Origin of the sequence: Paenibacillus tianjinensis (genome assembly GCF_017086365.1) — a bacterium.
GTDB classification, from domain to species: Bacteria; Bacillota; Bacilli; order Paenibacillales; family Paenibacillaceae; genus Paenibacillus_AQ; species Paenibacillus_AQ tianjinensis.
The window spans coordinates 4,031,933-4,147,275 of sequence record NZ_CP070969.1 but is presented as its reverse complement, the minus strand read 5'-3'; the positions used below and the strand labels follow the sequence as shown (position 1 = coordinate 4,147,275).

Here is a 115,343-nt window from a genome sequence, read left to right as displayed (position 1 = left end):
TTAATAATAAAGATAAGAATCTTGTTATTAAAAAAGGCGACATGATCGAGATTACAAGTCACCAAAAGAAACAAAGGCAAGTGCCTGACGGCGCGGGAGGCTTCAAACCTACTGATCAAACCGATGTATGGATCACTGGTTACACAAAGTATATTCAAAAGGAGACCAAGAAAAATGAATCCGCAAGCACAGCAAAATGATAATCCCGCCAAACTATCCAAATCATCAATTGAAAATCTACTTAGTCGTTCAATCTCAGACGAATACTATGAACTACTACTCAAGGAATCATTGATTCATCTCTTAGAAACGAAAGAAAATGAAGAATATGAATAAATATAATAACAATAATGAACTTGATTATCATAACTCATCCTATGCTAATAAATTCTTCCCTGATCTACAGGATAAGGAGGTGAGTAGCTATTCTACATGTGCGGGATGTGGTGAGGAAGTAAATCTGAGTGATGTTGCTGAAGGTGAAATCCTAGATATTTATGGAATGTGTGTGCATGATGACTGTCAATGTATCAAAAATGCTGTGCAAGCACGAGTTGTAACTTTGGACGAGATTGTAAATGGAGAATGAATAGGAATAAACATATATAGGAGAGTGATTGCTTGAATTTAGTTGGATATAATTTAGCATTGGTAGAAGAATTAAAAATACATATGATCAACAAATTGAATGATTATCATAGAGATGGATTTATTGTTGAAGGTAGATTTGAGGAATTGTTGGAGAAGGAAGTTAAGGCGTTAGATGAACGGATTAATACTATGCGTGGTTTGTTATGAGTGAATATCTATAATATGAACAATAAGAAGAAGACTACGCAAGAAATATCTGAAGAAATTAACAACCTATCTTTTGGAGAATATGAACTGGTTGGAGAATATGTAAATAAAAAAATCAAGGTAAATATTTTACACAAAAAATGCGGTAATGAATTTTCGATGCAAATTAATAATTTTCGTATTGGTCAAAGATGTCCACCTTGTTCTCGTAAGACTGTAACAGCCAAACAAACAAAATCTCATGATCAATTTGTTAAGGAAGTGGAAATTTTAAGACCAAAATCATTTATTATTATGAGTCTGTATCAAGGGTCAAAGCAAAAAATTAAAGTTCGCCATATACGGTGCGGAAGAGAATTTTTAATATGGCCTAGTCGCTTGTTGCAATCAAGAGGTCTGTGCTGCGAGTATTGCTCTCGCAACGATAGGAAGATAGGACTGGAAAAGTTTTGTGAAATTGTTAAAGAAATGAGAAATAATGAATACGAAGTGATTGGAGAATATATAAATTCATCTACAAAAGTACTCATAAAACATAAACCGTGCGGCTATGTTTATAAAATAACACCGTCTCACTTTGTTCATAGTGGGTCAGAATGCATAAAATGTAATAAGCTTATCCCTTTAACAGAAGAAGATGTCGTTAATAGATTTGTAGAATTAAAACTAAAGGACTACAAATTGGGCGATATTAATTTACAAAAAAAGAAAATTGTAGTTACGCATTTATGTTGTGGATACACGTGGAATCCTAACTACTATAATTTTTTTAGTTTAAGATCAAACTGCCCAAAATGTTTTGGTAATTATAAAAGGACTCATGCTGAATTTATTGAAGAAGTGTATCAATTAGTGGGAGATGAATATGAAGTCTTAGGGAAATTTATAAATTTAAAAACAAAAATATGTATAAAGCATCATAAATGCGGTATGACAAATGATTACACGCCAAGAGATTTTCTGCAACGATCTGTCCGATGTAAAGAGTGTTTTTACAATGGGCAATCAAAAAAAGAAGAGGAAATAGCCAGATATTTAAGGAATGAAAATATTAAATTCATAAGACAATACAGGTTTTCAGACTGTGTTAATTTAAGAGAATTGCCGTTTGATTTTGCAATATTTAATAGAGATGAAAATCTGCTTTTTCTTATTGAATACAATGGAGAACAACATTACAAACCCGTCGATCTGTTTGGAGGAATTAACAAGTTGCTCAAACAACAAGAAAATGATGAAATAAAAATAAAATATTGTAACGATAAACATATCAATTTGCTAATAATTCACTACAAAGATTTTAAAAAATATAGGGAGTTAATAGAAGCGGAGTTGAATAAATATTACTAAATATCTGTATGGATTAGATTTATCAATGGAGCGCACAGGGATCACTGTATGGAATATGGATAAAAATAAACCAGAATTTATAACACACATATCAACATCTCATTTTAAAAAATCTGCAACACATGGACAAAAACTAAAACACATTGAAGACTGTTTTATAGAAATAACCGAAAACTTTCCTCCATCAATAGTGGCAATCGAAAGAGCTTTTAACCGATTTCCTACTTCTACCGCAGTTATTTACAAGGTGCATGGCGTTGTGAATAAGTTGTTTCATCAATTTGAACAAATATACTATCCTCCGAAGACGGTGAAATTAGAGATTTGTCGTGGAGATGCAACTAAAAAATATGTTCAAGATACCATCAAAAAAGTTTATCCCGATGTCACTTTTAACAATGAAGACGAGTCAGATTCGTTTGCTGTAGCACTTACATATTTGATTAAAAATAAGTTGATTGAGTGGAATAAGGTTGAATTGAAGAAGACTCCTACTAAGAAGAAAACAATTAAGAAAAATGAAGTAAATAAAGGATAAAAATAATAAACGAAAGAGCCTTTTGGGAACTTATTTGGTTTCTGAAAGGCTCTACTTGAAAGGATGGATATTTATCCCGAAGAAAACGATAATCACGAATTATGATGCTTTCTATATAAATGACTCAGCAGATGAAAAAGAAATGGTAGACAACGCAAAAGACATATTAGTAAAAATATTCGCAAATTACATACAACAATCTACTTCGAAAAATGGACAATAATACATAGATGCTATAAAATTAAAGAACATAATAAATAGACTCTAAGAACATAAAAGTAGGAGGTATGTAAATGTCACCTCAAGTAAAAAAGGTGAAACAGGAATTATTTATGGACAAGCCTGTTTATGCTATATATATTCGCGTTTCAACAGATAAACAGGCAGATAATGGCGATTCAATACCTATGCAAGAGAACTTAGGTAAAAAAATTATCGAAGATAATAATGGCATACTATTTAAAATTTATGCGGAGCCAGCAGTTTCGGCATCTAAAACTAGGTTAAAAGATCGAACAATATTGTTAGAATGTCTTAATGATGCTAAGGCAGGTCTTTTCAATAAATTAATAGTTTATAGAAGAGATAGATTAGCAAGAAAGATAGAGGATTCATTAGCGATTCGAGGAATGCTAGAACAGGCAAACTGTGAGTTGATCTATTCTGCTACGGGAGAAATGCAATCTTCCTTAAACGATCCATATGGAAAAATGATGGAGAATATAAGAGCATCTCTAGACGAAATAGAGTCAGCGCAAATATCGATGCGTGTTACCGATGTAATGCAAGACAAAGCAAAAAGAGGTGAGGCTGTTGGAGGGAATCTTCCGTTTGGATATATCAGAAATAATAAAAAAGTATTAGTGGTTCCAGACGAAGTAAAAATAATTAATGAGATAGAGGATTTATATCTTTCTGGTTACGGAGTGTATTCTATTGTTAAATGGTTGAATGGAAACAAAGTACAAAATCTTGGATTGCGTCCTGGCGGTGCAGTCAAGAAAAGAAAACAGACAAAAAAATCTATTGATAAGTGGACAGAAGATGTTGTTCAAACAATTCTCTTCAATGCGTTTTACACAGGGGTAATTCAATATAGTAAAGATGGAGATAGAAAGCTATTAAAAGGTGACGATTTAAAGGATAAGGTTATAGTTGAGAAAGGTGAACATGAAGCAATACGGACTGACGTAAAACAAAAGATGATATATAAGCTAAGAGATGAAAGAAAAGAAAAGATAAAAGCTCCTCGACACTACACAACAAGTTTTCTTCTTTCCGGTATATTATATTGCTCAAAATGCGGAAGTAAATTTGCTACTAGAAATTCAACCAGAAGCAATGGAAAACAGTATTTATATTATTTATGCTCAAGTAATCACAATCATACATTTGATGGTTGCGGAGGAACTACATTTAAAAAAGAGATTTTAGAAGAGTATATTATTAATAAACTAAAAATTTATCTTTCAAAAATAGACTTCTCTGAGTTATCGGGCGATGTCTTAAGACAGTTAAACGATAAAGATGAGCAGTATGAAAATGATCTAAAAGAAATTGAAAAAAAATTAGATAGATATACAAAGGATTACACTGCGATTAGAAGATTACTCTTAGAACTTGATGAAGATGATTTGAATTACGATTTGCTCAAACAGGGGTATCAGGATGATCAGGTAGAGATATTGAAAAAACTAAACAACGCAAAACTATTGAAATCCTCATTGCTTGAAAATATAGAAGTACAGAGTGAGAAGGAAACTACAACAGATTATATACTTGAACAACTTAAAGACTTTTCTAAATCAATCGATATAGCACCCTTTTATTTAAAGAAGAGTCTAATAGATGGAATTATTGATAAGATCGTTATAGATGCAGATGGGAACGTGCAAACCTACTTTAAGTTTGACCTCGATCTCCTCCAAAACACAAAAAAAGAGACGGAAGATATTGAGGTTTCCTTTATGTCTTTACCCGTTGTCTTGGATAAAACTACGGTGGTGCTTGCACCGCTGGTGGCTTCCGCCGGAGTTCCGGTCGCCAAAATGTCCGGCCGCGGGCTGGGACATACTGGCGGCACACTCGACAAGCTGGAGTCGATCAGCGGCTTCTCGGTGGAGATGGGCCGGGAGCAGTTCTTCGCCCAGGTCGGCGAAATTGGCGCCGCCGTTATCGGGCAATCCGGCAACATTACCCCTGCCGACAAGAAGCTGTATGCGCTGCGTGACGTGACTGCTACCGTGGAATCCATTCCGCTGATTGCCAGCTCCGTCATGAGCAAGAAAATCGCCGCTGGTGCAGATGCCATCGTACTCGATGTCAAAACCGGCAGCGGTGCGTTCATGAAGACGCTCGACGATTCCATCGCCCTGGCACAGGCCATGGTTGATATCGGTACGCATCTGGGCCGCAACACGGTTGCCGTCATCAGTGATATGGACCAGCCGCTGGGCTTCGGCATCGGCAATGCGCTCGAGGTCAAGGAAGGCATCGAGACCTTGAAAGGCCACGGGCCAAAGGATCTGCAGGAGGTCTGCCTCATTCTGGGCAGCCAGATGCTGGTTCTCGGCGGCAAAGCGAAGGATGAAGCCGAAGCGCGGACGATCCTGATGTCCCATATCGAGGACGGCAGCGCTTATGATAAGTTCAAACAGATGGTGGCTGCACAGGGCGGCGATGTTACACAGGTCGAGGCACCAGACACGCTGCCGTCAGCCAGCCGCTTCACCCAAGTCAAGGCAGCGTCCGCAGGTTATGTGGAGAGCATCCAGGCCGAGGAAATCGGCGTGGCTGCCATGCTGCTTGGAGCAGGTCGTGAGACCAAGGAATCGCTGATTGATCTGGGTGTTGGCATCCAGCTGTCGCTGAAGGTCGGCGATGCCGTTGCCGCAGGCGATACGGTTGCCGTACTGCATGTGAACGATGCCAGCGAGAGCAAGGTGCAGGAAGCAGAAGCCAAGGTGCTGGAAGCTTACCGCATTTCCGCTCAGCCGGTTCCGCCGCAGCCGCTGGTATTCGCGCTTGTAACGAAGGATGGCGTAACCCGGTACTAAGTAGCACAATGTGGAAAATTCTCCATCTAATAAACCACCTTTGGATAAAGAGGTGCTTTTCCTGGCAGTTAAGTGGAGGTATTCCCGCTAGTCACTCAGTGGTACGGAAATTGCGGGAAGTACAGCCAACATTTCCACTTAAATTATAAGCCGTATAGAACAATCTGTTCTGTACGGCTTTTTTCACGTTCACTGATGCTTGCTATCCGTTAATCCCCAGGAGTGTCCACATCGTCTAAACCGTCCTCCACCGTCCGCATTATCTGGTAAGCTCCCTTGCTCCGGTTGCAGAGGGCGGCGAAGGTTACACCGCTTGCAGGATAGAACGCCGAGCGGAAGGAGACACCGGGATCGAAACCCATCACATGGTATTTGTACACTTCGCCATTCAGCTTGGTAATCCACACGCCATAGCCATAGTAGTTATCTTGATCTTCATGAATATGCGGCGTTAGCAGCAGAGCAGTCGTTTCCTCATTAAGCAGCCGATGGTTGAAGAGGCCGTCCCAAAATAGCTGCATGTCTGTTGCAGTAATGAATGCTCCTCCGTCTGCGCCCCCTTTTACCGGTATGGAGTAGATATTGGTGATTAAGCTTCCATCTTCCTGTTCTATATATCCCATGGCCGTATTGGCCGGCAGATTATCCAGCGCAAAATAACCGGAATGCTGCATGCCGCAAGGCAGGAAAATATGCTGCTCCACATAATCCGAGAAAGCCATCCCGCTTGCTGCCTCAACGAGCAGACCGAGCATGATATAACCCGCGTTGTTATAGTGAAATCTGTCACCGGGGTTGAATTTCATCGGCAGGTTCTGGAACATCGGCAGGAAATCCTCAAGACGCCTGAGCGTATACATCGGTACGGCCTTCCACAATTCTGCGAAATCATCCATTGTCTCTTCGTCAAAATAATCCCCGATGCCCGAGCTGTGTGTCAGCAGCTGATGCACGGTTATCTCCGGACTGAACAGCGGGAACGCGAGTCCGCCTCCTTGTAACAATTCCAGAGCTTTACTCTCAAAAGAAAGCTTACCCTGTTCCACAAGCTGGCAGATGGCAATAGCTGTGAACAGCTTGCAGCCAGAGGCGATGCCGAAACGTGTGTCGGGCTTATTCAGCCGGTTATCAGCCATGTTCGCATGCCCGTAGGCTTCCAGAATCAACTCCTCTTCACGGCCGGATAACAGTACTGTTCCTGAAAAACCTAAGCTTTGGGCTGTGCTGGCAATCGCTTGGCGAAGTTGTTCAATCCTCATAGGTTATCCCTCATTCCTGATCTGTAGTGATGATTGTCCATTCAGATATTCTGCAGCGGACAGGGGTTATCCTTTTCATGGAATATGAGCCGCGGCGAAGAGGATGTGAAATACTTGACTGTAACAGTGAAGTGGAGCAGCATAGAGAATGGGCGGCCTCTGCTGGAGTGCCTGCCGTGCTGTCACACCGTCTAAACCGGTGAATAGATAGCGGAAATGGTGTAATTGGGAGGAAGTTAACATGAGTGAATCAAGGATACTAACCAGCATGAATGTATTGAAGGATTGTCTGGGGCTAAGCGGCGGTGAACTGCTGGCTGTTGTGGCTGACGATGACAAACGCGAGCTCGCGGAATCCGTCTATGAAGCAGGCAAGCGGCTCGGGGCTGAGTCGATGCTGCTGATCATGCAGCCGCGAAGAAAATCGGGTGAGGAGCCGCCGGCTCCGGTCGCCGAAGCTATGGCTAAAGCGGATGTGGCGGTCTGTATTACGACACATTCTATGACACATACGGCTGCCCGCAAGCAGGCAGCAGCAGCGGGAACCCGTGTGGCCACCATGCCTGGCATGACGGATGATATGTTCAGCAATGGGGCAATAACTGCTGACTATGCACAGGTCAAAGCGCTGACTGAACAGGTTGCCGCCCTGCTGTCCGGAGGCCGTGAGGTGCGTGTGGAGAAGGACGGGCTGAGTCTGAGCTTCTCGATTGACAGCAGAGACGGCGTGCTGAGCACGGGTTTATATCTTAATCCGGGAGAATCGGGCAATCTGCCTTCCGGCGAAGCGTATATTGCTCCGATGGAAGGCACCGCGTCAGGGCGGATTCTGGTGGATGGTTCCATCGCCGGAATCGGTGCGCTGCACAGTCCGCTGCTGCTTACAGTAGAGCAAGGCCGCTTAACCGCAGCCGAAGGCGAAGGCGGGGACAAGCTGCTGGAAATGCTGGGTACTGGTGATGGACGTTTCCTTGGGGAATTTGGCATTGGAACGAATAATAAGGCCAGAATTACAGGTGTGGTGCTCGAAGACGAGAAGGTCTACGGAACCATTCATGTAGCGTTCGGCAGCAATAATACCTTTGGCGGAATCCTTGCGGCAGGAGTACATATCGATGCTGTGGTAATGAAGCCTGACGTGTATATAGACGATAAGTTAATTATGCTTGCGGGAGAATTGCTCTAGTTAGGAGCCTAGGAGTTTAGAAGTTTAGGAGTGCCGGATAAATGACTCCGGATGGTTAAAGTGAGGGGCTTTCTCTGTGTGTCCGTAAGGATGCCGGGGAAGGTCTTTTTTTCTGCGTGAATTGGAATAATTTCCTGCCTTTCTGACCAAACTGGAATACAGTACCTGTGAAATGAAGGTTAATGTTCAGGAGGGGAACCACTTTGAGAAAAATTCGTTATATGATGCTTGTGCTATGTATGGCTGTTTCGGTTCTGGGAGCGGCACCAGGCGCATTTGCGGAGGAAAAGGCTAAAAGTACCGGTAATACCGCTGCTGCTGTTGATCTCGCGCCGGGAGCGCGTTCCGCCATTCTAATGGATGCGGGCACCGGAACCATTATTTATGAGAAGAACAGCCATGACAAGCTGCCACCGGCCAGTATTACCAAAATTATGACGATGCTGCTGACCGTTGAAGCCCTGGATGAGGGCAGACTGCAATTAACCGACAAAGTGCGGACGAGCGAATATGCTGCATCGATGGGCGGTTCGCAGATTTTTCTGGAGCCCGGTGAAGAAATGACGGTGGACGAGATGCTGAAAGGCATCGCTATGGCTTCCGGCAATGATGCCTCTGTTGCAATGGCGGAGAAAATCGCCGGCTCAGAGAGCGCCTTTGTCGATATGATGAACAGTAAAGCGGAGGCGCTTGGCCTGAAGGATACGCATTTTGCCAACTGTAACGGCCTGCCGGCTGCGAATCATTATTCCTCGGCCCATGACATTGCCGTCATCAGCAGGGAGTTGCTTAAGCATGAACGGATTATTAAATATACCGGTTCCTATCAGGACTATCTGCGCAAGGATTCGGCCAAACCGTTCTGGCTGGTTAATACGAACAAGCTGGTTCGCTTTTATACGGGAGCAGACGGCCTAAAAACCGGCTATACGTCGGAAGCCAAGTTCTGCCTCTCGGCAACTGCAGCCAGAGACGGACTTCGCGCCGTTGCCGTAGTGCTGGGCGAACCGAACACGAAGACACGCAACAGTGAAGTGTCGGGCATGTTCGATTATCTCTTTTCACAATATAAAATGCACACGATCTATAAAGCTGGAGACACCATCGGTACGCTGAATATAGAAAAGAGTGTGAAAAAGACCCTGCCGATTACCGCCAAGGAAACCTACAGCGTGCTGCTCAAAAAGGGAATTACCCAGGAAGGTATCCGCAATGAGCTGGTACTGCCGGATAGTGTAAAAGCGCCAATCGCCGCAGATCAGACCATCGGTAAGCTGGTAGTCTACCAGGGTACGAGTGTAATTAAAGAATATGAGCTCAAGGCGGGTGAAGCTGTACCGAAGGCAGGCTGGTGGAAGCTGTTCAAACGCACGACGGGATCCCTGTTCACGGTTGATTAATTTCTTGCATTTTGTAGATTCCCCTTGTGTCCTCTGTTGATTCTTAGGGGTTTTCTTCTAGTTTTGTCGGGGAGCAGGAATCCTCAATTGCCATGTAGAAAACCTTGTCCTTGTAGGGGAAAGCACTAAGTTACAGGGCGGTTTTGAAAGCAACGAAGAGGAGAGTGGCAAGTATGAATTCTCATGTGGAGATGGAGCATCACCGGGGTGTGCTGGTTGTCCGTTTATCGGGAGAGCTGGATCATCACGCAGCCGATTATGTTCGTATGGAGATGGATGAAGCGATTATGCGGGGCCAGGTGGAGCATCTGATTCTCAGCCTGAAAGAGCTGCAGTTCATGGATAGCTCGGGCCTTGGCGTCATTCTTGGGAGGTACAAGCTGATTCGCAGCAAGGGCGGGAAAATGGCAGTCTGTGATGCCACCGCCCCTGTGAAGCGGCTGCTGGAAATGTCGGGCCTGTTCAAAATCATGTCCCTATATGACGACGAGAGTTCTGCGCTCTCGGATTTGGAGGTTGCGTTATGACAAAGAGTGAAGCTGGTAACTTCATGAGTGTCCAGTTTGCCGCCCTCTCGGAGAACGAATCGTTCGCGCGTGTGGTGGTAGCGGCCTTCGTCTCCCGGCTCGATCCTACCATGGAAGAACTGAATGATCTGAAGACTGTTGTCTCGGAGGCGGTCACCAACTGTATCATCCACGGCTATGACAGTAATCCGGAAGGGATTGTCAGCATCTCGGCGTCGATCGACAATGAGACCGTGCACCTGACCATTGAGGATCAGGGGAACGGCATTGAGGACCTGGAGCTGGCACAGCAGCCGCTGTACACGTCCAAGCCGGAGCTGGAGCGGTCGGGCATGGGTTTTACGATTATGGAGAATTTCATGGATGAATTCGAAGTGACCAGTGAACCCGGGCGCGGTACCTCCATTTCAATGAAGAAAACGATCGTCTCGAAAAAAGCTTTATACAATTAGGGGTTGGAGCCATGGAAGCAGAATCAAAAAAAGCTCCGCCGACCTATTTGGACGATGCGGAGGTCAAACGTCTTATTGCGCTCAGTCAGGCCGGAGATAATCTGGCCCGCGACACGCTCGTAAGCTGCAACATCCGCCTCGTCTGGTCGGTGGTGCAGCGGTTTATGAACCGCGGGTATGAGCCTGATGATTTGTTCCAAATCGGTTGTATCGGACTGCTCAAGTCCGTTGATAAATTCGACCTCAGCTATGAGGTCAAATTCTCCACCTATGCGGTGCCGATGATCATCGGGGAGATCCAGCGTTTCCTGCGCGATGACGGCACCCTCAAAGTCAGCCGCTCGCTGAAGGAGATGGCCAACAAGGTGCGCAAGATGAAGGACGAAATGTCCAAGACGCTGGACCGCCTGCCGACCATCGGCGAGGTTGCGGAGGCGCTTGGTGTAACACCGGAAGAAATCGTGTTTGCCCAGGAAGCCAACAAGCCGCCGACCTCGATCCACGAGACCGTGTTCGAGAACGACGGCGATCCGATCACCCTGATCGACCAGATCGCCGACGAGTCGCAGGAGCGCTGGTTTGACAAGCTGGCGCTGAGCGAGGCTATCGGCGCACTCACCGAACGCGAGCGTCTGATCGTCTACCTGCGTTACTACCGCGACCAGACCCAGTCGGAAGTCGCCACCCGCCTCGGCATCTCGCAGGTTCAGGTGTCGAGGCTGGAGAAGAAGATCCTTGCGAATATTCGTGAGCAGATTGCGCAGTAGAGAGCGGTTCGGGCTGGTTTTCTTAGGGGACGATGTGAAGTGAGTGAGTTTGAGGTGAAGAGTTAGGGTTAGGTTATCCATTAAGTATGAATGAAGATGCAAAGTGACGGGTGCAGTGACGGGAATCGTAATGCAGCAGAAACCGCCTTTAGAAGGCGGTTTTTTGCTTTGGGTATTTTTGGTATGATAAATCCAGCAGAACGTTAGCGATATTATTGACCGATCGATACGTGAGGTAAATAGGAACTGCTAACGGACAGGACAGCTCTTATTTTCGCTATAGAGGGTATTTCGCCAGGCTAACGGACCGAAGTGCACTTATTTCCACTCCAGTAAGCATTTTTCGAAAGCATTCCCAAAAATAAGCGCACTGGAGTCCGTTAGAACGACAAAGGGTGGATTATGACGCAAATAAGTGCAACTGAGTCCGCAGCAAGTAGTGGAGAGTTACAGGTTTGGATTTAAGTACTAACCGGGCAAAAAGGGATACGCTCAGATAGAATGTCAATATGGTTATTCAAAGGTTTTAAAGGAATTATTGTGAAGAGTAAATAGAGAGGGTTTTTATGAAGAAATTTAATTTTGTAACAACAGAAGAATCCGAAAAGTTTTGCGAAGGAATTATGTTAGAAATGAAAAGACTTTTTAGTATCAGTGATGATGAAGCTTGGGAAAGATTAAATGAATTCTGGGAAAGACCTTTTGATGAAGAAGATGATATGCGATATCATGGATCAGAAGATTTTTGGGCAAAAACAATATGTTATGGCCCAGAGGTCAGGTGGTGGAAAAGAGAAGGAGACCCTACATTAAAGCCTAGGCCGTATCCCAACAAGTGACATAAAAAAAGCTAGCGTACGGTAAACACGAAGGGGCAAAATTGTTTGGTGCAAAAACTATGAAACAGGTCAAAATAAGTCCCTTTTTGAAGATATCGAAAAGGCAGCCCTTCTGACATACATTCGTAAAAAGTTCCCGGGGTTGCAGACGGCTTATATTCTCCACTGGATTCCTGAGCAAATGAATCTGGCTGAAAGTGCGTTGAGACTAGGATGAAACTGAGTAGAACGGAGAATGATAGTTTTGGCTAAAAAAAGCCGAGTCTGTAAAATATATTGTGTAAACTCTCAAACCCATTAAAATGGAAGTAAGAGAAAGGTTGGGGAGAACACATGGGACTTTGGACAAAACAACAGTTACGGGAATTTATTAAGGAAAACAACTTGGTAAGCGCACAGGATGCGCAGAATGCTCTAAAAGAGCTATTTGCGGAGACGATTCAGGAGATGCTGGAAGCCGAAATGGACACTCATTTAGGCTACGGAAAGCATGAAGTGAAGGCGAAGCTCACGCCAAACAGCCGTAACGGAAAGAGCCGTAAAACGGTTGTCAGTGAGTACGGGGAACAGGAAATCGCTATCCCTCGTGACCGTCTGGGTGAGTTTGAGCCACTTGTCGTCAAGAAGCATCAGTCGAACGTAACCGGCATCGAAGAGCAAATCATCGCTCTGTACGCCAAAGGGATTAGTACCCGAGAAATTCAGGATCACCTGGGGCAGATGTATGGCATTGAGGTGTCGCCTACGCTCATTTCCAATGTCACAAATAAGATTGTTCCTCTCATTAAAGAATGGCAGAATCGGCCTCTGCAAGGCGTTTACGCTGTTGTCTATCTGGATGCGATCCACTTCAAAGTCAAGCAAGACGGGGCCATTATCAACAAGGCTGCCTACATGGTCATTGGCATTGATCTGGACGGAAACAAAGACGTGCTGGGCATGTGGATTGGTGAGAACGAGTCCTCCAAGTTCTGGCTCAGCGTGCTGAATGAACTCAAGAATCGTGGAGTGGGGGACATTCTCATTATCTGCGTGGATAACCTGTCCGGGTTCTCTCAAGCGATTGCGGCCTGCTATCCCCAAACTGAAATCCAGAAGTGTATTATTCACCAAATCCGCAGCTCTACACGGTACGTGTCTTACAAGGATATTAAGAAGGTGACCGCCGACTTAAAGCCTATATACAAGGCAGCTACCGAGGAAGGTGCCTTGCTTGAACTCGACCGTTTTGAGGAAGTCTGGGGGGCGAAATATCCCCTCATTATCCGTTCGTGGCGGACGAATTGGGACGAACTTGCTACTTTTTTCAAGTACCCGCCTGAGATACGTAAACTGATTTACACCACCAATATGATTGAGAGTTACCACCGTCAGCTTCGTAAAGTAACCAAAGGAAAGAGCATCTTTCCTACCGATGAAGCTCTGCTAAAAATGCTCTATCTGGCCACCGTCGATGTCACTCGAAAATGGACTGGACGTGTCCAAAACTGGGGCCAAATGCTGCTCCAGCTTTCGGTATTTTTCCCAGACCGGGTCGGTCAACACTTGCGTTAGATTCGCGACTTCCCCCTCGGGGGAATCTGTGCTTAAAAGAGTTTACACAAAATTATTGACAGACCCAAAAAGCCCGGTGCAAAATGACTCTGCACCGGGCTCTTAAGACTCTCTAATACTCCTTACGATAACGGTGGCATTCCAGCAACTTGATCGATCATGGCTGCTTCCTGCGCATCGGCGGCGATTAGCTTGTTATACACATCCTGATCCAGCGGACTATTTACCTTTTTCAAACCGGCTAAATACCAGCGCGCGATTTCCCGGTTGACGGGATCCGAATAATCTTCGCTTAGCCCGCCTTTTAATAGGGTAACTGCAGACACAACATCTCCGGTGAGAATTTTCATTTTTCCAACGGCTAAATTTGTTGCGGGAGTAAGAGGAGTGGCGGGATTGCTTGTACCACTCATAACTTGGCTATAAGCTTCAATACCTATGCTGAAGTTTGCCTTGGCGTTTGCTGCAACATGTGCATTATCCAATCCTTGAGTGCTTAAGATATTTAACCATTCCGAATACGAGGGTTGACCCAGCCCGTAAGCGAGAACTATCACATCACTATACCATTCTGTACTCCACAGATCATTGCGCCTTGCCAGAGCGGCGTAGCTATCTATGAATCCTGTTTGGATGATGGACGCGGCGGTCTCTGCCTGTCCTGTAACCTGATTTACTTTACCTGCACTAAGGGCAATCAACGGTGTGACCGAGAAAGGCCGGCCCTGTAGCTGTCCCGAAGGCAGTGTTTGTAAATATTCGACCCCATCCACCACGTGCTGGTAAGCGGATAGGCTGGTATGGAAGTACTCCTGCTTCTTAGTCTCGTTCTGCTGGAGATAGGCTTGGATGCCGAGACGGGTTGCCCGTGTAATGAGCTGCTCATACCATTCAATATCCCATATATACTTATCCTGATTATCGAGGTATACGGCATAGGCCTCCTCACGTTTATCTAACGAATCATAGATAGCAGTCTGGAGCTTCAATAGCTGTTTATTGTATGGCTCATCTTTGAGGCCGCGCTGTAGTAAGGATAAAGATTCGTTGGCATATTGCTCATCTTTGGTCTGTCTATACACCTGATTATCAAGTGCTGCTAACATCATAATTGTCTCAGGGTGAGCCGGACGGTTTTTTAATGCCCTCATAAGCGGAGCTTTAATCTCTTCGTAGGATTTACTGTACTGTGCAATAGCCTTTGCATCAGCTAGATCGTTAGTGGAAGTGATATTGCGTATCGATACGATGAGTATGGCCAGCGCTGCCATAGTGGTCACACCCAGATAACCGTAGCGCAGTCCGGCTGATTTCCAGTTGCCTTCAAGAGGTTTAGCTTCCATGGCAGCCGTCATCCCGGCAAGACTGATAAATACAAGCATTCCCATGAACACATAACTAAGGTTAAAGTCCAGGATACTATGTAATAGAATGGACAATGCGATGATTAAATAGAAGAATCCGTTCTCAAATTCATCTGTCCTCTTCAGCTTTATATATCCCCTGATATATTTGTAGAACACATACAGGATAAAGCCCATGAACAAGATAAACCCCAGAATGCCGACTTCAATTAAGTATTGCAAAAAGAAATTGTGCGCCTGACGGCTTACATACGGATTGTTCTGGTATTTCTCATACAAGGCAGCCCACCCGCCGCCACCTGCACCAAGAACAGGATAGTCCTTCGCTACTTTAAAAGCATCCCGGTAAAAAGTCATACGTTCCAGCACACTATGCTGTTTGAAGTTAATATTTTCTAAACGGGTTTCAATATTGGCCGGCAAAATACTTCGTGCGCTTGTTCCAATGAGCAGCCATGCAGCAGCAGCCACCAATACCGTTGCTCCGACCGGAAGCCACAGATTAGCGAACTTTCGGGTAGTCCTGTTTTCCAAGCGCTTTTCTAAACCCGCAGCAATGAAGCGTTGTACGGACCAGCAGGCTGTTGAGGTTACAATACAAGCAATAAGAAGCCAGCTCCAGCCCTCTACAGCAGCAGAAGGATCAGATACTGCCGCCAAATGTTTGCCGATAGATGTTATTTTGCTGATCACAGCCAGTGACGCAGCGGCAGCGATGATTAGGTGGATGATCCAGAAGATTTGCCGCGAAGGCTTCTGAAAGAGAAGCAGCAGGACAAAAACTACCGGCATCATGACCAGACCGCCCCGTGATAGTGTCAGAAGCAGTGAAATCATAATCGGTACCAGCATAAAACTGTGTATTAGCATGCCATACCACTTTTTGGACCGGACCAAAGCATACACAGCTGTAAACAGAAAGGCCATCAGGAAAGCGGCATACGTATTTGCGTATTGAAATATGGAGGTCAGACGTAGACCGTTCGAATCGGTCATGACTGCGTCAAGATACTTACCGGCACGGACAGTATTAGAGAACCAGCCAACAGCCCCTCCGGCTACATTCCAAGCTCCCAGCCAGTTTAGCAGACCGAACCAGACGATTAGGTAAGCTAATGTTAGTACGGTGAATTGAATGATCTGATTCGCGAGTTTTTGCCGGAGAAGATAGAGGGTTACAATAAAAAGTGCAGCATACATACTTTGAATAAGCAGCATATTGACTGCCATATAGTGAGAGGCAGCGGTAAAAAGGGATAAAAAGTACGTCAGCGGAAGCAGTAGCACACATAGAGCAACAAGATCCCGCTGATCCTCAAATCTGAATTTTTTGTAGTAGACCACAGCCCAGACGATAAGCATAAGACTGCCGGTTACCGTAGAAATATAAATTGGTTTTTCAAAATCAGCCTGTTGACCATTAAATAGCCCTACCTGAAACGGAGCCCATACTAAGAAAAGTAAGAACCCGATAATCAGCACCCAGAGCGAGAAGGGAAGAGCTTCATCATACCTTAATGGAGTGGACTTTTTACCATAAACCGGTTGCGCCAATTTTTATTCTCCTTTACAATTTATTCTAGTCATTAGTATAAGTTGATTGGATCATTTTGGCAAAGATGGATTATGGACGTGTCCTTCTAGTGTTTCGATTTTTATCCAGGTAAACCGAATTAAGAAAGGTGGAATTCAACCCATGAGATTGAAATTAGAGGGACTTACGGTTTTGGCGCAGGATGTAGCTAAATTGGCTAGCTTTTATCGTGATGTTTTGGGATTTGAGACAGTCATTGAAGAGAACCATTATGCTGAATTTGTGAACAGCGGTATTCGTCTTGCGATATGTTCAACAGCATTAATGGCGGAAAACACGCATGACCACCATACCTACTTAGAAGAGCGCAAGGGGCAAGCCTTCGAATTTAATTTCGAATGTGATTCTCCCGACGCTGTCCACACGATGTATGCAGAGGTTGTTTCAAAAGGGGCAACTGAAATTACAGCTCCAAAGTCAATGTCCTGGGGGCACACCACAGGTTTCTTCGCAGATCCGGAAGGCAACATTCATTCCATCTTTGCGGTTAATCCGGTAACGGCTCAGAACGGGTAATTTCGAGTTATTGGATTGTGCAACAGGTGTTTGAGTGGGAACAACGGCTGCCGGAACAGATTTTCAAATGCAGCATTAAGCGGAAAAAAGTATTCGATTTGAAGAGGATTTTCGGCGTAGAGAATCAATAGTATTGGAATGTCTAATGATTAACAGTACACTATAGATATCATGACTCTGGGGATGTTCCCCGGGGTTTTATTTTTAATCACGGAATGGTTCGAACAGTTTGTAACCTTTCACTCCCGAGAGGGCACTTATGATTAAGAACATGTGAAAAGAGGTCCGGGATGGTAACGCGGCTGGTTGAGGAAGTACAAAAAGGGGATACGGAGGCGTTTGAACAGCTGATGGCGCATTTCCGCGGGATGGCGTTTGCGGTGTCCTATGACATGCTGAGGGATGTCCATCTGGCGGAAGATGCTGTGCAGGAGGCGTTCATCGAAGCTTATATCAATATTGGTAAGCTGCAGCAGCCCTCTGCATTTCCTGGCTGGTTTAAGACGATAGTCGTGAGACAATGCCAGCGGCTGCTGCGGCGGAAGCGGCAGGCTATGCTTCCCTTGGCGGATGCCATGCACATTTCTCAGGAGTCTACGGGTGTTGCAGATATCGCTGAGCGGAGGGAAGGTGCACAGGTGCTGCAGCAGTCGGTGTCAAGCTTAAGCGATAAGCTGCGGGTGCCGCTGCAATTGTTCTATTTCTACGGCTATTCGCTGCAGGAAATCTCCGATTATCTGAACATTCCGGTGTCAGTGCTGAAAAAACGGCTGTTTGACGGACGGCGTAAGCTGAGAGGCGCACTCCCTGTCATCGACCTTGCTTCCATGTTCAACAACCTATATGAAGGAGGCAGGAATATGCTGCATATCGTAAATGGGGATTCCGTCGGCAATATGCTGAAACAGGGCATCGTTTCGGGGGAAGTGTTGGTGTGGAGAGAAGTATATTCGGCGGGGCCGAATTTTGTGAACCCTGCCGGTGAGGTGGAGCGTATGATGCGCGCACGATCGCTCGAACAGTCGATGGGCATTCCGGCAGCGGAATATCTGGCAGGCTGTGCGGAGCAGGAAGAGAAGCTGCGGGAGGTTAACCGCTATGATGAAGTGGTGCTGTGGTTCGAGCATGATTTGTTTGATCAGAGCATGCTGGCTTACCTGCTGCACTATATCAAGGGGCAAAAGCTGGGCAGCACCAGGCTTAGTCTGCTCTGCATCGGGGAGTTTCCCGGCATTGAGCTGTTTCATGGTCTGGGCCAGCTGACTTCGGATCAGCTGAAGACCTTGTCCGGGACCTGGCGGAGCATCGGGCAGAAGGAAGTGGAACTGGGCAGTGAACTGTGGCAGGCCTATGCAAGTCCCGATCCGATGCAGATGGCTAATCTGCTTGCGCTTCGGAGACAAGAACTGGAGTCGTCTGCGCTGCCTCTTGCCTATGCTGCGTTTCAGGCTCACTTGTCACGTCTGCCTTCTGTAGACAATGGCCTTGGAATCGTAGAACAAACGACGCTTGAAGCTGTGCGCGGGGGAGCAGATACTCCATTGAAGCTATTCCGGCAAGTAACCGACTCGCTGCATGTGCTTGGCATGGGCGATCTCGAATACTGGCTGTATCTCCGGGGATTGGTGCAAGGGACACAGCCGCTGTTGATGATCGATGGTGCGGAAGCTGTAGACCATTTCGATTTTCGCCGGGTCCCGGATTTTCTGAACCGAAAGGTGACAATGACTGCACTTGGCGAGCAGATACTGGATGGAGCAGCGGACCGGGTGGCGGTTCAAGGCCTTGATGTGTGGTACGGCGGGCTGCATCTGGAGGGACACTCTGTACCCTGGCGCTGGGACAGCTCAGCACGAATGCCGGTCAGATTGTAATTTCAAGTGATATAATATAGGTTCTGATACACAGTGATGAACGGTCAGGGAGGGGACAACCATCAGAACTTTAGTGATCAGTGACATCCACGGATGTTACCGGGAATTCAACGCGCTTTTGCGCAAAGTGAACTATATTCCGGATCAGGACAAACTCATACTCATCGGCGATTATGTGGATCGGGGACCAAACAGCAAAGCAATTGTAGAGCAGGTCATGTCCCTCCAAGCGGAATGTGGCGCTGTTGTGCTGAAGGGCAATCATGACAAAATGGCCTGTGACGCGCTGCTCAGCGATGATGAAGATAAACTGGATATTCACTGGCTGAATAACGGCGGATTTCATACTCTCATGAGCTACGCTTCAGCCAACGCAGATTTTGTGCAGAAGGATCTGGGCTGGGAAGAATACATCAGGATTAAACATTGGATCAGGCAGGATTACAGGCACCACTTAGATTTCCTGAGCGCATTGCCGCTCTATTATGAGACGGAGGACCACCTGTTTGTACACGCGGGAATTGACCCGGCACTGGCGGACTGGAAGACGCAGAAGGATTATGATTTTATCTGGATCAGAGAACCGTTCTACAATCATCCGGTACGGAATACTTCCAAAACAGTAGTGTTCGGCCACACCTCAACCTTTGAATTCCAGGATAATCCCGGCATCTGGTTCAGCCCGCTTGGTGATAAGATCGGCATTGACGGCGGCTGCGCCTACGGCGAGCAGATGAACTGCCTGGAGATAGGCGATGGAGGGTATAAGACCTATTATGTGCGGCTGGGTGAGAGTGAGTGAACCCCTTCACCAGCCCAGCTCCAGCCCCCGGATCTCCTGCTCCCACAGCCCTTGCAGTTTCTTCACCTGCTCCTTAGGCATCGCCCCATCACTTGCTGCGATATTCTCGGCCAGTTGAGCGCTGTTTCTGACCCCTGGGATTACGGTCGTCACTTCCGGGTAGGCAAGAATGAATCTCAGCGCCGCCATCGTCATTGTTGTCTCTTCATTGGTGATGAACTGGATCTGCTCCAGCAGGGCTGCCCGCTTGCGGATAATTTCCGGTGACCAGCGGCTGCGGACTCCCGAAAAAGTGCTCTGACTGTTGTATTTGCCGGAGAGCCAGCCGGAATCCAGCGGGACTTTGATGATAAGGGCGATATTGTTCTCCTGGGCAAGCTTGAAGGCTTCGGCCGTTTCCTGATAAAAAATATTAAACATGACTTCCATTACGCCGATGTTGGTATGTTTGATGACCTCCAGCATCTCCGGGGCAGAATCGACCGAAACGCCGTAAGTAAGGATTTTACCGGCAGCCTTGAGTTTTTCCAGTTCTTCATAGTGCCCGTATTTTCCGTCCAGTATCTCGAACGGCGGATTATGAATCAGCACGGAATCCACATAGTCGGTCTGCAGACGCTTCAGGCTGCCTTCAACGGACCGGATAATCTGATCTGCATTATAATTCGTACGGCCGTCCACCGCATGGCCGAATTTCGTGTTTAAGACAGCGCTGCTGCGTTTACCGGCCAGGGCTTTACCGAGCAGCTCTTCGCTTGTACCCAGGCCATAATTGGGAGCGGTGTCAAAAAAGTTCATCCCCCGCTCAAGCGCCTCATGGACCAGCTCAATGGCTGCAGTCTCAGACATCGCCTCCCAATCCTGACTGTTGCCGAGCTGCCATGCACCGAAGCCGATCTCGGATACGGATTTCCCTGTACTGCCGTACTGCCTTTTATTCATTAATCATCCGCTCCCCGTTAGACTGTTTGCTTGCTCAACTGCTCATAATCTCCTTTGGTCATTCCGTAAAAGACGACATCCTCGTATTGGCCCCATTTAAGGATGTGTTGTTTAAATTCCCCTTCGAGCACCATGCCGGTTTTTTTCATTACGTTCCAGGAAGCCTGGTTTTTGGACAATGCCGCTGACCAGATTTTATTTAAATGCAGTTCCTCGAATCCGTACCGGACCAGGCGCTGTGCCGCTTCAGAAGCATACCCATGTCCCCAGTAAGGTTGTCCGATCCAGTAGCCAAGCTCTCCGTGATTATGCGGCCGGGTAATATGGAGGCTCATGCAGCCGATCAGCTGGTTGCTGTCCTTAGCTACCATCGCCCAAGGATAACCGTCACCCTCATCTTTTCTGCCAATGCACGCGTTCAGCCACTGCTCTGCCGCTTCGAGCGTGTAAGGATGGGGGATAGATAAGGTTGTTCTCGCCACCGCAATATCACCGGCTAATTCCTGCACAGTGCGGGCATCTGTTAATTGAAACGGTCGTAATCGTAATCTTTCAGTTTCGAATACAGGTTGCATGTTTAGTCCTCCGCTTTTATCGTCTTTTCAGTAGATTATATTACATTACTTGGATATTGCAAGAACCTAAAGGATCTAGGCAGTCGATCATCATTAGAAGCAGTTTACAGCGCCAGAAGTGCATTAATTCGTTTAGCTATCCCTTACAATATTCGACATTCTTCTTCATCGGATAATGGTAGTTGTATTATTATTCGTATTTGGCGGCATGGGGCAAATCTATAAATTGAAGAATGACGAGTATTCATACAATAAACTGAACGGCCGGGAAGAATATGATGAATACACAAGATAAATCATTACATATATTCGGCGGACCCTGCAGAATATTTAAATCAGATGACCGTAAACATCAACGGTACTTCTCTATTTAATTAGAGAGTACCGCTTTTTTGTGTGAATACAGTTTCGGTAACGAGGAGGCAACAGGGTTTCTTGTGCTTCCCGCGCAGATTTGTCCATTGCCAAACCGTACCATTCTCATTTACAATATTACAATGATAATGAGAATCAATTTCAAGTAAAATCCGGAGGGAACAATATGAGTGATCAACTGGAATTATACGATGTGACGATTATTGGCGGGGGTCCCGCAGGTATGTATATAGCATTTTATAGCGGCATGAGAGACTTGAAAACGAAGCTGATTGAAGCAAAGGATGAGCTGGGCGGAAGAATGCTGATTTATCCCGAGAAGATGATCTGGGACGTAGGTGGAATTACACCGACCCTCTGTGGTCAATTAATCAAGCAGCTGGAGCAGCAGGCCCGCACCTTTGATCCGACGATAGTACTGGGGCAGCAGATTACCCGGCAGGAGCGCCAGGAGGACGGGACGTATATTTTGACATCGTCCACCGGGGAACGACACTGGACCCGGACCGTCATTCTGGCGATTGGCTATGGCATCCTGCAGATGGCCAAGCTGGAGATCGAGGGAGCGGACCGTTACGAGGTGACAAACCTGCACTATACCGTGCAGGAGCTGGAGCCGTTCCGCGGCAAGCATGTATTGATCTCCGGCGGAGGCGATTCGGCAGTGGACTGGGCGAATGAGCTGGAGGGAGTTGCCGCCAGTGTCACTATTGTGCACCGTAGAGAGCAGTTCGGCGGACATGAGAAGAATATTGCCCGCATGAAGGCTTCCTCGGTTGAGGTGCGTGTGCCGTATTCGGTGAGCCAGCTGCACAGTAATAACGGAGAGACCATTGACCAGGTAACCATCAGCCATGTTGAATCGGGGGAAACAGAGCAGTTTGCAGTCGATGCAGTGATTGTAAACCATGGCCTGAAAAGTGACTTCGGTCCGCTGCGCGAATGGGGACTTGATATGGGTGACTGGTGTGCTAATGTCAGCGAAAGACTGGAAACGAATCTGCCGGGCATTTTTGCCGCCGGAGACTTCGTCGATTACAGCAGCAAGGTCCGGCTGATCGCCGGCACATTTACCGATGCGGTTCTGGCACTCAACAGCGCCAAGCTGTACATGGATCCTGATGCGCCGAAGGCGGCGTATGTGTCCTCGCATAATGACCGGTTCAAAGAGAAGAATAAGGCCCTCGGCGTAACCGACGAGCACTAATCGTTATTCTGCCGCACTATAGCACTCAATTACCCTCAGGATATTTAAGGGCTGCCGCTTGTAGATTCTCTACAAACCGGCAGTCTTTTTTCATATCTCCTCACGTATCCCAAATTCCATAAGCTGCATAAAAAAAGTTTCACGGGCGAATAGTAATAGGGGAGGTGCTGAGGATGCCTAAACAGACTAAAGAATCCAAAACAGCAGAGATGGCTAATGGCAAAGAGCAAAGTCCGCCGATCTTTGAGAATATCGAGGAGAACCTCAACCAAATCCAGAGCAAACTTGGAAACAGTCCTGATCTGATCATACGGTATTATGAATCACTGGATCACGCAAACTATGCGGCTGCTGTTTATATTAACGGTCTAATCGATATGGAGCGGGTAGAGGACTATATTACACATGCCCTATCCTTTGACTCCTTGCAGGAAAAGGCAGAATCTGCGGCAACTGCGCTGGAACGGTTTTCTTTTGCGAAGGGGAAGGCATTAAGTATCGGTAAAGAAAAGATAGTTGAAGACCAGAATAGTCTCCTGGAGGGGCTCTTGTCCGGTGATACGATGATTCTTTTCCAAGGCCTCACCAAAGCAATCAGTGTCAGTACCAGCGGTGGTGAAGGAAGAGCGGTTACCGAAGCGACAACTCAAGTGAACATCCGCGGTCCCAAGGACAGCTTTACAGAATCACTAAGCACGAATCTGTCCCTGGTGCGGAAGCGGATTAAAAACCCTAATTTGTGGATCGAAACGTTAACAATCGGTGCCGTAACTAAAACGGATGTGTCGATTGTGCATATTCACGGTTTAGCCAATGAAGCAATGCTTCAGGAATTCAGAAAGAAGCTGTCTGAGATTCATGTGGACTCTATTCTGGAATCGGGGTATATTGAGCAGCTGATTGAAGAGAACAAGTACTCACCATTTCCGACGATATTTAATACTGAGCGGCCGGACAGTGTAGCAGGAAACCTGCTGGAGGGGAGAATCGCGCTTTTTGTCGATGGAACTCCATTTGTCCTAATCACACCAGCCACCTTTTTTATGTTTTTTCATACCGTTGAGGACTACTATCAGCGCTATGATGTGTCCTCACTGATCAGGTTGCTCAGATTTATGTGCCTGATCGTTTCGCTGTTTGGTCCGGCTATATTTGTCGCAGCGCTGAATTTCCACCAGGAGATGATACCCACCCCTCTGCTGATCAACTTAGCCTCACAGCGGGAAGGAGTCCCGTTTCCGGTGGTGATCGAGGTGCTTCTGCTGGAGGTCACTTTTGAAATTATCCGCGAAGCCGGGATCCGCATGCCATCCCCGATCGGGCAGACGGTTTCGATTATCGGCGGGCTTGTGTTGGGGCAGGCTGCCGTTCAGGCCGGTATTGTATCACCTGCGATGGTAATTGTCGTTTCGCTGACAGGGATCTCAAGCTTTGCGACTCCAGCTTTTAATATGGCGCTGTCTATACGTTTGCTTCGGTTCGTCATCACCTTTGTGTCGGCATATATGGGACTGTACGGTATTGCGATTGTCGGGCTGATTCTGATTGCCCATCTGTGCAGCCTGCGTTCTTTAGGGGTACCCTATATGTCTCCGGTAGCCCCTTTTGCAGCAGGGGACCAGAAGGATATCTTTTTACGAGCCCCTCTGCATTTCATGAAAATCCGCCGGCGCTTGTTGAATCCCAAGAGCTCTGTTCCAGGAACAACTACTCAGATCCGTAAGGATAACCCTCATGAGAACTAAGCTGCTTGGTCTGCTTGCCCTATATTTAGGCGTTTCAGTCCTGCTGACCGGCTGCTGGAATAGCAGAGAACTGAATGACCTGGCGATCGTGAGCGGGATCGGAATGGATAAACTGGATGATGAGGAAGGGTACCGTGTAACTTTTCAAATTATCAACCCGTCATCATCGGCTCCGACTACTGGTGCTGCCAGCAATCGGCCACCGGTCATGGTTGTTACCGAAAAGGATACGACGGTTTTTGGCGCTCTGCGCAAAGCCTCCAGACGGACGACCCGGCAGCTGTTTTTTGCCCATACCCAGCTGTTGATTATCGGTGAGCCGCTTGCGCGAAGCGGGGTTGACCATATATTTGATATTTTTGAACGTTCCCATGAGCTGCGGTTGAATACAACTGTACTGATCGCCAAAAATTCAGATGCTTCTTCAGTGCTTAAATTGTTAACTGCCTTAGAGAGCCTGCCTTCTACGGGTTTAGTCAAGAAAACGCAGAATACGGCCAGAGTGTGGGGGGAGAACCGCAAGATTGGCGTTTTTGAGATCATTAACGGAATTACAAGTGAAGGTGATTTTACCATCAATGGAATTCAGATTATAGGCAATGCAGAAGAAGGCATGAAGAAAAGCAGCCTGGAACAAACGGAGCCGTTGGCCGGTTCCTATATGAGCGGACTCGGTGTTTTTAAGAAGGGCAAGCTGATCAGCTGGCTGAACGGGCCGGAGTCCAGAGGCACTCAGTGGCTGCTTAATAAACTTGAAGAAACCAATGTGAACATTGATGCCTCGGATCGAAAAGAGGATATTTCTGTAAATATATTTTATTCCAAGACTGCTGTAAAGGTAGATCTACGGGAGGGGAAGCCGGTTTTTCATATCCATATCCGTGAAGAAGGAAGCATCAATGAAGCCGATAGTTTCGTGGATTTTAGCAAGGAGGAGGAGCTGGGGAAGCTGAAAAAAGAGCTTGCGGAGCAAACCGCTTCCGAGGTGAAGATGGCTTTGAAGGCTGCGCAAGAGAAGAAGGCAGATATCTTTAACTTTGGGAATGAACTGAAGCGCACACATCCGGAATTATGGAAGACTGTGAATAAAGAATGGGATTCCGTTTTTGCCGAAGGAGAGCTGGATCTCCAAGTGGATGCTTATATCCGCGGTACAGGGATGAGACTCAAGCCTTACATACCTGCGGAAAAAAGAGAATGAACGTCTAGTGAGGAATAGGGGGTGCCGTTTCATGCGAAAAGAAGTCATCGGTCCATTTCAACTGTTTGCCATGATTGTACTGTTCGAGCTGGGAACGGCGGTTGTTGTTCCAATTGGTCTGGAGAGCGGACATGCGGTATGGATCTCGATTCTGCTGGCTCTGCCGGGCGGCATCCTGTTATATTTGGTTTTTGCTGATTTGTACCGGCAATTCCCTGATCTGGTGATCAGCGGCTATACCCGAAAGATTTTGGGGAGATGGATCGGCTGGCCGCTTAGTCTGCTATACTTGCCGGTCCTCATGTATAACGGTTCCCGAAATCTGCGGGAGGCAGGTGATTTGCTGATTTCTTCAACTTACGATAGAACACCTATCTTTATAATCAACTCCATAATGGTCATTGCCGTAATGTATATCCTGTATAAGGGGATAGAAGTCTTCTCCAGAACAGCAGAGATCTATTTCTGGCTGATTGTCATTATGGGGCTGGTCTCAAATTTTGTTGTGATTATTTCCGGGCTGGTCCAGTTAAAGAATCTCTTTCCTGTACACCCGGGGGAGTGGCTGGAGGCACTGGGCTCCGCCTATCCCAGCATCTGGATTTTTCCGTATGGTGAACTGGTCTGCTTCACTGCCATCCTGCCTCACTTCAATACCAGAAACAAGGTTAAGAAAACAGGCATAGGCGCTATGGCCTTAAGCGCTTTTCTGCTCAGCTTTACCCATGCGGTTGAAATGTCTGTGCTTGGTACGGATATTTACAGCCGGACTACCTTCCCGATGTTTACCACCATCACACTGGTCAATGTGGCTAACTTCATTCAGCGGCTCGATGCCATTGTGATCCTGACGCTGATTATTGGCGTCTTTTTTAAAATGTCAATCTACTGTTATGCGGCGGTATCGATTGCAGCGGATTTGTTCAACGTTAAGGAACCACGCAAGCTGATGTTCCCTGTTGGAGTTGTAGTGCTGTTCAGCTCATTTGTCAGTGCGGAGAATTACCCGATGCATATGAAGGACGGGGTAACTTTTCTGAAGTATATCCTGCCTTTTATGTGTGCCGTTATTCCCATTCTATTATTTCTGGTGCACCGCTTCCGGCGCAGGTTCGGGTTGTACAAATAAGGTTACTTCCGGGGGGATTTGCTCTGTTTGAATTTGTCGGCAACGGTCACGATAACGGGCAGGGCTGCGAAAAGAACCATGAAGCAGGACTCCTGGAATGTGGTTGTGTCAAACACGACACGGAGCGAATGTAACGAACTGGGCAGACTGGTTCCGGATAGAAGGTCTACAAAGACAATCATCCCCAGGTTTAAGCAAGCGAGTATAAGATAGATCCCGGTCATTTTCATAAAAAAGTCCTCCTCATCAATCAGAAATGAGTCTTCAGCAAATAAACTAAAGATATTATCTCCAGTAAATAGGGAGGGTAATCATAAATCCCAAGCTGCAGATAAAAAAACGGTGCCCACTATCCCTGCGAATCCGCTGTAGGCTTATTGACGGTATTCCGGCAGATGGGTAGAGTTTATAATGATTCATGAACAGGGTATTATTGTTGTAGAGGGGAGGGGCAGTCCGTGACGACCTGGAATTTGCAAGGAACGGTGAATCATCTGCTTATCTGCGGCGGCAGCAGCTGCAGGAAGCATAAAGGCGAAGAGGTAGCTGAAGCGATAGAGGGTGAAATTGAGAAGCAGGGGGCCGGGAGACTGATTCATACGACAGTAACCCGCTGCAACGGAAGATGCTCGGATTCCTGCGTGGTGATCTCCTATCCGGAGGGCGTGTGGTATAAAGAGATCACTCCGAAATTGGGCAAGGCACTGGTACGCAGGCTGCTCGAAGGGGAGCGGCTTGAGGACAACGTCGTTTATACTTATGAGGGCCAATTCCTTGCTGCTGCCGAGAGAGGCACAAAAGGCAAGAAGAAAAAATAAGCCTTTTACTGCAGAGACTTCAGCAGATACCGTCAACTATTCCGGCGGTATCTTATTTGCATTTAGCTGAGAATTCACAGAATGCACGCAATGTCATAAAACGTCCAATTAAAACTATTGCAGCATCGGAAAAACGGCTGATATAATATACACAACTTTTAATAAATTTTAAATGGATAAAAATGTTAAGATGTATTTTGTTCCGGTGCTCACCGAAGATGTAAATCACGGCATGTCAGGAAAGGCGGCGTAAGATGCATAAGTCTGAACTGCTCAAGATCATTGCTTCGATGAAAAAAGCGGATGAACGGCTATACTATCCGGATGGAGACCAGGCCGCATTCTGGAGGAAAGTCCGCGAATCCCCCATGTATAGGGACGAGATTGCAGAGCTGCGCGCAGCAGGGCAGGCTCACCGGAATACTCCCATTCCGGAACTGACGTATTCGCTGTTCACCAGTTTTGCCAAGACCGGATCAAGGCAGGATTATGAGCGGGTCTATTTTCAGCGGCGGCAAATATTGAACACGGCTGTATTATTGTCTTTACTGGAGCCTGAACAGGAGGAGCATCTCAAGCTTGTATGTGAAATTCTCTGGTCGGTCTGCGGAGAATATACCTGGTGTCTGCCGGCACATTTGAGCGAAACGGGTGTAATGGAAACGATCGACTTATTCTGTGCGGAGACCGGGTTTGCACTCAGTGAGATCCGTTTTCTGCTGGGAGACCGCCTGCCTGCGCTGTTGCAGGCAAGAGTTAAAGATGAAGTATATATGAGGCTGATCGCTCTATACCTTACCTCCGGCCCCTATCAATGGGAGACTGTATCACAACACGGATCCGCAGTCTGTGCAGGCTCAATCGGTGCTGCAGCTTTGCTGCTAGTGAAAGATAAGGAAACGCTAACGGATATTCTTATTAAAGTGGAGTCCGTCCTGGAATGTTACTTGCAGGGCTTTAGCGATGACGGAGCTTGTCTTGAGGGACCGGGTTCCAGGAATTATGACTTTGGTTATTTTGTCTATTATGCGGATCTTCTCCGGCGGCGGAGCAGGGGGATGCTGGATTGGTTTCAGCTGAATAAGCTAAGCAGTATGGCTAAGTTGCAGCAAGAATGGATTCTTGGCGGGAGGAGTGCACCTCATGATCACTACAGCTGCTGGGCTCCGGCGCTGCGTAATCTGATCTGGCGGCGGGAGGAAGAAGAAATGCAGGTATGGGCAACATTGAGCCAGTACCTCCCGGATGTGCATCATCTTCTATAATAAGTTATTAAACAGCTTCTTCTGTGTATGATCGCAGGAGGGGCTGTTTATTTTTACCAGAATGAAGATTATGATAGTAAGAAAAGGTTATGGGGAGGGGTTCTAATGCTTCAGAGTTTTGCTGCCGGGGATGCAGTGCTGCATAGCGCGGAATTTATGAAAAACGAGGTACAGCATAGTCTGATTCACAACATTGTTGACTACCCGGACGCGCTTAAATTGGCAACTCCCGACAGGCGTTTGCTGTTCGTTCAGTCCAAAGGGTATAGTCCCTGGTTATGGGTTTCAGCTGAGCTTGAGCCGGCGCAGCGTATCAGGCGGATAGAACAACTGATAGAGAGCCTGCAGGAGCTGCCGGACAGTGATTTTTCGGGAATCACTGCAGAGCCGAATACGGCCAGAATCTTTGCGGGGGCGTATTGCGCACTCCGCGGGAAGCTTTATTATACCTATATGCTGCTGGAATCTTATCAATGTACTGAGGTAAGGAAGCCAAGCGGTGTAGAAGGAACTTTGGTGCAGGCCGCGACCAGCCATATCCCGGTTATCGCAGAGTTTACAGCAGGATTTGCCCGGGATGCTTTTGGAACGTCACAGCCGGTAGAACACTATCTGCCACATGCTGATGCAGCGGTCCGTACCGGAAATCTGTATCTCTGGATGGTGGGCGGTTCCCCTGTAGCCATGGCAAAGACCGCTCACCGCAGCGCCAGGCTCTGCAGAATTAATGATGTATACACCTCCCGTGAGTTCCGTAAACAGGGATATGCCAGCAGCCTTGTAGCTGAGCTATGCGAACAGGTTCTGGCGGAAGGCTTAACCCCGGTATTGTTTGCCGACGGCAAGAACCCGGATTCGAACAGGGTCTACCAGTCAATCGGTTTTGTGGAGGCCGGCAAAATTGCTGAAATCAAATTTGAATGAGTGATTTTTCAGGAATTCATCGGGAAAAATGGCCCTCTGGAAATTTGACTTGCAGCCCTTGCGTTGACTATGCTATTACCAAGTGCAATTTATCACACTTTTAGAAAAGGGTTCGTTGTCAGGGGGGAGCGTTGTCATGGAGAGGCTGCAGGTCTGGCCGGAACGGTTTAAGAAGTTTTTTTTGAATAATAAATTTGTCGTATCTCTGTTGATTATTCTGCTGATAGGCGTCAATATTCTGGTGTTCTCCAAGGTGCCTTTTATTTTCAAGCCGATATCGGTTCTGCTCCATACGGTGGCTGCACCGCTGCTGCTGTCCGGGATCGCCTATTATCTGCTGAATCCGCTGGTAGACCGCCTGGAGAAACGGAGCAAGGTAAAAAGGGCGTATGGCATTGTAATCCTCTACCTGATTATTGCGGGAATTGTCACGCTCATTCTGCTGACAGTGATCCCGATCATCCGCACCCAGCTGATTGGCCTGATTGATAATTTCCCGAAATACAGCGATCAGATCCAGCAGGAATTCATTGATCTGACCGGAAGCGAGCTGTTCGGGCGGATTCAGGAGAATGTAGGCGTGGGCACCGATGTGGGCGATTTAACGAGCAAGGTGACGACCTGGGCCACAGCTTTTCTCAATAATGCAGTGAACGGGGTCGGGAATTTCGTAGGTGCATTGACGGAGATTATTCTGGCTGTGGTAACCACACCTTTTATTCTGTTCTACCTGCTCCGCGATGGCAAACGCCTGCCTGACTATCTGATGCGTTTCATCCCGAACGGCCTGCAGCCGCAGTCCCGTATGGTGATGAAGGAAATGAACAGCCAGGTGGCTTCGTATATCCGTGGTCAGATTATTGTCAGCTGTTGTATCGGTGCACTGCTCTATATCGGTTATCTGATTATCGGCCTGGAGTATTCGCTGGTACTGGCGATTGTGGCTGCATGTACGGCGGTAGTGCCCTATCTGGGCCCCGCGATTGCCATCACGCCTGCGTTGATTGTTGCGCTGGTAACATCGCCATTTATGCTGCTGAAGATGGTCTTTGTCTGGACCGCTGTCCAGCTGATTGAAGGCAAGTTTATCTCCCCGCAGATTATGGGTAAATCGCTTAAGGTGCATCCGATTACAATCATTTTTGTAATTATTTTCGCCGGTAAAATGTTCGGCGTGCTCGGCATCATCCTGGCTGTTCCGGGTTATGCGGTGTTCAAAGTAATTGTGACCCACCTCTTTCAGTGGTTCCGGTTCCGCTCCGGACTATATCAAGAGATAGAAGAAGACAAGGAAAACAGCACGAAAGGATGATCCAAAATGACAAAACCCGTTGCGGACACTTTATATGGAAAACTGCAGGGAACACAAAGCGGCGGAGTGAACGTCTGGCGCGGAATTCCTTTTGCTGCTCCACCTGTGGGGAACCTGCGCTTCCGCGCTCCGCAGCCGCCGGAGCCATGGGAATCCATCCGGGAGGCGCTGGAATTCGGACCAGTCGCCCATCAGCCTGCCAGCTCCAGCAGCATCCGCTTTGGCGGGACGCAGCCGGTCTATTCGGAGGATTGCCTGTATCTGAATGTCTGGGCACCGGCGGAAGTGACAGAAGCTTTGCCGGTTATGGTCTGGATTCACGGCGGCACCTTTATCACAGGGGCTGGCAGCCAGCCGATGTTCGAAGGGGCAAACATGGCCAGCGCCGGCAAAGTCATCGTAGTTACGATAAATTACCGGCTGGGGCCCTTCGGGTTTTTGCATCTGTCGCCGTTCGGCCGGTATGATTCCAATCTCGGCCTGCTGGATCAGATTGCTGCACTGAAATGGGTGCAGGACAACATTGCCGCATTCGGAGGCGATCCCCGGCGTGTTACCGTCTTCGGTGAATCGGCAGGCAGTATGAGCATTGCCGCCCTGCTCGCGATGCCTGCCGCCAAAGGGCTGTTTGCCGGGGCTATTATGCAGAGCGGTGCGGCGCAGACCCTGAAGCCGCAGCAGAGTGCTGAGATTGCCGGGGCTTTGGTGGCGGAGCTCGGGCTAACTCCCGGTGGTGACCTGTCGCTGCTAAATACGGCTCCGGCTGAGGATATTCTGGCCGCCGCTGCCCGGATGGCCTATAAGCTGGCCGGCGATTCGCTAAGCATGTTCTTCCAGCCAGCCATCGATCCGGAGACACTGCCGGTAGAGCCGTCCCAGGCAGTAGCGGAGGGAGCGGCCAGCGGCATTCGCCTGCTGATCGGAACAAATCTGCATGAAGGCAACCTATTCTTCCGGGGAGACCGTGAGGGAGCAAGCTTTGATCAGTCACTCCAGGCACTGGAAATGCTGATGGGCGCCAGCAATCTGGCGGAGCTTGCCAGCCATTATCCTAAGAACTGGGAGGGCCAGGCAGCCCTTTTGACCGACCTGTATTTCTGGGACAACTCTATTGCCTTCGCCGAGCAGCAATTGCCGCATGCTCCTGTCTGGATGTACCGGTTCGACTGGACGATCCCCGGCCATCCGGTACTGGATAAGGCTATCCATGGCGCGGAAATCTATTATGTCTTTAATACGATAGAGCTGCTGCATCAGTACGGCTTGTCCGTCAGCCCGGAGATGGCAGCGATCTCGGAGCAGATGCTCGGGGCATGGACCGCTTTTGCCCACAAGGGCAGCCCTGAAGTCCCCGGCTTAACCTGGCCGAGTTACGTGCCGGGCGAACGTGCGACCCTGATCTTTGATCAGGAGACCCGTGTGCAGGTTGACCCGGACCGGGAGAAGCGCAAACGGCTGCTATCTGCGCAAGCTAAGACTCCGCAAGCCGCTCCGGTGAATGGAACCCAGCCTCAATAGTATAGAGCGTTCAGCATAAGTTTCACTTCAGAAGAGGCTGTCCCATAAGTAGATTTTTTCGAGTAGAGACAGACCTTTTTCATTATTCAAAACCGAAAAACGTCAACAATGTAGCGATTCTCCTGTTATTGGAGGATCGCTGCTCTGCGTTTTTGGTCGTTTGCAGCTTGCTTCAGTAGATTGTGGGCAAGGGAAAGCCATCCGACTTCAAGCGTCACTTTTTCCATGCCGCGAAGCAGAAACCGCCGGAAACCCCGGTTGTTCTTTAGTTGTCCAAATACACTTTCTGGTTCTGTCATTCGACGTACAGCCAAAGTGAAGCCTTCCTCGCTTTGCAAAATTGCCCGAGCTTGTTTCTGGTACCGCAGTCGTTCCAGACTGACAACCACTTCCCGATTTCCTTCGGCTTTCGTACATCTTTCCTTCAGTGGACAGCCCACGCAGCTCTGGCTACGGTAATGACGTTTTCGGATTTCATATCCACTCTCTAACGTTTCCTTGCTTTCTTTGCGAAAATGCAGCGTTTGTCCGGCGGGGCATGTCCATGTATCCACGGCTTCGTCGTACGTCCAGTTCTCAATCTTTCCGATATCCTCTTTCCACGCTTTGCTCTTTTCTTTGTGGTAGCTGCCGTATTTGACCACGGCCTTCACGTGTTCGTTTTCCAAATAGGCATAATTTTCTTCACTGCCGTAGCCGGCATCCGCGATCACCGCCCTCGGAAGTCTCCCTAGGATCTGCCGCACCTTTTCTAAGTGCGGCTGTAAACAACGCGTATCCGTCGGTCTTTGGTGTAGACTGTACGCCAAAATAAACTGGTTTTCGGTGCCGATCTGTACATTGTAGCCGGGTTTGAGTTGACCGTTTCGCATGTGATCTTCCTTCATCCGCATGAAGGTGGCATCCGGGTCCGTCTTACTAAAGCTGTTTCGGTCCCCGAGCAGGTTTTGGTATTGCTCATATTTCAGCAGTCTCGGAAACAGATCCTTACGGAGCCTCCGAACCGCTTTTTTCAATGGCTTGTTCTTGGGCTTCTTCAGCAGTTGCGACTCTAACGACTGGGTCATTTGTTCAAGTTTCTCACTGTCGATCTCGGCGGACTCGCCAAGTTCGCTCAGATCCTGGCCGCGGTGTTCCTGTTCTTCTTGTTTCTCTGCAGCCTCAATGTCGGCAAACAATGCATGTACCTTTTCTTGCAGCTTGGCTTTATGCTTACTAACGGCTTTACCCCACACGAAGGTATAGCGATTCGCATTTGCCTCTATTTTTGTGCCATCTACAAAATAATGCTCGAAGGAGATGTATTTCTCGTCCGCCAGAAACTGAAGCACGGCGGTAAATACCATTTCTAGGACGTCCTTCATCCGCTGAGAACGAAAGCGGTTGAGCGTGCGGAAATCCGGGCGTTGTCGTCCCGCTAGCCACATGAAGGGAATGTTTTCTCGGACCGCTTTGGCGATTTGCCGGGAGGAATAAATGCGCTGCGTATACGCATAGATAATGACTTTGGTGAGCATTTTAGGGTGGTAGCTGTCACGGCCGCCACCGGGATAGGCAGCGTCAAAGATGGTGTCGTCTAGCCGATTGACGGCTGCGTTAACGACACGAACGAGGTGATTTTCGGGAATATCTTCTTCCAGATCCATTGGCAAGCAAAGTTGGTCCATGGTATATTGAATGTACAAAAGAAACCTCTCCTTTGAAATGGTTGTGTGGTAACTCCATTTTACCAAAGGATGGTTTCTTTTTTGTGCGATTTTTAAAGATTGTAGATCCATTTCCCGCTTAAACAGCGGAGAGGACGGAACGATTGTGGAAAAGCGGCAGCGGTCGCCTTGGTCTCCGGATTTTCACCGCTAAGGGGAATGAAAAAAATCTGGAGAGCACAGCGATTGGAACAACGGTCCGTTCGCGGAGCGTCCACCCAAGTGCTCACGTTGATCCTACTTAAAAAAACAGGGGCTATCCCAAGCAGCCATTTCATGGCTTTTGGGACAGCCCCTTTTGCATTCACAGCAGCCATTCAGTCAATGGGCACGTAACCGGTTTTGGACACCAGCTCCTGACCTTCCGGTGATACAATCCAGTCCAGAAACGGCTGGACGTTAGGATTCGGGGTACCGGCTGTTACGGCATAGAAGGACACGGAATATGGATATGCGCCGCTCTTGATGCTGTCTTTGTTCGGCTCGGTGCCGTCAATGGCCAGAAGCTTGATATCATCGCTCCGGTTCATTTCCGAGGCGTAGTAGAGGAAGCTGAAGCCGATGGCATTCTTGTAGTTACGGTAATCAGATGTCTGGCTGATAATGCCGCTCATCAGATCCATAACATCCTCATGTGGTGCGGTCATCAGTGTGCGGTCTTTCATGATTTTCTGCAGCATCGACTGGCTGCCGCTGTTCTCCTCACGCTGAAAGGCTCTGATCCGGTCATTTCTGCCGCCGGCATCCTTCCAGTTGGTGAGCTCCCCGGAGTAGATCTCCTTGATCTGCTCAGTGGTCAGCCCGTTCACCGGATTACGCTTATTGACAAAAAAGACAAAGGCTTCGCGGCCGATGGGGGTCAGCACGAGCTCCCTGCCGGCCAGCTTAGCCTCTTTTTGCTGGGAAAGCGAAGGGGCAGCGGCGAAAATAATGTCAGTCTCCCCGGAAATCAGTCGCTGATATGCGTAAGAGGTGGAGGAGCATACCACAATCTGATTGTTAAAATTGTGCAGATCATAGCTGCCTTTGGGGTAAACGGCCTGAACAAATGCAGAATACAGTGGGTAAAGCGCAGTTGCTCCGTCAAGACGGGGCAGCTTATCTTTTATCTGATAGGAAGCCGGCTGCCCGAGCACAGAAACTTTGGATCCCGGTTGGAAGGGCTGGTATTGTTCCAGAGATATCTCTTTCTCGCTCACTTCGGCGAGGCTGTTCACATAGGCCTTGTTCAGCTCATAACCGCCGGTTGCGAGCAGACACAAGCCGGCGAAGCAGGCAAAAGCAATCCTTCGGATGCGAGGGGTGAACCAGTCGAAGATAGAGCATACGCTATAAACGGCGAGTACAATAGCAACAATAACGGCGAGTGGGGCATAGAACCTAAACCCGCCCAGCAGTGCAATGAAGAAATAAGCAATAAATGCGGCAATAGCAATAGGGGCAACGGCTACAATTGAAAGTACTAAGCTTAACCAAAATGGTCTTTTCACAGCGGCCCTCTTTCTGTATTCAATAATATGGATAAATAAGCTATTTTTATTATATCTTAATGAATTCATATTTTCTTCCATTTTTAGAGCTGAAAATGATAGGAGAATGCTTTATTCAATGAAAAAAATGCATTTTTTTCATGAAAGGGCTGGACGAAACCGCAGAACGGAGTTATCCTGAGATTGTGAAAAAAATAACGGAATACAAGATTCTCGGGGTAAGGTGAAATTCCTGACCGGCGGTGATGTTCAAAGCGAACTAAGCCCGCGACTCACTTCTGCTGCCTGCAGCGGAAATGACTGATCTGGTGACAATCCAGAGCCGACGGTAAAGTCCGGATGGGAGAGGATCATAAGATAAGGGCGACAGGTGTATTCCTGATGTCTTTATTGAAAATGGCCCCCGATAATTGCCCCTTTAACAGGGCAGATCGAGGGCTTTTGGTCTCTTATCGAGGGTTTGTATCGACAAGGAGAATGGAATTATGAGTAATGTTACAGCTTCAACAACAGGTATGCGCACTGCGCCGATCCGCAGCGGTTTCTGGCTGGTAGTCCTGGGAGCGGCGTTATGGGGCGTCGATCCGCTGTTCCGCATTATCCTGCTTAAATCATTGACCTCTTCGCAGATCGTACTGCTGGAGCATGTGGTGCTCTTTTTGGCAGCTGCACCGGTACTTTGGCGCCATCGCGCTGAACTCAAAAAGATCCGGCTGCGTCAGGCTGGAGCCCTGATGGTTGTATCCTGGGGAGGCTCTGCTGTCGCTACCATCCTGTTCACCAAAGCCCTTTCCAGCGGAGATTTGAATGCAGTACTGCTGCTGCAGAAGCTACAGCCGATATTCGCTATCGGGCTGGCTGCAATGATTCTGAAAGAACGTCTGCCGAGAAACTTCGGACCGCTTATCGTGCTGGCATTGGCGGGCACCTATCTGCTGACCTTTGGCTGGACCGTACCTTTCGGACATGTCAACAGCTTTATCAGCGTCGGCAGTCTGATGGCGATGGGGGCAGCTGCATTATGGGGCGGCTCTACCGTGATGGGACGTTATCTGCTTGGCTCGATGAGTTATGAGACAGTAACTTCCCTGCGCTTCATTCTTGCATTGCCGCTTCTGTTCACCATCACTTCACTGGAGGGTGCTCCTTGGCAGGTGAACGGCGGATGGGGGACTACTTCGGCCATTGCCATCAACCTGCTATTGCAGGCGCTGTTGCCCGGACTGCTCAGTATGCTGCTGTACTACAAAGGACTAAATACTACCAAAGCTTCTTTTGCAACGCTGGCTGAGCTCAGCTTTCCGATGACCGGGATTCTGATCAACTGGATTGTCTACCATCAGCTTGTGACCCTGCCGCAGCTCGTCGGCTTTGCCCTGATCTGGACAGCATTGTTCTTTATTTCGAATCAGCAGAGCAAGCAGGCTCAGGCAGTGCTGAAGTAAGAGCTTATTAAGACGCCTGAGGGGAGTGACCCCAGGGCTTTGTGCTGGAAGAGGATGTCTCTAAGCGGCCGTTACGGCTGTGGAGGCATCCTCTTTTTTTATATGTGTCATGAAGTTCATCTGAAAAAGCTGCAAAAACTGCTGAAATGTTGCGGAAGTATTGTATGCTGGCTTTTATGAAGCGTTTACAATTGTAATGGAGAAGTATGCTTACGGGCAGGGCCGTCCTGCGGGAGTTCCAGTATTTGCCCTTGTCTCCCCGGATAAACTTTGTACAATAAGAGCTACGACAATTGCGCAGGATGTGAAGAACGATGTACAGATATAATTTGTTCAGCAAAATCGTGAGTATTATGGTCATTATGCTCATTCCTATTACGATTCTCTATTTCTATTCTAATAAGACCACCACCGATGTACTGCGCAGCGAACTCAATACTTCGAACAACAACCAGCTCAGCTTTTTCCAGAACCAGGTGGAGACGAATATGGAGCTGCTGTCCTCGTGGCCGATTTTACTGATACATGATCCCGATATTCTCAGCCTTAAGGATACGGTTCTTTCAACGGAAAACTTGAATCTGGACGCTATCAATCTGGTAAAGCGGATTCAGACGAAACTCAGCATCCAGGAGAGCTCCTCGAATTGGAAAAGCAAGCTCTATCTCTATTCGCCGGCCATTCACCGGGTAGTTACAGAGAGTGATGCGAAGCCCTACAAGGATGCAGAGCTGAAGCGGGAAGTGAAGTCCGGCTGGCATGTTGAGCGGATTGCTGACCAGTATGAGGACCGCTTCCTGTTCTCCTGGTATTCGTTCACCCCGTATTCATCAGAGTTCTCGCCGCAGCGGGCGGCCACGATTATGAAGGTGGAGTTTGACAGCCAGAATATAGAAGATATGCTCGATAAATTCAAAAGCGACGGCCGGAGGGATCCCTTTTACTATAAGCAAGGAACGGGACTGATCTTCAACCGCAGTGCGGACAAGCCGCTGGCAGATAAGCTGGTGGAACGGCTGGAGCAGGAGCAGCTGAACGGCAGCGAGAACCGGACACTGATGATGGACGGACAATCCTATAGCGTCAACATCGTCTACTCCGACAAAATGGGCTGGTATCTGATTGACTACATGCCGCTGTCGGATATCCTGCAGCCGATCCATAAGTCGAACAGGCTGTTCTATTTCTCAATGGGGGCTTTGCTCCTGATGAGCTGTCTGGTCGCCTATATCTTGTATGTTCAGGTGCAGGTACCGGTCCGCCAGCTGGTTGGCGGGTTCCAGCGGCTGAAGCAGGGCGATTATTCTGTCAGGGTCGGGATTAAAGGAAAAAATGAATTCAGCTTCCTCTCGGGCCGCTTTAACAATATGGTGGAACAGACTCAGGAGCTGATTGAGAATGTGCTAATGGAAAAAATCCATGTGAGGGAAGCCCGGCTGAAGCAGCTTCAGTCGCAGATTAATCCACACTTCTTCTATAATTGCTTCTCTTTTATAACGAGTATGGCGAAGCTCGGCAACCGTGAGGCGGTAGTCGGCATGTCGCATAACCTGTCCCGTTATTACAGGTATACAACCCGGCAGGAAAGAGATCTTGTCTCATTAACGGAAGAAATCGAATTCGTAACTCATTATCTGGAGATTCAGAATATGCGGATGAGCCGGCTGCAGTATTCCATCAGCGTACCGCCGCAGATGCGCCGGCTGGAGATTCCGCCGCTTGTGCTGCAGCCGCTGGTGGAGAATGCGGTGCTGCACGGCATTGAGCCGCTGGCCAGTGCAGGTATCCTGCGCATCACCGGCTCCTGCAGCGGCAGAACAATGACCTTAACCGTGGAGGATGACGGACAGGGAATGCTTCCGGAAGCGATGAAAGAGCTTGAAGCGAAGCTAAGCAGCGCCATGGACGAAGAAATGGGCTGTGGAGTATGGAATGTTCATCAGCGGATGCGCCTGCGCTACGGCGAAGCAGCAGGATTGCATTTTGCGCTTTCACCGCTCGGGGGACTGCAGGCAACGCTGCAATGGCAGCTGCCGGAGAGCAATACAGACACAGAAGATTTCCGGGAGGGAACAGCATGATTGAAATATTGCTCGTTGATGATGAGTCTTATGTAACAGAGAGTATAGCCCAAACGATCCCATGGGAAGAGATCGGCGTATACAAGGTGCACCAGGCGGTATCCGGTGCGGCAGCGCTGGAGATCATGGACCAGCAGGACATCGATATCCTTGTCACGGATATCTCCATGCCGGGAATGAGCGGACTGCAGCTGATTGAGACGGCAAGCGAACGCTGGCCGGATCTCCGCAGCATCCTGCTAACTGGATATTCCGATTTCGGGTATGCCAAGAAAGCCATTCAGCTTCAGGCCTTCGATTATATTCTGAAGCCGGTTAATGACGATGAGTTCATCAAAAGTGTATCAAGCGCGATTGAATCCCTCAGGGATGAATGGGAAGCTCATGATAAATACCATATGCTGATGTATAACCGCAAAGCCAGCTACAGTGTGCTGCGCGCCAATCTGATGCATGATCTGCTGCTGGGCAGGGTCATGTCCGAACGGGCGCTGGCTGCCAAGCTTGCGGAGTACGAAATTGCTTTTGATACGGAGACACAGGCGGCAATGCTGATGATCCAGCTCGGCAAGCATTATACGGCCATGGACCATCATTCCATCTCGCTGATGGAATATGCTATCGGCAATATCGCCGAAGAGCTGTTCAAGGAGAGCTTCCGTGTCTGGTTCTGCAAAGCGCCTCATGACTGCCTAATTCTGCTGGTAGAGCCGAATACGCAGATGCAGCAGCTTATCGGGCTATCCGAGCAATATGAATCGCTCCGCCAGCAGACGCTTAAGGGCGTGATTGACAGCTTCCGGGGTAGTGTGAGCAATTATCTGAAAGGGGACATATCGCTGATCGTAACGGAATGGTTTGCGTTCCCGGAAGGATTGCCGGCTGCTTACCGCAGCGGACTGAGCTCTATGTTTCTGGCAGCACATAACGAAGCGGGCTCCGTGTTGTTTCTGGAAGACAAACATATCCAGGAAAAGGTGGCCATTAAGTCGCTGGAGAGCCTATACCGTCCTCCGACACTGATTCATCTGCTGGAATCGAAGCAGTGGGAAACTGCCCGTGAGAAGATCACGGATGTGTTCCGGGATATGGAAAGCGCCCGGTTCTCCAGAGAGCACCTGTATGAAGTATTTCTATCGATCACGAATGCCTTCATGTACATTGCCCATAAGGGGGGCCAATTCATCTCACAGATCGACCAGTATGCGCTGGATCCGCTGCTTACACAGAGCATTATCGTCTCTTATGACAGACTGCAGGACTGGGCACTCGATATGCTCGGCAAGCTGGAGAAGGAGCTCTCGGAAAGTGACCAGTATACGAAGAGTTATATCATCAAGCAGGTGCATGAACTGGTAGGCAATCATACCGGCCATGATCTGTCGGTCAAGACGATTGCTGATCATGTCTATCTCCATCCGGTCTATCTGTCGAAAGTTTACAAGGCCGAGACGGGTGAAGGCTTAGGCGATTATATCATCCGCATGCGGATGGAGCGGGCACTTTACCTGCTGAAGAACACGAATAAGAAGATTTATGAGATTACGACAGAGCTGGGTTACCAGAATCCGCAATACTTCAGCAAAATGTTCAAAAAGCACTACGGGATGACACCAAATGAATTCCGGGACGGATAGAGGTTGGCAAAGGTGCAGAAACCTTGTTTTAATGACGTATTCGTGCAAACCGTTGTTCCCTATAATGAAGACATCACCAATACTTAAGGAATTCAAGGGGGAAGACAGAAGCATGAAGACAAAAAAAATGCTGCCGCTCCTGGGCATGAGCGTACTGCTGGCAAGCAGTATCGCCGGCTGCTCAGGAAATAATAATGCAGCCGGAGGAAATAACGCTTCCGGTAATGCCGCCAATACACCGGTAGAAACTGAAAACGCCTACAAGGATAAATATGATCCTGAAGTAACCATCACCACCGTCTGGGGGGTTGACCCCGAGCTGAAATTCAAGAACGGCGAAACCATTGAGAATAACATCTCCACCAAATGGGCCAAAGAGAAATTCGGTATCAACATTAAATCGCTCTGGTCCATTACGGATACGAATGGTGCATTCGGTACGAAGCTGCGACTGGCGATGTCTTCCGGACAGGAAATGCCGGATGTCGTTACCATCGGTACAGGCGATGCCACCATCGCCCAGGACCTGATTGATTCCGGAATGTACCGGGAGGTAGGCACTCTGTTCGACCAATATGCCTCCGATACCTGGAAAGAAGCAATGTCCCAGGATCCTAACGTCTGGAACCAATACAGCCGCGACGGCAAAAAAATGGGGCTTCCGGTTCTCGATTATGCCTATAATCATGATTATATTCTTTGGATCCGCCAGGACTGGCTGGATAAGCTTAACATGAAAGCACCGACAACCATCGATGAGCTGGAGAAGGTAATGGATGCCTTCAAGAACCAGAATCCGGACGGTCTGGCTCCGGACAAAGTGATTCCGCTCAGCATCGGTTTCAAGACAAGCATGAACACCTGGATGGGTGACCCTTCCTGGATCTTCGGCGCTTACGGAACCCTTCCGCAGCAGTGGAATGTAGCGGCTGACGGCAAGCTGGAATACGGCTCCGTGAACGCCGGCATGAAGCAAGGTCTCGAGAAGCTGAAGGATTGGCTCGCCAAAGGCTACATTCCTCAGGAAGCCGCGCTTTGGGATGAGAATAAAACCTCTGAGCCTGCTGTTGCGGGAACAGCCGGTATTATTCCTGGACCTTACTGGATGAGCGGCTGGCCGCTGCAGGATACGGTGAAGAACGTGCCGGATGCTGTCTGGGCACCAATCAACATTCCGGCCGGACCGGACGGAACCGTAATGCGCCATGGTACACAGTTCACCAACGGCGTTACACTGATCAGTACCAAAATGAAGAATCCGGAAGCATTCTTCACTTATGAGAACTATCTGTACGACAATTTCGCCAACCCGCAGCCGGGCAGTGAGCTGGACAACGGTCTCTTCGCCGGTTATGACTACGAACTGGATGCAAGCGGCAAAATGGTTGCCAATGATCAGATCAGCGGCGGTTACGTGAACAGTGTCCGTTACCTGCTGGTACGCGACGGCGCACGTATTCCTGATGCCCAGATGAAAGCCCTGCTTAATTTGGCTAACGGCGCTCAGCCAACAACCAGACTTGAGAAGGATGTTGCGGTTAACTATGGTAAAGGAACACCTGCGGCAGCCAAGGTACTGCTGCAGCAGGAAGACAAATCGTTCAAGAACATGTTCACCGGTCCGACTACGGAAACCATGAAAGCAAAGCTGGATTATCTGAACAAGATCGAGAACCAGACGTTTAACGAAATCATCTACGGCAAACAGCCGCTGGATTCGTTCGACAACTTCGTTACTACCTGGAATGCAGGCGGCGGCGAGCAGATTACCAAAGAAGTTAACGAGTGGTATGACAGCGTAAAATAAGCGCTTAGCATACAAGCTTAAGACAGTTACAGGACCGTTTCCTGCGGCGGAGATTTCCGCCAGCAGGAGGCGGTCCTGTTTGCTTTTTCCCGGGGAAAGAGGGATGTGATGCGGGCCACCGCGAATGGGGCAAAGACATTGCTTTTGTACCATTTATATTGGTTTTGCTGTCTACTTGCCCCAATTCACCGTTGCTATAATTTGATTATGAAGACAGAAGAAATCGACTAGGTTGGGGGCTTAAAGGATGAGAACACTTAGAAAAAACTGGCAATTCCATGTAATGCTGATTCCTGCGATGATACTGCTGATTCTGTTCAGCTTTATCCCGATGGGCGGCATTGTAATGGCCTTTCAGGATTACAAACCATGGCAGCATATCTCCGGTTCGGAGTGGGTGGGCCTTGATAATTTCAGGTATCTGTTTGAACGTGAGGACAGCATGCAGGTCATCTGGAACACACTGATCATTGCGGTGCTGAAGATGATCTTCAATCTGCTTGTACCGTTTATTTTCGCGATTATGCTGAATGAGGTCCGCAAGCTGGCCGTGCAGCGTACTATTCAGACGCTAGTTTATCTGCCGCATTTCCTGTCCTGGGTTATTCTTGGCGGGATTCTGCTGGACCTGCTGTCCACGGACGGCTTTGTGAATCAGATTCTCGGCAGCTTCGGGGTGCAGCCAATCTTCTTCCTCGGGGATAACAACTGGTTCCGCTTTACCGTTATTTTGACTGATGTGTGGAAGGAATTCGGGTATAACACCATCGTCTTCCTGGCGGCGCTTGCCGGCATTAACCCTTCACTGTATGAAGCGGCAGAGATCGACGGGGCGAACCGCTGGAAGCAGACCCGCTTCGTTACCATGCCTTCCCTGATTCCGATGGTTGTGGTAGTTGGTACGCTGGCACTCGGGAATGTGCTAAATGCCGGCTTTGACCAAATCTTTAACCTGTACAATCCGCTGGTGTACCAAAAGGGTGACATCATCGACACCTTCGTCTACCGTACAGCGATTCAGAACGGTGAGATGGGCTTCGGAACAGCGATCGGATTGTTCAAGTCGGCTATCAGTATGGTTCTGATTCTGTTCTCGTACCAGATGGCTAAAAAATGGGCGGGCTACCGCATCTTCTAAATCAACCGGGAAAGAGGGAACCCTATGTATTACAAAACAAGAGGCTACCGCATATTCAGCATATTTAATACCTGTTTTCTAATTATTTTGGCCATCATGTGTATCGTTCCGCTCGTGCATGTGCTTGCGGTTTCGTTCAGCGCCAAATCAGCGGCGGATGCCAATCTGGTCGGCTTGTGGCCGAAGCAGTTTTCGGTGGAAGCCTATAAAAAGACAATCGATAATCCCGTATTCCTTCATTCCATCTGGATTTCAGTGCAACGTACTGTTCTCGGAACAGCGCTTACGCTGCTCATTACGTTCCTTGCGGCTTATCCGTTGTCCAAAGAAAACTCGACCTTTAAAGGCCGGACGATTTATTCCTGGCTGTTTGTCTTCACCATGGTATTCAACGGCGGGATGATCCCATTCTATATTGTTATTCAGAAGCTTGGCTTGATGAATTCCTTCTGGGTTCTGGTGCTGCCGGGAGCAGTTAACACCTTCCTGATTATTCTGATGCTCAACTTCTTCCGCGGTGTACCGAAGGAGCTCGAGGAAGCAGCACTGATCGACGGGGCGAATCATTTCCGCACCTTGTTCAGCATTTATCTGCCGATCTCGCTGCCTTCCATTGCTACGATTGCCCTGTTCAGTATGGTGTTCCACTGGAACTCCTGGTTCGACGGGCTGCTGTATATGAATAATTCCGATAAGTTTCCGCTCGCCACCTTCCTGCAGACCGTCATTATCCAGCGGGATATGAGCTCCATGAGCATTAATCCGAAGGAAATGGAGCTGATCTCGCAGACCACGGTACGTGCAGCGCAGATCTTTATCGGAGCGGCTCCGATCCTGCTGGTCTATCCGTTCCTGCAGAAATACTTTGTTAAAGGAATGACACTCGGCTCAGTGAAGGAGTAGTGGGTGATGACAGGAGCTTATATCAACGGAATGGATGTTTCGTTTCTGGATGAGATTGAACAGGGAGGCGGAGTCTTCAGATACGGCTCCGGCCCGCAGGCCGGACAAGCCGCAGATCTTCTGGAGATTCTGGGGGACAGCGGTGTGAATTCCATCCGGCTGAGGATCTGGAACGATCCGCCCGGCGGCTTCTGCAATCTGGAACGGACGCTCGTCATGGCGAAACGGATCAAAGCTGCCGGGCTTGGCTTCTTGCTCGATTTTCATTATTCGGACAAGTGGGCTGACCCGGCGAATCAGTGGAAACCGCAGATCTGGACGGGACTTGACTTCGATGCGCTGCGCTTATCTGTCTATGAATATACACTGGAAGTGCTGGAGGCCCTCCAGTATCAGGGAACGCTGCCGGATATGGTGCAGATCGGGAATGAGATCACACCGGGCTTCCTGTGGGAAGAGGGCCGGGTAGACGGCCAATATGATACGCAGGAGCAATGGACCCGGTTTACCGAACTGGTGAAGGCCGGGATTGCCGGAGCCAAGGAGATCGCGCCGGAGCTGCCGGTTATGATTCATATTGACCGGGGCGGGGACAATGACGCCAGCCGCAGGTTTTTCGACCGCTTCGAGGAGCACGGCGTAGAGTATGACGTCATCGGGCTCTCCTTCTACCCTTGGTGGCACGGAACTCTGGCTAATCTGGAGCAGAATCTGGATGACCTGGCACAGCGTTATGACAAAGATTTGATTGTGGTGGAAACCGCTTATCCGTGGACGCTGGCAGGACCGGAAGGGTTCCCACTCATCGTGAAGGAAGCAGAGCAGCTGCATGAAGGTTATCCGGCTACTGTAACGGGACAAGCTGCATACTTGCAGGAGCTGCACGAACTGATCCGCCGTACCCGGCATGATAGGGGCATAGGCTGCTATTACTGGGAACCGGCCTGGATTCCCTCACAGCACGAGTGGTCTGTAGGCCATGCGAACAACTGGTCCAACCTCACCCTGTTCGATTATGAGGGACGGGCACTGGCTTCGCTGGACGTTTTGAACTAGCCTGTATGTATAAGTTCTATAGGAAAAGGCAGACTGGAGGAAGCTCCGGTCTGCCTTTTTGTGCTGCCGCTTATGGCGGATTACTTTTACTGGGGATACAGGCAGTGTCCGAAATACATCGAAGTGAAATCCGCTGCTTGAGAGTAAAAATAAGGCTTTTCTCCCATACTACCGTTATTCTGGCAGGAGGTGCATGGAGATGAATAGCCAATCAGCGCCCGTAATTTACATACAGCTTAAGAACCGCTTGTCGGTGCCTAAGGGGCAGGGGGTCTTGCTGCGGGATGTGGCTTATCTTATTGCTGATCCGCAGTGGCGTGAGCCGCTGTATTCAATTCTGCTGCTCCAGCCGGAGCAAAGCGACGGGAATCTGATTCTGATCGATTTGCTGACCATTATTCCCCGTATCCAGGAGCTTGTGCCGGATGCCGATATCCAGCCGATTGGCGAGGGGAGGACCATTGTCCAGATTGAAGGGCCGGCCGAAGCCCGCAAGCCATCGGTTGCCCTGTTCGTGCTCGTATGGCTTCTGCTGTTCTTCGGATCGGCTCTGACCATTATGAATTTCCATGCCGATGTCAACATGCAGGAGGTGCACATCCGGGTAGTCGAGATGCTGACCGGACGGCGGGATGAGCATCCCTACATGTTCCAGATTGCCTATTCGCTGGGGATTGGGTTTGGGATGGTGATTTTTTTCAATCATCTGTTCAAGAAAAAATGGAATGAGGAGCCGACCCCGCTGGAAGTGGAAATGTTCCTGTATCAGAAAAATATCGATCACTATGTTGTGCATGAAGAGTACAGCAAGATGAATAACCATACTGAACCTTCCGGGCGTAAGGAGGACTCCTCGTGACAGCGCCAATCCTACTTGGCCTGCATCTACTGCTTGGAGTTGCGGGCGGAATCGCGGTAGGCGGAGGGGTCATTGCCCTGTTTATTGTACTGGATATGGTGCCCCGTCTGGCTCAGCTGACTTCTTCCTATGATAAAGTGCACTGGTACGAGGGTGCGATGATAGGCGGGTCTTTGCTTGGAACCATGAGTGACTTCTGGAACTGGAAAATTAGCGCCGGTCCTTTAGTGGAACTGGGTGTAGGGCTGCTTGACGGAATATTTGTCGGAATGCTGGCGGCCGCCTTGACAGAAGTGCTGAACGTGCTGCCCATACTGGCTAAACGTCTGTACATGACCCGTTATCTGTTTGGCCTTTTGATGGCGATGGTATGCGGGAAGGTCGCGGGCTCTATGTTTGACTGGTTTGTATATCAGCGGTAAACCAGGGCTTCCTAAGCTGACCAGTGCCGGGAGTGAAATGTTGTGGGGTAAGCTCATTGAAATTGAGGAGGTTATGGAGTGGTGAGGTATATTCATAGTGGAGATCACGTTGAAGATAAAGATCACGTTAAAGCTAAACAGGCAGAATCCGAAGAAAAGGGCTCTGTTGACAGCCCGCCGGGTGAGGCGGAAGCAGCGGAAGAGCTGGGCGTGCTGCTTGACTATGGTCAAACCGTTCCAGAAGGGGGCCCTTCTTCAGCCGGAGACGGCTCAGCGGATCAGGAAGATGAAGAGCCGGAGCAGGAAGCGGGGCCAGAAGCTTCGGGCAGTCCGGACACGGAACCGGAGGCCGGGAAGGAGTTTATATTTACACTGTTAGACAGCGATTCAGAAACAGAGGATATCCCTGAGACTGAAACGTCCGGCAACCAGGATGCTGAGGCCTCCTCTGAGCTTGGGACAGATATTGGTGTGGATGCCGGGGCGACCGGTTATGGCGATCATGATATGGAGGTTTCGGATGGTGCAGGAACGCCGGATCAGGAGGGGCCGGATTCGCAGCAGGAGGAAGAGCCGGAGGTCCAAGGCAGTTCTGATACCGGAGAAAGTTTGGAGGCAGATGCCAAGGAGCCAGAGGGTGCTGATAGCACCGAGGAAGGCAATCCGGAGACAGACGATAAGGCATTAGCCGACAGCGAACAAGACGAAGATATGGATCCAGGTGGACAGGCACAGGATACAGAGGTGTCAAGCGAGCTGGGAACAGAGGAGCCGGAACCTGCAAAACGGGGTTTTTTTGCCAGACTGTTCGGAGATGATCCGGAAACGGAGGAGGAAGAATCCGCTGAGGATCCGGGGTTGGGTCAGCAAGGCAAGCAGCAGGTAGAAGCGGGAGCGGATGCCGGGGCGGAAGCCGGTGGCCGGAAGGATCAGGCAGGGAAGTCCAAGACCGACAACAAGCAAGCCCAGTCAGTGGAACCCCAAAAGGCCGATCCGAAGCAGAAGAAGCGCGATACTGAACACTCCAATTCCCTGGAGCAATCGATTATCTACTGGCAGGGAAATGACAAAATTCCCGAACGGCTGGAGGATACGAAAGGTACGCTGACAGAGGTACTGGGACTCGGCTCCTCTTTTGACATCGTATTCAGGGAAATGTCCTTTGGCGGCCGCAAGGCAGCGCTGCTGTGCATCAGCGGGTTCGCCAAGGATACGATTATCGACGAAATTCTGAAACGGCTGACCTATCTGACACCTGATGATATATCCGCCGATGTGCTCGCCAGCTTCATGAGCGAATACATTCCCCATGTGCAGGTGGAAAAAGGCGAGCTGCTGAGCGAGAGCATTAACAAGGTGCTGTCGGGTATGAGCGTGTTCTTCATTGAAGGGGAGACACAGGTTATCATCATGGATACCCGCTCGTATCCTTCACGCAGTCCCGATGAGCCCTCTATTGAGCGGGTGGTGCGCGGTGCACGTGACGGGTTTACGGAGACCCTACTCAGCAACGTGGCGCTGGTGCGCAGAAGAATCCGTGACCCCGGACTGAAATATGAGATGCACCAGGTGGGCCGCCGGACGCGGACTGATGTCTGTGTGGCATATATTGATGACATCGTAGACAAGACGCAGGTGCAGGCCGTCACCGACAAGATTAAAAGCATCGACATCGACGGCATACCGCTGGCCGACAAGCAGCTGGAAGAAGCAATCGTGGGCAGAGGGTGGAATCCCTATCCGCTGGTCCGTTATTCAGAGCGTCCGGATACCGTTGCTTCGCATCTGCTGGAAGGCCGGCTGGTCATCTTTGTAGACACCTCGCCAAGCGTCATTGTTCTGCCGACGACGTTTTTTGATCTCTGCCAGCATGCGGAGGAGAACCGGCAGACTCCGTTCATGGGAACCTATCTGCGCTGGGTACGGTTCATCGGCGTATTCGCCTCCATGTTTCTGCTCCCTTTATGGATGCTGCTCGTTATTCATCCGGAGCTGAAGCCGGCCATGCTCGACTTTATCGGACCACAGAAAATGGCCAAAATCCCGCTCCTTGCCCAGTTCCTGATCGTCGAGCTTGGGGTCGATCTGCTGCGGATGGCAGCTGTGCATACGCCGACACCGCTCGGCTCAGCCATGGGTCTGATTGCTGCGATACTGGTGGGTGATATCGCCGTGCAGACCGGACTTTTTGTCAATGAAGTGGTGCTGTATATGGCGGTGGCCTCCATCGGGATGTTCGCAACACCGAGCTATGAGCTGGGGCTGGCTAACCGGATCGTCAGGCTTGGGCTACTGCTCGCGGTGGCTGCATTCCAGGTGCAGGGGTTTATGATCGGTACTACACTGCTTATCGTACTGTTGACCCTTCACCGGTCGTACAACTCCCCGTATTTGTGGCCGTTTATACCGTTTAATGCAAAAGCCTTTGGTGCTATTCTCGTACGGCAGCCTGTGCTCAGCGCCAAAACAAGGCCTTCTTTCAACAAAACAAGAGATAATACCCGGATGCCGCCCGTTCAGGAGAATGATCAATAGTCGCACAAAAATACAAATCAACTGCAAATTAGTCCATTCTATGGCGTTCCCTCTGTCTGCTATACTGAATACACTAAATAGCCCTTGTAAGGAATGAGTTTTAAGTAATCTGCCTAATTTTAGAACTCTGCGGGGCTGAATAACATATAATAGACAGGTTGGAATCGAGATATTCCACAGAAATTGGAGGACTGAACAATGTTTTTACACGGGACGAGCCGAATTAATGATGCCGGTCATTTGGAAATCGGCGGATGTGATGTAACCGAACTGAGGGCGGAATATGGTACCCCGCTATATATAATGGACGAGCAATTAATCCGGCGCCGCTGCCGCGAATACATGGATGCCTTCAGAGCTTCCGGACTCGGATTTCAGGTAGCCTATGCCAGCAAAGCTTTTTCAATCATGGCTATGTGCCGTTTGGCCGATGAAGAGGGCTTGTCACTGGATGTAGTATCGGACGGAGAGCTGTATACAGCCCTGCAGGCCGGCTTCCCGGCGGAGCGCATTCACTTCCATGGCAACAACAAGACACCGGATGAGATTGAAATGGCGATTGAAGCGGGAATCGGCTGCTTCGTGGTCGACAACCTTGTGGAGATGAACCTCCTGCAAGCTATTGCTGCCAGCAAAGAAGTGACCGTAAATGTGCTGCTGCGCGTAACGCCGGGCGTTGAAGCCCATGCCCATCATGCTTATGCTTCGACGGGCCAGACCGATTCGAAGTTCGGCTTTGATATCGGCAACGGCTCTGCATTTACAGCAGTACAGCAGGCTGCGGACGAAGCCAACCTGCAATTGCTTGGCGTTCATTCCCATATCGGCTCGCAAATCTTCGAAACCGAGGGCTTCCAGCTTGCGGTTGAACGGATTGCTGATTTCACCCGTAAGGTGAAAGAGGATCTGAATATTGATTTCCCGGTAGTTAACCTCGGCGGCGGGTTTGGTATCCGTTATGTGGAAGGTGATACGCCACTCCTGGTATCCGAGTATGTTGCAGCCATCACAGATGCCGTGAAGACGCATTTCAGCGGAATCGGCAGCTCGCTGCCGCAAATCTGGGTGGAACCGGGCCGCAGCATTGTCGGTGATGCCGGCACTACGCTGTATACAGTGGGAACTAACAAGGAGATTCCGGGTGTGCGCAAATATGTTGCCGTTGACGGCGGCATGACGGATAATCCGCGCCCTGCACTCTATGAGTCCAAGTATGAGGCGCTGCTGGCTAACCGTGCCACTGAAGCGAATGAAGAAACAGTCTCTATCGCCGGCAAATGCTGTGAGAGCGGCGATATGCTTATCTGGGACGTGGAGCTTCCTAAGGTTGCGAGCGGAGATCTGCTTGCAGTGGCCTGCACCGGTGCATATAATTATTCGATGGCCAGCAATTACAACCGGATTCGTCGTCCGGCTGTGGTCTTTGTACAGAATGGACAGAGCGATCTGGTTGTGCGCCGCGAGTCCCATCATGACATCGTAGCCAACGATATTGTACCGGAGCGTATAGCCAAGCAGGCTGTTGCGAAATAATTACTGCCCTGCCGAAAACCGCAGTTTAAGAAGATGTGCATGAAGCCAGCGGGAAACACTCCCGCTGGCTTTGCTTTGTGCGTGAATTCATAGTAAACTAATAAAAGTGTTCTACATCTGTTATTTTGAAAGGGGTCATTTACATATGGCAAAGCAAGCGAAGATTACTCTTGAAAACGGCGGCGTAGTGCTGATCGATCTGTTCGAACAGGATGCTCCAAATACTGTAGCCAACTTTGAGAAGCTGGCTAAGGACGGTTTCTACAACGGATTGGTATTCCACCGTGTTATCCCTGGTTTTGTAGCTCAAGGCGGATGCCCGAATGGTACAGGCTCCGGCGGTCCCGGTTACACAATCAACTGTGAGATCAACCCTAACAAGCATGAGCGCGGAACGCTGGCTATGGCGCATGCCGGCAAAAACACAGGCGGAAGCCAATTCTACATCTGCTATGCACCGCAGCCGCATCTTGACGGAGTACACACTGTATTCGGTAAAGTTGTACAAGGCATGGAGCTGGTTGACAGCTTCCAGGGACGCGACAAAATGACTTCGGTGGAAATCATCGAAGCGTAAGGATTGGATTTCGGAGGGCGGGTGAACCGCCCTCTTTTATTTTTCAGACAGCACCCTGCGGGTTTTGACCAGCAGGGTGCTGTCTTTTTATAGAATTAACTATTCCGGCTTCTGCGGCTGCGGAGAGAGCTGAAGTGTCCGGGCAGCTTGAAAAAGATCAGATACATCAGCAGGAAGATCACGAACGCAAAGATCTCTTCGACCAATAGATAGTGGGGATAGGGGCCGAAATAATCGAGTACAGACAAGGTATCCGGCTTATGCGCCAGGAACATGTAGTTGGTGTCCAGCAGTTTATCCGCGGCAAAGACGCAGGCGGCGATCATATTGAGGCAGCCCATGGTGAAGAACAGTGACCGTAAGCCCGGCCGGAAGCCATAGGCCCAGGTCATGAACAAGGAGGCCAGCACGATGGCTCCATGGGCGGTAAAAAACAGCAGGAAGCGGAAATGCGGAAACGGGTAGACCAGATTAGGTGTGAGCAGTGCGATAAAAGCGCCGCCGATGCCGGCGAAATAAAGAAAGGAATAGAGCAGCCGGCTGCGGGTAAGCAGCATCATCGCGGATAAGAGCAGCGTGATTCCGCACAGCTCCAGCGGAAGTGAATGCTGAATGGTCCAAATGTCCTGAGATAGGTACCAAAGATGCAGGCCGCCTTCCGAAGCCAGCAGAACAATGACCAGCAGGAAGCGGACAGTATCCCTGAGAACAGGGCGGGAAAGAAGTGCAGCCCGCGAGGCGAACAGCAGCAGACAAGCTAAAGCGACCAAAGCCAGAGCAGTGAGATGCGGCAAGGAAAACATGACGAAATCCGTCGCATGCATCCGCCCAAAAAAGGTAGTAAGGTTCACAATTTTCTCTCCCCCCGGATATTGAACATATTCCCCAAAAATAATTATTTTATTTTAAACATAATCTGATTCTAAAGATCTATACTTCGGTGATATAAGTATATAACGCTCAAGCTGACCAGAAAAGGAAGAGAATTCTGCAATCTGACATAAGATGGATGCGGATTACCGACATACATAACTGGCTTTTGGGCGGAATTTATAATTTCAGAAACGGGGGCTACCGGGGAATGATGAGAAAAAAAATAAGTCTGGCCATTGTGATTCTTTTGCTTTTTGTGCAATATGCCTACGGCATCGGATTCACGTCACAGGTTAAAGCTGCTGCCATTGATCATGAAACGAACATCATTACCAGTGTTTCTATGGCAGTCTACGGGCCGGACGGAAACACAGTTACGGACAGTGTGTATGATGTTAATTCCAAGGTAACCTTGGATTATACCTGGGCACTTCCGGACGGACACAGCTACACTGCCGGAGATACCTTTACCTTCCAGCTTCCCGGACAGTTTCAGCTGTTCAATGACATCAGCGGAGCGCTAGTGTCGGATGATGGGCAGGTCGGTGATTTTACGATCAGCCAATCCACACATCAGGTGGTCATGACCTTCAATAATTACATTGAGAATCATGGCAATGTCCATGGGACGCTGCGGGTTAATACAAAATTTGACCGCACCCAATTGAACGGCAGTACGGTCGAGCAGATTTTGTTCCCGGTTGAGGGAGGCATACAGACTGTGACGGTGCAATTCAGGCCGGAGGTCAGTTCTACCATTGCCAAGAATGGTGTGTCCAGCGGCTTCAACGCGGACCATATCGATTGGACAGTCGATGTGAACAAGAAACTGGAATCCGTTCAGAATGCCGTGGTTACCGATCCTATTCCTGCTGGACTGTCGTTGGATAGTACGGTTACCCTCGCTGTCTATCAGCTGAACGTACAGCTGGATGGAACAGTCCTGCAGGGTAACTTGATTGATACCAGCAGATACAGTGCTGAGGTAACCGGGGGCACGCTGATCGTCCGTTTCACGGATTCCGTGCTAAACGGAGCATACCGGATCGCCTACTCCACTGGAATTACAGGTGACGAAGCCAGCTACACTAACACGGCTACATTTACCGGAGACGGACGTGATCCTGTCAGCGCATCAGCAACAGTTGCTGTGCAGCGTGGCGGAAGCCTGAACAAAAAGGCGCTCAATTACGAATGGGGTAAGCATATTACCACTTGGGCGATCGAATACAATTATAACAAGAGGGTTATCCCGCAGCAGAGTGCTGTGCTGACAGATCTATTCGATGATTCACAGCGGCTGATAACCGACTCGGTTACGGTATATCCGGTAACACTTGATTCTACGGGAAAAGCTACGAAGGGTACGGCTCTGGCGGAGAATGTGGACTATACGCTAACCGGTATTATCGGAGTAGAGAAGGCGGGCTTCAAACTGGAGTTCCTGAACGGCATATCCTCCGCTTACCTTATTGAGTATAAGACTGAGGCACAGGGCCGGGTATATAAAGATACTACAATTACCAACACAGTATCAGACAGTACCTACAGCGTTTCAGCTACTCAATTGATTCGTCCGGCTATTATTTATAAAACGCTGTCCGGAGTGGATTATTCGAAACAGACGGTAAACTGGAAGATCACTCTGAACGGTGACAATTATCCGATGAAGGAAGTTGTACTGACGGATACCTTCCCGCAGGGCGGATTAAAGTTTATACCGGGTTCACTGGTTGTGCGAAATAGCAGCGGAGCGGTGCTTGATAACTCGGCCTATACGCTGGACTATAATGAATCTAGTGCGCCGCATGCCGGATGGAATACCGGATTTAAGGTGATATTTAAATCAACGATTACCGGTACTTATACGATCGGCTATACTACACAATTCAGCAGTGCCTCGCTGATGGGGAATGCCGATAACTTCCTCAACACGGCTACGGTCGATTGGAAGGATATTGAAGGCAAACGGACGGCCAGTGCGAACGGATTGTTTATTCCCCGCCCAGAGTATAAGAACAACGGATTCAAGAGCGGAGTTTATGATGCGGCAACCAAAGAAATAACCTGGACTATAGGTGTCAATTATACGAGTATTGCGGTAATAGAGCCTGTTGTTTCGGACATTCTGACAGCCGGGCAGACACTGGTTCCAGGATCACTCAAGGTGTATAAGATGAATCTGAATGCCAACGGTGACTATACGAAAGGGAATGAATTGGCCCCAGACGCCTATAGTTACCGGGTCAACAACGGCAATGAGTACAGGTTTGTATTTACGGACAGCATCAATAAACCGTATTTTGTTGTCTTTAAAACCAGCCTTGCAGGACAGCTGATTGACAGCACTGTTGTCAATACAGCCCAATTGCTGGATTATACTACGAGAAAATCCAAAGATTTGACCGCTTCCGTGAACATTCCGCATGGCGGTGAGTATGTATTCAAGAGCGGCCTGCAAAATGGTGATAAAGTGAATTGGAGTATCGCCATTAACCGGACCCAGTCCCATGTGAAGGATGCTAAAATCACAGATACACCAAGCACGAATCAAATACTGCTGCCGGACTCCTTCCATCTCTATCGTACTGTGGTAGCAGCAAACGGGGATGTAACGAAAAGCAGTGCCGAATTAACAAAAGGTACTGACTATACCCTGAAAGTGATTGCTGATGCTGATGGCAAACAAAGCTTCGAATTAAGCTTTACTTCGGCTATCGACTACGCTTATGTACTGGAATACCAGTCACTGATTGTGGCGAATACTGGCGACAAGCTGGTAAACGAGGTGAAATTCAGCGGAAATAACAACGTCCTGATTGAGAAGGCTACGACTACAGAAGTGATCGTTGGTGTCTCCAGCGGTTCAGGCACAGGCAGCGGAGTTAAAGGTATGCTGACCGTCAAAAAGCTGGATGCACAGAACAGCCAAAAGGTGCTTGAAGGTGCTACATTTGAGCTGTACCGGCTTAACGGCACAGAACGGGTCCTGGTCAACACCCGTACAACAGATGCGGCAGGCACTGCAGTATTCAATAATATCTGGCTGGGCAGCTACATCCTGATTGAGACTGCAGCCCCGAGCGGATATGTACTGGATATAAGAGAGTATCCTGTTACAATTAGTTCCGTCGCTGGCGTCAATCTGACGGTGTACAATACACCAGTAGTGCCGACTGCTACACCAACTGCAGCACCGACAGCGTCAACAACGCCGACAGAGTCTCCATCGGCAACCGCATCGCCGGTGGTTTCTCCGGCACCGACAACGTCTGCAGAGGTTTCACCTGCACCCACAACGTCTGCAGCAGCTTCACCATCACCTGCGCTTCCGGGGGGCACGCCTTTCCCAACCAGCTCCCCGATTCCGGGAGTGATTATTGATGATGATGCCATCCCTGGCGGGCCGGCGATAACACCGGTAGTCTCAGCTGGACCGTCAACACCGCCGGCAACTGCAACGGCAGCTCCGGATGAAACAGTTATCGATGACGATATCCCGCTTGGGGAAGTCGATATCGATGAAGATGATATTCCAAAGGGAACGGTGACTGATCCGGCAAGCGGCGGCAGGCTGCCACAGACGGGCGAGAGCAGTCCAATGCCGATTTATCTGGCAGGGCTTGGGCTGATTGTAGTCGGGTTTATACTAAACCGGGTATTCAGAAGGAACCGGAACCAGTAAAACCCGGCAAGACATTCAGCTGACTTCATGATCAGCAAATCCAATAGCACGCGGCAGAATATTGCCGCGTGCTATTTTTGTTATCTTTTTCTTAACAAACGGCAGTTGCCGCTCAGGCATGAACCTGTACCTCGGCTTCCCGGTTCTGATGGGCTTCCAGCTCACTGCCGCTCTTTAGGCCTCTTCGTCCAAGCAAAGTGACGAGCAAAATTGCCAATCCTGAGGCCGTTAGGAGAAACGCAGCTGGAAGCAGGTCCACGAGCAGTCCATACAGGATCATTCCTGCCGGTGCAATTGCCCCCGATGCAGTCTCAACAACAGCAAACACCCTTCCGCGGTAATCCGCTTCCACCGTCTGCTGCAAATACACTTGAATAGGGATGTTAATATTCATGACCGTACTGCCGATCAGAAACATCAGCACAAGCAGGAACATGAAGGCGGAGCCGGTACTGAAGGAGAATATCAGCGGCAGCGCCATAGCTATAAACAGCAGACCGAGTGACGCCAGCCCCCGGATCAGGGAGCGAGCCGGGCTGCTGCTTTGGCGGCGGACGCTCAGCAGAAGGGACATGACCAGCATACCTGCAGCCAGCATGGCATTCAGGGTCCCGTACTGGCCGGATGAGAGGGACAGATTCTCCACAGCCACAAAGGGTAGCACGACGTTCAGCGATACCACGAAAAAGTTGACCCAGAACACGATAATAAGGACAGCCCGGATTACTGGTTGCTTAAACACATAAGAGATACCGCCGGTAAGACTGCTGCGCAGTTCTGCCAGCATATTCGATAGATCCCGCCCGGCATGGCTTTGGGTAGCAGGATCTGCAGATCGGCCGGATTCCGTTAGCTCCGGGTCTCGTTTGAACCTGAGTCCGCAGCTCATCAGGGTAGAAATGGTGAAACCTGCCGCATTCAGCAGCATAAAGAGCTTGAATGGGACGATAGCATACAGCATGCCCCCAAGAACAGGTGCAAGCAGATTGCCAATGGAGCCAGCCATCTGGTTGAGAGAGCCGGCGCGCTGGATATACTGAGAATCGACGAGCTGGAGCAGGGAGGAGGAGACGGAGATTCCATAGAAGGTGGAGCATACGGACAGCAGAACCAGAGAGGTATAGATGGGCAGCAGCATAACTCCACCCAGGGAGACCGCCAGAAAGGCTAGCAGCAGAGTCAGGACGGCCGCAAGGTCTGAGTATATGAGCAACCGGCGGCGGTTCATCCGGTCTGCCATCACACCGGCGAAGGGCGCAAGCACAATCCGCGGCAGCATTCCGCAGATCATGGTAACGGCAAAGCTGCTTCCCGAGCCTGTAAGTTTCAGAATATACAATCCCACCACAAAGGTATACATTCCGGAGCCTAGAATCGAAGCGAGCTTGCCGGTAAAGAACAGGAGCATATTACGGCTGCTTGGAGTGGCGAAATATCCTTTTTTCGTTTTCAAACCATCCACCTCTTTATAAAGTTAAATTATATTAAACTTATAATATGCTCAATTCCATGAAATCGCAACAATAAGTTTAATTTAATTTAACTTTGTTTCTCGCTCTCTATAATAAGCTATACTGAGATCAAGACGGATAGAAGGATGGGCCACCCTATGACAACAACCCAACAGATGATCGGAGAAAAAATCAAACAGCTCCGCAAGGCAAAGCGGCTTACCCAGAGCGAGCTGGCCGGAGAGGCTATGACCAAAAGTATGCTCAGCCAAATTGAAAATGGCCGTGCACTGCCTTCCATGCGGAGTCTGCAAATATTAGCTAAGCGGCTTGGCGTAGATGCGGGTTATTTCCTGGAAGACGGCACGAGTCTAGACCTGGCCCGCATGGTCCGCGACATCGAAGCTAAGTTCAAGCAAAAAAACTACCAGTCGATTATTTTTGCAGTAAAGCCTCTTATGGACGGGAAGCTTCCGATGACCGTGGATGCAGCGCGTCTGATGGAGTTCTATGTAAATGCCTGTTTTTATACAGGGACAGACGGAGGGATTGATGCGATCACCAGGGCAGTTGAAATATACGAGCGGTTCGGCTTATTTGTGGAGAGTGCCAAAGTACAGTATCTGGCCTATGCTCTCATGTTCACCCAAAGCCGGTACCAGGAGAGCCTGGAACTGATACTCCGGGTCAGAGAGGAGTATACCAGCAAAAAAGTCGGCAATGATTTTCTCTTCGAGCTCGACCTACATTATGCAGAGAGCGTTTCTTTATCTGCTCTGGGTGATTACGAAGGGAGCCGGGAAGCCGCACTGGCGGCTGTTGCCCTCTCACGCGAAGAAGGAGTGTATTATTTAACAGATCATTTATACCGCGTGTTGTCCAATCTTGCCCAAATGTCGGGGAAGCTGGAGGAAGCAAAAACATACTTGAATAAGGCGCGGCTGTTTGTGCAGTTTACCGAGGATGAGCTGTCGGTACAGCTTCTTGAATTGGCTGAGATCAGACAGGCTAACGCGGAGGGGAGGTACGAGGATGCGTTACGAATGGGACAGAAGTTTCAGGCTAGGGAAAGCATATATGCATCCAGCGGTTGCCTTGTGACCGGAGCTGCACTCTATCATCTGGGAAGGGATGAGGAAGCGCTTGCGGTGTTGTCAAAGGTTACGCTGCCGGATCACGCCTACCATCCGCTGGACCGGGCCAGTGTGTTCACCTCGTATGCCTATAAAGCCAGAATCTATGCCAGACAAGGGAAGATGGAAGAGGCGCGCCAGCAAGCACAGATTGCATTCGAACGGGTGCAGCATTATCCGCCTTCTGTACACAGGAAATTCATCGAGGATACATACCGGGAGCTGCATAATTAAAAGAGAGCAGGCTTCAACCAAGAATTCATTGGTCTTTCACAGTGCTGATGCTATAATAACTTAAAATTCAACTATTGGAGGGAACGACATGTGGAAAGAATTTAAAAGCTTTGCCATGAAGGGCAATGTGCTCGACCTGGCCGTTGCAGTAGTCATTGGAGCTGCATTCGGCAAAATTGTCTCATCACTTGTGGCAGACATCATCATGCCGCTGATGGGCTTGATTAGCGGCGGGAAGAACCTGGAAAATCTAACATTTACTTATTTGGATGCAACAGTCAAATACGGTGTATTCCTGCAGAGTGTGATTGACTTCTTCATTATTTCCTTCTCGATCTTTATGGTAATCAAGGTGGCGAACCGATTTAAACGCAAGGAAGCTGTTAAAGTCGAGGTAGTAGAGACGCCTGTCCCTGATCCGGAAATTGTTCTGCTGACGGAAATCCGTGATTTGCTGAGAACGGGCAAGCAGGGGGAAGTATAGAGGCTCGTTACATATCTGCGTTCCGAACCAATATGGACAAGCTAAGAATGAAGCAGGCGTAAATGATACGCTTGCTTTTTTTAGCGTATAGTGCTAACTTTATTTTAGTCAGTAAGTCGATTATTAATTTCATATTGGTTTGATCCTTCAGGGCAGGAAGGACTTACAAAATAAATAGAAGCTAAGAACCATTATTCTATAAGGGTTCTTAGCTTCTATTTATTTATTGATTTCAAAAACGGTAGGAAAACGGTAGGTTTTATTTATTCTTTTTCTGGTGGATTGTCCTCAGTTTGACTCAGTAAATTCTCCATTGCTGTGGCTGCATCTGCTTGCATATTTGGCATCATATGACTATACATATCTAATGTTACTTTTATAGATGAGTGACCCAACATTTCTTGTACAACTTTTGGGTGTACGCCAGCACTGAACATAAGTGAAGCACATGTATGTCTTAAATCATGGAATCTGATTTTTCTTACACCAGTGGCTTCAAGTTTTCTCGTCCAAAACTTATGGAAATTACTGGTACTTAATGAGTGTCCTAATTCATCGCAAATTATATAATTGTTATCTATATAACTTTCATTATATTTACTCTTTTCCGCTAATACTTGATTGAAATGATCGGTCAATGCCCCTATAACAAATTTAGATGTTGTTATCGATCTTTCTCCAGCATCGGTTTTCGCTTTTGCAATTCTGATTTGTCGCGTTTTAAAGTTAATATCTTTCCATTTGAGTGCAAGTATTTCACCTCGACGCATACCTGTATAAATAGCCAGGATAAAAAGGATTTTTAATCTGTGTTTTAAATTACTTAAAAATTCATTCACTTCTTCAACAGACCAATAGTCATACTTTGGTTTACCCGCTTTAGGCTTAGAACCTTTATCCAGTTTATCGATAGGGTTTCTCATTATAAGTTCTCGCTTAACAGCAGCCCTTAATGAAGTTTGCACAAGATTAAAAACCTTTCTTATCGTACCTTCAGCAAGATTTTTGCCGTTTGGAAGAACTTTTTTCTGCATTTCTTGAATTAAATATTCGATATCTTCATAAGTTAATTTCTGCAAGGGAATATGTCCAATAGCGGGGAGGATATGATTATTTATATGCCCCACGTTAGTATGACGTGTTTTTACCCCAATATCTTTTTTGTTTTTCAACCACTCCGTTATGTAATCCCCGAAAGTTATTGCAGATGGGTTGATGTGATTTCCCTTTTCCCATTCTGTACGTGCAAGCGCTTCGGCTATTTTGCACTCGGTCTTTTTTGTGAATCCACTTTCTTTTATTGTTTTGCGTTTTCCGTTTGTATCTTTGACCTCAAAAGCATACTTGTAATGAACTTTTCCTTTTTTAATGTATTCGTAGATTGGCATGTTTAGGGAACTCCTTTCTTTATTAATAAATATAATATAAAAAAACTAAATAATCAAATAAAATTATGTTTGTTTATAAAGCGGGATTACAATACTTATGTTTGCCATTTGCAAAAGACTATATGGTATAATCTCCCTATATTATTAAATTGGAAGGTGATCGAATGTTACTTGAAAAAAGAGATATCCTAAAGATTTCTCTGTGTATTTTATTCATAGGCTTGTTGTGGACGTTCAAAATTATTAATGGAGCGGTTTAATAATTTTGTTTCATTTTAGAAACTTGAAGGAGAATTGTTATGCCTGCCAATGTAATTGATAATCTGCAACAATATGCTCAAATTGTTTCTCCATTAATTACGGCTATGACACTAATATTCGTAATCTTTAATGTTAATAGATCACAAAAAAAGAGTAGACAGAATGATGAGGAAAAGTTTAAAAGAGACTTGAATTTAAAAGCATCTGACGAAATGATCGAAGCAATTTCTTCTTTGAGACACAGTTGTGGATATTATTTCTCATTAAATCATCTGAGGGACGAAATTAATAATGAAGCCTCATTAACCGAATTCATTTATCACATTAATGGGTGTATTAAATTGATAGACGAGGCACTCATGATTTTACAGACACGATTCTATCAAAGAAAAATAATACTGGATCAATATGATAGTGATGTAGAATCAGTTTATGTATTGGGTTGTTTAATTTCATCAAGTTTATGTGATATTAAAAAATGGTATACAATTGACGTTGGGCATACCGATCAAGAAATTATGGATAAGGAAGAAAAGCTATTAGGTTATGTGTATGAAACAGTAGATCAATTGAATGCTATGCAGACTAATATACAAAATCAATTTTTAGGTAAGTTATATGAAAAACAATAAAAAATAGAAATTATTTGCGAAAGTAGGTTGATGTGTTTGATCTTGATTTAAAATTCAATATTGATATTCGTGATTATGTCTTGGACAATAACAATATGAAAAAGTTCCCCCTTCAGATCATGTCTTAAAGAACAGAGGAGATGATATCTACATGGAAATGATAAAAGGTTTGATAAGTGATTTGAAACTTGTTTGCAACGGTGGTTTAGCAAAAGCAGTAGTAACTAATACTAAAGCTCCGTTGTTACTCGATGAGCTTGAAAAAATGATTAAGCAAAATAAAGAATATGCAGATAGATTGAATGAAATTTCTAAGCTTTCGGAACTGAATTAAATAATAAGGATGGTGATGATCGTGGACAACAAGACTGACATCATCGGTGTATTTATTCAGGAGGATTACGGAAACGATTATTTTGACAGGTATTTGTGTCCAGCGGATATTTACGTTTATATATTTGAATGTGGAAAACAACGTTATATATGGCAGTCTAAGCAGCGTTGTGAGTTGGGATTGATAGAGGGAAGTACATACCATATGAAGGCCATAGCAGGGCGTAGATTGCTTGGAGGACGAGGCTTGAGTATTAGTGAAGTTGAGGTAATTGGTGAAATGAACATCAACAATAAAGTCATTCGTCTAACAGAGGAATGATGTTGTGAAAGGACTATTTCATGGAGAGTGTTTAGATGACTCTAAAGAATACAGAAATATTCTATCGTTATAATATAGGATTAGACAAAAAACATTTAATTGAACTGGTATTGAATAGATTTAAACTTCCTGAAAAGGGAATCGCTGTAATTATAGATTCTGAAGATTACAATTCCGATTACTATAGAGGGACATGGGATTCATATGGCCTTCATCTTAACTTAAAAAATGGAATTGAAGAATTGAGTCCGGAATTCCCGTTAAAAATAATGAATTCTAGAAATTACAGCACTTTGGTATGGTTATCTAGAAAAGCCAGTGAAAATCGATATGCCCTTATTTGGATGTTGTCGCATGAACTCAGACATTATTATCAGGAAAGTATTTCTGACAGTATTTCAAAATGTGGTAACTTCTTATACAACACAATGGGAATCGTCGATAAAAATTTCACCTATATGGATTTACCACACGAAGTAGATTGTGAACTGTTTGCTTATAACACACTTAAAGATTTAACGAGTGAAATAGAGGCCGAAGCATATCTCCAAGAACTAATTGCAAAGCAGCCATCTTACATTAAACTAAAATATCTCGATGTTTATTTATTTGTTGATGAGATGATATGTACTCTCGAAAAGTATAAGGACGATTTAAATCTTATTCAAATAAGAAGTGGCGATATAATAATAAGGAATTTTGATATAGAAAACGAGATAATCAAACTAAAAGGAGTCTCAGAAAAATCACAATGTTGAATGTGGAAGGTGAAATATTGATTCCTATTTTAATTTTAAATGATAAGGCTGTTCTATGCCAATTTTTTGATAAATCACACTCAATAACAATATTTGAAATTGATGAAGAAGGTCACAAAGAAAATATAGGATATTTAAAAGTAACCTACTCTAATTCTTCGCGTCCATCTGAATCTGATAGTGATCCAACAATTATAACTAATGGGCTTGATGCAATATATATCAGTAACTTTTACATCGATGAAAAATATCGAGACAATGGAATAGCGACAAAAGTATTGTCAGTTTTTCTTGATAAAGCCAAGTTAGATGGGTATAAACTTATAACTGGGAGATTACATAAGAATGAGTTTTTTGATAAATTGAAGTATCTTTATTTAGAAAAATTTAAGGCAAATGAACGTATGGACCTTGAGACGTATTTGATTTTCGAATGGAAGTTTTGATAAACGATAAATTCATATCTCAATTATTTCGAAGGGGGAAGCAAAATAGACTGGAGCATATTATTAACTAGTACCGCAGTAAATGCAGTCATTATTGGAGTTGTCGGAGTTTTACTAAAAGGGCGCTTAGATCACAAAATTGAAAAAACTAAACAGAACTTTGAAAGAGAGAAAATGGTGTTATCTAACGAGACGCAAAAGAATATTGAAGTGTTAAAATCAAATATAAGTCAATTGAACAGTCTGAAGCAAAAAAACCTAGATCACTATCACTCGGTAAGTCAAAGCATACAAAATAAACGAATTGAAGCAATTCAGAACGTTTGGTTAGAATATTTAGACATTCGCAAATACGTTTCACCTTTAATCAACTTATTTACGATTTTATTGCCAAAGGAGTATTTAAATATTATTAATAAACTCCATGAAGAAGATAAGTTGAGGTTGAAATCTTTAGATGAAAGGGTAGTACCAAATGGACTAGATACCACACCTTTTTTATATAATCTTGAGATACAGCGTCCATTACTTGGTGAAGTTATTTACTTTAAATTCAGATCAAGTATCTTGATTCTATATAGGCTAAGATTAATGTATTCTGATATGGTTAAAAAGAGTGAGATATACCTATGGAATGAAGATAGCTTGTTGCTGGATCATGTCGACGTGGTATTTAGTACTGATACCCTATCTCTAGGAGAAGTTCCACTCATTTTGGATAGTCCCTTAAAACTACTTCAGTTGATCGGTGCAATTGAACTTGAGCTAAACAGAACTATTGAACGAGTAATTTCGGGCGAAGTTAGCGCCGAACTTAGTCTCGAAAGAGTTAAAAAATTAAACCAGGGCTATAGATAATTGGCATTTTAAATCCATAAGTGGTATCGTTGAGAGACATTTAACACCTATCTTTGATGATAAGATACTCCAAGGATAAATAGGTCACCACAAATTACCGCTAAGATTCCCTTACGCTTCTTGTTATGATGGTTACATTACATCATGAAGGAGCTGCTTTTTTATGAAGAAGGGTCAAGAAATGGACATATTGGAAGAATACTATGATGATGAAGGGCATTACTGGATAAAATATTCTGTGAAATATAGAAATAAAAAAACTCTTTATTCTGTCAGGTTTAATACCCCATCTGATGAAGCACTTAGGAGATTTAGAAAAGTATTAGACGAAATATGGGCCGAGAGTGAAGAGCGAAGTGAAATGCACGGTGGCAATAATGCTGTTGATTAATTGATGGCTTATTTATGTATATTAATCGGGTATCTCGCAAAAATTAAACGGAAAACTCAAGCGAGGTGTTCCGATGCTATTCAGCGATAAAGTAAAAAAGCGTCTCAGACACACTAAATGGGATGAGTATAAAGATTTCATGACATTTAAGATAAAGCACTGTGATCAGATTATTGAGTTTGGGATTAATAACGGTTTGAATAATTTCACTTTAATTGACCAGTACAAAAATGTGATCAGCCAACATATCCAGGATATACAATCTGATTTTACTGTATTACAAGATATGGCAAGAGATTATAAACAGAATATTCAAAAACAGAATGATGAGATTCTTGAATTGAGTGGATTTGACAATCTAAATAAGCTGTTTAGGTTTCGGTACTTCAGTTATCATGATGGGATAGCAGTCCTGTTTGCCGATAACGAAGACTTTAAGTGATTTGAGGTAAAATAGAAGAGTTTTGCATAAAGCCCTTGAGACATCCTCAAGGGCTTTAATTTTCATCCTTCGCAGATGTTATTAGGTTTTTATTTTAATGATCCTTATTAATACACTAATATAGTTGCAAGTTACTAGTGACTAGTGTATAATAAAATCAATCAACAAGGTAATACATACCCACCGATGAAGGCAAAACAATAATCTATATTAAAGGAGACGGTAAACATGAACACAAACAAGAACATTGTCAAACACGAAAAGATATTTGAAGGAGTTAATATTTTTCACCTAACAGATAAAGTTGGACGGATATGGCAAACGATTGGCAGAGATGAAAAAGATGCTGTAAATGTGTGGTCACAGGGTGAAGATACTTTTACGTTTATTGTTAGAGATATTAAGCCTGAAACACTGTCCGTTGAATTCCTCATTAAATCTTTGAATATCCCACGCTCTGCGATCATTGTAGTTACACTAATGCATGAGGTGTTGAACACATCGGAGAAGAGAGAAGAGTTCTATGCTGAGACATTAGGTTTTAATGCTAAGTGTAAATATGGAAGCAAGGATATTAGCAAAGTGCTTTTCAAAATGAAAAAACAGGCTGAGGACTTGACTAATATTCTCGTACATTAGGAAGATTATAAACGATTCAACGGAGGTGAATTTTAGTTGTCAAGTTTAGAGAATATTTACCTAAACGATTATGACCACTTAACTAAAAAGCAGAAAAAACGCTGGAAAGCGAAAGATTATGTAACTATGCGGTCGATGATTGATAAATATTTTAGTGAGTACAACATTGTGACTATGTTATATATATCTCTGCTCGAAAAAGCAAAAGACAATAAGCCCGAGTTACAGGTTGTCATAGATTGCCTCGATCAAAAAAATCATGAGAATTATTCGAAGGAACAAGATTACTTTGAATCACTGATGGCTGATGTAGCAGAAAGTTTAATCCCATACAAAGGATAAATAATAATAAATATAAATACACTTCAACCTGAATGAGTATCCAGAGAGAAACTGCTCGAAACAGTACCGCTGTGAAAGCGTGGCTGTCGCGGATATCCCAAAGAGAGATATGTACACATATCTCTCTTATATGTTTTATTGTTTGACTTTATCAGTGTCTGGCTCTTCTATTTCCTCAACATGAAATAGTTCATCTACCGTAATACCAAGATGTCGAGCTATCTTAAAAAGTGTTGTGGTTTTATGTTGCACACTGTCATCAAAGTTATTAATTGTTTTTTGTGGTATGCCTACTTCTTTAGCAAACGCTTGTTGACTTTTGTAACCACGTTCATCCAACCATTGTTTTAAGATTGGTTTTACTATTAACATGCGTTAAAACACTTCCTTTCTTATAAAAACATTGTAGCAAAAAGAAATGAAATAATCCATAGAAACTAGTTGCAAGTCACTAGTAACTAAAGTATAATTAGGTTATAAAGTTAAACAAAAGGAGACGATAAAAATGGTGAAAAACAACAAAGCGATTATGGCAAGTGTATTGGAAGCAGTTAAATCACAATTTAATGTGAGAGCAAGAGGAATTATCGAAAATCGTCCAAATGAAGTTTTTATCAACATTCACGTTGCAGACATTCCTCAATCCTTTCAACAGAATATCGCTAACTGGGTAATGAAGCAAGGATTCGAATTACCCGTATTCGTAGATACATATGTAACAGAAGCTTTTCAAGAAAGAATTGATGCCAAGTGTGCCGAGATGGATGCTCAATACACAATTGAGAGTGACAGAAGGTATATGTCTGGTGTAGGATGCAAACAATTCATCCATTATAACGGATTGGATCAACGTCAAGCAGCCGAAGCGCTTTGGATTGAAGATAAAACAGGAGTTAAGGCAGTATTTGAACCAGTGTTCAAAAACAAAAACACGGTAAAAGAACTTCAATATGCTTAATAATCAATCGTAAACCCTCCGCTATATAAGTGGAGGAAAAGAAAGAAGGGAGAATTTTTAAGAATGTTTAAATACAAAATAAGCTCAGAAGCAAAGAGCATGTTTGCAGAATTATGTCCGAAAGCTAATAGACGATGTTCAGTTAATAGTGATGTGCATTTTAAAATAATTAGATCATTTGATTTAGGAAGAAAGATTGTTATTCCTAATAACAATAGTAACTATATCGTATCTAATTATTATGATTTGTTATTATTTTTAAACATTAAAAACAATACTATAGAGGAAATATCTAAAGATGAACGTTATTACTTTCATGTTATAAGCGATGTCAAAGAGGATTATAAAAATAAATATAATGAAAAAAATAAATGCAAGATTATCAATTTCTTTAATAAATTTTTAGGAGTGTGATAACAATGGAAGCTAGAACAAAAGGCAATACAACTATTGTTGTATGTTGCTTGATATGGTTAATTGTTGTTGTTCAGTGTGTATGGTAAATAAATAAAAATAAGCAAACTTTGGGATTCCTGAAAATAAGGAGTCCTTTTTATGATTGTAATGAAGTTGTAGCTGTAGCAGAGGAAGAACAGTTTACTACTGACAGCTTGTCAGTAGTAAAAGAATGTAATTGAGATCCGTTTACTCATAAACCATCTAAGAATATCCTTAAAGCGTTGTCTGACATTGGCTTTAACATGGTCTTCATTTAAAGGTGATATGTTGGTGGGTAAAATGTACAGAGGTACGTTATAACCGTGTCATAACGCTTGTAGACATGCTCAAGTCGTGAATGTCTTAATGACCGTTGCTAAGAAGACAACATGGATAATGCTAATGATCTAGTACATGATGCTCCAGAGACTTGTTAATGATGAACACTCATGAATCTTACCCTGGGACTAATGAACATTGCTTAACAGAATACCCTTTATGCGTAAGGCAGGACGACTAAAGGCAGAACCAATTTACAAGAAAAAAGCCTCACTCCTTAGGAGCAAGGCTATGAATCTTGATTAATAATTCTTTGGACTCTTTGCTGCGTCCGTGCTCTTTGACTAACTTCTTGTAATTATCCCACAACTCTTTAACAATCGGATCGAATTCAGGTTTTTTAAGACTTTCTATAAATTCTTTATCCATACGTTTTCCTTTCAGGCATGCGTTATTTTTAGTAACCGATGTGTTGAAAGCGTTAGGTCTTAGAGTTGCTGAGAGAATGCTAATAAGAAGCTTTAAAAAGCCTTACCCTTTAGGGGCGTAGCTGTATATTTTGATCAATATCTCTTTAGACTCTTTACCATGTCCATGTTCCTTGACTACTTCTCTGTATTCATCCCATAATTCATTTACAATCTTATTTAATTCAGGACGTTTACTAAGATATGTACTGTAATACTCTAATTTTTCATCATCATCTAAAATACTGCCTTTTTGGTAAAGTTTACTTTTGGTTTATCGTTCAATATGATCATTCCTCTATATGTTTTAGATTTCAGTATGAACCGATCACCTCAGTTATAAACTCATTCAGATGATAATGTGCTTAAGTCTTCGAGTTCGCGCTAGTATATATAATAAAACGAGGCGACCATTTGACCAGCACGGTGGGTATACGCACGAATTCAAAAAAATTTAATTAGATTAACTCAAATTTTAGTAATTCTTTTCATTTTTTGATTCATAAATTACCCGTTCTGTCAAGCGTTCTATCTGCTATACAAGAGTAGTTATGTAGCAGTTAGAAAAGAAATTTTAAGCTAGGTGGGGGGTATTTTAAATCATTTTAGGGGTCATTTTCAGAAAATAGGCCCATAGCACTTCCACTCCGAGACGTTTATTATTATCACGATGAATATTCACTCTAAATAAGTCCATTTTTACCCTATTTGTATCGTCACTTGTATCGTACAAACCTAGTACTATCAACGTTTTTACCTAATAAATAATCGTAAATTTCTATCATTTTTACTGAAATTTATCAAAATTCGCCCCATTTTTGATCAAAAACTCCTTATTCTATGCACACTTTACCGATACAACTATGTATTATTATCTCCAGACAGCAAAAAATCCCTTAGTTTATAAGGGATTAGGATCATTTTATATGATATTTACGATACAAGTAATAAATCAATTTATTGAAATAATGAGAATACTCATATATGATATTTGGGTAAAAAATAATTTATTTGAATTATCATTCATAAAACCTAAATAAAGGATGTGAATTCAATGATGAGTTTTAAGATACTTATTACTTTGCTTTCAATAATCATGATTATGGTTCTTCTGGCCGCCTGCGGTGATGGGTTAAAAAAAGGTAAAGATTATAGGCTTGCTATGTTGTATCAGATTTCATCTGAATATGAAGACATGAGGGATTATGTTTCATTGGTGGGGAATGAAGATGCTATTCAAAAACTAAGAGAAAATAGGAGATCATTTTATCTTCCTGATTATTCGGATGGTAAGAATAAAGTTACTTTATTGGAGAAAAAGGATGAAGTTTGTAAAGTACAATTGTATGATGGTTCAGTTGGTTATGTGGTCTGTGCGGGCCTTAAATAAAGAATTTAATGACTAGTATTTATATTCATAACTTCAGCACGTTTCTTTAAACTCAATAACGTTCCGATATCCAGATCACTAACCAAATGTATTAATTGTTCCTTACTCAGCGCTTCAAATACACTGAAATCAACTTTATCACCTATCCGCATACTAATCATATTAGAAAGATTTGTATTCGCATGACGGTAATGTTTCTTAGTTGTATTAATATCTGCATGACCTAATTGTTGTTGCAATTCTTCGAGTGTACCGAAATAGGAAGCCACGTTTCTAAAGCTGTGAAATACAATATTTCTATCTGGATCTATTCCGATTTCTTTTTTAAGCTCATTCATCATATCTTGAATCGTTCTGGTGCTTAGATTAAATATTTTATTCTGTTTGGCAGCATCGAACTTTTTATAATAAGGCTGTTCCTTGATCTCACATAGTTTATTGAACAATTCAACCTTGATTGCTATCGTATGACGCTTATTTCCTTTACCGATAACAGTTACTTCATAGTAATCTAATGTCGGATTCTTCTTAATATCGTTCCAGGACAGATTTAATAGCGTTCCTTTTCTTAAACTGGTGACATAGGCCATTTCAATTAAAGCAGATTTTTCGATTCCCTTTTTTTGAGTCAGCACTAATTCACTCATTAACTCTGCTTCTTGATAATAGAGCTTACCAGCAGTATTCTCATTCTCAACCAAGTTAGTTAGTGTTACGACTTTAGAATTGACATTATAACTGTTGATCTCAAGAAAGTTGTACAAACTTGATATTGCAGCGATTCTATTGTTGATGGTGCTGTTTTCGAGATCGTAGTCGTTAATCAAGTGATTCCTAAAACGGAGTACATCAGCATTTCTAATTTCTAAATCTGAAATGGTGAGTGCATTAAGCTCTTTACCTCTGTACCACATGAAGAACTTTCTCAATGAGTTAAGGTAATTATCGTATGTATATTTGCTCTTTGTTGCATGATCTCCAAGAAAGGTTTGAATATCCTCCCATACCGATCCAACTTGTAAACCGACCACATTATTTGTTGCTGCGTCCATTTCAAACACTCCTTTCAATTTGATATTTGTATTTTTATCTTCTTATTATAAGTCACTAGTTACTTGTGTATATTCATTTTACCTAACGCAATCACATAAGTCAATAAATATAATCAAAATTATATAATACGACCAATGTGTATATATTTATTAATAAATGATATACTACTATTAGTAGAATCATTTATGGGACGGTGTAAAATGAAGAAAGATAGAACTGAACTTGAGCCTTTATTGATCGAAATTATTGATGAAATAAAACATATCCCAAACATTGTCAAACAGATCAACGATGTTTTTGGTGAATTTGGTTTACCTGTGGGAACATTTCAAGCGATTGTTCGGTCAAAGAACGAAATTTATATGTTAGATGTTGCAAGATTGTATGTGCTTACGTATGCGCTTTATTCTGAAACTCACAATAATAACATTTCACCTCTAGAATACTTTACTAAAAAGGAAATGGATAAAGCGAAGGAACATATCGAAAATACTAAATTTAATGATGCCATAGAATTACCTATGGAGTTTGAGAATGTTGTTATGCTTAGCGATGAGGAATATGTAACCAAGATAGATGCAAAAACGTTAGTTCAAATGTATTTATCACAACTAATATTCTATGATTTTGAGACGCAGAGAAGCCCTAAATATATTAAGCATGGAAGCGATAGTTTTATTGAAGTACCTGAAATTAATAAGAAGAGTGTTGATGATATCGCACAGCATATGTTAAACGAAACATATCTTCCTGATACAATAACTCTAAATATATACTCAGAACAATCGGAGGCAATTAGTTACAATGATAAAACGAAATCTCTTACTATAAATAAAGATGCTTTAATCTCTGTGTTGGATGGATTTCACCGTCTTCAGGGTGCAATTAAAGCAACTTCAATTAATCCTAGTCTGCCGCAGAAACTGTTTCTATCTATAAGAAGCTATGATAAGGATATTGCAAAAAAATTCTTTGGACAAATTAATACAGTAAATATTGTAAAGCCAGAAAGACTAAAGGAATTAAAATCAGAAAAATCCTCTGATAAAATCGTGAGGGATTTACAAAGAAAATCAGAACTAACAGGAAGGATTGCGTCTTCATCACGCATTAGTGAAGTTGCTGGACATCTAACGACATTTGATACCCTGTCATATACTATAGATAAGGTTTTCAACCCTAGGAACTTCATCGAAGAAAAAGAGATATCTCAATACTTGATTGAGTTTTTCGGATATTTAATTTCTTATTATGTTGACGAATTTAAAATGAATCCTAAATTATGTAAACAAATATATATAAATCATCCACAAATGTTTGCTGGTTATATTCAAATTGCAAAAATATTTAAAGATGAAGACATGAGCCTGAAAAAGATTAAACAATATATTGATGGAATAGATTTTAATGATCCAGAACTTGTCCAAGCAATAGAAGAACGAAGCATAGTGAAATCCAGAGATAAGATTATTAGATACTTTGCTAATAGAGGTGTGGTTAATGTCTAACAGCATTTACAACGAGGAATTGTACAATCCTTATCAGAAGGATAGATTTCTTAAGAATTTGACACGTAATACAAAGATCACCTACGAACGCGTACTAACTAGAGCCTCTTCGCTTGAGCAATATTACAAAAAAGATCTATATAACTTTAATATTCGTGAAATTGAACAATTACTAAGCTACTTGAATCCAAAAACCCTAGGTTCATGTCAAGTATCAGTATCGGTTATCCAGGCTTATATTAGGTGGGCAATCGAACAAGGTCTCAGGACGGATAACACAAGTCCTTTGGATGTTATGGCCGATAATGTATTCTTCCTGAAATTTATCGATAAAACAAATATTCTTCTGTTTTCGAAAGAACAAATAGATGATATCACAGGCGGGTTAGTAAATTTTATTGATGCAGCCTTGGTCAGATGCATATTTGAGGGTGTATTGGGTAAGGGGTATTCTGAGATTCTTAATTTAAAAATTGGAGATATCGATGAAGTGAAAAATGAACTTACTTTGAGTAATGATGTAAGTAATACAGAAAAGTCAACAAGAGTGTTGAAATTGCACGATGATTCTAATTTGATTCGATTACTTATTAAAGCTTTTGAACAAAAGACATACCACAAAAATAATGGAAATCCTTCGCCAAATACCAAAGCAGAGACTATTGCATTGGTTGATAATAATTTTATCTTTAGATCCGCAACACTCAATTTAAAATATGCAGATAGAGCACATCCTCATTTAGTGTTACGAAAACTAAGTTTAATCTCTGAATGGTTTGGGTATCCATATTTTAATGCAGTTAACCTGAGAAGCAGTGGGATGCTGTATGAATTGTATAGACTCTATGTTTCATATGGTAAATTGGATAAAGATCAATTTGATATTGTAGGAGAGAGATTCAATATAAGTAAAACAAAAGGATATTATAGCTTGGCAAGACAAAAGAAAGAATTTTTAAACTTAGATGTGCTAAAAGAGATATATGAGGTAGAATGAGTATTCTGCTCATTCTACCTTTATTAATAAATATAAATAAATGTATACAGACATATGATAATTAGTGTATCATAAGAGTAGGTTAGAAGGGGAGGGTAAGATATGTTAGAGATCCTTGCTTATAAAGGTGAAGTTAAATCATACATCAATTGGCTTGATAATGGACAATACAAGTCTTTGGCTGCGTTTGTATGGTCTAATAAATTAAAGTCTAGAGAATTTTCACGAACAGAGTTAAGAAGCTACGAACGACTATTTTCTATCAAAGCCTCTAATTCGAAATATTCAGAAGAAGAGGTGGAGCTTATCAAGCAATTTCATATTGCACTAAAGCGTAAATTAATGCCTAGTCCAAAACACGCACCAATTTCAGGTGATAACATTAGTCTAGAGTTTAGTTCCGATTTGCTTCCGACATTTAATAAACCTCTTTACGGAGTGCTTATTAATTAATAATAAAATTTTAATGTGTAAATATAATTAGATATTTACAAATAGTATTCTTTGTTGTATATTTAAATAACCAAGAAGCATATTTTCTTGGAATATTGCCATAGAAAGGATAATCAAAGATTAGAGTACTATTAGATACTAAAGGCTACACAGGTAAACCATCACCAGAAGAAGTTGGAATGAATATCAATCCTAGATTACTCAAACGGCCAATTGATATTCAACCTGAACAACTAGCACTTGAATTAACCAAAGGAAAAACATTTTGTCCTGGTTACATAACAACCCGAAGAAATGATGGCGAACTACATTTAAGTCAATCGTGCTGGACGTCTCAGCAAGTCGTATGTTTGGATTTTGACAATAGTAAAGAGGATAAAGAATCAAAAGAAAAAGTGAAGGATATAAAGATCACCTGGGAACAAGCACAAAAAGAATTTCATGATTCTGCTATGTTCATGTATAAAACATTTAGTTATACAGATGATTGGCCTAGATTTAGAGTTGTTCTGGCATACGATGAACCGATTACCAATCAACTGTTATTTAACATGCATAATCAAAAATTGTTTAATAAGTATCCTTATGTTGACAGTTCAACATTTCAAACTCAGCGGTTGTTCTTTGGTGGATCAGATCTTTATGTATTTGACTACAGCAATAGAATTCAGACACTTCCAGATGGGGGGTTTTATGACCTATATAACTATGGTTATAATATAGAAGATAATATAGGTGCTAAAACCCCCCTTAACACCATAGAAGCAAATAAAACAAAGAAACAATCAAACATAGAACTTATAATTAATAAAGATAATAAGATTATACATAGGATAAAAGATAAATATCCTCCAGTAATATTTAATACAAGAACTGAAGCTTGTAAATATCTAAAGAAGGTAAATCTACATGAGTATTTAGGAATCCATAGCAATTATCTTAACGATATATTTACAATGGAAAACAAGCCATCTGCGAGTATATTTCAAGATCCATCTACAGGTTATTGGTGGTATAAGTGCCATAGCACAAATCATGCATGGCTTGGTTCTATCATTGATATCACACAGAGATTGACAGGATTATCGAACACCAAGTCCTTTAAGTATCTTACTGAGGTATTCAATATTAAGATACAGAAAACGGAGTGGCAACAAGAGCAAGAGGAAATGTTTCAACTCAATATGGAGTTTCTAAATGATGAATTCTATATTGAAGAGGCGTATCCATATTTAAACTCTATACTAAGATCACCGCTGTATTACTCTTTGTTGAGAGAACTTCATCTTATTGGGCTAGAGAATATTCATAATTTAATACAATTAAAGGATGATGGAAGTTCCGTATTTTTTGCATCTATAGACTTTATTATGCACAGATTAGAACGTTACTGTGATTTTGCGAAGTTTAAGATGCAGAAGGAAAAGAGGGTACGAACAGTATTAGCCTTACTTTCTTACTTGAAACTGTTGAATCGAGTTGGAACTGACAGTTTACCAGAGGCATACACTAAGAGAGCTATTCAAGAATCGCAGAAGAACGGCAAGAAAAGACTAATTACATTTTATTCTCTTCATTCATTCGATGCTAACTATATGTTAGACATTGAAGAGTTAGCAAAACAATTTAAGCAGTTAGGCATGACTGTAACTAACTTTGATAGACAGATGGTAATTAAAACTTTGGGCAAAGAGGAAGCGGATAGAGTATTTCCCGAAAGGAAAGAAGAACAGTTATCCGATATTAATGAACGCACATGTCTATTGTTAGAGGAGTCATTAACAGCTTTACTCAATGATAGAGGATGGACTACTGAAGAAAGAATTATCAATAATACATATCTTGATATTGATGTTGAAGCAGAAATTAGAAAGAGAGACCGGAAAATTAAGGATGGAGATGTGATAACAGAAGATCGAATGCAGAAGTGGTTATATGAATACAAGAAAAAACAACTTAAAAAAATTATTGGTGGCATGATTATTAAGTATGAGCTGGCAATTAGTCCACTAAGCAATGAATTAATGGAGTCAAAACAAATACCACTACATTATACGCCTTCAGGTGTTCCAAGTTATCCAAAAGTGATTTACAGAAAGTAAGTTTAATGCCTTGCCTACTTCAATTCTGGAGTTTAATTTCTTATATTATTCTTTATAATTTAAGCGCTACTGATTGAAGTAGTGTCATTGCAAGGAAAGACGTAATAAGAGTAAATATAATTAAGTAAATAAAGAAAATCGAGGAGAAAAGATGAGTAAAAAAGAAGAGAAAAAAAGTAAGTTGTTTAATGTTTTGAAGATAAAGATTCAAGAAATAATCAAAAGCAAATATGACATTCACTATGACAAAGAAGAGGAAGCAGCGCATTTTGTCCAGCAACAAAATATGACTATGTTTAAGCAACTTGAACTGATTAGAGGTGTGGAGACACAGGATATTATTGAATTGATTATTGTTGAAGCGAGACATGATGAGAAGAAGGAAGCGCAGATAAGAAAATTGATGAATAAAGGATTTTTATATAATGGTGAACGGTATGTTCGTTTTGGTAAAAGCGCTTCGCAATCTAAGGACGGAATGACAATTTTTATTAAAGAGAACTTCTTTGATGAGGCTCTTAAACGAACACAGCTAGATATCCCAATTAAAGAAGAAGTTATTCCAAAGTATGAGGGATACCGCAATCTAGTTTTCAGCGCTTGTACGATTATCGAAGAAGACTTACCATACATTGTTATCGTTGATGAGTATAAAAAGGTGTTACCGAATCAATATGTAAAGTACATGAAGGAAGTCCCTTCAGAGTGGTATGACAAAGAGAATGATATTATGATGCCCTATGATAAAAAAACAATAGTGGAGGGCTATCAGGACATATCGCTTTCCCCATTTGATGGTTTTGGGATACATACAGAAGACATCAGTAAGAGATATTCGTTGCACATGGGTTTCGATTATGTGGCAAGAGCATTTCAGATTCGTATTCCCTATCTAAAAGGAGTGAGCGTAGAAGCACCATTCAAGAGCTACTATAAGGAAAGAGGAATAAAAAAAATTAAGGATGTCTATGGGCGCTTTCACAATGTTGAGGATATTGATTGCATCTGGAATATTTCAATGTTCAAGGCTCACGGCATATTTTTTGAGCACTTCAAAGAGAAAGCCTGGGATAAGTATCTAGAAAAACTAAAAAAGTATCATTATAGAATTGGCATCAGCAAGTACACGCATAATACAGCAGAATTAAATAAGTATGCCAGAATGAATTTTCAATACTTGCAGTGTTTAGATTTATGGAATCCCAAATACATAAAAGCTTATAAAGAAATGAAAATCAATGAGTATGACATCTTGAGTGAAGAGAACGAAGGAAAGATAATCCAATTAGCAAAGTATTCGACAGATATGCTTGAGAAAATTATTAAAGGTGATGTATTTTACACTTTAAAATTTCTTGGCCTGAAGGATTCAAAAGGGTACACTTCGCGTTCTAATTATGTAAAAGCAATTATGGAAAATGAAGATATGTTAAGAGATCCTGCTATTAGAAGTTCATTAAAGAGAAAGCTATATAAATCTATTACTGAGATGAAATACGGAAAAATCTACACAGAAGGGTTTTATCATATTGTGGTTGGTGACATAATCGGTTATATGGAATACTGTGCCGACCTTCCTGTTGTAGGCTGCTTAAATGCTGGAGAATTCTATGCTAAGACTATGAAATTAGGTGAGTGTGTAAGTTTCCGTTCTCCTTTAGTTGATCCATCTGAGGTTAATTTAGTTAATATTGTTGAGAATGAAATGACTAATACATATCTGAATTACTTTGAAAATCAAGATTTATGTATGGTTAATATGTATGATTTGACTTTACCGCAACAGGGCGGAGCAGACGAAGATGGCGATGCTTTTATGTTGAGTCAAAATGAAATATTGATTGACTCAAAAATACATAGTCCTATTGTTATTGAACTCAAGGATAAAGAATCGGTAAAGAAAGTAAAATACAACAAAAAGAATATTACCGAATATGAGTTGAAGAGTAGGGATAGCAGAATAGGAGAGATAACCAATATTGCCACATCTATTTTAAATAGATATTCTGAGAATCCTGATAAAATTAAAGAAAAAAGTGACGATATCGCTTTGCTTAGACTAACTCAAGGCAAGGAAATTGATTATGTTAAAACGGGAATTAGATGGGGCATTAATAGTAGAATGCGCGAGAATCTTGAGCAATTACCATATTTTCTGCTATACAATTATCCGAAGAAGCTAAAGAGGTATGAACAACTTATCAAGCACAACAGGGGAATTGATAATAAAGATGATAGAGTAATGCTTAATGCATATCATTCTTGTTCTCCATTAAATGAACTGTGCGAATACATAAATAAATGGGAGCAAAATAATTTAAATATCACAGAGGATTCGTTGAATAATTTACACCTTGTTATCAATCCAAATGTTGAGAACACGAATTCATCATTACTGAAAGATATTAAACACATATATAATGAATTTAGTTCTGAATACAAGAAGATACTCGAAGATGATCCTGAAGATGAGGAATTAACAGCAATATTTAATAAATACAAAGAAAAGTTGCTGCAATTGTCTGACAATGAATCTAAAGTGTTTAAGTTTGATGTAATCGTCAATCACTGTATTACAGTTGCATACAAAAATAAAAGTGAGGACAAGACTTTATGCTGGGCATTGTTTGGAGATATTATGGTTAGGAATATAAAATGCAATTCAAATGGCAGAAAAAGATATACAATATCGGCTTCAACAAAAGAAGATGTCGATGCAAGAGAGTTCCTGGGCAATTATTACAAACTAGTTATTGAAGTAAATGAAGGAGTAAATATATGATATATTTAAATGAGGTTATGCAAGAATATAGAGATTTGCGAATGGAATCAGATAAATCCGCAGTGATTAAGGATTTTACTTCTAATCTATGGAAGAGTAAGTGCGGATTCAAAAAAGAAACTAAGTATTTTACTTTCAATGTAGATCATGGTCTGTTGGAGGGCAGACCTGATCTCATCAAATTGTTTGAGCAATACAAAAATATTGAATATAAGATTTGTAAGAGTTTTTATAAACAAGTTGATAATATTGATTACATCAAAATCAGAATCAACAATCTGTATGCTTATTATATTGATAAAGAAGTATACAGAGGAAAAGAATATTACTCACTACTCCGAAAGCCCAGGAATGAGTACTTTAAAGCTTTAAAATTAATTAAAGACGGATATGGAGATATTATTGATTCACAAGAAGTTGAAGATGTGATTAAAAAGTCATTATCAAGAGCAGCAGAGATTAAAAAGGAAATGACCGAAATAAAACTTCAAATGAGTTGGGCAGAATATAAATCATTGATTGACTCATCTATAGTTAAAATATTTAAAAATTATAAGACTATTGATGAGTATGAAGAAGAACATGGATGGGAACAGAAAGTTGATGCTATATGGAATGAAGATAACTACATTGTCAAATATTTTGTCAAGAGTATTCATGGATATCTACTAACATATATCAGAGACAGCAAGCCGAAAGAAGAAATTAAAAAATATTGTGTAGTTTGTGACGAAGAACTTCAAGTAACCAATAATCGTAAAAAGTACTGTAATCTATGTGCCAGAGATAAGCACAATGAAGTTAAAAGAAGAGTGTGGAAAGAGAATAAGAGTAAATATAATAAAACTAGACATTAAGGATGATATGTATCAGAATAGATAGTAATGAATAAAAATATTACCGTCCTTCTTTTTCTTCTTTCATTTTTTTTCCTCTCCTTTTAATTGGCGGTCTCTAAAAAAGATCGCCTCCTTGTTTGTCTCCTTCCTCTATCAATTCATTAAATAATTTATGGTTATATAATTATGTAAGCACTTTTGTGTGATCTATAATTATTAATCCTCCCAAATACTTAAACCCAATTGTTACTCCCTTCGATTGGGTTTCTTTTTTATGCTCTGATTTTCGCAGGGAGAATCTGATTATAAAAAAGGAAACACAGGAGTGAATAAAAATGGTTAATATCAAAGATATATCTGAAAACTCAGCAAAATTACAATGTTATAAATGCGAGAAAGTCGTTGTGGCAAACTCAGCGAATTTCTATTCTCATAAAAATGTATTGGTGTCATCAAGTCATTATCCATTATGCAAAAAATGTATCAATAAATATTTAGGAAATGATAACAAATCAACAGGGTACATTAGTCGTGTTAAGGATATTTTGAGTCGTCTTAATAAGCCTTTTTTAAGTGATCTTTGGATAAGTAGTAATGAAGAATGGGGAACGTATGCTAAAAACATTCTCTCATTAACACAATACAGAGAATTAACTTATGAAGATAGCACGAAAGAAATTATTAGTTCAAATGTCGAAGGAAAAGAACAAGATATAGCTATTGATGATGAACTAATAAACAAATGGGGCAATGGATATAAAGCAGAAGAATATATTGCCTTTGAGAGAAAACATATAAATTTAAAAAGTAATTATAAAGAAAAGACAGCTATGCATACAGAATCGCTTCTTATATACATTCGCTATAGAGTTAAAGAAGAGTTTGCAACTTCCGCAAATGATTTTAAGGCTGCTAAGGAGTGGGGTACACTTGCAAAAGATGCGGCAACTGCTGCAAAAATCAACCCTTCCCAATTTACGAAAGCAGACCTAACGAACGGTGTTGATAGCTTTGGTGAACTGGTTAGATCAGTCGAAGAAGCTGTAGATGTGATTTCTATACTTCCTAAATTTAAAGAAAGACCTCTAGATAAAGTTGATTTTACGTTGTTATGCTATGTGAATTACATTCGTGATATTCAAGGTATGGAGCCTGCAAGCTATGAAGATATATATAGATTTCTCGAAGAAAGAACTAAGGAGTATGAAGAAGGTTTGGATGATATTCCTTTTGAGGGCGACATAAATGGCTAAAAGTGAGTATTCAGAAGAAAGATTAAAAAAATACACTGATTTAGTTAGTTGGTGTCGCTGGAATCCAGATCTTTGGTATGATCTTATCACTCCTGAATTTGGTGGAATCAGGTTAGACCTAGATCAGCGGGTATTTCTCAGAAGTATAACTAGATTCATTTCTGTATATGGAGTTTTTCCGCGTGGATACGGAAAAACGATGAAAGAATTTATGGCAATGGTACATGCTGCAATTTGGCATCCAGACATAGAAATTTCAATGACTGCACAAACAAAAGAACAGGCAGCAAAACTTGTAGATGAAAAATGGAAAGAAATGATTAAACATTATCCATTGATCGAAAACGAGATTCTTGGTAAGCCATCGATAACGACAGACGATGTTGATATTCGCTTTAAATCTGGAGGAAGAATTACAACTTTAGCTAATGCTCAAAGTTCCAAAGGCTCAAGACGACACAGATTACAGATTGAAGAATCAGCACTCTTAAACAATAATCTTTTTGAAGATGCACTTGCACCAATCGTTGATGTTCCTCGTAGAACAATTGGTGAAGCCGTTGTTAATCCTGAAGAGATGAATGGACAGATTAATTTCTTCACAACCGCTGGATACAGAGGCAGTGACGAATTTCAGAGAAATCTCCAGATGATAAATGAAATGGCAGAACTTAAAGGTAAAATTGTACTTGGATCAGATTGGAAACTTGCGGTTCATTACAGAAGAGGCCAGTCTAAGGCTGCAATTCTTAATAAAAAGGCAAATTATGCTCCTACATTCTTTGCACAGAACTATGAGAGCAAGTGGACAGGAAACACTTCTGGCGGTGTTGTTGATATTCAGAAACTACTCAACCTTCGAATTTTAGAATCCCCCGAGTTTACTCCCTCAAAAGACTATGAATACATACTGTCAATTGACGTTGCGAGATCCAGTAGAGATTCTAACAATCAATCCTCTGTTGCAGTTCTTAAACTAATTAAAAATAAGATCGGTAAACTTAAGAGTATACAACTTGTGAATTTAATCAATTTTAAGAATGGAATGAATTTTAGGCAGCAAGGCATTGAAGTTAAGAGGATCAGAAATCAATACAATGCTTCTGTTGTTGTATTGGATACTAACGGTGTCGGAACAGGACTTAGAGATGAATTGCTCCTAGATGTTGATGATCCCAAAGACAAAAAGAATCTTGGCTGTTGGGATACGATTAATACTGACTATGTGCCAGAAATACCGAATTCTCCTAAATACATATTTGAGTTTGTTGGACAGTCGTTTAATCATGAAGGCATAGTAGCTTTTATGGATATGGTTGAAAGTTGTACGTTGGAGTTGTTGGTTAAGGATAATAACAAGAATGGATTAGATGATATTAATTATTCTGATAAAGCCTATCCACACATCCAGACAGATTTGCTTATTGATGAGATAGCGAACCTAAAGTTAAAACAACTATCAAGTGGTAAATTTACAGTCGAACAACTCACAAAACGTATTAATAAGGATAGATATTCCGCACTTATGATGGGTGTATGGTACATCAAAGAGTTTATGAGTAGTTATAAAGAGCCAGAGAAAATAGATTACAAGAAATTTATGATGATAAACTAAAGCAGGTGATTAAGTTAAATGAGTGAAGCCGAAATTAAGAAACTTCCAACACCAATTCAATTTAGTAAATTATCGGAGAGCATTTACTCCATTAATTACAAAACGAATCATTCTGTTAGGAAATATACAAAAACTCAAATGGAAGAGTATTTGGATAGTGGAAATGTTTCTGCCCTTAGAAAAGCATCCCTATATTTCTTTAAAACGTCTGGTCAATACTTAAGACAAATTGAGCATTTAACAAATTTACTTTTGTACAGTTATTTAATTATTCCAAAAGTAAATGATGACAAGCTAAGACAAAAGAAACCATTTAGTGATAACTTTAAGGTTATTTTGGATTATGTCGATAATTCATATTTTGAAGAAAATGCTCGATATCAAACATTTGTAGCATTGACTGAAGGTGCTTTTTACGGATATGAACAAGAGATAGATGGAAGAATAATTAACTATCAATTACCTTATGAATTTTGTCGGTCAAATTACAAGGTTGATGGTGTCAATGCTGTTGAATTTGATCTAACTTTCTTTGATACATATAGAAAAGTTGAAGATAAAATAAGCATATTTAAAATGTTTCCAGATGAATTCTTGTCAATGTATCTGGAGTACCATAGCGGCAAAAGTAAAGATAAGTGGGTGTTGTTGAATCCAGTAAACGCCAAATGTATTACCCTGAATACTGGAGGAATGCCATTATTGGCAAGTGTTTTTCCTGATTTGATTGACTTACATGAATACAAAGAGATAGACAAATTAAAGTCTGAAAAAGATTTATATCAGATAATCACACAAAAACTTCCACTTGGCAAAGATAATGATTTAACATTTGATTTCGCTCATATCCTTGAATTGCATGACAATCTCAATAAAATGATTAATCGTAAGGATATTGAAATTGTTACTTCACCTTTCGAAATCGACAGTGTAAATCTAAACGATGGTAAAAACAGTATAAAAAACGACATTGAAAGAGCCAACAACAATATATTTGACACTTTGGGTAGTTCAAGAATGTTGTTTGGTACTGGCAAAGATGCGGGGTCAATTGGATTATCTAGTTCAATAAAAACAGATGAATCACTGATGTTTATTGTTTTGGATCAATTGAAGCATTGGTATGAAAACAAATTTAAAACCCTGGTTGATTCAAGTAAGTTTCAATATGAGATATTTCTTCCCAAAGTTACTATTTTTAATAGTAAAGAAATGTACGAAACATTTAAAGAAATGGCTACCTTGGGCTACTCAAAACTGCTTCCAATTACAACAATTGGTTTAAAACAATCATCTTTTATTAATTTGCTTTCATTTGAAAATGATTATCTCGATTTAGACGAACTGATGAAGCCTTTGAAATCATCTTACACTCAGACTACTGAGAGCGGGAGACCTGAAAAGGAACAGTCAGCTCTTTCTCCATCAGGAGAAAAGACTAAAGATAATGAGACGAATGATAGATATAATTAAAGGAGGTGAATTTAAATGAAAAATAAGTTTGTTACAAGTATCCCTATATCATTTAGTACACAAACACTTGAAAATATTGAAGAAGACACAAGATTTACAAGAATAAAAATATGGCTTTGTCACACAGGACTAAACTTGAATAACAGTGATTTTTCCGAACAGTCGATTTCGGATGCAATCCCTTCGCTTGAGGGAATTCCTATTCTTGGGTTTATTTCTAAAACTAAATTCAATGAAACCGACTTTAATGGTCATGAACAAAAATTGATCATTGAAGAAGATGGAATAAAAATTGAATATATGGGACATTCATATGGTCATATTCCACATGATAATAATGCTAAATTTGAAAATAAATTATGTGAAGACGGAGTTGAACGAAAATTTCTAACCGTTGAAGGTATTCTATATAATAAATTTTCTAATTGCATAGAAATTCTAAATAGAGATTTATATAAAAATCAGTCTATGGAACTTTCACCTGAATCTATCAAGGGTGAGTTTGGTGATGATGGTATTTTTCATTTTGAATCTTTTAAATTTGATGGAGCTTGTATTCTAGGTGACAATGTTACTCCGGCAATGCGTGGTTCCATTATTGAAAAAGTCGATGTTGCAAATTTTTCAAAATCATCAATTGATCTGATTGCTGAGTATAATAATTTATTTAGTAAAGATAAAGGAGGTACAAAGTTGGACGAAAAACTAAAACTTTTTGAAAAATATCCAAATCTTACATCTGAAGATATCAATGCGATGAAGTTGAAAATTGATAGTTTTTCTTTGGAAGAACTTGATCTTGAGTTGCAAAAACTCAATGAGAAAGTGGTTCCTCAAAATTTCGAATTGACTTCTTCACAATTGATTACTGAACTTAGGTTTGTTCTTTCTAAACAAGATGATTGGTATTGGTATATTGATCATGATTCTACACGAGTATATGCCGAAGACTCTTCTTTGAATTATAAGGCAGTAGGAATCAACTATTCTGTCGAAGGAGATAAAGTGTCTATCGACTTTACATCAAAACGTAGGATCAAATTTGTTCCCCAGGACATGGATGAAGCAGAAGCAGATAACAACTTCTCTGTTATTTCACTTGACCGTAGTGAGAATGAATTAGATAAGGTGAAAAACGTATTGGAAAAAAAAGTTGAAGAACTTTCAGAATTTAAAACAACTACTGAACGCCAAGAGAAACTGTCTATTGTCGAAAGTTTTACGGCTCTAAATAGTGACGAGGTAAAGGAAGTTGTCGAGAATATTGATAAATATTCTACGAAGGATGTAGAACTTCAATTATTTGCAATCGTTGGTCAAAAAAATATTAAATTTAATAACAAATCAGAAGAAGATACAAAACATGTATATTCGATGAGCAACAATAACAACTTTAATAACTCTTCCAGACCCGAATGGACTGATTGGGTTGAACAATATGCAAGTAAAAATAAGTAAATTATCAGGAGGAAAATAAATAATGGCTATCGTAAAACAACCTAGCGTTTATGGAGTAGTAGAACTTAATATGTTGCAAGCAGTTAATACTGGAGGAATTAAGGTACAGTATCCACTTGATGCAACAGATTTTGCAAGTATTCCCGCTGAAAACGGCATGCTTCTTGTCGTTGATGATTTTGCTGGAACTGTTAAAAAGCCTACAGGTGTTACATCTGCTGTTTGGCTTCATGCATCCGTTGAAAAAGATTATGAAGGTAAGGGACGTAAATATTTTGCAGTAAATCGTGGAGAATTCCTTCCTCGTGTGCTTCAGCTTAATGTGGGTGATACATTTGAAACAAATGCGTTCGAGTATGATAACGCAACTTATGCTACCTATGCTGCTGTAGTTGCTGCAATTTCTTCTTCTGTCGTATATGGAGTACCTTCAACAACTGGCTATATCCGTATTGTTGCTGCTCCCGCAGGAACAGAAACTGTTGTTCTTAAAGCGGTCAAAGGCGTAACTTTGCCTAACGGTGAAAAAGGTTTGAAGTTTGCAGTTTCTAAGGCGTAAATATAAGGATACATATTAGGAGGATACATATTAATGAATACAAAAGAATTGAAAAATTTTGCTCTAGCTGTTTATAAAAAAAAAGTCCCAACTAACTTTGATCACTCCATTGATGATATGGAAGGCGCTCTTCGAGCTAAATTCCAAGAACTTGCTCCAAACTTTGATGGATTTCGTCGCAACAAATTGGACATCTTTGAGATTATCCAGACTGTTGTAGACGATGTTCTGCCACAGCGAATTAAAGATCGTATTAGCATTTTTGCAGATGTAAAGACTGTTGCTCAAGGTCAGAAAGCACAGTTTAAAAAGAAAATGGGTCGCCAAAACGTTAAGCGGTTTATTACACAGGTTGGTCTTGGTGGTGGATTTGAACGCGTTCGTCTTGATGTTGATCTAATTAATGTGACCACACATGCAATCGGCGGCGCTGCATATGTAGAATTCGAAAGTTTCCTTGATGGAACAATGGATTTCACAGAACTTACAAATCTGATTTTGGATGGCATGGAAGATAAAATTTATGAAGAAATTTATGCGGCAATGATTAAAGCTTTTGATAATCTCCCCGCTGCTAATAAAGTCTCAACAAATTCTTTCGTAATTGAAGACTTCCGTAAAGTAATCAGAACTGTAAGTGCCTATGGCAACGCAACTATTATTTGCACTCCTGAGTTTGCAAGTACTATCACTCCAGCAACTGGATACATTGGAGATGCTGATAAAGCTGATATGCGCGATAAGGGCTATATCGGTAAATTTGAAGGGGCAAATATCTTTGTTCTTCCACAGTCGTTTGAAGAAGCTGACAATGTGACTAAAATCTTTAACCCACAGTATGCATTTATCGTTCCTAGTGGCGCTTCTGACGAGAAGATTGTTAAAGTTTCTATAGAAGGTCAAACCGTTGTTGAAGACAGTAAGAACGCGGCGCGACAAATGGTGTTTGAAGCTTATAAGAAATTTGGTACGGTTGTTCTATCGACAAACCAAATTGGTATTTATAAAAATACTTCTCTGTAATATTTATAGTGTAAATATAAAACGATGGGTTGACAGAGAAAAACTGTCAGCCCATATTTAATTGGAGGATTATAAAAAATGGCAAAAGCAAAAGAAGTGATGGTTGAGGTTTTCAATAATTCTGGTGGAACCGTTTTGTACGTTTCTCAACTTAATAGAATCACTCGTAGATGGGATAAAGACAATACATCTAAACTTATTTCGGTTGAAGAGTTAAAAGATCTTATTAACTCTGCTGGTGGGTTTCAATTGTTGAATGAGGATTTGTTGGTTAAAGATGTTGCTATTCGAGAAGAATTGGGTTTGCCTACTGAAGAAGTTTTCTTGCTTGATAATAATAAAATTGAAGATTTACTGTTTAATGGCAGTATTGAAGAGTTGCGAGAAGTATTGGCAACAGCCAGCCAAACAGTTAAAGATAAAATTGTAAGCATTTCTGTTCAAAAAGATTTGGCCGATATGCATAAAATTGAAGCCATTGATGAGGCGCTTGGAACTCAGCTTTACAACCTCATTAAAGAAAATAAATCTACTATCTAAAAAAGGGGTAGAACTATGTCCGTTGAATATTCTGCCCTATTCTCTTCTTTTCTGGGGAAATTAGAGGAAGATGCTTATGAAGGCATTGCAGAGACTGTTGCAGAACAAGATATGATCGTTTTACTTAATTCTGCAATTATAAATTTTACATTTCCAAAGATCGATGTATTTGATAAAGATGATTTGACAATGATTTTTAATCAAGACATTACGATCAAAGAAATTGAAATTATGTCAAACCTAATGCGTGTCGAATGGTTAAATCGAAAACTAAACAATATAAATTTGCTTAAACAAAAATTTTCCGATAAAGAGTTTAAGTTGACAAGTCAAGCCGCACATATGGAAGCACTATTAAAAGTTGCTTCTAAGGCCCAAGAAGATGTAAAAAAAATGATGAATACATACTCTCTTTCGAACAATGGGAAATCAAATTTCGGCGTTCTAAGAGGAGGAGATTAACATTTCTTATTGGGACAATTATAAAGCAAGAGTTAAATCTGACATAGGAATTAAGGGAAACCTTAAACTTGATCATTTAAAAATGATTGATCAAGTTTTTGAAGAATCACTCTCGTATGAAGAGGTTCTTGTTGATGGATCGCATAATGTTGGGATGCTAATTTATGATGATAGTGAAACAAAAGATGATAAAAAGTCTGTTTTAAAAATTGGTAGTGATTTTGAACCTGGAAACATTATTGACTATCAAAGTAGTAAATGGATTTCATTAATTGTTGACAATATATCAAATATGCGTCTAGAAGCCAAGCTTCAAAAATGTGTATCTTCTCTAAAATGGCTTAACAGTAATGGAGACATTATTGAGGCCTTTTTCTGTTATGAAAATAACAGTTCTCCTGGTTTGGGTGTTGATGATGGTAGGGTAATATCTATGGGTGACACGATTAGAAATATTATCATACCTAGCAATATCGAAACCAGGAAAATTTCTTTGGGCAGCAAATTTATTTTTGATGGTCGCGCATGGAATGTTATTAAGTTTGATCAGATGAGATCAACAGGTTTGATTTATTTAACCTTAGAAATGGGATTAATAAATTCATCAAACGATAACGTTGAGTTAAGAATATCTGATTATTGGATTAATATTCATACCTATTCTGTTAGTATTTTGAACGGATCTGTAGTAGACGTTTATTTTGGCGACACAATACACTTGAATATTTCTACACAAGATGTCAAGGGCGGTACGGTTGTCTCAACGGATGTTCCAGTAATCTATACATCTTCAAATGAATCAATTGCTACCGTCTCAGCAAATGGACTTGTTCAAACCTATCTCGAAGGAGAAGCAGTGATTACCGTTAGCATAGTGGGGCATCCAGAGGTTAATACTTCTATTAATTTGAATGTTCTTTCTACAGCTTTACCAGATAATTTTTCAATTGTAATAAATGGTGTGGATAATTTTAAATACAATCTATCACAAACATATACGGCTGTTGTTTATAATAATTCAATTGTAGACAGTACAAAAACGGTGGTATGGAGTTTGCAAAATGATGCTATGACGGGTACAACGGACTTAGCACAGATTACTTCACAGAATGGAACGACTTGTATATTAAAGGGTATAAAATATGTCTATCCAAGCTATGTAAGACTAATTGCAACATGTGAAACAATTCCTCTAACGGTTGATAAAAGAATAAATATAAAACCGTTATATTAAATAAAACGCATTTAGAGGTGATAAGATGTGGCGAGATTTGAACAACTGAATCAATACATTAATGATGTTGTTTCTGTAATCATCAGTAACCAAAATATATGCAAATTTCTGAGTTGTCCAGTCGATGACCCTCTATCTATACCCAATATAGATGACACTAGTGAATTGTTATTTAATTGTATTTTTCCTTTTCCCAAAGTTCCAGATGTCAATACCGAAAAAAGCAGTTTTCTAACAGTATACATAGATAATTTCCAATTGGGTGCAGATGGAGGCACTAAGAACGGTCTAGTGTTGTTTAATGTTATTGTCCATAATGATCTGTGGCGAATGGATAGAGCAATGCAGAGACCACTATCCATCTTGAATGAAATAGATGAAATGTTTAACGGAAAAAAAACTATCGGTGCTAAAAAAGTTCAATTTGATCGACTTAGACATGTGTATATCAATGAGAATTACAGTGGATATCAAGCCACATATTCTATTGTCAGTGTGAACTAAATGATAGTTAACAATATTTTCGGAAAGCCAACTATTATTGAAGGTGTTGGAGAGATATATCCTATAAAACTAATGGACTACGATAGATTTCAAGAATCTTCAGGTGTACTCTATTATAATAAACAACACTTCGGTAAAGAATATGAAAAATATGATTTGTTAGATTTGATTGTATTTGGTTGCGGGGAAGATTTTATTGCTAGATTGGAGATATTATTCAGTATTGTTACCAAGAAACAAGTTATTTATTACTACAATGGTGAAAATTCGTATGGCTTTTCCATTGATGAAGCGTCACATATAACTAAATACAATTATGATTTAGTTAGAAATGTAATTATGAAACAAAACATTATGATTGAACCAAAAGTTTATAAGAATAAAATTGTTGCAGAATGGGCAGCAAAAGCAGCAGCCGCGAAGAGTAAAAACGGTGTGAAAATGACATATGAAGATATGGTCTCTACTGTTTCGGTTTATACGGGTAAATCCTATAAAGAATTAGAAGAACAAACTATCTATCAACTCCAAAGCGACTTTAGCCGTATAGGTAAGATGATGGAGTATACCACGACCATTGCTTTTATGTGTGCCGGAGATACAAAAAGCAAATTAAATCACTTTGCAGAGCATGTGGATTTATTTAGAGATCCCGATGATGGATTATTCGTTAGTAAAAATAAATTATCTGAAGCAGTAAACTAATTTTGAAAAGCAGAAATGCTTTTATTTTTTTATATAGGAGGAAATTTAATATGAGTATGATTTGTGATGTTTTTGATGTTGTGGTTATTGATAATGCAACAGGTGAAGTAGCTGGATCTACAACACTGACCAGTTCTAATATTGCCGTAGAAGTACAAGAACAAGAAGTTCGTGCGGGAAAGGGCAATGGGCTTGTAGCTATCCTTCATTCTGCGCGTGATATTAATGTTGAATGTGAAGACGTATCCTTTAAATATGACTGGATGGCACGTAAATTGGGTCAGACAATCGTTACTGGCGCCGGTGTGGCCTATGCTATGCCTGATTGGTATACGGTTGTAATGGAAAGTTCAGCAAAGGTTATTACCCTACCTTCTACACCGACCAGTATTGATACTCTTGCAATCTTTGATAAAAATGGGGCTAAACTTGTAAAAACAACTGATTACACTTTGGCTGCTGGTAAGGTGACAATTCTTAAAGTAGATGTTGCAGCAGGTGATCAAGTTGAGGTACGTACATATAAGTATGCTACACCTGCATCTACTGAGACAATTAATATTGATTCTACATCGTTCCCTTCCGGTGTGACGTTGGTTCTAGATACTATTGAAATTAATGAGGATGAGGAACCATTGAATCGTATTCAATATACATTCCCTCAGGCAATGATGGGTGGATCATTCACTGTTAATACTGCTTCGGAAAGAAATGCGGCTGCTCAAAACACAACATTCCGTATTGTAAAGCCTAAGAATTCTAAAGTCGTAGGTACGATTCAAAGAATTCCTTTTGAATAAGTAAATATAGTTAGAGAGTCATTGATTAGTCAAGGACTCTCTAATTTATAATAAGGTGGGGAGAATTCATGTCTCAAGAGAAAAGAGTTAGCATCAATAAGCTAGAAAAAATTGCAAGGACTAAATTTGGTTATAAGCAAATTTATATAGATGGAGAAAAATTATCATATTGTGAAAACATGAGAGACAGCGTAATTGAATCTCTCGTAAATGAATACAAAGAAATTAGAAATACTGTCTTTGAGATTCAGCCTCAATTCTTATTTTTGAAAGAGGCACTGTTGATTAGACACTTCACAATCTGTGGTTTAGAGAAATTAGATTTATCCAAAAAAAATGATATTGTCAAATTGATAAATGGAACGAATGACTTATACGATATTACACTTGAGAGTGAAGGTATCAAATATTTAAATAAAATCATGACACTGTTCTCAAAGTCTGATATCGATAAGATTTACAATAAATTAAAAGATGTAGTAACGACATGAGAATCGATAATAAGGGGTTATAATATGAGGTATCATGATTCAGACCACTTTTTCGAGCAGCAAGGTTCACTAATTTGCTGGATTAGAAACGAATTAAAAATGAGTATTATTGATCTAGCTAACTACACAAAATATGGAACGAAAGAAATAGATGATTTTGAACAGGGGTATATGACATCAGAAGATGTTAACAAGTTTTATGAAGAGTGTTTAAAGGGATTAATTAAATACGCTAATGATTCTGGTCAGTCATTTTCAGAAGTATTGTATCACTTGAGTGAAGTGAAATTATCTTGACGAAAGATACATTTTATAATAAATAGGAAGCTACTTTGAAATGGTAGCTTCCTATTTATCTTTATATGGAGCTACGATTTGAGACTAGAAAAAATAAATATTATAAAGGGAGATTGATTAATAATGGCGAAAAAACTAACACTTGCAGAATTGAATAAAAGAGTCAAGAAATTTAATGAGAAAAAACGAATCTACATTTGTGGTGGAGAATACGAGGTTGACATTGACCTGGAATTCCGTCCGTCAGAAATTGATGACCTGATTTTAACATATAGTACAGCAATCGAAGAATTGAAACGCCTTACAAATGCAACTGATATTCAAATCAAAGATACCGTAAGTCTTCTTCCTACTTTGGTTCTAAGATCATTTACAAATCTTCCGATTCCCAAGAACTATAAAGATATTGCAAGTTTGATTATTATTAGCAAAAATCTATATGATGATGGGATTATTGAGGAAGTATACTCACATTTTCCAGTCGATCAACTTAAGAAAATTGAAGATAAGATTATTTCAACAGGCAAGAACATTGGAATAGCAACAGGAGAACTATCCGTTCAATATGCCATCAACGAAAACAAAAATAGTGTAAGTGTAATTCAGGATGAAAACAATGCGGAACTTCAATAATCTAAACGATTTAAGTAAATATATAGGTTCTCCAGCAGGACAGCAGACAGTAATGGGAAAGAAAAACATTAAAAATGCACTTCGAGAAGCCGCAATATTACTTGAAAAGATAATGTATGAACAACTACAAGATTATTATGCAAGCTATACCACCGTTATATATGAACGCACTTATGGTCTATTAAATTCACTTCGTATCTCCCCCATTAAACAGGTAGGAAATGAATTGCAGATAATGGTCTACTTCGATAATGAGTCCGCAACCCATCCCTCTATTCTTGGTGGTGATCCTGGATATACGGCAGATATCATTAATGATGGATGGGCTTGGAAAGATCAATCGGTAGATATATATCGATTTTCTAGATATGATGGGTTTCATTTTGTGGAAAAATCAATAGACATATTTAACACTAGAAACAAATGGGGATTCAAAATAAGTAAGAGTCGTGAAAATTAATATTCTTTTCAAAAAAGGGGGAGTGCCAAAATGGTACTTCTCCTTTTTTTTACTATTACAGAGGAAGTGTGAGTATAAATGGCAAACAACGAAACATTAGGAATTAAACTAGTCGCTTCGCTAAATACAGGGCTTTCAATTGGTGAGTTAAATAAAGGAATTGCTGCATTAAGCAAGCATCCATCTCTCCAAAAGTTAAAAATAAATATATCAATTGATGAAAATTTCATCAAGAATCTATCTTCTTTTACTAAAAATCTTAATATAATCACTCAGCAATTAAATCAACAAAGCGCTGCCAATAATAGACTGAATTCTGGTTTGAGTAATACAACACAGATTATACATGATCAAACTAAAGCGACGAATGAAGCTATTGCTGCTGAAAAGAAATGGCAAGTTGAACGTGAGAAAACAAACAGTAAAGGCGTTACTACTACCACATCTGGTAACAATTTGAATAACAGCAAACAAGTTGTTACAACTCTTGCTGATGGCTCTATTAAGAATATCGACAATATAAACAATCAATTAAAAGACGCAAAAGAATTACAATCATTTATTGATCAAATGGCAACCGGAAGAATTGCATCTGAGACGCGAGTCAGAGATTTTGAGCGCCAATGGAACAATGAACAGCAAAAGGCAATTCAGACTAATGCAAACATTGAGCGTGAAGAGATTGCGAAAACACAGCAAAATAGAAAAGCTTATGAAGATTGGTATTTGAAGGCCATCAGAGAGCGTGAAATTCAAGATTCAAAAACTTACAATAGTTTGAACTCTAAAGTTTTAAGTAGTAAATCATCATCCGTTGTTGGAATTGAAGATACAAAGGCTCTGGAATTGCTGAATCGTAAGTATGCCGAAGTAAACCAGAGAGTGGCTACATTACAAGCATCAGGAAGACAATTGACCGAAAGCGAATTGAATGGTATTAATCGCAGAATTAAAGCTTTAAATGATCTCGCATCCAGACAGAAACAGGCAGAGAAAGATCGTGCATCGCTTTCTGCTATTCAGTTACGAACTGAAGCCCAAGTTAATAATTTAACCGCTAAATATGGTGCAAATATTGATACTACTAAGCTGAATACTTTACTAACACAGTTAAAAAATTTAGAAATCACAAGCACTAATTTTCGCGGAAAAACTCAACAGATTACATCAGAAATTAATCGAATGGGTGCAGAGGCTAGAAACGCATCTCAACATGTACATACGATGGGAGAAATGTTTAAAACGGCATTGAGTCATGTAATGATGTACGCTGGTATCGGCAGTATTTTCTTTGGGGCTATTAATGCGCTCAAGCAAATGACCAATACAATAATTGAAGTTGATACCCAAATGTCTCAATTGTATCGTGTCATGAATTCGGATACAGATTTCGAAGGGATGCTGGAAAGAAACATTGAATTAGCAGATCAACTTTCCACAAGTTTAACGTCTGTCAATGAGGTCGCCATTGAATTCGGAAGAATGGGATTTGGTGACGCACAGATTGCCTCTTTAACAAAGAGTGCGGTTCTTGCCCAAACCATCAGTGAGCTGTCTGCAAAAGAGTCCGTAGATGCAATCGTTGCTGGTATGGTAAACTTCAACATTGCTGCCGCCGACAGTATTTCTATTGTCGATCAGCTAAATAATGTGGACAATAATTTTAGTACGACCTCAAAAGATTTGGCTCTGACACTCACTAAGTCGGGTAGTGCTGCGTATACCTTTGGTAGATCGTTACAGGGATTAATCGGGGACAGTACAGCTGTTTCTGAGGCTACAAGAGAGACAGGATCTGTCACTGGTAACTTTTTAAAATCTTTGTATAGCCGATTAACTACTATGGATAAATCCGAATCTTTACTTGCTCAGGCTGGCGTTGCGATGAGAGATTTGAACGGCGAAGTAAAAGATGCTGATCAACTGATACCTGAACTTGCGGCTAACTGGTCTAAGCTTTCTGAGGAGACAAAAAGAAATGTCAGTGTTGGACTGGCGGGACGTAACCACCTAAACAGGTTCTCTGCGCTAATGTCAAATTTTTCCACATCGGTGAACGCCTCGGAGGTAGCCCTCAACTCGCAGGGGAGCGCGATGCGCGAGTCGGAAAAACGTGCGGGTAGCCTTGAAGCCAGAATCGAAAAAATGAAGGTAGCATGGCAGACATTCAGTGTAAGTATGGGTGAAAGTGTTGTGGCTGATGTAATTAAATTAGTTACGGCCTTACTTGTAACATTAGGTAAAACATTTACATCACTTATCGATACGTTCGGAGGTCTCCCTGTAGTATTCGGAACACTGAGTACAATACTCTTCATTACAAGCGGTAGATTCAGATTAATGGCTAGTTCAATGACGATGGCAATAGGGAGATTAGTTGGAATTGTTCCTGCTTCTACAGCAGCGGCAGGCGGTCTTAGAGGTATGGCAGCAGCAGCCAATGTTGCTAAAATTTCTTTGCAGGGTCTTCTGGCATCGACTATTGTTGGAGTTGTACTGGTTGGTATCGGTTATGGCCTTGAATGGCTAATCGGAAAATTTGGCGATACTACCGAAGAAGTTGACTCATTAACTAATAGTATGGAAGACTTAAATCAGAAGTCAACGGATCTTTCTACACTTAAAAAATTATCGTCTCAATATGAAGAGTTGACAAAGAAAGTTAAACTTACCACTGATGAAAAAATGAAATTGGCTGAAGTTGAAACCAATTTAAAAGATAATTATGGAATTACACTTAAAACAATTGAGGGTCAAACTGGAACATTAGAAGATAATACTGAAGCAATTAAGAAAAGAACTGCTGCATTACAAGAAGAAATTAAGACTATGCGCGAGTCCGCAATTCTCGATTATCAATCACAAGAAACAAAGATTAATAGCGATATTGAGGATGAAGGAAAAAAGGTTGATGAATTAAGAAAGAAGTATGAAGATGCACAAAGACAAAAAGATACATTTGAACTGAATCGCTCTAAAGGCAAATACTCTGATCAGTATTCGGAAAAGGAGCTAAATGATTCTGGCGAAGATTTGGCTGAAGCACTTAAGAATGCTAAAACGGCGTTTGACCGTGCGGATACCGATCTTCAGAAAGATGTAAATAAGAAAGCAACAGCTCTGAAGAATTCATTTGCTATATATATTGGTGGTCTAAAGGATTCAGGTACGGAGATCAGTTCTCAAGCCAGTGAATTTGCAGATGCATACGCAGACATTATGTCAAAAACTCCTCAAAATAGTGGCGCCATATTTGGAGATTTTAAAAAAGCACTTGATGTATTCAAAACATCTAACGTTAAAAATTTAGATGAAGCTATTGCACTGTTTGAAAAGTTACCAGGAATTACTGAGTTAAATGGACAGCAATTAAAGGATCTTAAAGATATACTAAGTCAATATGATTTGACACCTGTTTTTGAGGATACAGAAGGTGCTCTTTCCGATACGGAAGACGAGGTTCTGTCTCTATCTGATGCTTTTAAATTGCTTGACAGTGCAATGAGCGGTTCAACTGAGAGCACTGATGCATTTTATAAGTCGTTGTCTAATGGTAAATCAGAAATTGAATTATTGAATTCTGCTCAAGAAGAACTAGCTAAAAACGGTTACCTGTCTATTGAGACTATGGGTAAATTAGCTGGAACATTTGATGACTTTTCTGGTCATATTGGGGATACCAAAGAATCTTTAATTAAGTATATGGGTGTTCAAGAGCAAGACAGAATTAATGCTATCAATGCACAGAAAGACAAAACAGATAAGTTAATCAAGGCAACGGAATTACGTATTGCTGCAATGGAAACTGAAATGCAGACAATTAACAAACTACAGAACACATACGGTGCTGCTGTGGATTCTGGTGCAATGTCTGATCTTGAGGCAGAACGAAGATTGGGTACAAGAAGAAAAGAGTCTAATGCTCAAAGCGTCCAGGCTGAAAAGGCTACATTAAACAAACTTCGTGATCAGGCTGCTCTTTTAGAATACGCTAGTACTGATTACAAATCGTCAGCTAATGGAAACTCGGGTTCAGATAAAGACTCGTCTTCTAAAGACAAATCAGAAAAAGACAAAGACCTTGCCGAATTTAAAGATGCTACTGAGCAACGAATTAACGCCATCAATGCCCAAGCAGATGCTCAATCTGAACTTAACAATCTGTATAAAGATAAATCCTCTTCTTATGAATCAGATAAAAATTATTCTGCTGCTATCGAACAGACAACTAATCTTATCAAAGGGCAAAAACTAGAAACCACAAAGCTTCAGCAAGCCAATACTAAACTGATTGCCGCTAGAGACGAAGTTCAAGCAAAATCAAAGCAATACAATATGCTGTCCTGGATTGATACTAACGGCGAAGCTACCACTTCATTCACTAATTTATACAATTCCATGAAATCAAAAACTGCTCAAGATGCTCTGCAAACTCAGTTTGACCAGTTTCAGATGTATACGAAAGCTATCAGGGAAAATAAAACTGCTATCACCGATAATATTGCAGCGCAGAAGGAGTCTCAAGGCACTTTAGATAATCAGAGACTTGAGAACACCAATGTATGGCTTGGTAAGATGAGTAAGTCATATACAGACTTACAAGAAAAAGTTAGTGACTCTAAGGATGTTCAAAGTCTTCTCAACGAGGACTCTGTAGAATATAGAGAAGAAACAGAAAGACAAGTTTCGGCCTATAAAGAGTTAATGAAAAGTATTGAATCGGATAATGAGGCAATTAGAACAAGAATTAAACAGAGTGAAACCGCAAATGCTTCTGATAAATTGACTACCGATCAACTTTCTGTGCTTAATGACCAACTCAAAAGCAACAATGATACGTGGTATGATGCTGCCCGTTCAATAAAAGAGGCTAACAAATCGCTTGATGATTTTAAATCTAATTCAGCAGACACCATCATCGAGAACTACAAAAAGATGATTGAGAAGCAAAAAGAACTTGCTCTTGACGCTATTGACACTGAGAAACAGGCCGAAGAAGAGCGTCATAATGCTCGCAAAAAGAATCTTGAAAATGAATATGCTGCATTTGAAAAAGTCATCAATGCTCAACTTGATGCTTTAAACGAGAAAGAAGCAACCGATGATTATAGCGCTGAACTGAATGACAAACTTGCTGATCGTGCTGCCTTACAAACTCGACTCGACTCCTTGTCTAAGGATGATTCTATTGAGGGCAAGGCAAAAGCAAAAGAGTTACAAGAGCAGATCAATGAACAAACTGAGGAAATTGAGAAGTTTAAACTTGATCGTGAACGTACTCTTCGTAAAGATAATTTATCTCAGCAACTTGAGGATAAAGAGTCGTCTATTGATGCTGAACAAGACGCTGAAGATGCTGCATACGATGCTACATCGGCTGCACTCGATAAAGCAGCAAAAGAAAAAGAACAGTATTATACAGATATCCTAGAAGATGAACGGTCTTATTATTTACTCAAACAGCAATTGTTGAGTAATGATTCTGTAGTTGTTGAATCTGCTTTGGCTACTATGGGTACAAAATATAAAGAATTCTTTGATACTCTAAAAACTCAAATTGGCGAAACGAGTAAAGAATATCAGAATCTCCTCTACTCATTCAGTCAAGATTCTTCTGGTTTGACTAATTATTCTAATCTTTCTGGTACTGGTTCAACTACTAACCCTGTAGACTCTCCTGCCTCTTCCTCGTCTTCCTCTGCCGCTAAACAAGCAGCATGGACTCAATATCTCAGTAATAAGCAGCAAGCAGAGTCTATTCGTGCTCAGATGGCTTTGCTGGATAAAAAGTCAACTCAATATGCTTCTCTAGAGTCTCAATTTAACAATCTTGCAGCACAGAATACAGCATATCGCAATCAGTACGGCTTCCCAGATGGTTCATATGAGAAATTAAAGAATACTGTGTTTTCTGCTGAAACTGGCGGTATGACTCCTGCATTCTCAGGTGGTAAATTTCTACTTGCTCATGAAAAAGAACTTGTATTGGATAAGTTTGATACAAGTAAACTCCTTCAGATTGTTAATGTTGCAAGAGATATATATGCAATGAGAAGCGGCGCTAATAATCTTGATACTAGTGGATTAACGGCTGCCGTTCAAAACAAAAATGCAACTACTACTGGAGACACATACCAAGAGTTTAAGTTTGATTTCAATATCGATAAAATGGATGGTGGAGAAGCTGGGGCTAAGAAAATCTTCAGTTTCATTCAGCAGCAAATGAAGCGTACCAATGGTGGATTGTAAATAAATATAATGCCATTAATTATCTCGCTAGATGTATTATGAGATGATTAGTGGCATTTTTTTACAAAATGAACGACAGATACTTAATAATTGCTAATGAAATTGTGGTTATATTTTTGTGTTGACAAGATAAAATAAATATATATTATTGTGTTTATTCCCACTTGTACATAACTAGTTACTAGTGTATAATGATAAATATATTAATAAACATAAATAAATAATCATTAAAATGGAGAGTGAATTAAATGAGTATGGTTATGGAAAGAGGTGTTATTGCCAATAAGATTGTTCGTAAAGATGAAATATGGCTTGCAGATTTAGGTTATGCAGGAGGATCAGTTCAAGGCGGTAGAAGACCAGTACTTGTTATTAGTAATAATATTGGCAATAAGTACTCTCCAAATGTTACGGTGGTTCCCATTACTAGCAGTACCATAAAGAAGCAACTGCCAACACATGTTAAAATGATCGCGTCAGAAGTAGGGTTTGTAAGAGACAGTATTATTATGTTTGAATCTAAAGTTACAATAGATAAGAATAATGGTTTACTTTATAAGCTGCTTGATATTCCACCTTCTTATTATGAAGTATTGGACAAAGCCTCCGCCGCAGCAGAAAAGAGAATTTTTACATAATAAAGGGGATATGAAAATGCATAGTATTTGGGATGAAGTTCAATGGGAAATGACCGAAGAAGAGATAGAAGAAGGGGCCAGGACTGCAAAACTCAGACAATCTGTAAGTAAAATGCCGGATATGGGGTTGTCTGAGTCATTAATATATAGTGCGTACCATAATGATGAAGCTATATCCGAACTTACCGAAGTTCATTTATGGTATGGTCAGTTTGCCTATGAGTATCATTGTTTAAATCACTCCGATATTGTTAAAATGCTCTTAATGAAAGAAATGCAAAAACTTGAAGAAGAAAGATTTGATTTGATAAATAAATATGGTCGAAAATTACACTTAATAAATAAATATAATTAGGTGTTGACATATAATATTGGCTACTGTATATTGAACATATGGAGGAGGTGATAAAGAATTAAAACGGCAAGCACAGACTTAGAAGAGGCTTTATATACTATCAATAAAGCAGCAAAGAGATTGAAAAATATCAGACATAAGACAAGATATACTAAAAGCAAATGTAGTATTGATAAACTATATAAGAAACAAGAATCGCTTTATGATTTGAAAAAGCAAATTATTGATCAAGCCTTATTGAATGGCATAGCGAAAAGAGAAGGAATACATAAAGTGAAAAAGAGTAACGGCGAAGAAATGAGCTTTGTATATGTACGTTTTACCAATCGATCTTTTCATATTCCGGTTGATTCGAACGATTGTTTTGAAATGGATTATCTAGGGGATTTATCTTGTCGTTCTTATAGTCCTGACTATATTAATAACATTTCAACCAAAAAAGCAAAAAGTTTTTTGAACAAATACCAGTTTCAAAAGTAAATATAATAAGTGAGGAGATATAATGGTAGATATTAAGCAATTGAATTATGAGTTTAAGAGAGAACGGGTCAAGTTTCCATTAGAAAGGAGAAAGAAAGTTCATAAAATTCTTATTGATTGTATTGAAAATAAAGTATCATTGATCCCAAAAGATGGAACAATCTTAGCATCTCATGCAGAGGACAACCCAGTAGACATTCATTTTCATAAGTTAGCATCAGAATATGTTGTGGAGCTTTGTGAGGTTATTCTAAGATTAGTAACTTTTTCAACATATAAGCAGTGGAAGGGCGTTAAAGATACCTTTGACTTCAAATTTATTATCGATACAAATACATATTTGCTATTGCAACAATCTGATTACCTATATGAACTTGATTTAGTACTAATAAAAGAAGTAAATGGAAAAATGAGTAGAGTTAGAATTGCCCAAGGTTTAACAAATTACATGATCTCAAGTGCTAATGAGTATGCTCGTATGCTTGTTGGTGAAGGAAAAGGAGAATAATTAATGTTCACGTACAGTATCGGCTTCTTTATTAGTAATACAGCATATAAAGAAGAACGATTAATCAATGAAACGAGATTTAATAACCATAACTATCAAAATATTATTGTCAAAGCTCATGAATCAGCAAAAAACATATCGGATTTTAATGAAAAAAGATTAAAGATACTTGAATTTCTTCAATATGAACATGGATTTATTCATCTTACTTAGAAAGGAGCAACGATTTGTCTACTTCTTTACAAATTTTAAATGAACTACAATTTGAATTTGAAGACTTAACCGGATATATGGATAAGGTTTATACAAGATTGAATGATGAATGTGTCATTGCGCTTCAGTATTTAGGATTTGATAACAGCTATTTTGATGATTGTGAATACGAAGATGAATCCGGTGTGTTTATTGATCTAGCACCAGCCGCCATGCAGTTTTATGGTTTATGGAGCAGAGAAGAAAATAAATTTAGATTATTGGCTGACATTATACAAGATAAATATAATAAGGAGAATAACTATTGAATTCAAATATCGAACATTTAATTGGCGAAATGGAACCAAAAGAGCGTAATAATGAAATGTATTTTTTTCTGGTGGAGTTCATCATTAAAAGTGGAAACTACTTTACATTTACTGAATACTTAGAAAGTCAAAAAGAGGTTATTCCACTAGAAGTTTATGGATATCTTGCGGCGGGAATGTTTAATCAGTACCACTCGTATATACAAGAACTAAAATACCTCACGGAAGAACTAGATGAAGAAAACTATGAGTAAAATTAACTAAAAGGAGAAGTATGATTATGAACAACAATGTATTGGATTTTAAAAACGGAAGCAAAAAAAAGAAAAACAAGGAAGCTCTTAACACAAAGTTTTATCGAATAAGTGAAAATGAAATTAATCAGGCTGCAAATCAAGTAAATGATGTTTTGAAAGACTATAAGGAATTGTCCGAAGATTATAAACAGCTATTTGGCAAATATAAAGATTTGGCAGAAAAATACAATAATCTAGGAGAAAGATTTTTAAAGGAAAATGATGATGCTGAAAACTACTTCGAAATGTTTAATATTTTATGCGATTCAATAGTATTATCTGGTATTGGCGATTCAGTTGTCGCAGACATTTATAATACAATGCAGCTATGGGAAGAAGAAGGCGAGTTTGCAGAATATGAAAAGGATAGCTACATTAAGGTAATTAAAGAGATTCAAGATTTCTCAGAGATGCTGAAGGAGTATAAATGTTAAATGAAAATGCCACACGTTCACGATACTCTTACACATAAAAGCCAAATTGAGTTAGGAATATTATTAGAAAATATTAAAGTCAATACTTCTGATCAGATTGCAGCATTTAAATCAGAAATTTACAAGAATGAACTAACTAACGAGATATATCAAAAATTACACCATGATATTGTTAATGAGATAAAGTCCTTTCAGGAATATTTTCTTACGTTAATGAACGATGTTATTTTTAAAGTGGATATTTTATTAGAAAAAATCAATAATTTGAGTTTTACGTATGGAGATTATCTTAGTATAAATGCTATTTTAGAAGACTTAAAAGAAAATATAGAAATCGGAACAGATATGGGACTTGATTGGTTGAATAAGTTATTAATAAAATATCGTACAGAGGAGTGATGTGATAAATTGAAAAGATATAGCGGGTTATATCTTTATGAACTAATTAATAAAAATTCAAGATTCAGTAAAATGAAGTCCCACGAAGAGTTAGATAAATTATATTGTGAATACAACGACTATCTAGAATCATTTAATAAAAGGCTTCTTTCACCAATTCAATTTATCAAAGAACTTATGATAGGTTGTAACACTTCAAAAAAAGAAATGTTGATTAATTTCCTTAAATTGTATTATGAAGAGGAGGAAAAATACAAATCGCTTATTATAGATGATATTACTTTCTTTACATTGACCCCATATAAGAAATACATCACATTATTTCAGGCGCGTAAAGGTGAAAAGTATAACTGTATTATTGAGAAATATATCTTCGATAATGGATACTCAAAGGGGATTAGATGTTACCTAACATATCATCTAATTGAGGAAAAGAAGATGACTTTATTAGCGAAAGATCAGATGAAAAGTGATATCCAATCTTGCAATATGCACTTGCGTAAGATTTCGGGGGCATATAATAGTAAAATATTATGGTACGAGGTTCCAGTAAAAGACATGAATGGAGATGATAAATAAAAGAATGGATTATAAATACATAGCGCTGATTTCTATCAACGATAAAAAACTAATTGCATTTTACCTTAAAAATAAAGACTCGGAATCAATCAGAAACATTGTGAACATGTATTTCGATTCAGATCCATTGTCAACAGTTTCAGAAGGTGAAGAATTCGTGTTCAATACATCAATTATCAATATATCTGAGATCATATCAACATAAATAATAGTTAAGGAGGTGATGAAAATGAACGAAGCAAAACAACAGTCTTTAAATAAGATACAAGAAAAAATGGATATCCTGATGAATAAACTAAAGGATGAGAGCAATCAAGAAATGCTTAACTATCTTGCAAAATCGTCTGAGGTGCTTTTAACAGGGATAACACTCTTCGACGCAAGTGAAAGTATTTATAAGGTCATGATTGATAAATATTCGGCAGAAGATGGGTATGTAGATCAATTATTGGTTTATGAAACTGGTCAGCATGAAGATGCTGAGAGTGTATTTATTGGAGTTGCAGAAGCATTAAATAATAATAGATATAGCTTAGAGAAAGATGGGAGCTATTGGAGCTGTTAATTAATTAATCTCAAGTAATGAGTAACAAGTGCTAGATGTAAAAACAAATATAATCAAAAAGGATGATCAATAATTGAATAAGCCCACTGTAGAGAATGTTGAACTATTGTATATTGAGCCACGTAAAGAATTTGCACTTCTTTTGAATGTTGATGCAATCACTCACATGCAGCATGTGCTGATTGAAAATGGCACTAACAAGTTTGATCTAATGAAAAGAGGTGAAGAAATCGCTAACCAGGTAGGAGTGGAATTTATCGAAAACCCAAGGATGATTTCACAATAAAGATAGTCGAGGTTATTAATATGATTGTATTGGCCGATGAAAGGTAAGTTTTATCAAGAATTAGGAGTCGGCAATTTTGCCGAGTGAGAAAATAAAATACAAAAACAAAGGATAAACCTTTTCCCCCGCGTGGGGGAGAAGTCAACGTACGCCTTTGAAGGGGAACGTTATTCCCATTATAGATAAGCGCTATTCTATGCCCTTACTCTTGCTTCGAGAAATTAATTTTCGAGTGAAAAGGTTCTTTGGTTAATTGATCGTATAGGAAAAAATTATTCTGAAATAATAAGGATTTTCGCTCTTCAAAATCGACTGCAAGTTTAGCAAGATGAGAATAATCATGAATGACTATACCAATTAGATCAATTTGAGTTAATGCAATATTGCCTAAAGCCATTAGCTCAAACTTCATAGTAAAGATATCTTTCTTATCAAAGAAATTGCTGTAAGACATATTGGGATCAGTAAAATCAACATTACTAAAAGCACTTACCAAATTTGAATGTGCATAATATTTATTAATGTTATCTGTTTTTGCTATCTTTAATTTTTCTGAGTGAGTTTTGTAATTAAGGTCTAACCACTTATTAGCTTTGGTCTTTATTCCAGGTTGTTCAAGTAATATGTCGTTGTAGACATCATGTCGTTTAATAAATTCATTCTCATCAGTTTTATGTAGAGCGTAACATGCAAGAGTTGTTGATTCAATTGCAGTTCTTAGATTTAAGTAGCATTGCATGGTGTGGTGTCTTATTAACGATAAAAGTGAGAGTTGGAGAAATTTATTTGTTTGAGTTAGAAATGCATTAAAGACAAAGGCTTCTGCACTAACACTTTGTATGAAGTCCCAAGAAAAATCAACACACTCACAGGCAGAAATAAAGTATTTGTCATAAGTATTTTGTGCTTCTTGTATCAAACGATGTTCTTCCTCAGAGCATTCTAGAATGCTGACCATTATTTAACACCTTCCTTTAACGGAATTATATCATAGTGTTGATAAAAGACTAATTTCAGAATAATAAATAAAAAAAGGAGACTACTCAAATATGGATGAATCAAATAATATTGAAGCAATACCTGAAGAAAGTGTTGATTATTCTTATGCTCTGACGGAAAGTTTAACCGCAGTTTTCCCAATGGAAACAGGTCTAACCATAGGGAATTTTTTGAAAAGTCTATATAGTCGTATTGCTAACGTTGATAAATCGGAGGAATATCTGTCTAGAGCAGGAGTATCTGTCCTTACTGATAGCGTTGTAAAAGATGTTCATCGACTAATATATGAGCTGGCTACCAATTGGCCTAATTTATCAGAAGATACAAAAACTATCGTTAGTGAGGGTCTCTCAAGTCAAAGCCATTTAAATAAATTTATAGAACTTATGAATAATTTTAAAAAATAAACATAATGATATAAAAGGAGATTTTAATTAATATGACTTTATGTATTGCTAAGGCAACGCCATCAAATCTAGTGATTTCGTCTGATGGACGTGGAATTTTTGAATTGGGTAATGGGGAATTAATAAAAGCATCAAATAGTGTGAAAAAATTATTTGTAATCGATGGGAAAGCTGTATTTATCTGTGGAGATGCAAAGCTGAACATGGAGGTAATTGAAATACTCCAAGGTAACAATAATACAAACTCAAATTTTATTAAGGAAGCCTGTCATGCTGTACTTGAAAAAAATAAAGATAAAGAAATTATTAAAGATTGGTTTAAAAAGTCTGAAAACGATGATTACGAATCTGTTTCTGCTATTCCAATTTGCTTAACAGTGTTTGAATACATATCTGAAGAAGGATACTTCTTCACAAAATTCTCTATCAAGGATAATTTTGAAAGTGAGAAGTGTAAATTAAAAAGCGGAGTAACTTTATTTCAAGGAATTGAGACAGATGAAGCACAAAAAACATTTAAGTCTAAAGGTCTTGTATCTAACATAGATGGTTTGGTTGAAAAAATGGTAGACACATATAATGATCTTGAAAAGAAATATGACTCAATTGGAGGTGACGTTTCTATTGTCATTTTCACAAGGAACGAAATTCAAGATTATACAATTAAAAGAAATGATAATCTTAATGAAGAACTTAATATGAGTTTGGTAAGTAAAACCGGAGATATTGTTCTAAACGAGGATGGAATTGTTCAAACAGATACAATTCAATTAGCGGAAAATGTAGATAGTACTCATGGCCTAAAACTGAAATTCTATATTGATGAAGGAATGATCAGTGTAAGAAAGGTCATGTTGAACTTTTCACTTGAGAAATTTAGAGCGTACAGCAAGGGTGCTTTGAGTAAAGTGATTGACTTACATACTACCGAATCTTCCACCTCAATAGTAACATCTTCTGGCCCAACTGGTGGTAGTGGAACTGCTGTAACAGAGGGTTCTTATACCGCCAGCGGAGGACACAACCACGGAATCTCTCCTGGAACTCAATTAGCTACCGCTGGGGGCGGCAGCGTTACGTGGGTAGCTTCCGGTGGTCATCAACACGCCGTTGTAATGGCAGATCACCAACATAGCGTAATTATCCTTCCACATGAACATGATATCACTATGCCAGCACATGACCATGGTATTGATTACGGAATTTACGAGAGTACCTTTGCAACGGACGTTCAAATTATTATTGATGGAGTCCCAAGGGGCAGTACATATAACAGTTCCGAAAACAACGTAAATATAACTGAATGGATATCTACTGTTGGCTGGCACACGGTTGAACTGACATCCACTCAGTTAGGAAGAATTAATGCAAGTCTGTATTTAAAGACTTTTGTTGCATTCTAATTAAAACTCCATGTTCCCATTGGATTGAGGTTAGTTGATAGTTTCCCAACGAAATTAGGGAAATAAGAAATCTCATTTATCTTAACTTCTTTATCGTAACTGAAGAATATAAATCCGGAGATTCCTTCTCCTTTTGTAAGTGGATCTCCGGTATATCTTTCACCAGTCAATGTTGTAAACGAGAAAACAGCGCCCATACTGTTCAAATCTTTATCAGTTGTGTCGTTTCCCGTAGAAAATACATATCTCATTCCTGGAGTTAAAGCATAATCAGAATTATTTGTTACACTAACATATACTTTAAATCCCTTGTCTAAGACAAGTCCATCGATCTTCTCTTTTTGAGTGACAAATTCAATCTTGTTAATAGATGAAGTAATACCATCTTTAGCTATCGATTCGCCTTGGCTCACTTTTTGAACTACATCAACTGGTTGTGATGATGGGATTGATTCTGGAGTCGCTGTAGTTGTAGAGCTAACTGAAGCGCCCTTATTATTGATGTGAATTGTATCAGTGGATTTATCATAGCTCACATCATATCCTAATGCTCGACCAATCTCCCCTACTGGTAAATAGTTTAAATTATTATAAGTAATTGGTTGAGTATTCAGTTTGGTTTCCTTACCGTTGATCAAAACGCCTACTGTACTGTTAATTTTAGCTGATATAGTTTTAACTGTTTCTGCAAGAACTGGAGTTGTCATTGTTAATGCCATTCCGATGACGATACCAGTTGTTAAATAACTGCCCTTTTTCATCATGAGCATCCCCCGAACATTGTATTGTTATTGAGAGTAGAAAAAACATTCCTATTCCAATATTATACTTAATTAATTGTCTATTTACTATAAGGATAAAAATTATAAATATCACGCCGTGCCGCAAATTTAAACAAAGGAGAACTTAAAATGGAAAATTATAGACTTGAAGTAACACCTGATGTTTTGGCCAGATTTAACAAACAAAACAAAGAAATAATGAAACATGTTGAATGGGAGGACGGAGTTATGTATTTAAGTACTGCATATCTAATGGACTTAGGCATCCCTTATATTCATACTAAAGAATTCCCAACAGTTCAACCAAAGGAAGTAATAAGAATCATCACTGAAAATTCAATAGAATTAAAAAATCATTTTGATTTATTCAAGAGATTATTGAGTGAAATGAGCCCACATTTTTATTTTAATGATGTGAAACCAGACAATAAATGTGCAGAATTACAAACACCTTCAATGGTTCTGGAGTTCTGTGTGAAAAACTGTGAGCAAGATACGGACGCTGATTACATTTTGAATAATACCAACGACCCTGACCATTTTTATTATCAATTGAAAAAAGTTGGGCTTAAAGCACTGGATCAACACAAATAGGGAGAAGTGAATTGAAAAAGCATGATGATTCTTTAAATGAAGCACTTGAACTTAAATAAATCATACATTCAATCAGGATAAAAGGAGAATAAACAAATGCAAAAATACACAAATACTACATTCGCACTAGGAAATGAAGAAGGGGCATTAAATGACTTGAGTGCGGTTATCAATTTTCAGGGTGAACTCAAGCCAAGTTCACAAATGATCGCATTTTACCAAGACAATGACTGGCATTATACAATTATTGAAAATGCAAAAGATGGTAATAGAACTTGTATTGGAACGTTTTCTGATGAAGAATTTGAATTGGTTTTTTCATTGTTTACCATCTATGGAGGAATTGTCACAGCAAGCGAGAGGGAATTAGGACATGTTCTGAACGCATTAACAGATATAGTACAGGATGATCACACAATGGTTATCAAGGTAGAAGATGCAATTAGAAGTCTTGTGCATGATAAATATATTAGTGCTTCAGCGGGTGATAAAGTGAATGCCATGCTTAGTAGTCGAGGAGAATACTAATAAATACATATATGTGGGAGCAATTATTAAATGATAAATAAGAATATAGAAAATAATATACATAGTTATGACGATTATCCTTCAGTATTGCATGCAGAAGACATTCAAATAATACTTAGAATGGGCAGAAGAAAAACATATGAATTTCTCAGTGATCCTCCTTTTCACGTGAACAGGGTAGGAAAACTAATCAAAGTAAGTAAGGGAGTTTTTATAAATTGGCTTGAAGGAAAATAAGATAAAAATCAAGTGTGGGAGACTGCACTTGATTTTTTTTGTATATGGTGCTAACTTTAGTTTATTCAGTGGATAAGATGTTATGTACTAGGGAAGTCCTTCCTTTTATAGCTTTTGGTAGGGAAGACAGTAGGAAACTAATAATAACGAGGGGTAATAAGGGGAATGTAATGTGTTATTACACAATTGACGCACACCTCTGAAAGCCTTGATACTACTGGGTTTATGCACTAAAGGTAACTAAATGACACTGAATGATTCAAGTTGATTTTAATCAAATATCATATCAATCCTTCAGGGCAGGGTGTAATTCCCTACCGGCGGTGATGTCACTAAATGATGGCTTTAATAGCCCTTAGAGTGCTTAGTCCGCTACCCGCGTCGTATGGTTCATACGAACGGTGGACCCGGTGCAATTCCGGGACCGACAGTATAGTCTGGATGGAAGAAGGAGAGATCGACGTTCTGCCACCTGGTGGCAGGCGTACAGCCGTGTTTCAAAATATTATGTGCGAACTTTCACAAAGAAAAGGTGAAGGTGCTTATTTACGCACAATTTATTAGAATTTCCGGTAAACTCTCGTATATCCCGTCTTGAACTCCGCCTGGAGATTGAGACGGGTTTTTCTGTTTTTTATATAAGTTGAACTCTTGATTGACTATCCGGCATCGAACGCAGACTACGGGGAATGTTTGGACTTTCGGCCGCTGTTAGATTTGGATTTCCTGATTTAACCGCTTTTCGCGGTAGAAATCCAAATCTAAAGGCGGACGCTATCGCTCCTACAGTTCCAAACTTCCCCTCCGCTGCTTTTGCCTCTAGGTAATTCTTTAGTTCAGCTTATATGGCTGGATGGCATTTAGATACTTGGTAAGGATTGGAGGCAGATCATGGATATCATGAACGACCAGTTTTATATGTCACTTGCACTGGATATGGCGGAAAGAGCGCAGGGACAGACCGGCATCAATCCGGTTGTCGGTTGTGTAGTCGTAAAAGACGGGGCTGTGATCGGCCTGGGTACGCATCTGCAGAGGGGAACCGGCCACGCCGAGGTCCATGCTCTCAATATGGCTGCCGGTAAGGCGCAGGGCAGCACCGCTTATGTCACACTGGAGCCCTGCAGTCATTACGGCAAGACGCCGCCCTGCAGCCAGCGGCTGATTGATGAAGGCGTTGCACGGGTAGTGGTTGCCTGTGAGGATCCTAACCCGCAGGTTGCGGGACGGGGCATCGAAATGCTGCGCGAAGCAGGCATTGACGTTGAAGTGGGGCTGCTGCGCAGTCGCGCCTTACGGCTGAATGAGAAGTTTATCAAGTATATTCTGACGAAGCAGCCGTTTGTGACTCTTAAGAGTGCAAGCACACTGGATGGCAAGCTCGCCACCAAGACTGGTGACAGCAAGTGGATTTCAAATGGACAAGCGCGGGAAATTGTACATACGATGCGGCACCGTCACCAGGGGATTATGGTTGGTGTTAACACGGTGATCGCCGATAATCCCTCGCTGACGACCCGGATGGAAGTTCCCGGACTCCATCCGATACGTATCGTGATTGATTCCTCCTTACGGATTCCGCTTGAATCGGCAGTAGTCACTGACGGCCAGGCGCCGACAATTGTCGTCACCACAGCAGCTGCTGATCCGGCCCATAAGGCTGCGCTTGAGGCAGCAGGCGTTACAGTTGTTGTCAGCGGCGCAGGGCCGCGGGTCGATCTGCAGGCCGCCATGGTTGCGCTTGGCGAAATGGAGATCAGCTCCATTCTCCTTGAAGGCGGCGGAACGCTGAACGGCTCGATGCTGGAGAGCGGACTGGTTGACCGCGTAGTGCTCTTCTTCGCGCCGAAGATTGTCGGCGGAGGAAGCCAGGCTGCGGGAACCTTCGAGTTCCCCGGCGTGGAGCAGATGAAGGACGCGGTCCTGCTTGAGGGATTGGAAGTTGAAGTGCTCGGGGATAATGTCTGTATCAGCGGGACTCCGGTCCGCTAGGAAGCAGTGAATGCTTCGGAAGCGAGTTTTGTAAGAAGTATCTCCAATGAAGCAAGAGCAACAAAACTTTTAGGAGGGGATAACATGTTCACCGGATTAATCGAGGAGGTTGGCGTGCTGCGCGGCGTCAGCAGCGGCGGTGAGATGATGGTGCTGAATATCGGCGCATCGCTCATTATGGGTGATCTGAAAATCGGCGACAGTGTATCCGTCAATGGTGTCTGCCTGACGGCGACCTCGATCGGCGAGCATTCTTTTACCGTTGATGTCATGCCGCAGACCTATCGCAACAGCAATCTGAAGGAGCTGCGAAGCGGAAGCAAAATGAATCTGGAACGGGCCATGGCCGCAGGCGGGCGCTTTGGCGGGCATATCGTCCAGGGTCATGTGGATGGTACGGGGGAGATCCGTAGCGTGAAGCGTGACCAGAATGCAGTTGTGTTCGAGATCACGCCGGATAAGACCTCCCTGTTCAAATACATTATCCCTAAAGGCTCCATTACAATTGACGGGATTAGCCTTACCGTGGTAAACACGACTTCATCAGCATTCACCGTCTCCATCATTCCCCATACGCTTGGAGAAACGGTGCTTAACCATAAACGTCCGGGCGACAGCATTAATATTGAATGCGATGTGCTCGGCAAATATGTTGATCATCTCCTTCATTACAGGGGAGCAGGCAGTGAGGAAGAAGAGAGCAGTTCCCGGATCAGCCATGATTTCCTGGCGGCGAACGGGTTTGTATAAATAAGAAATAGGCTTACAGCGGCCTGCGGGCCAGTGTAGAGTCATCAGGAGGACAGAACTATGAGCGAGCATGACAAGCAAGACAGCGTCTTGGACTCGATTGAAGATGCCATTTATGATTTGATGCGCGGCAAGGTAATCATCGTGGTGGATGACGAGGACCGGGAGAACGAAGGGGACTTCATCGCCTTGGCCGAACGCTCCACTCCGGAAGTCATCAACTTCATGATCACGGAGGGCCGCGGTCTGGTCTGTGTGCCGATTACTGCGGAACGGGCAGAAGAGCTGGATCTACAGCCTATGGTTACCCATAATACCGACAATCACGGCACCGCCTTTACCGTATCGGTTGACCATATTGATACGACTACCGGTATTTCAGCCGGTGAGCGCTCCATGACCATCAAAGCATTAATGGACCCTAATGCCAAACCGTCAGACTTCCGCAGACCGGGCCATATGTTCCCGCTGATTGCCAAGAAAGGCGGCGTGCTGCGCCGCTCGGGCCATACGGAAGCTGCTGTCGATCTGGCCCGCATGTGCGGCGCTTATCCGGCCAGCGTTATCTGTGAAGTCGTTAAGCCTGACGGTACCATGGCCCGGCTGCCGGATCTCATCGAGATTGCGAAGAAACATGATCTCAAGCTGATCAGCATCAAGGATCTTATCCATTACCGGAATGAGAAGGAGCACCTGGTTAACCGTGAAGTATCGGTGAACCTGCCGACAGACTTCGGTGACTTCCAGACCATTGCCTATACGAATGAGGTGGACGACAAGGAGCATGTTGCCCTGGTCAAAGGCGACATCTCCGGGGAAGAACCGGTACTGGTGCGCGTGCATTCCGAATGCCTGACCGGCGATGTTTTCCATTCCCACCGCTGCGACTGCGGCCCGCAATTTGAAGCAGCGCTGCGCCAGATTGAAGCTGCGGGCAGAGGCGTGCTGCTCTACATGCGCCAGGAAGGAAGAGGTATCGGACTGATCAATAAACTGCGGGCTTATAAGCTGCAGGAAGAAGGGCTGGATACTGTGGATGCCAACCTGAAGCTGGGCTTCCCGGCCGACTTGCGGGATTACGGCATCGGTGCACAGATCCTGAAGGATTTAGGCGTCCGCCAGATTAAGCTGATGACCAACAATCCCCGCAAGATAAAAGGGCTGGAAGGCTATGGTCTTGAGGTCGTGGAACGCGTGCCGATCCAGATGCCGGAGAATAAGGATAATACCAATTATCTCCATACCAAGCAGGCCAAGCTTGGCCATCTGCTGACTTTTGACAACATTGAACAAAATGAGGATTCGAAAGCTTAACTTTTACCATAAACTACTAACTTAAACATGAAGGGTTGATGAACACAATGCCGAATTATTTTGAAGGACATTTAGTATCCGAGGGTTTGAAATATGGTGTAGTTGTAGGACGTTTCAATGAATTTATTACCAGCAAGCTCCTTTCCGGTGCCCTGGACGCATTCAAACGCCACGGTGTTGCCGACGATGAGGTAGATGTCGCTTGGGTTCCAGGCGTATTCGAAATTCCGCTGATCTGCCAAAAAATGGCTGAAAGCGGCAAATACGACGCTGTGATTGCCCTCGGCACCGTTATCCGCGGTTCTACTACACATTATGACTATGTGTGCAACGAGGTTGCCAAAGGCGTGGCGGCAATCAATCTTAAAACAGGTGTTCCGACCATTTTCGGTGTCGTGACTACCGAGAATATCGAGCAGGCGATTGAGCGCTCCGGAACCAAAGCAGGCAATAAAGGCTGGGATGCAGCAACCTCCGCTATCGAGATGGCTAACCTGAACAAGCTGTTTAAGTAAGACAGCCTCTTGACGAATCAGCCTCAATCGTGCTTATTTATAAGTATGAGAAGAAAGCATGGTCTATAAAAATCTTTCTACTTGTGTAGCGTCCATTTAGCGGCGCTGCACTTTACTTTTTTTAGCAGGAGGAAATCGCGTGACTGTATTGTATAAGCTGGAGACGTTCGAAGGTCCGCTCGATCTGCTCTTGCACTTGATTGACAAAGCGGAAATCGACATCCAGGACATTCCGGTCAGCGAGATTACCGAGCAGTACATGGAATACCTGCAGACGATGCAGGAGCTTGAGCTGGATATTACCAGTGAGTTTCTCGTAATGGCGGCTACCCTTTTATCCATCAAGAGCAAGCTGTTGCTGCCGAAGCCGCCGGTCATTGAGATCGAGGATTTCGATTACTACGAGGACGACGGCTATGATCCGCGTGCAGAGCTGGTGGAACGGTTGATTGAATACCGGAAAATCAAGAGCATTGCCGTGCAGCTGCTGGATATGGAGAGTGAGCGCAGTCTTATTTTTACGAAGGAACCTGAGGATCTAGGGCCTTTTGTGCCGACGCAGGTGGACAACACCCTGAAAGGGCTGCATACGTCTGACCTGATTGCCGCCTTCCGTAAAGCGCTCAGCAAGGCAGCCAGAAGATCGTCGTATCAGCGGATTACCCGTGACGAAATTTCGGTGAAGGACCGGATACGCGATGTATCTGAGGCGCTGATGCGCAAAGGGATGGGCGGCAGGCTGCGGTTCTCTGCGCTTTTGCATGAGAGCATGGACCGGCATGAGATCGTAACGACCTTCCTGGCAATTCTGGAGCTGATGAAAATGAAGGCGATATTTTGCTATCAGGAGAAATTATTTGATGACATTGTAATGGAGTGGAGAGGAGGAGAGGAGTTCAGTGGATTACAAAACGCTGAAATCGATTATTGAGGGATTGCTGTTTCTGTCCGGCGATGAGGGGCTGTCTGCCCGTCAAATTGCCGAGATTAC

113 protein-coding genes, 2 pseudogenes and 2 riboswitches (2 of these 117 running past the window's edge) are annotated in these 115,343 nt (G+C 42.4%); of the genes and pseudogenes, 100 read left to right on the top strand and 15 right to left on the bottom strand.

All coding sequences use genetic code 11. The annotated features are described in order from the left end of the window. The 8 genes and pseudogenes from dnaE to JRJ22_RS29300 all read left to right on the top strand — a co-directional run. Positions 1 to 200, top strand: the 3' portion of a protein-coding gene (dnaE, locus tag JRJ22_RS18980) for a DNA polymerase III subunit alpha (protein WP_332461337.1). 2,998 nt of this gene lie to the left of the window's left edge; 200 of the gene's 3,198 nt are visible here — the last part of the coding sequence; the start codon falls outside the window, past its left edge; the stop codon is at positions 198 to 200. Then, the gene (locus JRJ22_RS18975; RefSeq protein ID WP_206100983.1) at positions 175 to 336 is read left to right on the top strand and encodes a hypothetical protein; all 162 of its coding nucleotides are present in this window, start codon (positions 175 to 177) and stop codon (positions 334 to 336) included. Before dnaE ends, JRJ22_RS18975 begins: the two co-directional genes overlap by 26 nt. After that, complete coding sequence (locus tag JRJ22_RS18970) at positions 329 to 589, top strand: hypothetical protein (RefSeq protein ID WP_206100982.1); 261 nt, start codon at positions 329 to 331, stop codon at positions 587 to 589. The genes JRJ22_RS18975 and JRJ22_RS18970 overlap by 8 nt, the downstream gene beginning before the upstream one ends. Before the next feature lie 32 nt (positions 590 to 621). After that, a complete protein-coding gene (locus JRJ22_RS18965) occupies positions 622 to 798 on the top strand; it encodes a hypothetical protein (RefSeq protein ID WP_206100981.1) in 177 nt (58 codons plus the stop codon). Next, on the top strand, positions 799 to 2,148 hold the full coding sequence (locus JRJ22_RS18960) for a hypothetical protein (protein ID WP_206100980.1): 1,350 nt from the start codon (positions 799 to 801) through the stop codon (positions 2,146 to 2,148). After that, positions 2,135 to 2,686, top strand: a complete 552-nt coding sequence (locus JRJ22_RS18955; protein WP_332461405.1) for a crossover junction endodeoxyribonuclease RuvC — start codon at positions 2,135 to 2,137, stop codon at positions 2,684 to 2,686. Before JRJ22_RS18960 ends, JRJ22_RS18955 begins: the two co-directional genes overlap by 14 nt. Positions 2,687 to 2,979: 293 nt before the next feature. Further along, positions 2,980 to 4,134 (top strand): annotated as a pseudogene (locus JRJ22_RS29305) (recombinase family protein); the annotation flags it as partial. Between the two features lie 504 nt (positions 4,135 to 4,638). Continuing rightward, positions 4,639 to 5,742, top strand: a pseudogene (locus JRJ22_RS29300) (thymidine phosphorylase); the annotation flags it as partial. Between the two features lie 209 nt (positions 5,743 to 5,951). Here JRJ22_RS29300 and JRJ22_RS18945 read toward each other — a convergent pair. Continuing rightward, entirely contained in the window at positions 5,952 to 7,001 is a 1,050-nt protein-coding gene (locus JRJ22_RS18945) for a serine hydrolase domain-containing protein (protein WP_206100977.1), read from the bottom strand. Between the two features lie 241 nt (positions 7,002 to 7,242). On the opposite strand from JRJ22_RS18945, the gene JRJ22_RS18940 reads away from it, so the two are divergent. The 7 genes from JRJ22_RS18940 to JRJ22_RS18910 all read left to right on the top strand — a co-directional run bounded on the left by JRJ22_RS18940 (position 7,243) and on the right by JRJ22_RS18910 (position 13,726). Further along, positions 7,243 to 8,187, top strand: a complete 945-nt coding sequence (locus JRJ22_RS18940) for an aminopeptidase (protein ID WP_206100976.1) — start codon at positions 7,243 to 7,245, stop codon at positions 8,185 to 8,187. A gap of 182 nt (positions 8,188 to 8,369) precedes the next feature. Beyond that, positions 8,370 to 9,587 carry a D-alanyl-D-alanine carboxypeptidase family protein gene (locus tag JRJ22_RS18935; protein WP_408637841.1) on the top strand — a complete coding sequence of 406 codons (1,218 nt, stop codon included), beginning with the start codon at positions 8,370 to 8,372 and terminating at the stop codon, positions 9,585 to 9,587. Between the two features lie 173 nt (positions 9,588 to 9,760). Continuing rightward, complete coding sequence (gene spoIIAA, locus JRJ22_RS18930; protein ID WP_054941453.1) at positions 9,761 to 10,114, top strand: anti-sigma F factor antagonist; 354 nt, start codon at positions 9,761 to 9,763, stop codon at positions 10,112 to 10,114. After that, positions 10,111 to 10,566: an anti-sigma F factor gene (gene spoIIAB, locus JRJ22_RS18925; protein ID WP_054941452.1), complete on the top strand. Its 456-nt coding sequence runs from the start codon at positions 10,111 to 10,113 to the stop codon at positions 10,564 to 10,566. The genes spoIIAA and spoIIAB overlap by 4 nt, the downstream gene beginning before the upstream one ends. An 11-nt stretch (positions 10,567 to 10,577) precedes the next feature. Further along, positions 10,578 to 11,333 carry an RNA polymerase sporulation sigma factor SigF gene (sigF, locus tag JRJ22_RS18920; RefSeq protein WP_054941451.1) on the top strand — a complete coding sequence of 252 codons (756 nt, stop codon included), beginning with the start codon at positions 10,578 to 10,580 and terminating at the stop codon, positions 11,331 to 11,333. A 566-nt stretch (positions 11,334 to 11,899) separates the two neighbouring features. Beyond that, positions 11,900 to 12,172, top strand: coding sequence for a hypothetical protein (locus JRJ22_RS18915; RefSeq protein WP_206100975.1), 273 nt, complete (start codon positions 11,900 to 11,902; stop codon positions 12,170 to 12,172). 333 nt (positions 12,173 to 12,505) lie between these two features. After that, entirely contained in the window at positions 12,506 to 13,726 is a 1,221-nt protein-coding gene (locus JRJ22_RS18910) for an IS256 family transposase (RefSeq protein WP_206100169.1), read from the top strand. Positions 13,727 to 13,848: 122 nt separating this feature from the next. On the opposite strand, the gene JRJ22_RS18905 is transcribed toward JRJ22_RS18910, so the two are convergent. Beyond that, entirely contained in the window at positions 13,849 to 16,644 is a 2,796-nt protein-coding gene (locus tag JRJ22_RS18905; protein WP_206100974.1) for an O-antigen ligase family protein, read from the bottom strand. 142 nt (positions 16,645 to 16,786) lie between these two features. On the opposite strand from JRJ22_RS18905, the gene JRJ22_RS18900 reads away from it, so the two are divergent. The 3 genes from JRJ22_RS18900 (at position 16,787) to JRJ22_RS18890 (ending at position 19,876) form a co-directional block, all read left to right on the top strand. Next, the gene (locus JRJ22_RS18900; RefSeq protein WP_206100973.1) at positions 16,787 to 17,200 is read left to right on the top strand and encodes a VOC family protein; all 414 of its coding nucleotides are present in this window, start codon (positions 16,787 to 16,789) and stop codon (positions 17,198 to 17,200) included. A gap of 290 nt (positions 17,201 to 17,490) precedes the next feature. After that, positions 17,491 to 19,074: a sigma-70 family RNA polymerase sigma factor gene (locus JRJ22_RS18895; RefSeq protein ID WP_206100972.1), complete on the top strand. Its 1,584-nt coding sequence runs from the start codon at positions 17,491 to 17,493 to the stop codon at positions 19,072 to 19,074. A 73-nt stretch (positions 19,075 to 19,147) separates the two neighbouring features. Beyond that, on the top strand, positions 19,148 to 19,876 hold the full coding sequence (locus tag JRJ22_RS18890) for a metallophosphoesterase family protein (protein ID WP_232380890.1): 729 nt from the start codon (positions 19,148 to 19,150) through the stop codon (positions 19,874 to 19,876). 6 nt (positions 19,877 to 19,882) lie between these two features. Here the strand turns inward: JRJ22_RS18890 and JRJ22_RS18885 are convergent, their stop codons facing one another. Both JRJ22_RS18885 and JRJ22_RS18880 read right to left on the bottom strand, forming a co-directional pair. After that, on the bottom strand, positions 19,883 to 20,818 hold the full coding sequence (locus JRJ22_RS18885) for an aldo/keto reductase (RefSeq protein ID WP_206100971.1): 936 nt from the start codon (positions 20,816 to 20,818) through the stop codon (positions 19,883 to 19,885). Between the two features lie 17 nt (positions 20,819 to 20,835). Continuing rightward, positions 20,836 to 21,393, bottom strand: coding sequence for a GNAT family N-acetyltransferase (locus JRJ22_RS18880; RefSeq protein ID WP_206100970.1), 558 nt, complete (start codon positions 21,391 to 21,393; stop codon positions 20,836 to 20,838). A 541-nt stretch (positions 21,394 to 21,934) separates the two neighbouring features. On the opposite strand from JRJ22_RS18880, the gene JRJ22_RS18875 reads away from it, so the two are divergent. From JRJ22_RS18875 to JRJ22_RS18860, 4 genes are all read left to right on the top strand, one after another. Further along, positions 21,935 to 22,975: an NAD(P)/FAD-dependent oxidoreductase gene (locus tag JRJ22_RS18875; RefSeq protein ID WP_206100969.1), complete on the top strand. Its 1,041-nt coding sequence runs from the start codon at positions 21,935 to 21,937 to the stop codon at positions 22,973 to 22,975. A 173-nt stretch (positions 22,976 to 23,148) separates the two neighbouring features. Then, on the top strand, positions 23,149 to 24,720 hold the full coding sequence (locus JRJ22_RS18870) for a spore germination protein (protein WP_206100968.1): 1,572 nt from the start codon (positions 23,149 to 23,151) through the stop codon (positions 24,718 to 24,720). Beyond that, a complete protein-coding gene (locus JRJ22_RS18865; RefSeq protein ID WP_206100967.1) occupies positions 24,710 to 25,921 on the top strand; it encodes a Ger(x)C family spore germination protein in 1,212 nt (403 codons plus the stop codon). Before JRJ22_RS18870 ends, JRJ22_RS18865 begins: the two co-directional genes overlap by 11 nt. A 31-nt stretch (positions 25,922 to 25,952) precedes the next feature. Further along, positions 25,953 to 27,050, top strand: a complete 1,098-nt coding sequence (locus JRJ22_RS18860; protein ID WP_206100966.1) for a GerAB/ArcD/ProY family transporter — start codon at positions 25,953 to 25,955, stop codon at positions 27,048 to 27,050. A gap of 2 nt (positions 27,051 to 27,052) precedes the next feature. Here the strand turns inward: JRJ22_RS18860 and JRJ22_RS18855 are convergent, their stop codons facing one another. Further along, positions 27,053 to 27,280: a YczF family membrane protein gene (locus JRJ22_RS18855; RefSeq protein WP_206100965.1), complete on the bottom strand. Its 228-nt coding sequence runs from the start codon at positions 27,278 to 27,280 to the stop codon at positions 27,053 to 27,055. A 228-nt stretch (positions 27,281 to 27,508) separates the two neighbouring features. Between JRJ22_RS18855 and JRJ22_RS18850 the strand changes: the two genes are divergently transcribed. From JRJ22_RS18850 to JRJ22_RS18830, 5 genes are all read left to right on the top strand, one after another. Beyond that, entirely contained in the window at positions 27,509 to 27,868 is a 360-nt protein-coding gene (locus JRJ22_RS18850; RefSeq protein WP_206100964.1) for a (2Fe-2S) ferredoxin domain-containing protein, read from the top strand. A gap of 254 nt (positions 27,869 to 28,122) precedes the next feature. Next, the gene (locus JRJ22_RS18845; protein WP_206100963.1) at positions 28,123 to 29,133 is read left to right on the top strand and encodes a hypothetical protein; all 1,011 of its coding nucleotides are present in this window, start codon (positions 28,123 to 28,125) and stop codon (positions 29,131 to 29,133) included. 105 nt (positions 29,134 to 29,238) lie between these two features. Continuing rightward, positions 29,239 to 30,057, top strand: a complete 819-nt coding sequence (locus JRJ22_RS18840; protein ID WP_206100962.1) for a GNAT family N-acetyltransferase — start codon at positions 29,239 to 29,241, stop codon at positions 30,055 to 30,057. Positions 30,058 to 30,193: 136 nt separating this feature from the next. Beyond that, the gene (locus JRJ22_RS18835) at positions 30,194 to 31,369 is read left to right on the top strand and encodes an AI-2E family transporter (RefSeq protein ID WP_206100961.1); all 1,176 of its coding nucleotides are present in this window, start codon (positions 30,194 to 30,196) and stop codon (positions 31,367 to 31,369) included. 6 nt (positions 31,370 to 31,375) lie between these two features. After that, positions 31,376 to 32,887, top strand: a complete 1,512-nt coding sequence (locus JRJ22_RS18830; RefSeq protein ID WP_206100960.1) for a carboxylesterase/lipase family protein — start codon at positions 31,376 to 31,378, stop codon at positions 32,885 to 32,887. Between the two features lie 125 nt (positions 32,888 to 33,012). Here JRJ22_RS18830 and JRJ22_RS18825 read toward each other — a convergent pair whose 3' ends face one another. Both JRJ22_RS18825 and JRJ22_RS18820 read right to left on the bottom strand, forming a co-directional pair. Beyond that, positions 33,013 to 34,572: an IS1182 family transposase gene (locus JRJ22_RS18825; protein ID WP_206100959.1), complete on the bottom strand. Its 1,560-nt coding sequence runs from the start codon at positions 34,570 to 34,572 to the stop codon at positions 33,013 to 33,015. A 338-nt stretch (positions 34,573 to 34,910) separates the two neighbouring features. Beyond that, positions 34,911 to 36,083: a PstS family phosphate ABC transporter substrate-binding protein gene (locus JRJ22_RS18820; RefSeq protein ID WP_206100958.1), complete on the bottom strand. Its 1,173-nt coding sequence runs from the start codon at positions 36,081 to 36,083 to the stop codon at positions 34,911 to 34,913. A 205-nt stretch (positions 36,084 to 36,288) separates the two neighbouring features. Continuing rightward, positions 36,289 to 36,438: riboswitch (FMN riboswitch) on the top strand. A gap of 130 nt (positions 36,439 to 36,568) precedes the next feature. Between JRJ22_RS18820 and JRJ22_RS18815 the strand changes: the two genes are divergently transcribed. The 12 genes from JRJ22_RS18815 to JRJ22_RS18760 all read left to right on the top strand — a co-directional run bounded on the left by JRJ22_RS18815 (position 36,569) and on the right by JRJ22_RS18760 (position 52,076). Next, a complete protein-coding gene (locus tag JRJ22_RS18815) occupies positions 36,569 to 37,528 on the top strand; it encodes a DMT family transporter (protein ID WP_206100957.1) in 960 nt (319 codons plus the stop codon). 314 nt (positions 37,529 to 37,842) lie between these two features. Next, positions 37,843 to 39,609, top strand: a complete 1,767-nt coding sequence (locus JRJ22_RS18810) for a sensor histidine kinase (RefSeq protein ID WP_206100956.1) — start codon at positions 37,843 to 37,845, stop codon at positions 39,607 to 39,609. Beyond that, positions 39,606 to 41,246 carry a response regulator transcription factor gene (locus tag JRJ22_RS18805; protein ID WP_206100955.1) on the top strand — a complete coding sequence of 547 codons (1,641 nt, stop codon included), beginning with the start codon at positions 39,606 to 39,608 and terminating at the stop codon, positions 41,244 to 41,246. Before JRJ22_RS18810 ends, JRJ22_RS18805 begins: the two co-directional genes overlap by 4 nt. Before the next feature lie 112 nt (positions 41,247 to 41,358). Then, complete coding sequence (locus tag JRJ22_RS18800) at positions 41,359 to 43,053, top strand: type 2 periplasmic-binding domain-containing protein (protein ID WP_206100954.1); 1,695 nt, start codon at positions 41,359 to 41,361, stop codon at positions 43,051 to 43,053. A 247-nt stretch (positions 43,054 to 43,300) separates the two neighbouring features. After that, a complete protein-coding gene (locus tag JRJ22_RS18795; RefSeq protein ID WP_206100953.1) occupies positions 43,301 to 44,191 on the top strand; it encodes an ABC transporter permease in 891 nt (296 codons plus the stop codon). Between the two features lie 24 nt (positions 44,192 to 44,215). Beyond that, complete coding sequence (locus JRJ22_RS18790) at positions 44,216 to 45,094, top strand: carbohydrate ABC transporter permease (RefSeq protein WP_206100952.1); 879 nt, start codon at positions 44,216 to 44,218, stop codon at positions 45,092 to 45,094. 6 nt (positions 45,095 to 45,100) lie between these two features. Next, positions 45,101 to 46,150, top strand: coding sequence for a glycoside hydrolase family 53 protein (locus JRJ22_RS18785; protein ID WP_206100951.1), 1,050 nt, complete (start codon positions 45,101 to 45,103; stop codon positions 46,148 to 46,150). A gap of 199 nt (positions 46,151 to 46,349) precedes the next feature. Then, on the top strand, positions 46,350 to 47,009 hold the full coding sequence (locus JRJ22_RS18780) for a stage V sporulation protein AA (protein WP_206100950.1): 660 nt from the start codon (positions 46,350 to 46,352) through the stop codon (positions 47,007 to 47,009). After that, entirely contained in the window at positions 47,006 to 47,431 is a 426-nt protein-coding gene (locus JRJ22_RS18775) for a stage V sporulation protein AB (protein ID WP_206100949.1), read from the top strand. The genes JRJ22_RS18780 and JRJ22_RS18775 overlap by 4 nt, the downstream gene beginning before the upstream one ends. Positions 47,432 to 48,142: 711 nt before the next feature. Then, positions 48,143 to 49,966, top strand: a complete 1,824-nt coding sequence (locus JRJ22_RS18770; protein ID WP_206105204.1) for a spore germination protein — start codon at positions 48,143 to 48,145, stop codon at positions 49,964 to 49,966. Positions 49,967 to 50,164: 198 nt separating this feature from the next. Beyond that, positions 50,165 to 51,499 carry a diaminopimelate decarboxylase gene (lysA, locus tag JRJ22_RS18765; RefSeq protein WP_206100948.1) on the top strand — a complete coding sequence of 445 codons (1,335 nt, stop codon included), beginning with the start codon at positions 50,165 to 50,167 and terminating at the stop codon, positions 51,497 to 51,499. Positions 51,500 to 51,644: 145 nt separating this feature from the next. Continuing rightward, positions 51,645 to 52,076 carry a peptidylprolyl isomerase gene (locus JRJ22_RS18760; RefSeq protein WP_054941416.1) on the top strand — a complete coding sequence of 144 codons (432 nt, stop codon included), beginning with the start codon at positions 51,645 to 51,647 and terminating at the stop codon, positions 52,074 to 52,076. A gap of 95 nt (positions 52,077 to 52,171) precedes the next feature. Here the strand turns inward: JRJ22_RS18760 and JRJ22_RS18755 are convergent, their stop codons facing one another. Then, the gene (locus JRJ22_RS18755) at positions 52,172 to 52,927 is read right to left on the bottom strand and encodes a YwaF family protein (RefSeq protein WP_206100947.1); all 756 of its coding nucleotides are present in this window, start codon (positions 52,925 to 52,927) and stop codon (positions 52,172 to 52,174) included. 230 nt (positions 52,928 to 53,157) lie between these two features. Here JRJ22_RS18755 and JRJ22_RS18750 point away from each other — a divergent pair, with 230 nt between their 5' ends. Beyond that, positions 53,158 to 56,634, top strand: coding sequence for a collagen binding domain-containing protein (locus tag JRJ22_RS18750; RefSeq protein WP_206100946.1), 3,477 nt, complete (start codon positions 53,158 to 53,160; stop codon positions 56,632 to 56,634). A 112-nt stretch (positions 56,635 to 56,746) separates the two neighbouring features. Here the strand turns inward: JRJ22_RS18750 and JRJ22_RS18745 are convergent, their stop codons facing one another. Then, positions 56,747 to 58,087 (bottom strand): MFS transporter, encoded by a 1,341-nt coding sequence (locus JRJ22_RS18745; RefSeq protein WP_206100945.1) that lies wholly within the window; start codon positions 58,085 to 58,087, stop codon positions 56,747 to 56,749. Between the two features lie 156 nt (positions 58,088 to 58,243). Between JRJ22_RS18745 and JRJ22_RS18740 the strand changes: the two genes are divergently transcribed. Together JRJ22_RS18740 and mscL are read left to right on the top strand one after the other, a co-directional pair. Next, on the top strand, positions 58,244 to 59,452 hold the full coding sequence (locus JRJ22_RS18740; RefSeq protein WP_206100944.1) for a helix-turn-helix domain-containing protein: 1,209 nt from the start codon (positions 58,244 to 58,246) through the stop codon (positions 59,450 to 59,452). An 88-nt stretch (positions 59,453 to 59,540) separates the two neighbouring features. Further along, on the top strand, positions 59,541 to 59,936 hold the full coding sequence (gene mscL, locus JRJ22_RS18735; RefSeq protein ID WP_206100943.1) for a large conductance mechanosensitive channel protein MscL: 396 nt from the start codon (positions 59,541 to 59,543) through the stop codon (positions 59,934 to 59,936). A 263-nt stretch (positions 59,937 to 60,199) separates the two neighbouring features. Here the strand turns inward: mscL and JRJ22_RS18730 are convergent, their stop codons facing one another. After that, positions 60,200 to 61,324 (bottom strand): tyrosine-type recombinase/integrase, encoded by a 1,125-nt coding sequence (locus JRJ22_RS18730; protein WP_206100942.1) that lies wholly within the window; start codon positions 61,322 to 61,324, stop codon positions 60,200 to 60,202. A gap of 299 nt (positions 61,325 to 61,623) precedes the next feature. Between JRJ22_RS18730 and JRJ22_RS18725 the strand changes: the two genes are divergently transcribed. The 10 genes from JRJ22_RS18725 (at position 61,624) to JRJ22_RS18680 (ending at position 66,748) form a co-directional block, all read left to right on the top strand. Next, positions 61,624 to 62,217 carry a hypothetical protein gene (locus JRJ22_RS18725; RefSeq protein ID WP_206100941.1) on the top strand — a complete coding sequence of 198 codons (594 nt, stop codon included), beginning with the start codon at positions 61,624 to 61,626 and terminating at the stop codon, positions 62,215 to 62,217. Positions 62,218 to 62,368: 151 nt separating this feature from the next. Beyond that, positions 62,369 to 62,551, top strand: a complete 183-nt coding sequence (locus tag JRJ22_RS18720) for a hypothetical protein (protein WP_206100940.1) — start codon at positions 62,369 to 62,371, stop codon at positions 62,549 to 62,551. 21 nt (positions 62,552 to 62,572) lie between these two features. Continuing rightward, positions 62,573 to 62,872, top strand: coding sequence for a hypothetical protein (locus tag JRJ22_RS18715; RefSeq protein ID WP_206100939.1), 300 nt, complete (start codon positions 62,573 to 62,575; stop codon positions 62,870 to 62,872). A 35-nt stretch (positions 62,873 to 62,907) separates the two neighbouring features. Beyond that, positions 62,908 to 63,630 (top strand): hypothetical protein, encoded by a 723-nt coding sequence (locus JRJ22_RS18710; RefSeq protein ID WP_206100938.1) that lies wholly within the window; start codon positions 62,908 to 62,910, stop codon positions 63,628 to 63,630. Beyond that, the gene (locus JRJ22_RS18705) at positions 63,624 to 64,076 is read left to right on the top strand and encodes a GNAT family N-acetyltransferase (protein WP_206100937.1); all 453 of its coding nucleotides are present in this window, start codon (positions 63,624 to 63,626) and stop codon (positions 64,074 to 64,076) included. Before JRJ22_RS18710 ends, JRJ22_RS18705 begins: the two co-directional genes overlap by 7 nt. Positions 64,077 to 64,250: 174 nt before the next feature. Then, positions 64,251 to 64,934 (top strand): hypothetical protein, encoded by a 684-nt coding sequence (locus tag JRJ22_RS18700; protein ID WP_206100936.1) that lies wholly within the window; start codon positions 64,251 to 64,253, stop codon positions 64,932 to 64,934. A gap of 163 nt (positions 64,935 to 65,097) precedes the next feature. After that, the gene (locus tag JRJ22_RS18695; RefSeq protein WP_206100935.1) at positions 65,098 to 65,325 is read left to right on the top strand and encodes a hypothetical protein; all 228 of its coding nucleotides are present in this window, start codon (positions 65,098 to 65,100) and stop codon (positions 65,323 to 65,325) included. 73 nt (positions 65,326 to 65,398) lie between these two features. Next, positions 65,399 to 65,767 (top strand): hypothetical protein, encoded by a 369-nt coding sequence (locus tag JRJ22_RS18690; protein WP_206100934.1) that lies wholly within the window; start codon positions 65,399 to 65,401, stop codon positions 65,765 to 65,767. A gap of 228 nt (positions 65,768 to 65,995) precedes the next feature. Then, the gene (locus JRJ22_RS18685) at positions 65,996 to 66,406 is read left to right on the top strand and encodes a hypothetical protein (RefSeq protein WP_206100933.1); all 411 of its coding nucleotides are present in this window, start codon (positions 65,996 to 65,998) and stop codon (positions 66,404 to 66,406) included. A gap of 36 nt (positions 66,407 to 66,442) precedes the next feature. Next, positions 66,443 to 66,748 carry a hypothetical protein gene (locus JRJ22_RS18680; RefSeq protein WP_206100932.1) on the top strand — a complete coding sequence of 102 codons (306 nt, stop codon included), beginning with the start codon at positions 66,443 to 66,445 and terminating at the stop codon, positions 66,746 to 66,748. A 135-nt stretch (positions 66,749 to 66,883) separates the two neighbouring features. Here the strand turns inward: JRJ22_RS18680 and JRJ22_RS18675 are convergent, their stop codons facing one another. After that, entirely contained in the window at positions 66,884 to 67,120 is a 237-nt protein-coding gene (locus tag JRJ22_RS18675; protein WP_206100931.1) for a helix-turn-helix transcriptional regulator, read from the bottom strand. A 133-nt stretch (positions 67,121 to 67,253) separates the two neighbouring features. On the opposite strand from JRJ22_RS18675, the gene JRJ22_RS18670 reads away from it, so the two are divergent. After that, positions 67,254 to 67,706, top strand: coding sequence for a hypothetical protein (locus JRJ22_RS18670; RefSeq protein WP_206100930.1), 453 nt, complete (start codon positions 67,254 to 67,256; stop codon positions 67,704 to 67,706). A gap of 63 nt (positions 67,707 to 67,769) precedes the next feature. Beyond that, positions 67,770 to 68,120 (top strand): hypothetical protein, encoded by a 351-nt coding sequence (locus JRJ22_RS18665; protein WP_206100929.1) that lies wholly within the window; start codon positions 67,770 to 67,772, stop codon positions 68,118 to 68,120. A 573-nt stretch (positions 68,121 to 68,693) separates the two neighbouring features. Here the strand turns inward: JRJ22_RS18665 and JRJ22_RS18660 are convergent. Next, complete coding sequence (locus JRJ22_RS18660) at positions 68,694 to 68,852, bottom strand: hypothetical protein (protein WP_206100928.1); 159 nt, start codon at positions 68,850 to 68,852, stop codon at positions 68,694 to 68,696. A 1,092-nt stretch (positions 68,853 to 69,944) separates the two neighbouring features. Between JRJ22_RS18660 and JRJ22_RS18655 the strand changes: the two genes are divergently transcribed. Then, positions 69,945 to 70,280 carry a hypothetical protein gene (locus JRJ22_RS18655; protein WP_206100927.1) on the top strand — a complete coding sequence of 112 codons (336 nt, stop codon included), beginning with the start codon at positions 69,945 to 69,947 and terminating at the stop codon, positions 70,278 to 70,280. A gap of 5 nt (positions 70,281 to 70,285) precedes the next feature. On the opposite strand, the gene JRJ22_RS18650 is transcribed toward JRJ22_RS18655, so the two are convergent. Further along, positions 70,286 to 71,332 (bottom strand): tyrosine-type recombinase/integrase, encoded by a 1,047-nt coding sequence (locus JRJ22_RS18650; protein WP_206100926.1) that lies wholly within the window; start codon positions 71,330 to 71,332, stop codon positions 70,286 to 70,288. A 201-nt stretch (positions 71,333 to 71,533) separates the two neighbouring features. On the opposite strand from JRJ22_RS18650, the gene JRJ22_RS18645 reads away from it, so the two are divergent. The 34 genes from JRJ22_RS18645 (at position 71,534) to JRJ22_RS18480 (ending at position 104,831) form a co-directional block, all read left to right on the top strand. Then, positions 71,534 to 72,841 (top strand): ParB N-terminal domain-containing protein, encoded by a 1,308-nt coding sequence (locus JRJ22_RS18645; RefSeq protein ID WP_206100925.1) that lies wholly within the window; start codon positions 71,534 to 71,536, stop codon positions 72,839 to 72,841. Further along, entirely contained in the window at positions 72,834 to 73,838 is a 1,005-nt protein-coding gene (locus tag JRJ22_RS18640) for a phage lytic cycle repressor MrpR family protein (RefSeq protein WP_206100924.1), read from the top strand. Before JRJ22_RS18645 ends, JRJ22_RS18640 begins: the two co-directional genes overlap by 8 nt. 102 nt (positions 73,839 to 73,940) lie before the next feature. Next, positions 73,941 to 74,291 carry a hypothetical protein gene (locus JRJ22_RS18635; protein WP_206100923.1) on the top strand — a complete coding sequence of 117 codons (351 nt, stop codon included), beginning with the start codon at positions 73,941 to 73,943 and terminating at the stop codon, positions 74,289 to 74,291. Positions 74,292 to 74,470: 179 nt separating this feature from the next. Next, positions 74,471 to 76,393: a hypothetical protein gene (locus JRJ22_RS18630; protein ID WP_206100922.1), complete on the top strand. Its 1,923-nt coding sequence runs from the start codon at positions 74,471 to 74,473 to the stop codon at positions 76,391 to 76,393. Between the two features lie 151 nt (positions 76,394 to 76,544). Further along, on the top strand, positions 76,545 to 79,175 hold the full coding sequence (locus tag JRJ22_RS18625) for an RNA dependent RNA polymerase (RefSeq protein ID WP_206100921.1): 2,631 nt from the start codon (positions 76,545 to 76,547) through the stop codon (positions 79,173 to 79,175). Continuing rightward, positions 79,172 to 80,032: a hypothetical protein gene (locus tag JRJ22_RS18620; RefSeq protein WP_206100920.1), complete on the top strand. Its 861-nt coding sequence runs from the start codon at positions 79,172 to 79,174 to the stop codon at positions 80,030 to 80,032. The genes JRJ22_RS18625 and JRJ22_RS18620 overlap by 4 nt, the downstream gene beginning before the upstream one ends. A 317-nt stretch (positions 80,033 to 80,349) precedes the next feature. After that, positions 80,350 to 81,267, top strand: a complete 918-nt coding sequence (locus JRJ22_RS18615) for a hypothetical protein (RefSeq protein ID WP_206100919.1) — start codon at positions 80,350 to 80,352, stop codon at positions 81,265 to 81,267. Continuing rightward, on the top strand, positions 81,260 to 82,882 hold the full coding sequence (locus tag JRJ22_RS18610) for a hypothetical protein (RefSeq protein WP_206100918.1): 1,623 nt from the start codon (positions 81,260 to 81,262) through the stop codon (positions 82,880 to 82,882). The genes JRJ22_RS18615 and JRJ22_RS18610 overlap by 8 nt, the downstream gene beginning before the upstream one ends. Before the next feature lie 18 nt (positions 82,883 to 82,900). Further along, positions 82,901 to 84,355, top strand: coding sequence for a hypothetical protein (locus JRJ22_RS18605; RefSeq protein WP_206100917.1), 1,455 nt, complete (start codon positions 82,901 to 82,903; stop codon positions 84,353 to 84,355). 15 nt (positions 84,356 to 84,370) lie between these two features. Then, positions 84,371 to 85,813, top strand: a complete 1,443-nt coding sequence (locus JRJ22_RS18600; RefSeq protein WP_206100916.1) for a hypothetical protein — start codon at positions 84,371 to 84,373, stop codon at positions 85,811 to 85,813. A gap of 22 nt (positions 85,814 to 85,835) precedes the next feature. Next, positions 85,836 to 86,372, top strand: a complete 537-nt coding sequence (locus tag JRJ22_RS18595) for a hypothetical protein (RefSeq protein WP_206100915.1) — start codon at positions 85,836 to 85,838, stop codon at positions 86,370 to 86,372. Positions 86,373 to 86,405: 33 nt separating this feature from the next. After that, the gene (locus JRJ22_RS18590; RefSeq protein ID WP_206100914.1) at positions 86,406 to 87,395 is read left to right on the top strand and encodes a hypothetical protein; all 990 of its coding nucleotides are present in this window, start codon (positions 86,406 to 86,408) and stop codon (positions 87,393 to 87,395) included. A 78-nt stretch (positions 87,396 to 87,473) separates the two neighbouring features. Further along, a complete protein-coding gene (locus tag JRJ22_RS18585; protein ID WP_206100913.1) occupies positions 87,474 to 87,935 on the top strand; it encodes a hypothetical protein in 462 nt (153 codons plus the stop codon). 15 nt (positions 87,936 to 87,950) lie between these two features. Further along, positions 87,951 to 88,397: a hypothetical protein gene (locus tag JRJ22_RS18580; RefSeq protein WP_206100912.1), complete on the top strand. Its 447-nt coding sequence runs from the start codon at positions 87,951 to 87,953 to the stop codon at positions 88,395 to 88,397. Between the two features lie 82 nt (positions 88,398 to 88,479). Continuing rightward, positions 88,480 to 89,631, top strand: coding sequence for an Ig-like domain-containing protein (locus JRJ22_RS18575; protein WP_206100911.1), 1,152 nt, complete (start codon positions 88,480 to 88,482; stop codon positions 89,629 to 89,631). Positions 89,632 to 89,658: 27 nt separating this feature from the next. After that, on the top strand, positions 89,659 to 90,135 hold the full coding sequence (locus JRJ22_RS18570; protein ID WP_206100910.1) for a hypothetical protein: 477 nt from the start codon (positions 89,659 to 89,661) through the stop codon (positions 90,133 to 90,135). Further along, complete coding sequence (locus JRJ22_RS18565; protein ID WP_206100909.1) at positions 90,136 to 90,840, top strand: hypothetical protein; 705 nt, start codon at positions 90,136 to 90,138, stop codon at positions 90,838 to 90,840. It abuts the gene before it with no gap. Between the two features lie 50 nt (positions 90,841 to 90,890). Further along, a complete protein-coding gene (locus JRJ22_RS18560; RefSeq protein WP_206100908.1) occupies positions 90,891 to 91,640 on the top strand; it encodes a hypothetical protein in 750 nt (249 codons plus the stop codon). A 68-nt stretch (positions 91,641 to 91,708) separates the two neighbouring features. Next, positions 91,709 to 92,131, top strand: a complete 423-nt coding sequence (locus JRJ22_RS18555; protein ID WP_206100907.1) for a hypothetical protein — start codon at positions 91,709 to 91,711, stop codon at positions 92,129 to 92,131. Positions 92,132 to 92,155: 24 nt separating this feature from the next. Beyond that, positions 92,156 to 92,428 (top strand): hypothetical protein, encoded by a 273-nt coding sequence (locus JRJ22_RS18550; RefSeq protein WP_206100906.1) that lies wholly within the window; start codon positions 92,156 to 92,158, stop codon positions 92,426 to 92,428. Positions 92,429 to 92,551: 123 nt separating this feature from the next. Beyond that, positions 92,552 to 93,061, top strand: coding sequence for a hypothetical protein (locus JRJ22_RS18545; RefSeq protein ID WP_206100905.1), 510 nt, complete (start codon positions 92,552 to 92,554; stop codon positions 93,059 to 93,061). Further along, entirely contained in the window at positions 93,045 to 93,521 is a 477-nt protein-coding gene (locus JRJ22_RS18540) for a hypothetical protein (RefSeq protein ID WP_206100904.1), read from the top strand. The genes JRJ22_RS18545 and JRJ22_RS18540 overlap by 17 nt, the downstream gene beginning before the upstream one ends. Before the next feature lie 78 nt (positions 93,522 to 93,599). Next, entirely contained in the window at positions 93,600 to 99,770 is a 6,171-nt protein-coding gene (locus tag JRJ22_RS18535; RefSeq protein WP_206100903.1) for a phage tail tape measure protein, read from the top strand. Positions 99,771 to 100,018: 248 nt separating this feature from the next. Next, on the top strand, positions 100,019 to 100,408 hold the full coding sequence (locus JRJ22_RS18530; RefSeq protein ID WP_206100902.1) for a type II toxin-antitoxin system PemK/MazF family toxin: 390 nt from the start codon (positions 100,019 to 100,021) through the stop codon (positions 100,406 to 100,408). Positions 100,409 to 100,424: 16 nt separating this feature from the next. Next, on the top strand, positions 100,425 to 100,763 hold the full coding sequence (locus JRJ22_RS18525; RefSeq protein WP_206100901.1) for a hypothetical protein: 339 nt from the start codon (positions 100,425 to 100,427) through the stop codon (positions 100,761 to 100,763). Positions 100,764 to 100,883: 120 nt separating this feature from the next. Further along, entirely contained in the window at positions 100,884 to 101,243 is a 360-nt protein-coding gene (locus tag JRJ22_RS18520) for a YkyB family protein (RefSeq protein WP_206100900.1), read from the top strand. 22 nt (positions 101,244 to 101,265) lie between these two features. After that, positions 101,266 to 101,751: a hypothetical protein gene (locus JRJ22_RS18515; RefSeq protein WP_206100899.1), complete on the top strand. Its 486-nt coding sequence runs from the start codon at positions 101,266 to 101,268 to the stop codon at positions 101,749 to 101,751. 227 nt (positions 101,752 to 101,978) lie between these two features. Further along, a complete protein-coding gene (locus JRJ22_RS18510) occupies positions 101,979 to 102,272 on the top strand; it encodes a hypothetical protein (protein ID WP_206100898.1) in 294 nt (97 codons plus the stop codon). Next, on the top strand, positions 102,269 to 102,526 hold the full coding sequence (locus JRJ22_RS18505; RefSeq protein ID WP_206100897.1) for a hypothetical protein: 258 nt from the start codon (positions 102,269 to 102,271) through the stop codon (positions 102,524 to 102,526). The genes JRJ22_RS18510 and JRJ22_RS18505 overlap by 4 nt, the downstream gene beginning before the upstream one ends. A 26-nt stretch (positions 102,527 to 102,552) precedes the next feature. Further along, positions 102,553 to 103,002, top strand: coding sequence for a hypothetical protein (locus JRJ22_RS18500; protein WP_206100896.1), 450 nt, complete (start codon positions 102,553 to 102,555; stop codon positions 103,000 to 103,002). Continuing rightward, the gene (locus JRJ22_RS18495) at positions 103,003 to 103,401 is read left to right on the top strand and encodes a hypothetical protein (protein WP_206100895.1); all 399 of its coding nucleotides are present in this window, start codon (positions 103,003 to 103,005) and stop codon (positions 103,399 to 103,401) included. 9 nt (positions 103,402 to 103,410) lie between these two features. After that, positions 103,411 to 103,980 (top strand): hypothetical protein, encoded by a 570-nt coding sequence (locus tag JRJ22_RS18490; RefSeq protein WP_206100894.1) that lies wholly within the window; start codon positions 103,411 to 103,413, stop codon positions 103,978 to 103,980. 229 nt (positions 103,981 to 104,209) lie between these two features. After that, complete coding sequence (locus tag JRJ22_RS18485) at positions 104,210 to 104,545, top strand: hypothetical protein (protein WP_206100893.1); 336 nt, start codon at positions 104,210 to 104,212, stop codon at positions 104,543 to 104,545. A 73-nt stretch (positions 104,546 to 104,618) separates the two neighbouring features. Next, positions 104,619 to 104,831, top strand: a complete 213-nt coding sequence (locus tag JRJ22_RS18480) for a hypothetical protein (protein ID WP_206100892.1) — start codon at positions 104,619 to 104,621, stop codon at positions 104,829 to 104,831. Positions 104,832 to 105,033: 202 nt separating this feature from the next. Here JRJ22_RS18480 and JRJ22_RS18475 read toward each other — a convergent pair whose 3' ends face one another. After that, positions 105,034 to 105,789 carry a hypothetical protein gene (locus tag JRJ22_RS18475; RefSeq protein WP_206100891.1) on the bottom strand — a complete coding sequence of 252 codons (756 nt, stop codon included), beginning with the start codon at positions 105,787 to 105,789 and terminating at the stop codon, positions 105,034 to 105,036. A 91-nt stretch (positions 105,790 to 105,880) separates the two neighbouring features. On the opposite strand from JRJ22_RS18475, the gene JRJ22_RS18470 reads away from it, so the two are divergent. Beyond that, positions 105,881 to 106,237 (top strand): hypothetical protein, encoded by a 357-nt coding sequence (locus tag JRJ22_RS18470; protein ID WP_206100890.1) that lies wholly within the window; start codon positions 105,881 to 105,883, stop codon positions 106,235 to 106,237. A gap of 32 nt (positions 106,238 to 106,269) precedes the next feature. After that, positions 106,270 to 107,640 (top strand): hypothetical protein, encoded by a 1,371-nt coding sequence (locus JRJ22_RS18465; RefSeq protein ID WP_206100889.1) that lies wholly within the window; start codon positions 106,270 to 106,272, stop codon positions 107,638 to 107,640. Here the strand turns inward: JRJ22_RS18465 and JRJ22_RS18460 are convergent. Further along, the gene (locus JRJ22_RS18460; protein ID WP_206100888.1) at positions 107,637 to 108,404 is read right to left on the bottom strand and encodes a stalk domain-containing protein; all 768 of its coding nucleotides are present in this window, start codon (positions 108,402 to 108,404) and stop codon (positions 107,637 to 107,639) included. The genes JRJ22_RS18465 and JRJ22_RS18460 overlap by 4 nt on opposite strands. 147 nt (positions 108,405 to 108,551) lie before the next feature. Between JRJ22_RS18460 and JRJ22_RS18455 the strand changes: the two genes are divergently transcribed. The 9 genes from JRJ22_RS18455 to scpB form a co-directional block, all read left to right on the top strand. After that, positions 108,552 to 109,016 (top strand): hypothetical protein, encoded by a 465-nt coding sequence (locus JRJ22_RS18455; RefSeq protein WP_206100887.1) that lies wholly within the window; start codon positions 108,552 to 108,554, stop codon positions 109,014 to 109,016. A gap of 96 nt (positions 109,017 to 109,112) precedes the next feature. Then, positions 109,113 to 109,544, top strand: a complete 432-nt coding sequence (locus tag JRJ22_RS18450) for a hypothetical protein (RefSeq protein WP_206100886.1) — start codon at positions 109,113 to 109,115, stop codon at positions 109,542 to 109,544. Between the two features lie 30 nt (positions 109,545 to 109,574). After that, entirely contained in the window at positions 109,575 to 109,781 is a 207-nt protein-coding gene (locus tag JRJ22_RS18445) for a DNA-binding protein (protein WP_232380889.1), read from the top strand. A 286-nt stretch (positions 109,782 to 110,067) separates the two neighbouring features. Beyond that, positions 110,068 to 110,238, top strand: a riboswitch (FMN riboswitch). Positions 110,239 to 110,672: 434 nt separating this feature from the next. Then, the gene (gene ribD / locus JRJ22_RS18440; RefSeq protein WP_206100885.1) at positions 110,673 to 111,773 is read left to right on the top strand and encodes a bifunctional diaminohydroxyphosphoribosylaminopyrimidine deaminase/5-amino-6-(5-phosphoribosylamino)uracil reductase RibD; all 1,101 of its coding nucleotides are present in this window, start codon (positions 110,673 to 110,675) and stop codon (positions 111,771 to 111,773) included. Positions 111,774 to 111,857: 84 nt separating this feature from the next. Then, positions 111,858 to 112,523 (top strand): riboflavin synthase, encoded by a 666-nt coding sequence (locus JRJ22_RS18435; protein WP_206100884.1) that lies wholly within the window; start codon positions 111,858 to 111,860, stop codon positions 112,521 to 112,523. Between the two features lie 60 nt (positions 112,524 to 112,583). Next, the gene (locus JRJ22_RS18430; protein ID WP_206100883.1) at positions 112,584 to 113,837 is read left to right on the top strand and encodes a bifunctional 3,4-dihydroxy-2-butanone-4-phosphate synthase/GTP cyclohydrolase II; all 1,254 of its coding nucleotides are present in this window, start codon (positions 112,584 to 112,586) and stop codon (positions 113,835 to 113,837) included. Between the two features lie 47 nt (positions 113,838 to 113,884). Then, positions 113,885 to 114,352 carry a 6,7-dimethyl-8-ribityllumazine synthase gene (gene ribH / locus JRJ22_RS18425; RefSeq protein ID WP_054941407.1) on the top strand — a complete coding sequence of 156 codons (468 nt, stop codon included), beginning with the start codon at positions 113,885 to 113,887 and terminating at the stop codon, positions 114,350 to 114,352. A gap of 139 nt (positions 114,353 to 114,491) precedes the next feature. After that, positions 114,492 to 115,283, top strand: a complete 792-nt coding sequence (locus JRJ22_RS18420; RefSeq protein WP_206100882.1) for a segregation and condensation protein A — start codon at positions 114,492 to 114,494, stop codon at positions 115,281 to 115,283. Next, positions 115,252 to 115,343 carry the 5' portion of an SMC-Scp complex subunit ScpB gene (gene scpB, locus JRJ22_RS18415; protein WP_206100881.1) on the top strand. Its footprint extends 511 nt past the window's final position, so only the first 92 of its 603 coding nucleotides appear in the window; it begins with the start codon at positions 115,252 to 115,254; its stop codon lies off the right edge, out of view. Before JRJ22_RS18420 ends, scpB begins: the two co-directional genes overlap by 32 nt.

What these genes read in the sequence shown, in the direction of transcription:
- JRJ22_RS18975 (WP_206100983.1), top strand. Translation starts at nt 175, where the DNA reads ATGAATCCGCAAGCACAGCAAAATGATAATCCCGCCAAACTATCCAAA.
- JRJ22_RS18970 (WP_206100982.1), top strand. Translation starts at nt 329, where the DNA reads ATGAATAAATATAATAACAATAATGAACTTGATTATCATAACTCATCC.
- JRJ22_RS18945 (WP_206100977.1), bottom strand. Translation starts at nt 7,001, where the DNA reads ATGAGGATTGAACAACTTCGCCAAGCGATTGCCAGCACAGCCCAAAGC.
- JRJ22_RS18940 (WP_206100976.1), top strand. Translation starts at nt 7,243, where the DNA reads ATGAGTGAATCAAGGATACTAACCAGCATGAATGTATTGAAGGATTGT.
- JRJ22_RS18935 (WP_408637841.1), top strand. Translation starts at nt 8,370, where the DNA reads ATGTTCAGGAGGGGAACCACTTTGAGAAAAATTCGTTATATGATGCTT.
- spoIIAA (WP_054941453.1), top strand. Translation starts at nt 9,761, where the DNA reads ATGAATTCTCATGTGGAGATGGAGCATCACCGGGGTGTGCTGGTTGTC.
- spoIIAB (WP_054941452.1), top strand. Translation starts at nt 10,111, where the DNA reads ATGACAAAGAGTGAAGCTGGTAACTTCATGAGTGTCCAGTTTGCCGCC.
- sigF (WP_054941451.1), top strand. Translation starts at nt 10,578, where the DNA reads ATGGAAGCAGAATCAAAAAAAGCTCCGCCGACCTATTTGGACGATGCG.
- JRJ22_RS18915 (WP_206100975.1), top strand. Translation starts at nt 11,900, where the DNA reads ATGAAGAAATTTAATTTTGTAACAACAGAAGAATCCGAAAAGTTTTGC.
- JRJ22_RS18910 (WP_206100169.1), top strand. Translation starts at nt 12,506, where the DNA reads ATGGGACTTTGGACAAAACAACAGTTACGGGAATTTATTAAGGAAAAC.
- JRJ22_RS18900 (WP_206100973.1), top strand. Translation starts at nt 16,787, where the DNA reads ATGAGATTGAAATTAGAGGGACTTACGGTTTTGGCGCAGGATGTAGCT.
- JRJ22_RS18895 (WP_206100972.1), top strand. Translation starts at nt 17,491, where the DNA reads ATGGTAACGCGGCTGGTTGAGGAAGTACAAAAAGGGGATACGGAGGCG.
- JRJ22_RS18885 (WP_206100971.1), bottom strand. Translation starts at nt 20,818, where the DNA reads ATGAATAAAAGGCAGTACGGCAGTACAGGGAAATCCGTATCCGAGATC.
- JRJ22_RS18880 (WP_206100970.1), bottom strand. Translation starts at nt 21,393, where the DNA reads ATGCAACCTGTATTCGAAACTGAAAGATTACGATTACGACCGTTTCAA.
- JRJ22_RS18875 (WP_206100969.1), top strand. Translation starts at nt 21,935, where the DNA reads ATGAGTGATCAACTGGAATTATACGATGTGACGATTATTGGCGGGGGT.
- JRJ22_RS18870 (WP_206100968.1), top strand. Translation starts at nt 23,149, where the DNA reads ATGCCTAAACAGACTAAAGAATCCAAAACAGCAGAGATGGCTAATGGC.
- JRJ22_RS18865 (WP_206100967.1), top strand. Translation starts at nt 24,710, where the DNA reads ATGAGAACTAAGCTGCTTGGTCTGCTTGCCCTATATTTAGGCGTTTCA.
- JRJ22_RS18860 (WP_206100966.1), top strand. Translation starts at nt 25,953, where the DNA reads ATGCGAAAAGAAGTCATCGGTCCATTTCAACTGTTTGCCATGATTGTA.
- JRJ22_RS18855 (WP_206100965.1), bottom strand. Translation starts at nt 27,280, where the DNA reads ATGAAAATGACCGGGATCTATCTTATACTCGCTTGCTTAAACCTGGGG.
- JRJ22_RS18845 (WP_206100963.1), top strand. Translation starts at nt 28,123, where the DNA reads ATGCATAAGTCTGAACTGCTCAAGATCATTGCTTCGATGAAAAAAGCG.
- JRJ22_RS18840 (WP_206100962.1), top strand. Translation starts at nt 29,239, where the DNA reads ATGCTTCAGAGTTTTGCTGCCGGGGATGCAGTGCTGCATAGCGCGGAA.
- JRJ22_RS18835 (WP_206100961.1), top strand. Translation starts at nt 30,194, where the DNA reads ATGGAGAGGCTGCAGGTCTGGCCGGAACGGTTTAAGAAGTTTTTTTTG.
- JRJ22_RS18830 (WP_206100960.1), top strand. Translation starts at nt 31,376, where the DNA reads ATGACAAAACCCGTTGCGGACACTTTATATGGAAAACTGCAGGGAACA.
- JRJ22_RS18815 (WP_206100957.1), top strand. Translation starts at nt 36,569, where the DNA reads ATGAGTAATGTTACAGCTTCAACAACAGGTATGCGCACTGCGCCGATC.
- JRJ22_RS18810 (WP_206100956.1), top strand. Translation starts at nt 37,843, where the DNA reads ATGTACAGATATAATTTGTTCAGCAAAATCGTGAGTATTATGGTCATT.
- JRJ22_RS18805 (WP_206100955.1), top strand. Translation starts at nt 39,606, where the DNA reads ATGATTGAAATATTGCTCGTTGATGATGAGTCTTATGTAACAGAGAGT.
- JRJ22_RS18800 (WP_206100954.1), top strand. Translation starts at nt 41,359, where the DNA reads ATGAAGACAAAAAAAATGCTGCCGCTCCTGGGCATGAGCGTACTGCTG.
- JRJ22_RS18795 (WP_206100953.1), top strand. Translation starts at nt 43,301, where the DNA reads ATGAGAACACTTAGAAAAAACTGGCAATTCCATGTAATGCTGATTCCT.
- JRJ22_RS18790 (WP_206100952.1), top strand. Translation starts at nt 44,216, where the DNA reads ATGTATTACAAAACAAGAGGCTACCGCATATTCAGCATATTTAATACC.
- JRJ22_RS18785 (WP_206100951.1), top strand. Translation starts at nt 45,101, where the DNA reads ATGACAGGAGCTTATATCAACGGAATGGATGTTTCGTTTCTGGATGAG.
- JRJ22_RS18780 (WP_206100950.1), top strand. Translation starts at nt 46,350, where the DNA reads ATGAATAGCCAATCAGCGCCCGTAATTTACATACAGCTTAAGAACCGC.
- JRJ22_RS18770 (WP_206105204.1), top strand. Translation starts at nt 48,143, where the DNA reads ATGGATCCAGGTGGACAGGCACAGGATACAGAGGTGTCAAGCGAGCTG.
- lysA (WP_206100948.1), top strand. Translation starts at nt 50,165, where the DNA reads ATGTTTTTACACGGGACGAGCCGAATTAATGATGCCGGTCATTTGGAA.
- JRJ22_RS18760 (WP_054941416.1), top strand. Translation starts at nt 51,645, where the DNA reads ATGGCAAAGCAAGCGAAGATTACTCTTGAAAACGGCGGCGTAGTGCTG.
- JRJ22_RS18750 (WP_206100946.1), top strand. Translation starts at nt 53,158, where the DNA reads ATGATGAGAAAAAAAATAAGTCTGGCCATTGTGATTCTTTTGCTTTTT.
- JRJ22_RS18740 (WP_206100944.1), top strand. Translation starts at nt 58,244, where the DNA reads ATGACAACAACCCAACAGATGATCGGAGAAAAAATCAAACAGCTCCGC.
- mscL (WP_206100943.1), top strand. Translation starts at nt 59,541, where the DNA reads ATGTGGAAAGAATTTAAAAGCTTTGCCATGAAGGGCAATGTGCTCGAC.
- JRJ22_RS18730 (WP_206100942.1), bottom strand. Translation starts at nt 61,324, where the DNA reads ATGCCAATCTACGAATACATTAAAAAAGGAAAAGTTCATTACAAGTAT.
- JRJ22_RS18725 (WP_206100941.1), top strand. Translation starts at nt 61,624, where the DNA reads ATGCCTGCCAATGTAATTGATAATCTGCAACAATATGCTCAAATTGTT.
- JRJ22_RS18720 (WP_206100940.1), top strand. Translation starts at nt 62,369, where the DNA reads ATGGAAATGATAAAAGGTTTGATAAGTGATTTGAAACTTGTTTGCAAC.
- JRJ22_RS18710 (WP_206100938.1), top strand. Translation starts at nt 62,908, where the DNA reads ATGACTCTAAAGAATACAGAAATATTCTATCGTTATAATATAGGATTA.
- JRJ22_RS18705 (WP_206100937.1), top strand. Translation starts at nt 63,624, where the DNA reads ATGTTGAATGTGGAAGGTGAAATATTGATTCCTATTTTAATTTTAAAT.
- JRJ22_RS18700 (WP_206100936.1), top strand. Translation starts at nt 64,251, where the DNA reads ATGGTGTTATCTAACGAGACGCAAAAGAATATTGAAGTGTTAAAATCA.
- JRJ22_RS18695 (WP_206100935.1), top strand. Translation starts at nt 65,098, where the DNA reads ATGAAGAAGGGTCAAGAAATGGACATATTGGAAGAATACTATGATGAT.
- JRJ22_RS18690 (WP_206100934.1), top strand. Translation starts at nt 65,399, where the DNA reads ATGCTATTCAGCGATAAAGTAAAAAAGCGTCTCAGACACACTAAATGG.
- JRJ22_RS18685 (WP_206100933.1), top strand. Translation starts at nt 65,996, where the DNA reads ATGAACACAAACAAGAACATTGTCAAACACGAAAAGATATTTGAAGGA.
- JRJ22_RS18675 (WP_206100931.1), bottom strand. Translation starts at nt 67,120, where the DNA reads ATGTTAATAGTAAAACCAATCTTAAAACAATGGTTGGATGAACGTGGT.
- JRJ22_RS18670 (WP_206100930.1), top strand. Translation starts at nt 67,254, where the DNA reads ATGGTGAAAAACAACAAAGCGATTATGGCAAGTGTATTGGAAGCAGTT.
- JRJ22_RS18665 (WP_206100929.1), top strand. Translation starts at nt 67,770, where the DNA reads ATGTTTAAATACAAAATAAGCTCAGAAGCAAAGAGCATGTTTGCAGAA.
- JRJ22_RS18660 (WP_206100928.1), bottom strand. Translation starts at nt 68,852, where the DNA reads ATGGATAAAGAATTTATAGAAAGTCTTAAAAAACCTGAATTCGATCCG.
- JRJ22_RS18655 (WP_206100927.1), top strand. Translation starts at nt 69,945, where the DNA reads ATGATGAGTTTTAAGATACTTATTACTTTGCTTTCAATAATCATGATT.
- JRJ22_RS18650 (WP_206100926.1), bottom strand. Translation starts at nt 71,332, where the DNA reads ATGGACGCAGCAACAAATAATGTGGTCGGTTTACAAGTTGGATCGGTA.
- JRJ22_RS18645 (WP_206100925.1), top strand. Translation starts at nt 71,534, where the DNA reads ATGAAGAAAGATAGAACTGAACTTGAGCCTTTATTGATCGAAATTATT.
- JRJ22_RS18640 (WP_206100924.1), top strand. Translation starts at nt 72,834, where the DNA reads ATGTCTAACAGCATTTACAACGAGGAATTGTACAATCCTTATCAGAAG.
- JRJ22_RS18635 (WP_206100923.1), top strand. Translation starts at nt 73,941, where the DNA reads ATGTTAGAGATCCTTGCTTATAAAGGTGAAGTTAAATCATACATCAAT.
- JRJ22_RS18630 (WP_206100922.1), top strand. Translation starts at nt 74,471, where the DNA reads ATGAATATCAATCCTAGATTACTCAAACGGCCAATTGATATTCAACCT.
- JRJ22_RS18625 (WP_206100921.1), top strand. Translation starts at nt 76,545, where the DNA reads ATGAGTAAAAAAGAAGAGAAAAAAAGTAAGTTGTTTAATGTTTTGAAG.
- JRJ22_RS18620 (WP_206100920.1), top strand. Translation starts at nt 79,172, where the DNA reads ATGATATATTTAAATGAGGTTATGCAAGAATATAGAGATTTGCGAATG.
- JRJ22_RS18615 (WP_206100919.1), top strand. Translation starts at nt 80,350, where the DNA reads ATGGTTAATATCAAAGATATATCTGAAAACTCAGCAAAATTACAATGT.
- JRJ22_RS18610 (WP_206100918.1), top strand. Translation starts at nt 81,260, where the DNA reads ATGGCTAAAAGTGAGTATTCAGAAGAAAGATTAAAAAAATACACTGAT.
- JRJ22_RS18605 (WP_206100917.1), top strand. Translation starts at nt 82,901, where the DNA reads ATGAGTGAAGCCGAAATTAAGAAACTTCCAACACCAATTCAATTTAGT.
- JRJ22_RS18600 (WP_206100916.1), top strand. Translation starts at nt 84,371, where the DNA reads ATGAAAAATAAGTTTGTTACAAGTATCCCTATATCATTTAGTACACAA.
- JRJ22_RS18595 (WP_206100915.1), top strand. Translation starts at nt 85,836, where the DNA reads ATGGCTATCGTAAAACAACCTAGCGTTTATGGAGTAGTAGAACTTAAT.
- JRJ22_RS18590 (WP_206100914.1), top strand. Translation starts at nt 86,406, where the DNA reads ATGAATACAAAAGAATTGAAAAATTTTGCTCTAGCTGTTTATAAAAAA.
- JRJ22_RS18585 (WP_206100913.1), top strand. Translation starts at nt 87,474, where the DNA reads ATGGCAAAAGCAAAAGAAGTGATGGTTGAGGTTTTCAATAATTCTGGT.
- JRJ22_RS18580 (WP_206100912.1), top strand. Translation starts at nt 87,951, where the DNA reads ATGTCCGTTGAATATTCTGCCCTATTCTCTTCTTTTCTGGGGAAATTA.
- JRJ22_RS18575 (WP_206100911.1), top strand. Translation starts at nt 88,480, where the DNA reads ATGATTGATCAAGTTTTTGAAGAATCACTCTCGTATGAAGAGGTTCTT.
- JRJ22_RS18565 (WP_206100909.1), top strand. Translation starts at nt 90,136, where the DNA reads ATGATAGTTAACAATATTTTCGGAAAGCCAACTATTATTGAAGGTGTT.
- JRJ22_RS18560 (WP_206100908.1), top strand. Translation starts at nt 90,891, where the DNA reads ATGAGTATGATTTGTGATGTTTTTGATGTTGTGGTTATTGATAATGCA.
- JRJ22_RS18555 (WP_206100907.1), top strand. Translation starts at nt 91,709, where the DNA reads ATGTCTCAAGAGAAAAGAGTTAGCATCAATAAGCTAGAAAAAATTGCA.
- JRJ22_RS18550 (WP_206100906.1), top strand. Translation starts at nt 92,156, where the DNA reads ATGAGGTATCATGATTCAGACCACTTTTTCGAGCAGCAAGGTTCACTA.
- JRJ22_RS18545 (WP_206100905.1), top strand. Translation starts at nt 92,552, where the DNA reads ATGGCGAAAAAACTAACACTTGCAGAATTGAATAAAAGAGTCAAGAAA.
- JRJ22_RS18540 (WP_206100904.1), top strand. Translation starts at nt 93,045, where the DNA reads ATGCGGAACTTCAATAATCTAAACGATTTAAGTAAATATATAGGTTCT.
- JRJ22_RS18535 (WP_206100903.1), top strand. Translation starts at nt 93,600, where the DNA reads ATGGCAAACAACGAAACATTAGGAATTAAACTAGTCGCTTCGCTAAAT.
- JRJ22_RS18530 (WP_206100902.1), top strand. Translation starts at nt 100,019, where the DNA reads ATGAGTATGGTTATGGAAAGAGGTGTTATTGCCAATAAGATTGTTCGT.
- JRJ22_RS18525 (WP_206100901.1), top strand. Translation starts at nt 100,425, where the DNA reads ATGCATAGTATTTGGGATGAAGTTCAATGGGAAATGACCGAAGAAGAG.
- JRJ22_RS18515 (WP_206100899.1), top strand. Translation starts at nt 101,266, where the DNA reads ATGGTAGATATTAAGCAATTGAATTATGAGTTTAAGAGAGAACGGGTC.
- JRJ22_RS18500 (WP_206100896.1), top strand. Translation starts at nt 102,553, where the DNA reads ATGAACAACAATGTATTGGATTTTAAAAACGGAAGCAAAAAAAAGAAA.
- JRJ22_RS18495 (WP_206100895.1), top strand. Translation starts at nt 103,003, where the DNA reads ATGAAAATGCCACACGTTCACGATACTCTTACACATAAAAGCCAAATT.
- JRJ22_RS18485 (WP_206100893.1), top strand. Translation starts at nt 104,210, where the DNA reads ATGAACGAAGCAAAACAACAGTCTTTAAATAAGATACAAGAAAAAATG.
- JRJ22_RS18475 (WP_206100891.1), bottom strand. Translation starts at nt 105,789, where the DNA reads ATGGTCAGCATTCTAGAATGCTCTGAGGAAGAACATCGTTTGATACAA.
- JRJ22_RS18470 (WP_206100890.1), top strand. Translation starts at nt 105,881, where the DNA reads ATGGATGAATCAAATAATATTGAAGCAATACCTGAAGAAAGTGTTGAT.
- JRJ22_RS18465 (WP_206100889.1), top strand. Translation starts at nt 106,270, where the DNA reads ATGACTTTATGTATTGCTAAGGCAACGCCATCAAATCTAGTGATTTCG.
- JRJ22_RS18460 (WP_206100888.1), bottom strand. Translation starts at nt 108,404, where the DNA reads ATGATGAAAAAGGGCAGTTATTTAACAACTGGTATCGTCATCGGAATG.
- JRJ22_RS18455 (WP_206100887.1), top strand. Translation starts at nt 108,552, where the DNA reads ATGGAAAATTATAGACTTGAAGTAACACCTGATGTTTTGGCCAGATTT.
- JRJ22_RS18450 (WP_206100886.1), top strand. Translation starts at nt 109,113, where the DNA reads ATGCAAAAATACACAAATACTACATTCGCACTAGGAAATGAAGAAGGG.
- JRJ22_RS18445 (WP_232380889.1), top strand. Translation starts at nt 109,575, where the DNA reads ATGATAAATAAGAATATAGAAAATAATATACATAGTTATGACGATTAT.
- ribD (WP_206100885.1), top strand. Translation starts at nt 110,673, where the DNA reads ATGGATATCATGAACGACCAGTTTTATATGTCACTTGCACTGGATATG.
- JRJ22_RS18435 (WP_206100884.1), top strand. Translation starts at nt 111,858, where the DNA reads ATGTTCACCGGATTAATCGAGGAGGTTGGCGTGCTGCGCGGCGTCAGC.
- JRJ22_RS18430 (WP_206100883.1), top strand. Translation starts at nt 112,584, where the DNA reads ATGAGCGAGCATGACAAGCAAGACAGCGTCTTGGACTCGATTGAAGAT.
- ribH (WP_054941407.1), top strand. Translation starts at nt 113,885, where the DNA reads ATGCCGAATTATTTTGAAGGACATTTAGTATCCGAGGGTTTGAAATAT.